93 protein-coding genes, 10 tRNA genes, 1 other RNA gene and 1 riboswitch (1 of these 105 only partly in view) are annotated in these 115,071 nt (G+C 72.4%); of the genes, 51 read left to right on the plus strand and 53 right to left on the minus strand.

The features are described from left to right. Window positions 1-412: 412 nt before the first annotated feature. Window positions 413-970: a MarR family winged helix-turn-helix transcriptional regulator gene (locus tag ACIQGQ_RS07670; RefSeq protein ID WP_402392021.1), complete on the minus strand. Its 558-nt coding sequence runs from the start codon at window positions 968-970 to the stop codon at window positions 413-415. A gap of 154 nt (window positions 971-1,124) precedes the next feature. On the opposite strand from ACIQGQ_RS07670, the gene ACIQGQ_RS07675 reads away from it, so the two are divergent. Beyond that, on the plus strand, window positions 1,125-2,426 hold the full coding sequence (locus ACIQGQ_RS07675; RefSeq protein WP_402393373.1) for an MFS transporter: 1,302 nt from the start codon (window positions 1,125-1,127) through the stop codon (window positions 2,424-2,426). A gap of 32 nt (window positions 2,427-2,458) precedes the next feature. On the opposite strand, the gene ACIQGQ_RS07680 is transcribed toward ACIQGQ_RS07675, so the two are convergent. Together ACIQGQ_RS07680 and ACIQGQ_RS07685 are read right to left on the minus strand one after the other, a co-directional pair. Further along, window positions 2,459-4,192: a SpoIIE family protein phosphatase gene (locus ACIQGQ_RS07680; protein ID WP_402392023.1), complete on the minus strand. Its 1,734-nt coding sequence runs from the start codon at window positions 4,190-4,192 to the stop codon at window positions 2,459-2,461. 187 nt (window positions 4,193-4,379) lie between these two features. Beyond that, window positions 4,380-5,822 (minus strand): NAD(P)/FAD-dependent oxidoreductase, encoded by a 1,443-nt coding sequence (locus ACIQGQ_RS07685; RefSeq protein ID WP_402392025.1) that lies wholly within the window; start codon window positions 5,820-5,822, stop codon window positions 4,380-4,382. Between the two features lie 338 nt (window positions 5,823-6,160). On the opposite strand from ACIQGQ_RS07685, the gene ACIQGQ_RS07690 reads away from it, so the two are divergent. Both ACIQGQ_RS07690 and ACIQGQ_RS07695 read left to right on the plus strand, forming a co-directional pair. Further along, window positions 6,161-7,012, plus strand: coding sequence for a TetR/AcrR family transcriptional regulator (locus ACIQGQ_RS07690; RefSeq protein ID WP_402392028.1), 852 nt, complete (start codon window positions 6,161-6,163; stop codon window positions 7,010-7,012). A gap of 395 nt (window positions 7,013-7,407) precedes the next feature. Next, window positions 7,408-9,360 carry a sigma-70 family RNA polymerase sigma factor gene (locus ACIQGQ_RS07695; RefSeq protein ID WP_402392030.1) on the plus strand — a complete coding sequence of 651 codons (1,953 nt, stop codon included), beginning with the start codon at window positions 7,408-7,410 and terminating at the stop codon, window positions 9,358-9,360. Between the two features lie 49 nt (window positions 9,361-9,409). Here ACIQGQ_RS07695 and ACIQGQ_RS07700 read toward each other — a convergent pair whose 3' ends face one another. Further along, the gene (locus ACIQGQ_RS07700) at window positions 9,410-11,521 is read right to left on the minus strand and encodes an asparagine synthase-related protein (protein WP_402392033.1); all 2,112 of its coding nucleotides are present in this window, start codon (window positions 11,519-11,521) and stop codon (window positions 9,410-9,412) included. Between the two features lie 1,134 nt (window positions 11,522-12,655). On the opposite strand from ACIQGQ_RS07700, the gene ACIQGQ_RS07705 reads away from it, so the two are divergent. The 4 genes from ACIQGQ_RS07705 to ACIQGQ_RS07720 all read left to right on the plus strand — a co-directional run bounded on the left by ACIQGQ_RS07705 (window position 12,656) and on the right by ACIQGQ_RS07720 (window position 18,413). Beyond that, window positions 12,656-14,380: a sporulation protein gene (locus tag ACIQGQ_RS07705; RefSeq protein ID WP_402392036.1), complete on the plus strand. Its 1,725-nt coding sequence runs from the start codon at window positions 12,656-12,658 to the stop codon at window positions 14,378-14,380. 119 nt (window positions 14,381-14,499) lie between these two features. Then, window positions 14,500-15,756 (plus strand): L-2-hydroxyglutarate oxidase, encoded by a 1,257-nt coding sequence (gene lhgO, locus ACIQGQ_RS07710; RefSeq protein WP_402392038.1) that lies wholly within the window; start codon window positions 14,500-14,502, stop codon window positions 15,754-15,756. Then, window positions 15,749-16,693, plus strand: coding sequence for a tRNA (guanosine(46)-N7)-methyltransferase TrmB (trmB, locus tag ACIQGQ_RS07715; protein ID WP_402392041.1), 945 nt, complete (start codon window positions 15,749-15,751; stop codon window positions 16,691-16,693). The genes lhgO and trmB overlap by 8 nt, the downstream gene beginning before the upstream one ends. A gap of 142 nt (window positions 16,694-16,835) precedes the next feature. Next, complete coding sequence (locus ACIQGQ_RS07720; RefSeq protein ID WP_402393376.1) at window positions 16,836-18,413, plus strand: PrsW family glutamic-type intramembrane protease; 1,578 nt, start codon at window positions 16,836-16,838, stop codon at window positions 18,411-18,413. A gap of 33 nt (window positions 18,414-18,446) precedes the next feature. Here the strand turns inward: ACIQGQ_RS07720 and ACIQGQ_RS07725 are convergent, their stop codons facing one another. The 4 genes from ACIQGQ_RS07725 to ACIQGQ_RS07740 form a co-directional block, all read right to left on the minus strand. Then, window positions 18,447-19,391 (minus strand): aldo/keto reductase, encoded by a 945-nt coding sequence (locus tag ACIQGQ_RS07725; protein WP_402392043.1) that lies wholly within the window; start codon window positions 19,389-19,391, stop codon window positions 18,447-18,449. A 257-nt stretch (window positions 19,392-19,648) separates the two neighbouring features. Next, window positions 19,649-20,797, minus strand: coding sequence for a M23 family metallopeptidase (locus tag ACIQGQ_RS07730; protein WP_402392046.1), 1,149 nt, complete (start codon window positions 20,795-20,797; stop codon window positions 19,649-19,651). Window positions 20,798-20,808: 11 nt separating this feature from the next. After that, a riboswitch (cyclic di-AMP (ydaO/yuaA leader) is annotated at window positions 20,809-20,961 on the minus strand. 331 nt (window positions 20,962-21,292) lie between these two features. Continuing rightward, window positions 21,293-22,453, minus strand: coding sequence for a PP2C family protein-serine/threonine phosphatase (locus tag ACIQGQ_RS07735; protein ID WP_402392048.1), 1,161 nt, complete (start codon window positions 22,451-22,453; stop codon window positions 21,293-21,295). Window positions 22,454-22,630: 177 nt separating this feature from the next. Continuing rightward, window positions 22,631-22,704: transfer RNA gene (locus ACIQGQ_RS07740), tRNA-Met, on the minus strand. Window positions 22,705-22,866: 162 nt separating this feature from the next. Between ACIQGQ_RS07740 and ACIQGQ_RS07745 the strand changes: the two genes are divergently transcribed. After that, window positions 22,867-23,286, plus strand: a complete 420-nt coding sequence (locus tag ACIQGQ_RS07745; protein WP_402392051.1) for an SHOCT domain-containing protein — start codon at window positions 22,867-22,869, stop codon at window positions 23,284-23,286. Between the two features lie 269 nt (window positions 23,287-23,555). Beyond that, complete coding sequence (locus ACIQGQ_RS07750; RefSeq protein WP_402393379.1) at window positions 23,556-24,098, plus strand: heme-binding protein; 543 nt, start codon at window positions 23,556-23,558, stop codon at window positions 24,096-24,098. 127 nt (window positions 24,099-24,225) lie between these two features. On the opposite strand, the gene ACIQGQ_RS07755 is transcribed toward ACIQGQ_RS07750, so the two are convergent. Both ACIQGQ_RS07755 and ACIQGQ_RS07760 read right to left on the minus strand, forming a co-directional pair. Further along, window positions 24,226-25,239, minus strand: a complete 1,014-nt coding sequence (locus ACIQGQ_RS07755) for a hypothetical protein (protein WP_402392053.1) — start codon at window positions 25,237-25,239, stop codon at window positions 24,226-24,228. A gap of 211 nt (window positions 25,240-25,450) precedes the next feature. Continuing rightward, window positions 25,451-25,538 (minus strand) — tRNA-Ser (locus ACIQGQ_RS07760). A gap of 163 nt (window positions 25,539-25,701) precedes the next feature. Here ACIQGQ_RS07760 and ffs point away from each other — a divergent pair. The 6 genes from ffs to ACIQGQ_RS07790 all read left to right on the plus strand — a co-directional run bounded on the left by ffs (window position 25,702) and on the right by ACIQGQ_RS07790 (window position 34,384). Continuing rightward, window positions 25,702-25,798: signal recognition particle sRNA small type (ffs, locus tag ACIQGQ_RS07765), an RNA gene on the plus strand. Window positions 25,799-25,854: 56 nt separating this feature from the next. Beyond that, window positions 25,855-28,050: a DNA polymerase III subunit gamma and tau gene (locus tag ACIQGQ_RS07770; RefSeq protein WP_402392055.1), complete on the plus strand. Its 2,196-nt coding sequence runs from the start codon at window positions 25,855-25,857 to the stop codon at window positions 28,048-28,050. 208 nt (window positions 28,051-28,258) lie between these two features. Further along, a complete protein-coding gene (gene purD / locus ACIQGQ_RS07775) occupies window positions 28,259-29,509 on the plus strand; it encodes a phosphoribosylamine--glycine ligase (protein WP_402392058.1) in 1,251 nt (416 codons plus the stop codon). 257 nt (window positions 29,510-29,766) lie between these two features. Further along, on the plus strand, window positions 29,767-31,482 hold the full coding sequence (locus ACIQGQ_RS07780; RefSeq protein ID WP_402392061.1) for a hypothetical protein: 1,716 nt from the start codon (window positions 29,767-29,769) through the stop codon (window positions 31,480-31,482). A 266-nt stretch (window positions 31,483-31,748) separates the two neighbouring features. After that, window positions 31,749-33,212: a N,N-dimethylformamidase beta subunit family domain-containing protein gene (locus ACIQGQ_RS07785; protein ID WP_366298282.1), complete on the plus strand. Its 1,464-nt coding sequence runs from the start codon at window positions 31,749-31,751 to the stop codon at window positions 33,210-33,212. A gap of 257 nt (window positions 33,213-33,469) precedes the next feature. Further along, a complete protein-coding gene (locus ACIQGQ_RS07790; protein WP_402392064.1) occupies window positions 33,470-34,384 on the plus strand; it encodes a phosphoribosylaminoimidazolesuccinocarboxamide synthase in 915 nt (304 codons plus the stop codon). A gap of 171 nt (window positions 34,385-34,555) precedes the next feature. Here ACIQGQ_RS07790 and ACIQGQ_RS07795 read toward each other — a convergent pair. From ACIQGQ_RS07795 to ACIQGQ_RS07815, 5 genes are all read right to left on the minus strand, one after another. Beyond that, window positions 34,556-34,628: transfer RNA gene (locus tag ACIQGQ_RS07795), tRNA-Gly, on the minus strand. Between the two features lie 22 nt (window positions 34,629-34,650). Then, complete coding sequence (locus tag ACIQGQ_RS07800) at window positions 34,651-35,262, minus strand: response regulator (protein ID WP_402392067.1); 612 nt, start codon at window positions 35,260-35,262, stop codon at window positions 34,651-34,653. Further along, entirely contained in the window at window positions 35,259-36,563 is a 1,305-nt protein-coding gene (locus tag ACIQGQ_RS07805; protein WP_402392070.1) for a sensor histidine kinase, read from the minus strand. The genes ACIQGQ_RS07800 and ACIQGQ_RS07805 overlap by 4 nt, the downstream gene beginning before the upstream one ends. Window positions 36,564-36,582: 19 nt before the next feature. Beyond that, window positions 36,583-37,410 (minus strand): ABC transporter permease, encoded by an 828-nt coding sequence (locus tag ACIQGQ_RS07810; protein ID WP_402392073.1) that lies wholly within the window; start codon window positions 37,408-37,410, stop codon window positions 36,583-36,585. Next, window positions 37,407-38,375, minus strand: coding sequence for an ABC transporter ATP-binding protein (locus ACIQGQ_RS07815; protein ID WP_402392076.1), 969 nt, complete (start codon window positions 38,373-38,375; stop codon window positions 37,407-37,409). The genes ACIQGQ_RS07810 and ACIQGQ_RS07815 overlap by 4 nt, the downstream gene beginning before the upstream one ends. A gap of 120 nt (window positions 38,376-38,495) precedes the next feature. Between ACIQGQ_RS07815 and ACIQGQ_RS07820 the strand changes: the two genes are divergently transcribed. Then, the gene (locus tag ACIQGQ_RS07820; protein ID WP_402392078.1) at window positions 38,496-38,873 is read left to right on the plus strand and encodes a VOC family protein; all 378 of its coding nucleotides are present in this window, start codon (window positions 38,496-38,498) and stop codon (window positions 38,871-38,873) included. Window positions 38,874-39,053: 180 nt separating this feature from the next. Here ACIQGQ_RS07820 and ACIQGQ_RS07825 read toward each other — a convergent pair. From ACIQGQ_RS07825 to ACIQGQ_RS07835, 3 genes are all read right to left on the minus strand, one after another. Next, window positions 39,054-39,126: transfer RNA gene (locus tag ACIQGQ_RS07825), tRNA-Gly, on the minus strand. Between the two features lie 99 nt (window positions 39,127-39,225). After that, a tRNA-Gly gene (locus ACIQGQ_RS07830) sits at window positions 39,226-39,297 on the minus strand. Window positions 39,298-39,531: 234 nt separating this feature from the next. Beyond that, window positions 39,532-39,867 (minus strand): Lsr2 family protein, encoded by a 336-nt coding sequence (locus ACIQGQ_RS07835; RefSeq protein WP_352279795.1) that lies wholly within the window; start codon window positions 39,865-39,867, stop codon window positions 39,532-39,534. Between the two features lie 523 nt (window positions 39,868-40,390). Between ACIQGQ_RS07835 and purS the strand changes: the two genes are divergently transcribed. The 3 genes from purS to purL are packed head-to-tail and all read left to right on the plus strand — an operon-like array spanning window position 40,391 to window position 43,574. Beyond that, window positions 40,391-40,651, plus strand: coding sequence for a phosphoribosylformylglycinamidine synthase subunit PurS (gene purS / locus ACIQGQ_RS07840; protein WP_176729353.1), 261 nt, complete (start codon window positions 40,391-40,393; stop codon window positions 40,649-40,651). Next, the gene (gene purQ / locus ACIQGQ_RS07845) at window positions 40,648-41,328 is read left to right on the plus strand and encodes a phosphoribosylformylglycinamidine synthase subunit PurQ (RefSeq protein ID WP_402392081.1); all 681 of its coding nucleotides are present in this window, start codon (window positions 40,648-40,650) and stop codon (window positions 41,326-41,328) included. The genes purS and purQ overlap by 4 nt, the downstream gene beginning before the upstream one ends. Continuing rightward, window positions 41,325-43,574, plus strand: coding sequence for a phosphoribosylformylglycinamidine synthase subunit PurL (gene purL, locus ACIQGQ_RS07850; RefSeq protein ID WP_402392083.1), 2,250 nt, complete (start codon window positions 41,325-41,327; stop codon window positions 43,572-43,574). The genes purQ and purL overlap by 4 nt, the downstream gene beginning before the upstream one ends. 68 nt (window positions 43,575-43,642) lie before the next feature. Here the strand turns inward: purL and ACIQGQ_RS07855 are convergent, their stop codons facing one another. Then, complete coding sequence (locus ACIQGQ_RS07855; protein ID WP_402392085.1) at window positions 43,643-45,160, minus strand: MFS transporter; 1,518 nt, start codon at window positions 45,158-45,160, stop codon at window positions 43,643-43,645. A gap of 144 nt (window positions 45,161-45,304) precedes the next feature. On the opposite strand from ACIQGQ_RS07855, the gene ACIQGQ_RS07860 reads away from it, so the two are divergent. From ACIQGQ_RS07860 to purM, 5 genes are all read left to right on the plus strand, one after another. Next, window positions 45,305-45,970: a TetR/AcrR family transcriptional regulator gene (locus tag ACIQGQ_RS07860; RefSeq protein ID WP_402392088.1), complete on the plus strand. Its 666-nt coding sequence runs from the start codon at window positions 45,305-45,307 to the stop codon at window positions 45,968-45,970. 57 nt (window positions 45,971-46,027) lie between these two features. Continuing rightward, window positions 46,028-46,828, plus strand: coding sequence for a sterol carrier family protein (locus ACIQGQ_RS07865; protein ID WP_402392091.1), 801 nt, complete (start codon window positions 46,028-46,030; stop codon window positions 46,826-46,828). 47 nt (window positions 46,829-46,875) lie between these two features. Further along, window positions 46,876-47,397, plus strand: coding sequence for an META domain-containing protein (locus ACIQGQ_RS07870; protein WP_402392093.1), 522 nt, complete (start codon window positions 46,876-46,878; stop codon window positions 47,395-47,397). A gap of 330 nt (window positions 47,398-47,727) precedes the next feature. Then, entirely contained in the window at window positions 47,728-49,254 is a 1,527-nt protein-coding gene (gene purF / locus ACIQGQ_RS07875) for an amidophosphoribosyltransferase (RefSeq protein ID WP_352279784.1), read from the plus strand. A 60-nt stretch (window positions 49,255-49,314) separates the two neighbouring features. Continuing rightward, window positions 49,315-50,388 carry a phosphoribosylformylglycinamidine cyclo-ligase gene (gene purM, locus ACIQGQ_RS07880; protein ID WP_402392096.1) on the plus strand — a complete coding sequence of 358 codons (1,074 nt, stop codon included), beginning with the start codon at window positions 49,315-49,317 and terminating at the stop codon, window positions 50,386-50,388. Between the two features lie 178 nt (window positions 50,389-50,566). Here the strand turns inward: purM and ACIQGQ_RS07885 are convergent, their stop codons facing one another. Together ACIQGQ_RS07885 and ACIQGQ_RS07890 are read right to left on the minus strand one after the other, a co-directional pair. Then, window positions 50,567-50,821: a DUF3073 domain-containing protein gene (locus ACIQGQ_RS07885; protein WP_148837076.1), complete on the minus strand. Its 255-nt coding sequence runs from the start codon at window positions 50,819-50,821 to the stop codon at window positions 50,567-50,569. Window positions 50,822-51,168: 347 nt separating this feature from the next. After that, entirely contained in the window at window positions 51,169-52,260 is a 1,092-nt protein-coding gene (locus ACIQGQ_RS07890) for a Leu/Phe/Val dehydrogenase (RefSeq protein WP_402392098.1), read from the minus strand. Between the two features lie 175 nt (window positions 52,261-52,435). Here ACIQGQ_RS07890 and ACIQGQ_RS07895 point away from each other — a divergent pair, with 175 nt between their 5' ends. Further along, complete coding sequence (locus ACIQGQ_RS07895; RefSeq protein WP_402392101.1) at window positions 52,436-53,278, plus strand: hypothetical protein; 843 nt, start codon at window positions 52,436-52,438, stop codon at window positions 53,276-53,278. Between the two features lie 601 nt (window positions 53,279-53,879). Continuing rightward, the gene (gene bldC / locus ACIQGQ_RS07900; protein WP_003949541.1) at window positions 53,880-54,086 is read left to right on the plus strand and encodes a developmental transcriptional regulator BldC; all 207 of its coding nucleotides are present in this window, start codon (window positions 53,880-53,882) and stop codon (window positions 54,084-54,086) included. 837 nt (window positions 54,087-54,923) lie between these two features. On the opposite strand, the gene ACIQGQ_RS07905 is transcribed toward bldC, so the two are convergent. Then, window positions 54,924-54,998 (minus strand) — tRNA-Asp (locus ACIQGQ_RS07905). A gap of 213 nt (window positions 54,999-55,211) precedes the next feature. Continuing rightward, the gene (hrpA, locus tag ACIQGQ_RS07910; protein ID WP_402392104.1) at window positions 55,212-59,147 is read right to left on the minus strand and encodes an ATP-dependent RNA helicase HrpA; all 3,936 of its coding nucleotides are present in this window, start codon (window positions 59,145-59,147) and stop codon (window positions 55,212-55,214) included. A gap of 149 nt (window positions 59,148-59,296) precedes the next feature. On the opposite strand from hrpA, the gene ACIQGQ_RS07915 reads away from it, so the two are divergent. Genes ACIQGQ_RS07915 through ACIQGQ_RS07925 form a run of 3 tightly spaced genes read left to right on the plus strand, consistent with a single transcriptional unit; the run spans window position 59,297 to window position 61,456 of the window. Next, the gene (locus ACIQGQ_RS07915; RefSeq protein WP_402392106.1) at window positions 59,297-59,731 is read left to right on the plus strand and encodes a hypothetical protein; all 435 of its coding nucleotides are present in this window, start codon (window positions 59,297-59,299) and stop codon (window positions 59,729-59,731) included. 55 nt (window positions 59,732-59,786) lie between these two features. Further along, the gene (locus ACIQGQ_RS07920; protein WP_402392109.1) at window positions 59,787-60,608 is read left to right on the plus strand and encodes a DsbA family protein; all 822 of its coding nucleotides are present in this window, start codon (window positions 59,787-59,789) and stop codon (window positions 60,606-60,608) included. Continuing rightward, a complete protein-coding gene (locus ACIQGQ_RS07925; protein ID WP_402392111.1) occupies window positions 60,605-61,456 on the plus strand; it encodes a cytochrome c biogenesis CcdA family protein in 852 nt (283 codons plus the stop codon). Before ACIQGQ_RS07920 ends, ACIQGQ_RS07925 begins: the two co-directional genes overlap by 4 nt. A 38-nt stretch (window positions 61,457-61,494) precedes the next feature. On the opposite strand, the gene ACIQGQ_RS07930 is transcribed toward ACIQGQ_RS07925, so the two are convergent. From ACIQGQ_RS07930 to ACIQGQ_RS07945, 4 genes are all read right to left on the minus strand, one after another. After that, window positions 61,495-61,571: transfer RNA gene (locus tag ACIQGQ_RS07930), tRNA-Phe, on the minus strand. A gap of 27 nt (window positions 61,572-61,598) precedes the next feature. Then, window positions 61,599-61,673, minus strand: a tRNA-Asp gene (locus ACIQGQ_RS07935). 39 nt (window positions 61,674-61,712) lie between these two features. Beyond that, a tRNA-Glu gene (locus tag ACIQGQ_RS07940) sits at window positions 61,713-61,785 on the minus strand. Between the two features lie 156 nt (window positions 61,786-61,941). After that, window positions 61,942-62,292 (minus strand): metallopeptidase family protein, encoded by a 351-nt coding sequence (locus tag ACIQGQ_RS07945; RefSeq protein ID WP_402392114.1) that lies wholly within the window; start codon window positions 62,290-62,292, stop codon window positions 61,942-61,944. A 145-nt stretch (window positions 62,293-62,437) separates the two neighbouring features. Between ACIQGQ_RS07945 and ACIQGQ_RS07950 the strand changes: the two genes are divergently transcribed. From ACIQGQ_RS07950 to ACIQGQ_RS07960, 3 genes are all read left to right on the plus strand, one after another. Next, entirely contained in the window at window positions 62,438-63,082 is a 645-nt protein-coding gene (locus tag ACIQGQ_RS07950; protein ID WP_402392116.1) for a hypothetical protein, read from the plus strand. 208 nt (window positions 63,083-63,290) lie between these two features. Next, complete coding sequence (locus tag ACIQGQ_RS07955; protein ID WP_402392118.1) at window positions 63,291-65,516, plus strand: DEAD/DEAH box helicase; 2,226 nt, start codon at window positions 63,291-63,293, stop codon at window positions 65,514-65,516. 117 nt (window positions 65,517-65,633) lie between these two features. Continuing rightward, a tRNA-Lys gene (locus ACIQGQ_RS07960) sits at window positions 65,634-65,710 on the plus strand. A 12-nt stretch (window positions 65,711-65,722) separates the two neighbouring features. Here the strand turns inward: ACIQGQ_RS07960 and ACIQGQ_RS07965 are convergent. From ACIQGQ_RS07965 to ACIQGQ_RS08000, 8 genes are all read right to left on the minus strand, one after another. After that, entirely contained in the window at window positions 65,723-66,118 is a 396-nt protein-coding gene (locus ACIQGQ_RS07965; RefSeq protein ID WP_402392120.1) for a holo-ACP synthase, read from the minus strand. After that, entirely contained in the window at window positions 66,118-66,936 is an 819-nt protein-coding gene (locus tag ACIQGQ_RS07970) for a hypothetical protein (RefSeq protein WP_402392123.1), read from the minus strand. The genes ACIQGQ_RS07965 and ACIQGQ_RS07970 overlap by 1 nt, the downstream gene beginning before the upstream one ends. Beyond that, complete coding sequence (locus tag ACIQGQ_RS07975) at window positions 66,933-67,214, minus strand: phosphopantetheine-binding protein (protein WP_402392125.1); 282 nt, start codon at window positions 67,212-67,214, stop codon at window positions 66,933-66,935. The genes ACIQGQ_RS07970 and ACIQGQ_RS07975 overlap by 4 nt, the downstream gene beginning before the upstream one ends. Beyond that, a complete protein-coding gene (locus tag ACIQGQ_RS07980; RefSeq protein WP_402392128.1) occupies window positions 67,211-68,176 on the minus strand; it encodes a 3-oxoacyl-[acyl-carrier-protein] synthase III C-terminal domain-containing protein in 966 nt (321 codons plus the stop codon). The genes ACIQGQ_RS07975 and ACIQGQ_RS07980 overlap by 4 nt, the downstream gene beginning before the upstream one ends. After that, window positions 68,176-69,000, minus strand: coding sequence for a class I SAM-dependent methyltransferase (locus tag ACIQGQ_RS07985; RefSeq protein ID WP_402392131.1), 825 nt, complete (start codon window positions 68,998-69,000; stop codon window positions 68,176-68,178). Before ACIQGQ_RS07985 ends, ACIQGQ_RS07980 begins: the two co-directional genes overlap by 1 nt. Before the next feature lie 102 nt (window positions 69,001-69,102). Then, a complete protein-coding gene (locus ACIQGQ_RS07990) occupies window positions 69,103-69,822 on the minus strand; it encodes a 4'-phosphopantetheinyl transferase superfamily protein (RefSeq protein ID WP_402392134.1) in 720 nt (239 codons plus the stop codon). Continuing rightward, complete coding sequence (locus ACIQGQ_RS07995) at window positions 69,812-70,657, minus strand: hypothetical protein (RefSeq protein ID WP_402392137.1); 846 nt, start codon at window positions 70,655-70,657, stop codon at window positions 69,812-69,814. The genes ACIQGQ_RS07990 and ACIQGQ_RS07995 overlap by 11 nt, the downstream gene beginning before the upstream one ends. Next, window positions 70,654-71,529: a diiron oxygenase gene (locus ACIQGQ_RS08000; protein ID WP_402392140.1), complete on the minus strand. Its 876-nt coding sequence runs from the start codon at window positions 71,527-71,529 to the stop codon at window positions 70,654-70,656. Before ACIQGQ_RS08000 ends, ACIQGQ_RS07995 begins: the two co-directional genes overlap by 4 nt. 287 nt (window positions 71,530-71,816) lie before the next feature. Here ACIQGQ_RS08000 and ACIQGQ_RS08005 point away from each other — a divergent pair, with 287 nt between their 5' ends. The 6 genes from ACIQGQ_RS08005 (at window position 71,817) to ACIQGQ_RS08030 (ending at window position 81,167) form a co-directional block, all read left to right on the plus strand. Next, window positions 71,817-75,470, plus strand: a complete 3,654-nt coding sequence (locus ACIQGQ_RS08005) for a BTAD domain-containing putative transcriptional regulator (RefSeq protein ID WP_402392143.1) — start codon at window positions 71,817-71,819, stop codon at window positions 75,468-75,470. A 300-nt stretch (window positions 75,471-75,770) separates the two neighbouring features. After that, the gene (locus ACIQGQ_RS08010) at window positions 75,771-76,364 is read left to right on the plus strand and encodes a hypothetical protein (RefSeq protein WP_402392146.1); all 594 of its coding nucleotides are present in this window, start codon (window positions 75,771-75,773) and stop codon (window positions 76,362-76,364) included. Window positions 76,365-76,430: 66 nt separating this feature from the next. Further along, window positions 76,431-78,173, plus strand: coding sequence for a condensation domain-containing protein (locus tag ACIQGQ_RS08015; protein ID WP_402392148.1), 1,743 nt, complete (start codon window positions 76,431-76,433; stop codon window positions 78,171-78,173). After that, window positions 78,170-79,462 (plus strand): MFS transporter, encoded by a 1,293-nt coding sequence (locus tag ACIQGQ_RS08020; RefSeq protein WP_402392151.1) that lies wholly within the window; start codon window positions 78,170-78,172, stop codon window positions 79,460-79,462. Before ACIQGQ_RS08015 ends, ACIQGQ_RS08020 begins: the two co-directional genes overlap by 4 nt. A gap of 2 nt (window positions 79,463-79,464) precedes the next feature. Next, window positions 79,465-80,532 (plus strand): LuxR C-terminal-related transcriptional regulator, encoded by a 1,068-nt coding sequence (locus tag ACIQGQ_RS08025; protein ID WP_402392153.1) that lies wholly within the window; start codon window positions 79,465-79,467, stop codon window positions 80,530-80,532. Beyond that, on the plus strand, window positions 80,529-81,167 hold the full coding sequence (locus tag ACIQGQ_RS08030) for a pyridoxamine 5'-phosphate oxidase family protein (protein WP_402392156.1): 639 nt from the start codon (window positions 80,529-80,531) through the stop codon (window positions 81,165-81,167). Before ACIQGQ_RS08025 ends, ACIQGQ_RS08030 begins: the two co-directional genes overlap by 4 nt. Window positions 81,168-81,261: 94 nt before the next feature. Here ACIQGQ_RS08030 and ACIQGQ_RS08035 read toward each other — a convergent pair whose 3' ends face one another. Then, window positions 81,262-81,939 (minus strand): alpha/beta hydrolase-fold protein, encoded by a 678-nt coding sequence (locus ACIQGQ_RS08035; protein WP_402392160.1) that lies wholly within the window; start codon window positions 81,937-81,939, stop codon window positions 81,262-81,264. Window positions 81,940-82,284: 345 nt separating this feature from the next. Between ACIQGQ_RS08035 and ngcE the strand changes: the two genes are divergently transcribed. The 5 genes from ngcE (at window position 82,285) to ACIQGQ_RS08060 (ending at window position 86,511) form a co-directional block, all read left to right on the plus strand. After that, entirely contained in the window at window positions 82,285-83,712 is a 1,428-nt protein-coding gene (gene ngcE, locus ACIQGQ_RS08040) for an N-acetylglucosamine/diacetylchitobiose ABC transporter substrate-binding protein (RefSeq protein ID WP_402392164.1), read from the plus strand. Window positions 83,713-83,866: 154 nt separating this feature from the next. After that, window positions 83,867-84,046, plus strand: coding sequence for a hypothetical protein (locus ACIQGQ_RS08045; protein ID WP_402392167.1), 180 nt, complete (start codon window positions 83,867-83,869; stop codon window positions 84,044-84,046). A 282-nt stretch (window positions 84,047-84,328) separates the two neighbouring features. Beyond that, entirely contained in the window at window positions 84,329-84,826 is a 498-nt protein-coding gene (locus ACIQGQ_RS08050) for a SigE family RNA polymerase sigma factor (RefSeq protein ID WP_402392170.1), read from the plus strand. Further along, complete coding sequence (locus ACIQGQ_RS08055) at window positions 84,819-85,253, plus strand: hypothetical protein (protein ID WP_402392172.1); 435 nt, start codon at window positions 84,819-84,821, stop codon at window positions 85,251-85,253. Before ACIQGQ_RS08050 ends, ACIQGQ_RS08055 begins: the two co-directional genes overlap by 8 nt. Before the next feature lie 31 nt (window positions 85,254-85,284). Then, complete coding sequence (locus ACIQGQ_RS08060) at window positions 85,285-86,511, plus strand: mannosyltransferase family protein (RefSeq protein WP_402392175.1); 1,227 nt, start codon at window positions 85,285-85,287, stop codon at window positions 86,509-86,511. On the opposite strand, the gene ACIQGQ_RS08065 is transcribed toward ACIQGQ_RS08060, so the two are convergent. After that, complete coding sequence (locus ACIQGQ_RS08065) at window positions 86,439-88,091, minus strand: carboxylesterase/lipase family protein (protein WP_402392177.1); 1,653 nt, start codon at window positions 88,089-88,091, stop codon at window positions 86,439-86,441. The two genes, ACIQGQ_RS08060 and ACIQGQ_RS08065, sit on opposite strands and share 73 nt — an antisense overlap. Before the next feature lie 95 nt (window positions 88,092-88,186). On the opposite strand from ACIQGQ_RS08065, the gene ACIQGQ_RS08070 reads away from it, so the two are divergent. The 6 genes from ACIQGQ_RS08070 (at window position 88,187) to ACIQGQ_RS08095 (ending at window position 95,037) form a co-directional block, all read left to right on the plus strand. Next, entirely contained in the window at window positions 88,187-88,759 is a 573-nt protein-coding gene (locus ACIQGQ_RS08070; protein ID WP_402392180.1) for a TetR/AcrR family transcriptional regulator, read from the plus strand. 104 nt (window positions 88,760-88,863) lie between these two features. After that, complete coding sequence (locus ACIQGQ_RS08075) at window positions 88,864-89,091, plus strand: ferredoxin (protein ID WP_402392182.1); 228 nt, start codon at window positions 88,864-88,866, stop codon at window positions 89,089-89,091. After that, window positions 89,081-90,475 carry an NAD(P)/FAD-dependent oxidoreductase gene (locus ACIQGQ_RS08080; RefSeq protein ID WP_402392185.1) on the plus strand — a complete coding sequence of 465 codons (1,395 nt, stop codon included), beginning with the start codon at window positions 89,081-89,083 and terminating at the stop codon, window positions 90,473-90,475. The genes ACIQGQ_RS08075 and ACIQGQ_RS08080 overlap by 11 nt, the downstream gene beginning before the upstream one ends. 68 nt (window positions 90,476-90,543) lie before the next feature. Further along, window positions 90,544-91,782, plus strand: coding sequence for a cytochrome P450 (locus ACIQGQ_RS08085; RefSeq protein WP_402392188.1), 1,239 nt, complete (start codon window positions 90,544-90,546; stop codon window positions 91,780-91,782). A 47-nt stretch (window positions 91,783-91,829) separates the two neighbouring features. Beyond that, window positions 91,830-93,557 (plus strand): PucR family transcriptional regulator, encoded by a 1,728-nt coding sequence (locus tag ACIQGQ_RS08090; RefSeq protein ID WP_402392191.1) that lies wholly within the window; start codon window positions 91,830-91,832, stop codon window positions 93,555-93,557. A gap of 133 nt (window positions 93,558-93,690) precedes the next feature. Further along, entirely contained in the window at window positions 93,691-95,037 is a 1,347-nt protein-coding gene (locus ACIQGQ_RS08095; protein WP_402392194.1) for a diaminopimelate decarboxylase, read from the plus strand. 33 nt (window positions 95,038-95,070) lie between these two features. Here ACIQGQ_RS08095 and ACIQGQ_RS08100 read toward each other — a convergent pair whose 3' ends face one another. From ACIQGQ_RS08100 to ACIQGQ_RS08160, 13 genes are all read right to left on the minus strand, one after another. Further along, window positions 95,071-95,808 (minus strand): discoidin domain-containing protein, encoded by a 738-nt coding sequence (locus ACIQGQ_RS08100; protein WP_402392197.1) that lies wholly within the window; start codon window positions 95,806-95,808, stop codon window positions 95,071-95,073. Between the two features lie 383 nt (window positions 95,809-96,191). Further along, on the minus strand, window positions 96,192-96,725 hold the full coding sequence (locus ACIQGQ_RS08105; protein ID WP_402392200.1) for a phage tail protein: 534 nt from the start codon (window positions 96,723-96,725) through the stop codon (window positions 96,192-96,194). Window positions 96,726-96,730: 5 nt separating this feature from the next. Further along, window positions 96,731-98,689, minus strand: a complete 1,959-nt coding sequence (locus ACIQGQ_RS08110; protein WP_402392202.1) for a putative baseplate assembly protein — start codon at window positions 98,687-98,689, stop codon at window positions 96,731-96,733. Next, the gene (locus tag ACIQGQ_RS08115; protein ID WP_402392205.1) at window positions 98,686-99,147 is read right to left on the minus strand and encodes a GPW/gp25 family protein; all 462 of its coding nucleotides are present in this window, start codon (window positions 99,145-99,147) and stop codon (window positions 98,686-98,688) included. Before ACIQGQ_RS08115 ends, ACIQGQ_RS08110 begins: the two co-directional genes overlap by 4 nt. 7 nt (window positions 99,148-99,154) lie before the next feature. Continuing rightward, the gene (locus ACIQGQ_RS08120) at window positions 99,155-99,442 is read right to left on the minus strand and encodes a PAAR domain-containing protein (protein ID WP_366298341.1); all 288 of its coding nucleotides are present in this window, start codon (window positions 99,440-99,442) and stop codon (window positions 99,155-99,157) included. A 61-nt stretch (window positions 99,443-99,503) separates the two neighbouring features. Next, complete coding sequence (locus ACIQGQ_RS08125; RefSeq protein ID WP_402392207.1) at window positions 99,504-101,498, minus strand: VgrG-related protein; 1,995 nt, start codon at window positions 101,496-101,498, stop codon at window positions 99,504-99,506. Next, window positions 101,498-102,307: a peptidase M23 gene (locus ACIQGQ_RS08130; protein ID WP_366298343.1), complete on the minus strand. Its 810-nt coding sequence runs from the start codon at window positions 102,305-102,307 to the stop codon at window positions 101,498-101,500. Before ACIQGQ_RS08130 ends, ACIQGQ_RS08125 begins: the two co-directional genes overlap by 1 nt. 5 nt (window positions 102,308-102,312) lie before the next feature. Then, window positions 102,313-102,750 (minus strand): phage tail protein, encoded by a 438-nt coding sequence (locus ACIQGQ_RS08135; protein ID WP_402392211.1) that lies wholly within the window; start codon window positions 102,748-102,750, stop codon window positions 102,313-102,315. Between the two features lie 30 nt (window positions 102,751-102,780). Next, the gene (locus ACIQGQ_RS08140) at window positions 102,781-104,523 is read right to left on the minus strand and encodes a hypothetical protein (protein WP_402392213.1); all 1,743 of its coding nucleotides are present in this window, start codon (window positions 104,521-104,523) and stop codon (window positions 102,781-102,783) included. 37 nt (window positions 104,524-104,560) lie between these two features. Further along, the gene (locus tag ACIQGQ_RS08145; RefSeq protein WP_352279731.1) at window positions 104,561-104,704 is read right to left on the minus strand and encodes a DUF6760 family protein; all 144 of its coding nucleotides are present in this window, start codon (window positions 104,702-104,704) and stop codon (window positions 104,561-104,563) included. Further along, window positions 104,701-105,153, minus strand: coding sequence for a hypothetical protein (locus ACIQGQ_RS08150; protein WP_402392216.1), 453 nt, complete (start codon window positions 105,151-105,153; stop codon window positions 104,701-104,703). Before ACIQGQ_RS08150 ends, ACIQGQ_RS08145 begins: the two co-directional genes overlap by 4 nt. Further along, window positions 105,153-105,596, minus strand: coding sequence for a phage tail protein (locus tag ACIQGQ_RS08155; RefSeq protein ID WP_352279727.1), 444 nt, complete (start codon window positions 105,594-105,596; stop codon window positions 105,153-105,155). Before ACIQGQ_RS08155 ends, ACIQGQ_RS08150 begins: the two co-directional genes overlap by 1 nt. Before the next feature lie 121 nt (window positions 105,597-105,717). Further along, window positions 105,718-107,274, minus strand: coding sequence for a phage tail sheath family protein (locus ACIQGQ_RS08160; protein ID WP_402392219.1), 1,557 nt, complete (start codon window positions 107,272-107,274; stop codon window positions 105,718-105,720). Between the two features lie 368 nt (window positions 107,275-107,642). Between ACIQGQ_RS08160 and ACIQGQ_RS08165 the strand changes: the two genes are divergently transcribed. Together ACIQGQ_RS08165 and ACIQGQ_RS08170 are read left to right on the plus strand one after the other, a co-directional pair. Next, entirely contained in the window at window positions 107,643-110,975 is a 3,333-nt protein-coding gene (locus ACIQGQ_RS08165) for a hypothetical protein (protein WP_402392221.1), read from the plus strand. Beyond that, the gene (locus tag ACIQGQ_RS08170; protein ID WP_402392223.1) at window positions 110,972-111,382 is read left to right on the plus strand and encodes a hypothetical protein; all 411 of its coding nucleotides are present in this window, start codon (window positions 110,972-110,974) and stop codon (window positions 111,380-111,382) included. The genes ACIQGQ_RS08165 and ACIQGQ_RS08170 overlap by 4 nt, the downstream gene beginning before the upstream one ends. 70 nt (window positions 111,383-111,452) lie before the next feature. Here the strand turns inward: ACIQGQ_RS08170 and ACIQGQ_RS08175 are convergent, their stop codons facing one another. From ACIQGQ_RS08175 to ACIQGQ_RS08185, 3 genes are all read right to left on the minus strand, one after another. Further along, window positions 111,453-112,733, minus strand: a complete 1,281-nt coding sequence (locus ACIQGQ_RS08175; RefSeq protein WP_402392225.1) for a cytochrome P450 — start codon at window positions 112,731-112,733, stop codon at window positions 111,453-111,455. Further along, the gene (locus ACIQGQ_RS08180; protein WP_402393381.1) at window positions 112,730-113,506 is read right to left on the minus strand and encodes an alpha/beta fold hydrolase; all 777 of its coding nucleotides are present in this window, start codon (window positions 113,504-113,506) and stop codon (window positions 112,730-112,732) included. The genes ACIQGQ_RS08175 and ACIQGQ_RS08180 overlap by 4 nt, the downstream gene beginning before the upstream one ends. Window positions 113,507-113,638: 132 nt before the next feature. After that, window positions 113,639-115,071, minus strand: partial view of an ATP-binding protein gene (locus ACIQGQ_RS08185; RefSeq protein WP_402392227.1) — the 3' portion only. Its footprint extends 643 nt past the window's final position; the window shows 1,433 of its 2,076 coding nt (coding positions 644-2,076); its start codon lies beyond the right edge, outside the window — the gene reads right to left on this strand; it ends in the stop codon at window positions 113,639-113,641.

Here is a 115,071-nt window from a genome sequence, read left to right on the forward strand (position 1 = left end):
CGTTTCCGACTCTATCAGACTCTTTCGAGTCCCGATTCCCGGTCGAAGCGGGTTTCGCTTTCCAGTTCCTCGCTTCCGCGATTCCCTTTCCGGCGGTTCCGACTCTATCAGATCCTTTCGGGCCTGATTCCCAGTCAGCGGGGTTTGTCTTCCCGGCCCTTGGGCCGTTCCGACGCTCAAACTCTAGCGGATTTTCCCGGCGACTCATAATCGAGTCCTCGAAATCAATTCCGGCATGCCGAAATTGCTCCCGGTGGGAGATCGTGCTGAGTTTTGGTTGCCGCGCTCGGCGGCGGGATCGGCTGTCACAGAACCGTTCCGGCCCCGTGACAACTCGAAGAACCTTACGGACCGGCCAGGAGGGTGTCAAGCCCGCAGGTCAAGCCCTTTTCCCGGTCCCGGTCGGGCCCGGTCAGTCCAGGTCGGTGAGGCGGCCGCCGGCGTCCGGCTGGGCGTGCTCCACCCGGCGCAGCAGGCGGATCAGCATGTCGCCGAGGACTCCGCGCTCCTCGCCGGTGAGGTCCTGGAGCAGGTCCTCCTCGAAGTCGGTGGCCATGCGCATCGCCTCCAGCCACTTCGTACGGCCCTCATCCGTCAGCTCGACGATCACGCGGACCCGGTTGTTCTCGTCCCGGTCCCGGGTGACGAGGCCCTCGCCCGCCATGCGGTCGATGCGGTGGGTCATCGCCGCCGGGGTGAGGCCGAGGCGCTTGGCGAGCTCGCCCGGGCCCAGGCGGTACGGCGAACCGGAGAGCACCAGCGTCTTCAGGACCTCCCACTCGGCGTTGCTGATGCCGAGGGCGGCGAGCTGGCGTCCGTACGCCACGTTCATCCGGCGGTTCAGCCGGCCCAGCGCCGATACGACCTGCTCGACCTGGGGGTCCAGGTCGCGGAACTCGCGCTGGTAGGCGGCGATCTGTTCGTCGAGGCCCGGCTCCTGTGGTCCGGACTGCTCGGTGGTGTCAGGCATGGCGGGCAGTATGGCACGCCCTCCTAAGGCATCGAAGTCCTTCGACCTACATTGTTGAGGTTCTAACTTTAGTGCTAAAGTCTTCGGGTTCGAGTCGTTCGATGGCTCGCCATGTCGTTCCGAGACCTTGAGGAAGGTGAGTGTGACCAGGGAGATGGGTGCAGCACTGCGGCGGATCCAGCTGGGGAGCGCGCTGAGCGCGTTCGGGCTGGGGTTCACCGTTCCGTATCTGTACGTCTATGTGGCGCAGGTACGTGATCTGGGTGCTGGCACCGCGGGAGTCGTACTGGCGGTCTTCGCCATGGCGGCGCTGGCCGTGCTGCCCTTCACCGGGCGGACCATCGACCGGCGCGGGCCGCTGCCCGTGCTCGTCGTGGCCTCGGCGGTCGCCGCCGTGGGCGCCGTCGCGCTCGGGCTGTCGTCGGGGGTGGCCGCCGCCGTGCTGTCGGCCGCGGTGCTCGGCGCGGGGACGGCGGTCATGCAGCCGGCGCTCGCGACGATGCTGGTGTGGTGTTCCAGCACCGCGACCCGCACGCGCGCCTTCGCCATGCAGTTCTTCCTGCAGAACCTCGGGCTCGGCATCGGCGGGCTGGTCGGCGGGCAGATCGTCGACACCGCCCGGCCCGCCTCCTTCACCCTGCTGTTCCTCATCGAGGCCGTGATGTTCGTGGTGCTCGGGGTCATCGCCGTCACGGTGCGGCTGCCCCGTACCGCGTCCGTCCCCGGTGTCAGGCCCTCCGACGGGGCCAAGGCGCAGGGCGGGCTGCGGGCGCTGCTCTCGCACCGGGCCATGGTGCAGCTGTGCGTGCTGGGCTTCGTGCTGTTCTTCGCCTGCTACGGACAGTTCGAGTCCGGGCTCGCGGCGTACGGGACCGAGGCCGCCGGCATCCAGCCGTCGACGCTCGGGATCGCGCTGGCCGCCAACACCGCCGTCATCGTCGTGGCGCAGTTCGTCGTGCTGCGGCTCGTGGAGCGCCGCAAGCGCAGCCGGGTGATCGCGTCGGTCGGTCTGATCTGGGCGTTCGCCTGGATCGTGGCGGGGTACGCGGGGCTCGGGCACGGCAGCCAGACCATGGCGACCGCCGCGATGATCTCCACGTACGCGCTGTTCGGGCTCGGTGAGTCGATGCTGTCGCCGACCGTGGCGCCGCTGGTGGCCGACCTGGCGCCGGAGTCGATGGTCGGGCAGTACAACTCCGCGTTCGCGCTGTGCAAGCAGCTCGCGCTGGCGGTCGGTCCGGCTGTGGGCGGTCCGATGGGCGCCACGCTGCACGGGCCGTACATCGTGACGTTCGTGCTGTTCTCGCTGGGGATCACGGTGCTGGCGCTGCGGCTCGGCCGCAGGCTCACTCCCGTGCAGGACCAGCCCTCGCTGGCCGTGGTGCCGTCCAAGGTGGTCGCCACGTCACGGCCGGACGCCGGGGCCGATGTTCCGGCGGCCGTCGCCGCGCACTGATCTCCCGGGGCCCCGTCCGTTCGGACGGGGCCTCAGTGCGGCAGGGCGAACTCGCACCAGACGGCCTTGCCACCGCCCGGGGTGCGGCGGCTGCCCCAGGACGTGGCGATCGTCGCGACGATGGAGATGCCGCGCCCCGATTCGTCCGCCGGTTCGGCCCGGCGGCGGCGCGGCAGGTGGTCGTCGCCGTCGGTCACCTCGATGATCAGGCGGCGGTCGGTGCGCCGCAGGCCCAGCCGCATCGGCGGGGTGCCGTGCTTCAGGGAGTTCGCGACGAGCTCGCCGGCGGCCAGCACGCCCAGGTCGCACAGCTCGACCGGGAAGCGCCAGGACGTCAGCACCCCGCTCGCGAAGGCGCGGGCGCGCGGGGCCGCCTCGATGCCGCCGAGCAGATCGAGCGAGGCGTTGTGGAACAGCTCCGCGTTCGCCCCGGTGCGCGCGGGGTGCTGGACCACCAGGACCGCCACGTCGTCGTCGTGCTCCGCGGTGACCCCGAGGGAGCGGATCAGCCGGTCGCAGACCACCTGGGGCGAGCCCTTCGCTCCGGACAGGGCACGCTCCAGGGCGGCGACGCCCTCGTCGATGTCCTCGCTGCGCCGCTCCACCAGACCGTCCGTGTAGAGCACGGCGGTGGAACCGGGCGGCAGCGGGATCGTGCCCGAGGTGTGGATCCAGCCGCCCGTGCCGAGCGGCGGGCCGGTCGGGTCCTCCGCGCGGTGGACCGTGCCGTCCTCGGCGCACACCAGGATCGGCAGGTGGCCCGCCGAGGAGTAGACGAGCTGTCCCTCGTTGGGGTCGTGGACCGCGTACGCGCAGGTGGCGATCTGGCTGGCGTCGATCTCCGCGGCGAGGCCGTCCAGCAACTGGAGCACCTCGTGCGGCGGGAGGTCGAGGCGGGCGTAGGCGCGGACGGCCGTACGGAGCTGGCCCATGACGGCGGCGGCCCGCACCCCGCGCCCCATCACGTCCCCGATCACCAGGGCGGTGCGCCCGGCGCCGAGGGTGATGACGTCGTACCAGTCGCCGCCGACCGCTGCGTCCGTGCCGCCGGGCTGGTAGGTGGCGGCGATCCGGAGGTCGTCGGGCTGCTCCAGCTCCTGCGGGAGCAGGGAGCGCTGGAGGGTGACGGCCGTTTCGCGGTGGCGGCGCTCGCTGGTGCGCAGCCGCTCGGCCGCCTCGGCGTGGTCGGTGACGTCGGCGGCGTAGACCAGGACGCCCCGCTCGCCGGTACCGGCTCCGCCCTTGCCGCGGCCGGTGCGGCGCTGCCTGCCGGGGGTGCCGTCGCGGGGCGCGGTGTCGTCCGCGGCGCCGCGGTGCACGGGGGTGCAGGTCACGGTGTACGAGCTGCCGTTGCGGACCTTGCGGGACTTGACCGTACGGGGCGTGCCGCTGCGCAGGACCTGGTCCATGAGCGGGAGCAGGCTGAGCTCGTCGAGCTCCGGCATGGCCTCGGCGGCGGGGGCACCGGTCGGGCGGGGGCCGAAGGCGGCGGTGTAGGCGTCGTTGACGTACGCGATCCGGTGGTCGGGGCCGTACACCAGGGCCACCAGGGCGGGCAGCTGGCCGAGGATCTCCCCGGCGGAGAGGTCCTCCACCGCGGAGCCGCCGGACCGGGGATCCGTGCTCCGGCCGTCGTCCGGCGGGTGGGGGCCGGCCTCGGGCCGTGCGTACTCGGCGCGGGCCGGGGGCACGGAACTGCGGTCGTCCCGTGCGGCGGCGCGGCGCTGCGTTCCGGGTAGGCGGGCGCTCCAGCGCGTGAAGTTCACGGAATCTCTGGCCTCGTGTGTCGGTCTGGTCCGCTCTCGCGGGATGCTCACTGTCGGTCACTGCCGGCCGGGTCACTCTGTGCAGATGTGGGCCCACCTATGGTCACACGTCCAGTGTGACGGACCGTACGGACAGTTGTCGGCACGGTCCGCCGTCCGGCGCGCGGACGGGCGGGCCGACAACTCGTCACGGGCCTTCGCGCGGTGGCCCGTCCGGTCCGGAGGGGGCCCGGGGGCCCGGGGGTCCGTCCGGGCGGGGGCGGCCGCCGCCCGCGGCGATCTCGAACTCGGCCCGCGGGTGTTCCAGCGAGCCGAGGGAGACGATCTCGCGCTTGAAGAGCGCGGCGAGGGTCCATTCGGCAAGGACGCGGGCCTTCCGGTTGAACGTCGGTACGCGGCTGAGGTGGTACGTGCGGTGCATCCACCAGGCCGGGAAGCCCTTCAGCTTGCGGCCGTACACATGGGCGACGCCCTTGTGGAGGCCGAGCGAGGCGACGGAGCCCGCGTTGCGGTGACGGTACTCCTGGAGGGGTTCACCGGCGAGCGAGGCGAGGACGTTCCCGGCGAGGACCCTGGCCTGGCGCACCGCGTGCTGGGCGTTGGGGGCGGTCCGGGCGTCCGGCTCCGCGGCGGTCAGGTCGGGTACGGCGGCGGCGTCGCCGGCGGACCAGGCGTGTGCGGTGCCCTCGACGGCCAGCTGCGCCGTGCAGCGGAGCCTGCCGCGTTCGTCGAGCGGGAGGCCGGTGGCGGCGAGCAGGGGCGCGGGCTTGACGCCCGCGGTCCACACCAGGGTGCGGGTCGGGAAACGGGAGCCGTCGCTGAGAACGGCGACCCGGTCCTCGCAGGACTCCAGCCGGGTGTCGAGGCGTACGTCGATGTTGCGGCCGCGCAGCTCGCGGATCGCGTAGACGCCCAGTTCGTCGCCGACCTCGGGGAGGATGCGGCCGGACGCCTCGACGAGGATCCACTTCAGGTCGTCGGCCTTGATGTTGTGGTAGTACCGCGCGGTGTAGCGGGCCATGTCCTCCAGCTCGGCGAGGGCCTCGACGCCCGCGTACCCGCCGCCCACGACGACGAAGGTGAGCGCGGCGTCGCGGATGGCGGGGTCGCGGGTGGCGGAGGCGATGTCCATCTGCTCGATGACGTGGTTGCGCAGGGAGATGGCCTCCTCGACGGTCTTGAAGCCGATGCCGTGGTCGGCGAGGCCGGGGACCGGGAGGGTGCGCGAGACGGAGCCGGGGGCGAGGACGACCTCGTCGTACGGGATCGCGACGGCTCCGGTGCCGTCCTCGCCGGTGGCGAGGGTGGTGACGGTCGCGGTGCGCCGGGTGTGGTCGAGGGTGCGCACCTCGCCGATCACGATGGTGCAGTGTGCGAGGACCCGGCGGAGCGGCACCACGACGTGGCGCGGCGAGATCGATCCCGCGGCGGCCTCGGGCAGGAACGGCTGGTACGTCATATAGGGCTCGGGGGTGACGACGACGATCTCGGCCTCCCCCCTTCTGAGCTTCTGCTTCAGCTTCCGCTGGAGGCGCAGCGCTGTGTACATCCCGACGTAGCCGCCGCCGACGACGAGAATGCGCGTACCCGGCGGGGGGCCGAGGGGGGTTCCCCCGGAATCTGAAGCCATCACCACCCCATGACGCAACGTGCTCAAGAGTTTGTCCACAGCCTGGGCAAATTGTGTGACCGGAGGTTCTCGACGGGCGGTTGCGGCGCGGTACGGCGGAATGGGGAAAGCCGCGCAGGTCAGGGGTCGGGGCGGGGTATCCGTGCAGGAGACCAATAGGTGGCCAACCGGTCCTTGCTCCGATCGGGGGGCGCTCCGTGCGGAACTACCCCCTTCTGAATTGAGCCGGGCTCAACTATGTTCGTAGGTCGCCGGGGTGTCGGTCGGGACGTTGATCCGCTCCCTGGCTCAGACGGCGGGAAGTCTCCGGGGGGAGACGTCATAACCGGGGGAAAGTCATGCATATTCAGGAATCTCATTGGCCGACCACTGCTGCCGTTACGCCCCATTCGTCCGATGTTTCGGGGCGGAACGGATCGGTGGCGACGGTCGGAGCGGCATCGCAGCCGGTCCCGGGCGTCACGGCCGGGGCGAACGGTGTGCCGGCCGGGGCCAACAGCCGTACGGCTCCGCTCCGGGTGGACGCGCAGCGCAATCTGGAGCACGTCCTGCGCGCCGCCCGCGAGGTCTTCGGTGAGCTGGGCTACGGGGCCCCGATGGAGGACGTCGCCCGGCGCGCGAGGGTCGGCGTCGGCACGGTGTACCGGCGGTTCCCGAGCAAGGACGTGCTGGTCCGGCGGATAGCCGAGGAGGAGACCTCGCGCCTGACCGACCAGGCCCGCACCGCGCTCGGCCAGGAGGACGAGCCCTGGTCGGCGCTGTCGCGCTTCCTGCGTACGTCGGTGGCTTCGGGCGCGGGGCGGCTGCTGCCGCCGCAGGTTCTGCGGGTCGGTGTCGAGGCCGAGGACGGCGAGGGTGCGGTGGCCGGGGACGCGACGGCCGCACCGGTCGGCGGCCGGGACGAGGCCCGGGTGCCGCAGCAGCGGCAGGTGTTCGAGTCGGCGTCGGACGCGGAGAGCGGTGTCGAGGACGACGACACGGGCGCCGGTGAGCTGCTGGAGGTGGTCGGCCGCCTGGTGGACCGGGCACGGGCCGCCGGTGAGCTGCGCCGGGACGTAACGGTCGCGGACGTGCTGCTGGTGATAGCGACGGCGGCGCCCTCGCTGCCCGACGCGGCCCAGCAGGCCGCCGCTTCGAGCCGGTTGCTGGACATCCTGCTGGAAGGGCTGCGGTCCCGCCCGGCCGCCTGAGCGGCCCGGGGAGCGGTGCCCGTACGGGGCGGGTGCCGCGCCTTGTACGGCGGTGCGGTGCGGCGGGTGTGGCCCGATGTGGCGGGGTCTGGTCCAAGGCTCCGCCATGTGTCCGTCATCGCCCCCGGCCGTCCGTCCGGACGTCCGTCTTCGTGTCGTCCGGCCGCCGTACGGGCGCCGTACGGGCGCTTTCGAGGAGGGGCAGGTGCTCATCCTCGCGCGTCCGACGGAAAATGGAGATCATCAAGCTTTCCCCGAATGAATGGCCTTTAGTACTCCCATTCGGAAAAACGCCCCGGATGAGTGGTTGCCGGGGCTGAGGGTCCGTCGTGATTACGCCATGTGGCACTCTTGCCCGAAGTTTGGGTCCGAGAGCGCATACGGGGGCTACCGCGATGAGCGGTGACGGGCAGCAGGAAGAGTCGTTCGACGACGTCTCCGCCCTGGGCGGTGCCGTGGGGGCCGACGGGTCGGCCCCCGTGCGCCAGGTGCCGAGTCAGGGCGGTCCCGCCCGGTCCGGCGGTGACACCGGGGGCGGCACGGTGCTGCCGGGCCCGTGGTCGGCCCCGGCCGATCCGGACGCCGGTGCCGGGGTCGGGGCCGCGGTGCCGATGCAGCGGGAGGGCGGCAGTCCCGACACCGCCACCGCCCCCTCCGACGCCGAGCTGATCCGGCGGATGCGCGGCGGCGACGACCACGCGTACGAGGAGCTGTTCCGGCGCCACTCCGACGCGGTACGGCGCTACGCGCGCAGCTGCTGCCGGGACGCCCACACCGCCGACGACCTGACGGCCGAGGTCTTCGCCCGCACCCTGCAGGCGGTGCGCCGGGGCAAGGGCCCCGAGGAGGCCGTACGGGCCTACCTCATGACCGCCGTCCGCCATGTCGGCGCCGCCTGGACCAAGACCGCCAAGCGTGAGCAACTGGTCGACGACTTCGCGGTGTTCGCCGCCCAGGCGGCCCGGCCCGCCCAGCTGTCGGACGCGGACACGCTCGACCTCGGGGCCGATGTGCTGGCGATGCACGAGGCCGAGCAGTCGATGGCGATGCAGGCGTTCCGCAGTCTGCCGGAGCGCTGGCAGGCCGTGCTGTGGCACACCACCGTCGAGGAGGAGTCGCCCAGCGCGATCGCCCCGCTCTTCGGGCTGACCGCCAACGCCACGGCGGTGCTGGCCAGTCGGGCCCGCGAGGGCCTCAAGCAGGCGTACCTCCAGGCCCATGTGAGCCGGTCGCTCACCTCGGGCGGCGACTGCGCGCGGTACGCGGACCGGCTCGGCGCGTACGCCCGGGGCGGGCTCCGCATGCGGGCCGAGCGCGGGCTGCGGGGCCACCTGGAGGAGTGCGCGAAGTGCCGTCTCGCCGCAGGTGAGCTGGCCCATGTCAACGCCGGGATCCCCGCGCTGCTGCCGGTCGCCGTCATCGGCTGGTTCGCCGCGGGGTACGCGCTCAAGGCCGCCGGGGTCGCGGCCGGTGGTGCGGTGGCCGCCGCGGGGGCGGGTGCCGCCGCGGCCGCCACCGGGAGCGGTTCCGGCGGAAGCGCGGCCGGTGGCGCCGCCGTCTCGGAGGGGCTCGGTGCCCCGGTGAAGGCCGGTATCGCGGCGGCGGTCGCGGTGGCCGCCGCGGCCGGGCTGGTCTGGGCGATGACCGGGAGCGACGCCCCCAAGCCGGAGGCCGAGCGCCCCGTGAAGCCCGCCGCGGTGGCGCCCCCGACGCCCGCACCGCCGCCGCCCAGCCCCGAGCCGCCCGCCCCGGCGCCCGCGACGCCCACGCCCCCGGCGCCCGCACCGCCGCCCGCGCCGAAGCCGAAGCCCACACCGACCCCGACGCCCACCCCCACTCCCACGCCCACCCCGACGCCCCCCGCGCCGAAGCCGACCCCCACGCCCACGCCCACCCCGGCCCCGCCCGAGCCGACCGTCTACCAGGTCAGCGAGTTGAACTACTCCCTCGCCGGCGACCACACCGAGCCCGAGGTGGTGATGGGCGAGAGCAGCTGGCTCTGGCAGCGCTCCCAGGTGTCGATCGGCGGCACGCCGTACGCGCCCGGGGTGACCGTCGGCGCCCGTTCCTCCGTCACCATCCAGCTGAACCGGCAGTGCACGCGGTACGAGGCGATGGCCGGGCTCGACGATCTGACGCTGGGGCTCGGCTCCGTGCGCTTCTCCGTCCTCGACGGGGACGGGGCTCTGCTGTGGCAGTCCCCGGTGGTGAACGGCGACGACCCGGCCGTACCCGTGAGCGTCGGCATCACGGGCCGCGAGCGGATCCGGCTCGTCGTCGAGCCCGCCCGGCACGGGAGCTCCATGGCGCTGGCCGACTGGGCCGATTCCAGGATCAGTTGCCGCTGAGCACGGGCGGCAGGCCCGCCCTGTCCGGGCGTGGTCCCGGGGAGAACGCCTACGCCTGGAGCGTCCGCCTGGCCGGTACGACGCCGCCGGCGACCGCGCGCTGACGGGGGGCCGCCGTACCCGTCCAGCAGGTGCCGCGGCGCGCCACCAGGCGGCGCAGCCACAGCTCCGTGGAGGCGAGGTGCGCGAGGCCGTCCAGCGGGAGCGGTGCGCCGTCGGCGGCCGCGCGCAGTGCCTTCCGTACGACGCGGGCCTCGACCAGCCCGGCGTCGGCGAGCAGCGGGGCCTCGAAGAGGGCGATCAACTCCGGTAGCGCGGTGCGCAGTCCGGTGCGGGCGGTCGCGTCCGCCGTGGCGTGCGAGGGCGCGCCCCAGCCGGACGGGAGGTCGTGGACGCCTGCCCCGGCCAGCACCCGGCGCAGGACCGTGGCGCGGGCGCCCGGCTGGACCCGGAGCGATTCGGGGAGCGCGCGGGCGGCGCGGACGACCTGGTTGTCGAGGAACGGTGCGTGCAGTCGCTGGCTGCGGTTCTCGGCGGCCTGCTCCAGGATGCGGTGGTCGGCGGCGTACCGGGCCAGGACCGCCCGGGCGCGGGCGTCACCGGGGCGCTGCACGGAGACGGGCCGGACGGCCGCGTCCTGGAGCCGGGCCGCCACCTCGGCGAGCGCCTCCCCGGTCAGCCAGCGCGCGGCGGGCCCGGGCCGCGACCAGGCGAGGGCGTCGAGCGATGCCTCGGCGGGGGTGTCGAGGGCGGGGGCGTTCCGGTTGGCGTCCGGCAGCCGGTCGGCCGCCAGCTCCAGGCCGGTGCGGTACGACGTACGGGACAGGCGGCGGGCCGCCCGGTAGACGGTCAGCGGGACGACCAGGGAGTGCGCGCTCGGCCCCTCCGCCCTGGCGAGTGCGGCGACCGGGCGCAGCAGATGGCGTCGGCGGCGGTCCATCAGCAGGTCGGCGAGGCGGGCCGGGTGGGCGTCGAGGACCTGGCGGGCGCCGCCGCCGACGAAGTGGTCCGCGCTGCCGGAGGCGAGGCGTCGGCGGTGCCGCTCGGCGACGACGAGCGCGGGGGCGGGTTCGTCGGTGAGCGGGCCGCCGCCGATACCGGCGTAGGGCAGGGCCTCCTCGCCGGCCGGGACGACCACGTGGTGCAGGCGCGGGTCGGCGGCGATGACGCGGGCCCGTTCCAGCTCCTCCTCGTGGCCGTGGGCGGTGAGGTCGTTGAGGGTGACGGCGAGCAGCCGCGTCCCCGCCCCGGTGCCGTGGCCGAGGAGGGTGCCGGGGAGTCCGGGGAGCCCGGCAGCGAGCAGGGCGAGGGTGGCGGAGGCACTGCCGCCGGACAGGTCGGCGCCGATGCCCGGGACCGGTGCGCCGCGGGCGGCCCGCCGGTCGGCGGGGCCCATGCCGGGGACCGGGCCGGGGTCGGGCGGTGCGGTCTCGGGTGCGTGGCGCGGGGCCAGCAGCCGGGCGCGTACGGCTTCGACCAGCGCGTCGCGCACCCCGTCGACGGCGGTCACCGGATCCGCCTCGGGCGCGGCCACGGCGAGCGAGGCCACCGCCTCGTAGCCGGTGATCTCGCGCGAGCCCTCGCGGAGGATGAGCGCGTGGCCCGGCGGGATGCGCTTCACCCCGGCGTACGGGGTGCCGTCGCGCAGCGCCTGCGGGGTCTCGGGGCAGGCGAGGAGGGCGGCCAGGTGGCCGATGTCGAGCTGGGCCTCTATGAGGTCGGCGAGCGGGAGCGCGGCAGTGGCGTACGCGGTGCCGCCCGCCCAGGGGGTGTAGAAGACCGGGCGGGCACCGGCGAGGTCGCCGATGACGGTGATCCGGCGGCCTATCCGGACGACGGCCGTGTAGCTGCCCGGCCAGGAGGTGAGGTGGCGCAGCGCCCCGCCCCGGGCGGCGAGGAGTCCGGAGCGCAGCTGTTCGTCGGTGGCTCCGCAGCAGCCGAGGACGGCGATCCGGGCGGGGGGCTCGCCCGGTGCCGTCTCGACCGAGACCCGGCGGATCTCGTCGGGGCGCCAGTCGCCCACCGCCCAGAGCGGGTCCGGGTCGCCCCACAGGAGCTGGGAGCCCACGGGGTGCATCGCACGCCCCTCGTCGAGGGGTCCGACCGCGCCGGCCGTGCCGAAGCTCGCGGCGATACTGCTCCACCCCACCAACCAACGCAACGCCGCCTCCACAGGCTGTGGACAAAACGGCGCAGCGGGGCACTATCGGGCGAACTCCGGTAACGCGTGACGCCGTTGCGAACATGCTGCCACGACAACGGCGTGCGGGAGGGGCCGCGTGGGGCGCACGTCGGACGGGCATGCGCCCCTGGCAAAGGCCGGGCGCCCCGGCCATCGGACGCGAGCGGCACCCCGTACTCCGGCGGCCGCTGCGGCGCGTACGCTCGGCGAGCGGCCGCGGACCGTACGCGCCCCCCTGCGCGCCCCTCTCGGGCCGGAGGCGCCGGACGGGATCCGGTCACCCGGGAACCGTCCGCGCATGCCCGGAAGGCGACCGGCGGAAGGCCGTCGAGATGTCCGCACCCCCGGCGACCCAACCTCGAACAACCAACGACATTCGGCCATTTTCAGCGTGAGCAGGAACGTCGCGAGGGCAGACCCGCCGCACGGGAAGTCACCTTTCCTACCGCTTCGTTCCGCGGGGCGCCCCGAAGGCTCCCGCGCGTCCGCCGGGGCTCTCCGACGGCCGCGGACGATCTCCGCCCGGGCCGCCCGCGCTCGGTCCGGGAGGCGTCGTCCGCCTCCCGGACCGGTCCGCCGCCTGCGGGGAATGAGGCGGCGGTGTCCCCCAGCCCACTGAGTCAGGTGCAGTGGGCCGACCCACGCAGCACTCATGGAAACTCCTCCGAAACCGCCGGACGAGAGCGCACGGCCGGGCGCACGGCCACACACCAGGAGCACATGCCGGACGCCTCGCACGGCACCGGCGCCGCACCCCCGCGACCTCGCCGGACGGTGTCCCCGTGCGCCGTCGGCCGGGGTCCGGACCGCGCTCCGGCCGGCCCCCGCGCCCCGCCCGAACTCCCCCTGCACGAAGCCCGATCCGCGCCCCCGGCGCCCCCTCCGCGACGCCTGGCAACAATCCCGCCATACGGACGTCTGCCCCTTAACGGTAGGGATGCGGCGAACTACGCTGGGTTCACTGAGGTGCTCTGCAGGAGGCATATTCCTCGGGGCTCGGCCGCGTGCGTGTGCGGCCGGGGCGCCGGAACCGGTCTCCGGGGGAGGACCCGGTGCGAATGCCGCGCGCCGTGACGGCGACGCGGCGGCCGTCTGTGTGTCGAGGGGTGGCGCATGTCCAGGGAGCAACGCGGACCGAACGAGAAGCTCGGAACCGTTCTCGCCCTCGCGGGAATCAGCAACGCCGGGCTGGCCCGGCGGGTCAACGACCTCGGGGCGCAGCGCGGTCTGACACTCCGTTACGACAAGACCTCGGTGGCCCGGTGGGTCGCCAAGGGCATGGTGCCGCAGGGCGCCGCGCCCCATCTCATCGCCGCGGCGATCGGCGCCAAGCTGGGCCGGCCGGTGCCGCTGCACGAGATCGGGCTCGCGGACGCCGATCCGGCGCCGGAGGTCGGGCTGGCCTTCCCGCGCGGTGTCGCCGAGGCGGTCCGTTCGGCGACCGAGCTGTACCGGCTGGATCTGGCCGGGCGCCGGGCGGGCGGCGGTGGCATCTGGCAGTCCCTCGCGGGCTCCTTCTCGGTGAGTGCGTACGCGACGCCCGCGTCCCGCTGGCTGATATGCCCCGCCGACGCGACGGTGGAGCGGGACGCGGGCGAGGCCGCCGCCCCCGGCAACCAGGGCACACAGGGCGCGCAGGGCGCACGCGGCACCACGGGGACACCGGCCCCCGCAGACCGGCCCGCCCGGGGCGCCGACCCGGCGCCGCCGTCCGGGGCGCGCCCGCGTCCGGGCACCCCGGCCGCGCTGACCGCCCAGGCGGACCGGGCGGCGCTCGGCGCGCTCGGTGCGCTGGCCGCCAGGAAGACCCCGTCGATCCCCGCCCAGCCCCGCCCGGACAACGCGTCCCCGGCGCCCACCGGGACCACCACCGACACCACCCGTACCGTCGGCACCGCGCCCGCCGGCGACGTCTCCCCGCTGCGGGTCGGCCACAGCGACGTCTCCAAGCTGCGCGAGGCCGCCCAGGACGCCCGCCGCTGGGACTCCAAGTACGGCGGCGGGGACTGGCGCTCCTCGATGGTCCCCGAGTGCTTAAGAGTCGACGCCGCTCCCCTGCTGCTCGGCTCCTACAGCGACGAGGTGGGGCGGGCCCTCTTCGGAGCGGCCGCCGAGCTGACCCGGCTCGCCGGGTGGATGGCCTTCGACACCGGCCAGCAGGAGGCCGCGCAGCGCTACTACATCCAGGCCCTCAGGCTGGCGCGCGCCGCCGCCGACGTGCCCCTGGGCGGCTACGTCCTGGCGTCGATGTCCCTGCAGGCCACCTACCGCGGCTTCGCCGACGAGGGCGTCGACCTCGCCCAGGCCGCCGTCGAGCGCAACCGGGGCCTCGCCACGGCCCGCACCATGAGCTTCTTCCGCCTGGTGGAGGCCCGCGCCCACGCCAAGGCGAACGACGCCGCCGCCGCGGGCTCCGCGCTGACGGCCGCCGAGAGCTGGCTGGAGCGCTCCCGGGAGGGCGACGGCGACCCGTCCTGGCTGGGCTTCTACTCGTACGACCGGTTCGCCGCCGACGCGGCGGAGTGCCATCTCGACCTGAAGGCGCCCCGGCAGGTGAAGCGCTTCACCGAGCAGGCGCTCTCCCGGCCCACCGAGGAGTTCGTCCGCTCGCACGGGCTGCGGCTCGTGGTGTCGGCGGTGGCCGAGCTGGAGTCCGGCAACCTGGACGCGGCGTGTGCCGCGGGCACCCGGGCGGTGGAGGTGGCGGGCCGCATCTCCTCGGCCCGGACCACGGAGTACGTGCGCGACCTGCTCCACCGGCTCGAACCGTACGGGCACGAGCCGCGTGTCGCCGAGCTGCGCGAGCGGGCGAGGCCACTCCTGGTGGCGCCCGCGTAGGCACCGGCCGCGCGGGGGCCGGCACCGTCCGTGCGTAAAGATCCGGCACCTTACGGGGTCCCACCGGTTTGAGTGCGTTGTCAGTGGGTCAGTGCACTATCGGGGTGGGAGGTGGTGCGGTGATGACGCGCGCGGCGTACGACTGCGACGTGCTGGTGATCGGCGGCGGGATCGTCGGCCTGTCGACGGCCTACGCGCTCACGCGCACCGCTCCGGGCACCCGGGTGACGGTCCTGGAGAAGGAGGCCGGCCCGGCCCGGCACCAGACGGGGCGCAACAGCGGGGTGATCCACAGCGGCATCTACTACCCCCCGGGCTCGCTCAAGGCCCGTTACGCGGTGCGCGGCGCCGCCGAGATGGTCGACTTCTGCGCCGAGCACGGCATCGCTCACGCGGTGACCGGCAAGCTCATCGTGGCGACCGAGCGGTCCGAGCTGCCGCGGCTGCACGCCCTGGTCCAGCGCGGCCGTCTCCACGGACTGCCGGTGCGCGAGCTGGGTCCCGCACAGATCGCGGAGTACGAGCCGCGGGTGAGCGGGCTCGCCGCGATCCGGGTCGGCTCGACGGGGGTGTGCGACTTCGGGGCGGTCGCGGCCCGGTTCGCCGCCGAGGTGAGCGACAGGGGCGGCGAGATCCGTTACGGGGCGGAGGCCGTCGCGATAGACCGGCGCCCCTGGGGCGTGGCCGTGCGCACGGCGGACGGCGCGGTGGTGCGGGCCCGGGTGCTGGTCAACTGCGCGGGGCTGCACTGCGACCGGGTGGCGCGGCTTGCGGGCGACGACCCGGAGGTGCGGATCGTGCCCTTCCGGGGGGAGTACTACGAGCTGGCGCGGCCGGAGCTGGTGCGCGGCCTGGTCTATCCGGTGCCCGACCCGGCCTTCCCGTTCCTCGGCGTCCACCTGACCCGGGGCCACGACGGCGGCGTCCATGTCGGTCCGAACGCGGTGCCCGCGCTGGCCCGCGAGGGGTACGGCTGGCCGGTCGTGCGCCCGCGCGAGCTGGCGGACACCCTGACCTGGCCCGGCAGCTGGCGGATCGCCCGCAGACACTGGCGGTACGGGGCGGGCGAGGTGCACCGCTCGCTGTCGAAGCGTGCGTTCACCGACGCCGTACGACGGCTGCTGCCCGAGGTGACGGAGGCCGATCTGCGACCGGCCCCGGCCGGGGTGAGGGCCCAGGCCGTCCTCCGCGACGGCACGCTGGTCGACGACTTCCTGATCCGCGAGGCCCCGCACACCGTCCATGTGCTGAACGCGCCGTCGCCCGCCGCGACGGCCTCGCTGCCCATCGGACGGGAGGTGGCACGCAGGGCGCTGCTCCGGGCGCGGGAGACGGGGTGGAGGCCGCCCGCCGTAGAATCGGGGCATTGTGTCTGAGCCCATGAACCCCTCCGAGAGCCCCTCCGAGAATCTCGCCGAGAACCGCTCCGAGGGCCTCACCGAGAACTCCCCCGCCCCGGCGACGGGCAACGCCCCGGCGACCGGCGGCGCACCGGCAGCGGGCGGCGCACCGTCGGCGGACGGCCGGTCCACCGCCGGGATCCCGGACGACCTGCGGGAGGCCGCCTTCGAGCGGCAGCGCAGGCTGCGCCAGGAGTCGCGCTTCCCGGGCGGGCCCGCCATCGACCCGGCCGGTTCGCACCACGAGCGCCGCATCCGCAGCTTCCAGCCGCGCCGCAGCCGGGTCACGCCCGGCCAGCAGGACGCCCTGCTGCGGCTCTGGCCCCAGTGGGGCCTGGACATCGACGGGCAGCGCGTCCTCGACCTGCCCGGAATGTTCGACGGGCTCCCGGTCGTGCTGGAGATCGGCTTCGGCATGGGTGAGGCCACCGCGCAGATGGCCGCCGACGACCCGGGCACCGGCATCCTCGCCGTGGACGTGCACACCCCCGGCCAGGGCAACCTCCTCGGCCTCGCCGACCGGAACGGCCTGTCCAACATCCGGGTGGCCAACGGTGACGCGATCATCCTGCTCCGCGAGATGCTCGCGCCGGACTCGCTGGACGGCCTCCGGGTGTACTTCCCCGACCCGTGGCCCAAGAAGCGGCACCACAAGCGGCGGCTGATCCAGCCGGAGTTCCTCGACCTGGTGGCCGGGCGGCTGAAGCCGGGCGCGGTGCTCCACTGCGCGACCGACTGGGAGCCGTACGCCGAGCAGATGCTGGAGGTGCTGACCGCGCACCCCCGTTTCGAGAACACGGCGGCGGACGGCGGATACGCCCCCCGGCCCGCGTTCCGGCCGCTGACCCGGTTCGAGGGGCAGGGCCTCGACAAGGGCCACGTCGTGCACGACCTGCTGTTCGCCCGCGTCTGACACCCCCGTGGCCGGGTGCCGTCCGTCCCCTCCGGGCCGGGCGGTACCGGGCCCTCGGGCGGACGGTGTCCGGTCAGTGGGCGGACCGTGTCCGGTCGTCCCGTGGTCAGGTGTCAGTCCCGCTGGTTAGGGTCGTCGGGTGGTGTCCGACGAGTCCGCAGAACAGCGACAGTCCCCGCCCGCCGTCCCGCTCCCCGAGGAGCCGGCCGGCGGGATGCTGGCTGCCGTGCCGCAGCGCGCGCACGGGTGGTACCGGCCGCGCCGGGTCGGCCGGGTGTGGCGCAGCCGGGCCTTCCGCATCACGGTCGTGTGCACGGTCCTCGCGCTCTGTGCCCTGACGATCCTGGCCCTGGTCCGTGACCAGACGGGCACGCAGGGCTTTCTCGTCGGCCTCGGGCTCGCCGTGCTGCCCGTCCCGCTGCTGGCGGCCGCGTTCCGCTGGCTGGACCGGATCGAGCCGAGTCCCTGGCGGAATCTGCTGTTCGCCTTCGCCTGGGGAGCGTTCGCCGCCGCCCTGGTCGCGCTCCTGGCGAATTCGTTCGCGATCCGGTGGATAGCCACGACCACCACCGATCCGTCGAACGCCGACACCCTCGGGGCCACGGTGATAGCGCCGTTCGTCGAGGAGAGCGCCAAGGCCGCCGCGGTCCTGCTGATCTTCCTGTTCCGCAGACGGCAGTTCACCGGTGTCGTCGACGGCATCGCGATAGCCGGGCTCACCGCGAGCGGCTTCGCCTTCACCGAGAACATCCTGTACCTGGGCAACGCCTTCGGCGAGGACCAGGAGATCGGTCATGCGGGCGTCCCGGCGATGACGGCGGCGACGTTCTTCGTGCGGGCGGTGATGTCGCCGTTCGCGCACCCGCTCTTCACGTCACTGACCGGCATAGGTTTCGGGCTCGCCGCGGCGAGCCTGCGTCACCAGAAGCTCCGCCGTGTCCTGCTGCCGCTGCTCGGGCTCGTCCTCGCGATGGGCATGCACGCGCTGTGGAACGGTTCGGCGGTCCTGAGCCCGCTGGGTTTCTACGCGGTGTACGGGGTGTTCATGGTCCCGGTCTTCGGCCTGGTGACATGGCTGGCGATCTGGTCGCGCTACCGCAGGCTCCGTACGCTCTGCGCCGAGCTGCCCGCCTACGCGGCGGCCGGCTGGCTGACCCCGGTGGAGCCGCTCGCGCTCTCCTCGATGCGGGCCCGGGGCATCGCCCGCGACATGGCCCGCCATCAGTACACCGTCGCGGCCGCGGACAAGGCGGCGGCGAAGGCCCAGGGGAAGGCGGCCGCGGTCGCCGTCGTGGAGTACGAGTCCTTCGCGACCAGGCTGGCCGCGCTGCGGCTCGGGGCCCGCCGGGGCGAGGCGGGCCCGGACTTCGCCGAGCGCGAGCTGGAGCTGCTGCGCCTTCTGTGGGAGCGCCGGGAGGTGGCCGTTCCGGCGCTCACGTACGCGGCGCAGGTGACGGGGCGGCTGCGCCCCCACCGCATGCCGCCGTTCCCCTACGCCCAGCAGCAGCCGTTCCCGCCCCACGCGCAACAGCATCCGCTCCCGCCCCACGCACAGCCCCACACTCAGCAGAACCCGTACGCCCAGACCGGCCCGTATCCGCAGCCCGTCCGGCCCGGCAGCCCGTACACGTATCCGTACGCGCCGTACGCCCGGCCCGTCGCCTACCCGCAGCCGGCGCAGGCGCCCCACCCGGCGTACGGCCCGTACCCGCACCCGTAGCGACGGCCGGGGCGCGCGGCCCCGGCCGTCGGATCAGGCGGATGCCTCGGTGAGCTCGGCCAGCTCCTGCTCGGTCAGCACGAGGTCGGCGACGGCCACCAGCGCGGGCAGCTGCTCGACCGTACGGGCCGAGGCGATCGGCGCGGCCACGGTCGGCCGGGAGGCCAGCCAGGCCAGCGCGACGGTCGCGATCTGCGCGTCGTGCGCCTCGGCCACCTTGTCCAGCGCGGCCAGGACCTTCTGTCCCCGCTCCGAGTCGCGGTACTGCGCCACGCTCCCGGCCCGCGCGCTCTCCACCTCGGCACCCGGACGGTACTTGCCGGTCAGGAAGCCCGAGGCGAGAGCGAAGTACGGCACGGCGGCCAGCCCGGCGCGGGCGACCGTGTCCTGGAGCGCGCCCTCGTACGTGTCGCGGGAGACCAGGTTGTAGTGCGGCTGGAGGGCGACGTAGCGGGCCAGGCCCTCGCGCTCGGAGAAGTCCAGCGAGGCCTGGAGCCGCTCGGGGCTGATGTTGGAGGCGGCGATCTCCCGGACCTTGCCCTCCTTCACCAGCTGGTCCAGGGCGGTGATGATCTCCTCGACCGGCACGGACTCGTCGTCGAAGTGCGTGTAGTAGAGGTCGATGCGGTCGGTGCCGAGCCGGCGCAGCGACGCCTCGGCGGCGGCCTTGATGTTGGCCGGGGCGAGCCCCTTGTAGTCGGGGTGGGTGGAGACCTTGGTGGCGATGACGAGGTCGTCGCGGTCGGAGCGGGAGGCGAGCCACTTCCCGATGACCGTCTCCGACTCCCCGCCCTCGTTGCCCGGAACCCAGGCGGAGTAGCCGTCCGCGGTGTCGACGAAGTTGCCCCCGGCCGCGGTGTACGCGTCCAGCACGGCGAAGGACTGTGCCTCGTCGGCCGTCCAACCGAACACGTTGCCGCCGAGTGCGAGCGGGAAGACCTGGAGACCGGAGGAGCCCAGCGGGCGAAGAGAAGTCATGAGTGGATCAACGAACCCCGGCGGGCCCGCTATTCCGCCCGCACCGGACCGTCCACCCGAACGGACGCCCGTGGAAGACGCCCGTGGAAACGGACCAGCGGCGGGAAAGGGCCGACAGCGGAAAAGGGCTGGCAGCCAAAAGGACCGGCAGCCCTGACGTCGGGGGGAGAGCGTCGGGGCTGCCGGGGTTCATGGGCCGGACGGACCGGCCCCGGCACCGGGGGAACCGGCGCGGGGAGCGGTGTCCGAAGGACGGATCAGGGGTTGAGGCCCTTGCTGTGGAACCAGGCCATCGGGTCGACGCCCGAACCGTCGGGGGTGTGGACCTCCAGGTGGAGGTGGGGACCGGTCACGTTGCCGGTCGCGCCGACCCGGCCGATGGTCTCGCCGGTGGTGACCTTCTGGCCCACGCTGACGCCGATCGACGACTGGTGGCAGAACCAGATCTCCGTACCGTCGTCCAGCTCCAGCACGGTGCGGTAGCCGTACGAACCGGCCAGACCGGCCGACTTGATCGTGCCGCTGTGGACGGCCTTGATCGGGGTGCCGGTCGGGGCGGCGAAGTCGAGGCCGGTGTGGTGGCCGGAGGCCCACATCGACCCGGCCTGACCGTAGGTCGAGGTGATCGTGTACGAGAAGGTCGGGAGGGAGTAGCTGGCGGCGAGCTTGGCCAGCCGCAGCGCCTCCGCCTTCTTCTTGGCCTCTTCCTCCGCCTTCTTCTTCTCGGCGGCGACCTTGGCCTCGGCCGCGTCCTGCTGCTTCTTCGCCTCGGCGGCGGCCTTCTCGGCGGCGGCCTTCTCCTCGGCCGCCTTCGCCTCGGCGGCGGCAGCGTCCTGCTGCTGCTCGGCCTGCTGGAGAATGCGGGCGCGCAGCGCCTCACCGGCGTCCGTGGTGCCCTGCTCGGCCTCGGCAGTGGTGATGCCGGCGGTGGTGAGCGGGGCGGTCTCGCCCTGGTCCGCCCCGTCGGTCTGGGACCCGTCGGAGAACAGGGCGCCCACGCCGGGAAGGGACTTGGCGTCCGGAAGGTTGTTCGTGATCGCGTCCGGCACCGAGATGGAGACCGGGGGCTTGCCCTGCGCGGTGGCCATGCCGCCCGCGCCGACCGCCGCTATCACGCCGACACCCAGGACCGTGGAGCTGCGGGCGAGTCCCGTGCGCTGCTTGGCGACACGGTGCCGGCCGCGCACCGGGCGGACCGTCTCCTCCGTGGGGTTCCACTCGCTCCAGCCGCGCTCGGCCTCGCCGTCGCCGGCGTCGGAGCGGAAGTCGGTGGTGAACTCACCGGTGCGGTCGGCGTCGAGGCCGGTGCCGTAGCCGTAGTCGGCAACGCCGTAGCCGGTGCCGTAATCGCCGTGATCGCCCTGGAACCGGGAAGGGGCTTCTGGGGCAGGCTTGTTGGACGCCACGGGGGCGCACTCCTTTCCTTCCTTCTCGCCTACCGGGTTAGCTGACGGGTTCGGAGCAGGAAGGTCTCCTACGGGCACCTCCGTCTCTCACGAGACACAGGTGTCCGATTCACCCCATGGTGGTGGTTCCCCGGTTCCCTTGCGGGATTCGGCGCTCGCGCACGGCGCCGCCATTGATGACGGCTGGGACGACCGCGCTGCGTTATCGAACGTTAATAGACACCGGGGCCCCATTCCAAGCTGTTCCCACTGATCGTTCACGTCTTTGGCCTGGACTTTACGGGACATAGCCATACCAACAGGCCTACTTGACCATCACTCAGCGGCCGACTCGTTTCTGACGTTATGTCAAATGTTATGCGGAGCGGCGTCCTTCGATTACGCACGGTGGCATCCCCTTGCGGCAGTTCGGCCCGGTCCCGCGCGCCCCCGTTCAGTCCCGCCCCGCGCCCGTGCAGCCCCGCCCCCAGCCGTCCAGTCCCGCTCCCGGCCCGTTCACCCCTGCTCCGCCCCCACGATCGGCACGGTCCGGCGCCGGTCCGGCTGCCCCTGCGCGGGACGCACCACCGCGAGCAGCGCCATGTCGTCGGTCGTCTCGCCACCGGTGTGCAGGCGTACGTCGTCGGTCAGCGCGGAGAGCAGCTTCTCCGGCCCCGGAAAGATCCGCCCGCGCAGCCGGGCCGCCGGGTCGTAGAAGACCCCCTCGGCGTTCCGCGCCTCGGAGAGGCCGTCCGTGTAGAGGAGCAGCGTCGTCCCGTCCGGCAGCTCCCACTCGTCCGTCCGCTCCGACCACACCCCCAGCCCCATGCCGAGCGGCAGCGCGGGCACCGAGGGGCGCAGCACCTCCAGCGCCCCGTCCGGGTGGAGCAGGATCGGCTCGGGGTGGCCCCGGTTGACGACCCGCACCCGGGACAGCCCGGCCGGGATCTCGGCCAGTACGGCGGTGATGAAGCCTTCGAGCACGTCGAGCCCGCCTCGCCGCGCCTCCTCCCGGGACAGCGCCCGCTCCAGCCGGCCCGCCACGTCCGCCAGCGAGGACTCCTGCTCGGCCGCCTCGCGGAACGCCCCGATGACCACCGCGACCGTCTCCACGGCTCCGAGCCCCTTGCCCCGCACGTCCCCGACCACCATCCGCACCCCGTGCGGGGTGTCCGCCACGGCGAACAGGTCGCCGCCGACGTACTCGTCCGCCTGCGCCGCCTCGTACCGTGCCGCGACCTGAAGTCCTCCGATCCGGGCGGCCGGTTGGGGCACCACCGCGCGCATGGCCGTCTCCGCGATGAACCGGGCGGAGGCCAGCTGCTCGTTGCTCCGCCGCACCACTCCGTTGATCACGACCGCGAGGATCGAGACGGTGGCCAGGGTGAGCAGCTCGATCAGCGGCACGACCTCCGGCAACGTGCTGCTGTAGAGGCGCAGCAGGATGACCGCCAGCATCGAGGCGGCGCCGGTCCGGATCGTGCTGGCGAGCGAGAAGAACGGGGCGGCGATCAGCGGCGCGGCCACGAAGAGCGGAATGGCGGTGAAGGTCTGCGGGGTGAGGCTGTCGAAGAGCAGTCCGCCGAGGATCATCAGCGCGGGCAGCGTACGGACGAAGCTCCGGCCGCGGGTGTCACCCCCGGCGTGCCGACCGCGCCTCTTCTCCCACTTCCACACCTGTGGTCTCCTGCCCGGTACGCACGCGGCCGCGGACAGCGCCGCGCCCCGCCCCCAGCCTCACCGGAGCGGGAACGGGCGGCGACTCCGCGTCGGCCGAAGGAGGTACCCGCTCATGCCCGGGAGAAAACAAATCGGGCCCGGCACGCTGTCTGCGTACCGGGCCCGATTCTTCAGTAGCGGGGACAGGATTTGAACCTGCGACCTCTGGGTTATGAGCCCAGCGAGCTACCGAGCTGCTCCACCCCGCGTCGGTGAACCCAACTCTACGCCATCCCCGACGTCCTCTTGACCACCCCGGTCCACCGACCGGCCATCGGCAGACAACAGGCGAGCCCATATATGCGGTGATATGACTGATTTACCCCTGTCCATCACCGTGCGGAACACGCGCGTCGACCGAGGAGAGATCCGTGGACGACTACCCCATGCTCAACCTCTTCTGGACCATGCTGGTGTTCTTCCTCTGGATCATGTGGCTGTTCCTGCTGTTCAAGATCATCACGGACATCTTCCGCAGCCACGAACTCGGCGGCTGGGCCAAGGCCGGCTGGCTGATCCTCGTCCTGATCCTGCCGTTCCTCGGCGTACTGCTGTACTTGATCTTCCGGGGTCCGGCCATGGCCGAGCACGACATCAAGGACGCGCAGGACCGCGAGCGCGCCTTCAGGTCGTACGTCCGCGACGCCGCCAACTCCCCCGACGCGGGCACGGGCGGGCCCGGCACCCGGAGCAGCCACGCCGACGACCTGGCGAAGCTCTCCGACCTCAAGGACCGGGGCGCGCTCACGGACGAGGAGTACCAGCGCGCGAAGGCGAAGCTCCTGGCCTGAGCGCTCACGGCGCCCCCTGCGGGCATCGGAGCAGGATCTTCTACGGCGAGTGGACGGCCGGCCACGGGCCTTCGGGAAGCTCTGGCCACCCGGCGCCCGTACGCCGGGAGCGCATCAGCCGATCGGTGGACCCGTCCGTCGTCCGTCGAGGGCCCGGAAGGGAGCCCGCAGGCCGACGGGTACGGGCCGGGCACGGCTTGAGGATGGATGTCAGAGCGGGAACGTGGAAGTCCCCGAACCCGCTGGCCGAATCCGAGGAGTCGTTCACCATGAAGAAGCTGTCGCTGCGCGCCCGTGTCCTGACCGGTGTCGCCGCCGCTGCCGTCGTCGCCGGTACGGTCGGGGCCGCCTCCGCCAGTGCCTCCGCCCCCGCCGCCGCCGTCAAGACCGACACCAAGAACCGCAACCTCCAGGAGAGCACGCACCTGACCCTGGCGGCCGCGACGAAGGCGGCGCAGGCGACGCTGGACGCGGCGAAGAAGGAGAACCAGCGGGTCTCGGTCGCGGTCGTGGACCGCAACGGGAACACGATCCTCACCCTGCGCGGCGACGGCGCCGGCCCGCAGGCCTACGAGTCGGCCGTGAAGAAGGCGTACACCGCCGTCTCCTGGAACGCCCCGACCTCCGAGTTGGCCAAGCGCCTGGCCAACGCCCCCACCCTCAAGGACATCCCCGGCACCCTCTTCCTCGCCGGCGGCGCCCCCGTCACCGCCAAGGGCGCCCCGATCGCCGCCATCGGCGTCGCCGGAGCCCCCTCCGGCGACCTCGACGAGAAGTTCGCCCAGGCCGGCGTCGCCACCCTCACCCGCTGACCCCACCCCGAGGCCCACAGGCCTCCCCGACTCCGGTGGCACCCGTTCCCCCCGTACGGGTGCCACCGGTTTTTTCCGTCCGGACGCGCCCGCCGTGGCAGCCCCGTCCCCTCGTAAGCCGCTGCGGTCAGCCCGCGTACCGGTCGTCGGGGGATGCCTTCTCCGGCACCACGCGTATCGCGAGCACGGTGCCGTCCGGCCGGAAGGAACTCGCGCCCCAGTCGTCGATGTCGTCCGGCTCGGGCCAGTCCTTACGCCGCTCGTAGGTCCGTCGGCGGTACTCCTCGACCTCGCCCGCCGCGAGCAGTCCGTAGAGATCGGTGGCCATGCCGGAGAACGCCTCGACGCGTGTGCCGTCGATACGGAAGACCTGGTCGGTACCGACGTATCGCTCGTCCGCGAAACAGGCTTTCGCGTCGTGGACGCTGGCGGTCCCTGCGAAGGACGTCTCCCTGAAGTGCTTGCCGCCCTGTTCGTCGATCAGGTAGCTGCCGACCGCCGCACCGCCGCCGGCCAATGAGAGCTGCCCGGCGGCGTGGGCCCGGGCGATCACTCGGCCGAACCACGGGAACTCCTTTTCAGGGATCAGGAAGGCGTTGTGCCGTTCCGTTCCGCGTTTCGCCGGGACGGCCACGGAGTTGGCGTACGGAAGAGTCCGGCGTCCGACAGCCACGTCGGCCGAACCCTCGCCGGAGGCCGGCCGCACCGGGAGCTCGACATCTCCTTCCGCGTGCACGACGTGCACCGTCACACCGGCAGCGGCCAGGAACTCGGTCGAGGTCATGAACGTGGGAGTACCGTTCCGCTGCCCCAGATGGAGCCGCTCCACGCGCTCGCCGCCCCGGGCCAGCTGCCTGTACGACGTGCGGGAGCCCGCGGAGGTCTTCGGCTTCACGTCTTGGTGGTTGCCGTTCACGGTCACCACGAAGATCCGGGAGCCCTCCCCGGGACGCCATGCCTCCAACAGAAAATCCGGCCTCGGTCTCGCCCCGAGAGTCCCGGCCGGCCTGATCCGCGCGAAGCCGGGAAGCAGGACGGTTTCCACGTCGACGATGCTGATCAGGTGATCCGGATACCGCTCGCGAAGCGCCCGTTCCGCGACAGCGAGCCCGAACGCCCGGCCCAGTTCCCTCGCCTGCATGCCCCGATAGGACAGTTCAGGAGCCTTGCCTTCCTTGGTGAGGCGCAGGCTCCCGTGCCGGTCGGCGGCGAAGGCCCGGCAGTACTTCAGCCCCTGCCAGTGCTCGGCCCGGGCCCGTGGACAAGAACCAGGCCTACGGGCTCCTGGGTATGCGAAGAAGGGCCCCGCAGCAAGCTGCGGGGCCCTTCGACGTATTGCCCGGTGAGAGCAATGGCGGAGGATACGAGATTCGAACTCGTGAGGGGTTGCCCCCAACACGCTTTCCAAGCGTGCGCCCTAGGCCACTAGGCGAATCCTCCGCCGCAAACAATACAAGACGTTGAGGAGTGCTCGCGAACCTGTTGGCCCCAAGATCGCTTCGAGACCGTTTCGAGATCTTCGCGGGGGCGTTCCGGGGTCTCCCGGCGGGTGCCGGTGGAGGGGGAGGTGGACCGGTGGGGGTGGGGATCCGCTAAGGTGGGCGTCAGCCCCTCACGTGGCGCTATCTGACTGAACTCCCCCAGGGCCGGAAGGCAGCAAGGGTAGGTCGGCTCTGGCGGGTGCGTGGGGGGCCCTTGCGTTTCCGGGCGGTGGTTCCGGGGCTGGTTGTCAGTCGGCCCGGATAACCTCGTAGGTGTGTCGTCCCTTGCGCTGTACCGCCGCTACCGCCCCGAGTCGTTCGCCGAGGTCATCGGGCAGGAGCATGTCACCGACCCGCTGCAGCAGGCGCTGCGGAACAACCGGGTCAATCACGCGTACCTGTTCAGCGGTCCGCGCGGGTGCGGCAAGACGACCAGCGCGCGCATCCTGGCCCGCTGCCTGAACTGCGAGCAGGGGCCGACGCCCACCCCGTGCGGGGAGTGCCAGTCCTGTCGGGACCTCGCGCGCAACGGGCCGGGTTCGATCGACGTCATCGAGATCGACGCCGCGTCGCACGGTGGCGTGGACGACGCCCGTGACCTGCGGGAGAAGGCGTTCTTCGGGCCCGCGTCGAGCCGCTACAAGATCTACATCATCGACGAGGCGCACATGGTCACCTCGGCGGGGTTCAACGCCCTGCTGAAGGTGGTCGAGGAGCCGCCGGAGCATCTCAAGTTCATCTTCGCCACGACCGAGCCCGAGAAGGTCATCGGCACGATCCGGTCGCGTACGCACCACTACCCCTTCCGCCTGGTACCGCCCGGGACGCTGCGGGACTACCTCGCGGAGGTCTGCGGCAGGGAGGGCATCCCCGTCGAGGACGGCGTGCTGCCGCTCGTCGTGCGGGCCGGGGCGGGGTCCGTGCGTGACTCGATGTCGGTGATGGACCAGCTGCTGGCCGGTGCCGCCGAGGACGGTGTGACGTACGCCATGGCGACGGCGCTGCTCGGGTACACGGACGGCTCGCTGCTCGACTCGGTCGTGGACGCCTTCGCGGCCGGCGACGGTGCGGCCGCCTTCGAGGTGGTGGACCGGGTGATCGAGGGGGGCAACGATCCGCGCCGGTTCGTCGCCGACCTCCTGGAACGCCTGCGCGACCTGGTGATCCTCGCCGCCGTGCCGGACGCGGGGGAGAAGGGGCTGATCGACGCCCCCGCCGATGTCGTCGAGCGGATGCAGGCCCAGGCGTCCGTCTTCGGTGCCGCCGAGCTGAGCCGCGCCGCCGACCTGGTCAACACCGGGCTCACGGAGATGCGCGGGGCGACCTCGCCGCGCCTCCAGGTGGAGCTGATCTGTGCCCGGGTGCTGCTGCCCGCCGCCTTCGACGACGAGCGTTCGCTCCAGGCCCGGCTCGACCGGCTGGAGCGGGGCGCCTCCTTCGCGACCACGGGCCCGGGGCCCGCCATGGGGTACGTCCCCGGGCCCGAGGCCCTGGCCCACGCGCCCATGCCCGCCGCCCCGGCCGTGCCGCCCGGCGGTGGGCCCGCCGCCGCCCGCGCGGCGGTACGGGGGGACGCGCCCGCGCCGGTCCAGGCACCGCCTCCCGCCGCTGCGGCCCCGCCCGCCCCGCCCGTCCACGAAGCCCCGGCTCCCCCGCCCGCCGCCGCTCCCCCGCCCGCCGCCGGTCAGCGGCCCGGGGCCTGGCCCACGGCCGCCGCGCCGGAGTCGGGCCGCCGCCCCGGTGGCTGGCCCACGGCCTCCGCCCCCGGCCAGTCGCAGCCCCCTCGGGCCGCCGCCCCCGCACCCGCCACGCCCGCCGCCCCGCAGGCTCCCGGAGCCGCCGAGCCGAGCGCGGGCATGGCCCAGGGCGCCGCCCAGGTACGGAACATGTGGCCGGACGTCCTGGAGGCGGTGAAGAACCGCCGCCGGTTCACCTGGATCCTGCTCAGCCAGAACGCGCAGGTCACCGGCTTCGACGGCAGCACGCTGCAGATCGGCTTCCTCAACGCGGGGGCCCGCGACACCTTCGCGAGCAGCGGCAGCGAGGACGTGCTCCGCCAGGCCCTCGCCGAGCGCTTCAACGCCCAGTGGAAGATCGAGACCGTCATCGACCCGTCGGGGGGCGGCGGTGCGCCTCCGCAGGGCGGTGGCGGCCGTCCCCACGCCGCAGCGCCGCAGTACCAGCCCCCCGCGCCCCAGCAGAGCTACGAGCCCCGCCCGGCCGCCCCCGCGCAGCCGGAGCCGAGCCGGTCGCAGCCGTCGCCCGGACCGTCGCAGCCGTCACAGGCGGGCGGCGCGTCCGCCCCGGAGCCCGCTCCCCCGACGTACGCCGCTCCCCCGCGCGCGGTCGCGCCCGAGGACGACATCCCCGAGGCCGACGACCCGGACCTGGTCGACTCGGCGCTCTCCGGGCACGAGCTGATCGTCCGCGAGCTGGGCGCCACGGTCATCGAGGAGTTCACCAACGAGTAGGACGGGCGACCGGGCGGCGGGCCCGGGACGGTGAGGGGCACTGGTCCCGGGGCCACCGCCCGACCCCGCTCGGGGCCCACGCCCCCGCCCGCCACGGCCCGCGCCAGGTCCATCGGGCCCGTCCCCACCGCCGTCGCCGCTCCTCCCGGACCGTCCACGGACCGGAGGCCGTCAAGGACGCAGGGCCCCGGCGGTTAGGCTGCATCCCGTGAAGGTCCTCGTCATCGGCGGCGGCGCCCGCGAACACGCCCTGTGCCGCTCTCTCTCCCTCGACCCCGACGTCACCGCTCTCTACTGCGCTCCCGGCAACGCCGGCATCGCCGAGGTGGCCGAACTGCGCCCGGTCGACGCCCTCGACGGCGACGCCGTCGCGCGCCTCGCCACCGACCTGGGCGCCGGACTGGTGGTCGTCGGCCCCGAGGCCCCGCTCGTCGCCGGGGTCGCCGACGCCGTGCGCGCCGCGGGCATCCCCTGCTTCGGCCCCTCCGGCGAGGCGGCCAGGCTGGAGGGTTCCAAGGCGTTCGCCAAGGACGTGATGGCCGGGGCCGGCGTCCCGACCGCCCGCAGCTACGTCTGCACCAACCCGGCCGAGATCGACGCCGCGCTCGACGCCTTCGGCGCCCCGTACGTGGTGAAGGACGACGGTCTCGCCGCGGGCAAGGGCGTCGTCGTCACCGACGACGTCGAGACCGCCCGCGCCCACGCCCTGGCCTGCGAGCGCGTGGTCATCGAGGAGTTCCTCGACGGCCCCGAGGTCAGCCTCTTCGCGATCACGGACGGCACGACCGTGCTGCCGCTCCAGCCCGCGCAGGACTTCAAGCGCGCCCTCGACGACGACCAGGGCCCGAACACCGGCGGCATGGGCGCCTACTCCCCGCTCCCGTGGGCCGACGCCGGGCTGGTCGACGAGGTCATGCGGACGGTGCTCCAGCCGACCGTCGACGAGCTCCGCCGCCGGGGCACCCCGTTCTCCGGGCTGCTCTACGCGGGCCTCGCGATCACCTCGCGCGGCATCCGGGTGATCGAGTTCAACGCCCGCTTCGGCGACCCCGAGACCCAGGTGGTCCTGGCCCGTCTGAAGACCCCGCTGGCCGGTGTCCTGCTCGGCTCCGCCGAGGGCACGCTCGACGAGCTGCCGCCGCTGAAGTGGCGCGACGAGGCCGCCGTCACCGTGGTCATCGCCTCGCACAACTACCCCGGCACGCCGCGCACGGGCGACCCGATCAAGGGGCTCGACGCCGTCGCGGAGCTGGACGCGCCGCACGCGTACGTCCTGCACGCCGGGACGAAGAGGGACGGCGACGCGATCGTCAGCGCGGGTGGCCGGGTGCTGTCCGTGACCGCGACCGGCAAGGACCTCGCGACCGCCCGCGAGCGCGCCTACACTGCGGCCGGCCGGATCGGCCTCGACGGCTCCCACCTCCGTACCGACATCGCCCGCCGGGCCGCGGAGGGCTGACGCCAGGGCTGCCACCGCCCCGCGGACCGTACTGACGCGCCGCTGCCCCAAGGGGCGGCGGCGCGTCAGCAGCTTTAGCCAAAGCCATTCCATCGAGTGACGGCTGAGCCATCCGGATGACGCCTGCCAAAGCCCCAACTAGGGTGCGGCGCAAGCATTCCGGCACATGGCCCACCGGCATTGCGATGTCGGTGACGGGTGCCACAGTGGGGGAGTGAACTACACCGTCGCGGGGGCAGAGGGGGTGACGTCCGGCCGTGTCCGGTACTGGTGCAAGTGAGGAGCCGGGTGCGCTGAGCGCGCGCGCCCGGGCCCATGCCCTGCTGCGCATCCGCGGCAGGGCGGCAGCCGTCGCGATCCTGCCCTCGGCGGTGGCCGTGGTGCTGCTCGTGGCGGGTGCCCAGGGATTCGCCGTGGGCAGCGGCTGGGACACGGCGCGCTGGGCCGTCACGGCCTGCGCGGTCGTCGTGCTCCTGCTGGCCGCCACCGTCGCGGTCGCGGTCGTACGGGCAAGGCCGGCGGTCAGCCCGACCGTCCCGCTCCCGGAGCGGGACGCCCCCGACCTCTACCGCCTGGTCGGGGAACTGGCCGACCGGCTCGGGGTCCCCGCCCCCTCGGCGATAGCCCTGACGCCCGACTGCGACAGCTGGCTGGAGGACCGCACGCACCCCGCGGCGAACCCGGGGCTCGGTGGGGCACGGATCCGGAACCGCCGGGAGCGGACCGCTCCGGTGCTGGTCATCGGGTCGCCGTTCCTGTGGTGGATGCGGGTCGGGGAGCTACGGGCGGTGCTCGCCCCGGTCGTCGCGGGCACCGGCCCGTCCGCCCACCCCGACATAGCGGCCGCCCGCCGCTTCGTCCGGGGGCTCGACGGAGCGGTCGCCGACGCCGAGGCGCCCCGGTCCGGCCCGCTGTCCGGCCTGCGCGGAGTGCCGCGCTTCTTCGTCGGCCGGACGGCCCGGCTGCTGCTGCGCAGCTGTCGCGGCCATGTCGCCGAGATGGAGCGGGGCGTCGCCGCCGCCGCGTCGGTCCGCGCCCAGGGGGTGGACTACGGGCTGCGGATCGTCGCCCAGGAGCAGGTCGGCCTCGCCTACGCGGGCTGGGACCGGCTGCTCACCCGGGTCGCCCTGCCCGCCTGGCGGATGGGCCGCTGGCCGAGCCGGCTGGACGCGGGGGTGGTGTCCGCGCTGACCGAGCTGTCCCGGCGCGACCGGCTCGCCGACGGGTTCGCCTCCCGGCTCGGCGAGCGCCCCGCCTGCGATCTGCTGGAGGAGCCGGGCGCGGCCGACGAGGCGGCCTCGCTGCTGGCGGCCCGGCTGTTCCACGGCGGCCCGGCCCGGCCGGGTCCCGACTGGTCCCCGGTCGACTGGCAGGAGTACCCGGAGGAGGTCGTCGACCGGAAGTGGCGCACCGAGGCCGCCCGGCTGCACCGGGTCCTCGACGCGATGACGGCCCCGGCCGGCCTGCCCGCCGCGCCCGTCTCCCCCACCTCCCCCACAACAACCGCCACAGCCGCCTCCCCGGCCCGCCCCGTCGACGCCGGGCCGCCCACCCTGGCCCGCGTCGTCGAGCATCTGGCCGGCCGCCCCGGGGCCGGTGAGGAGCTCGCCGCCGGGATCGACGCCGCGGTCGCCCGTGAGGAGGAGGCGGTGGCCCTGCGCCGGTCCGCCGACGCCCCCGACCCGTGCGGGCCCGACGCCCTCCCGCTCTTCCCGCTCCAGCCGCCCCGTACCGGCACGGAGCTGCTGGCCGACCACGTCACGGCGCTGGTCTGCTGCGCGGCGGTGGACACGGCGGGCGCGGCGCCCGGCCTCGACTGGCTCGACGGCCCCGCCCTGCTGGTCGACGGCGCCCGCCGGGCGGACCTGGGCGTCCCCGTGCTCAGCCTGGTCGAGGACGGGGACGCGGAACCGCTGCGCTCCTGGCTGGACGAGGTCGGCGTACGCATCGACAAGCCCGTACGTCTCGTCTGACCCTTCCGTCCCGGTTTTCACACTCAACACCCGGAATTACAGGCTCCGTTCCCGTCAATTCGCGACGAACGGTGACGGAGTGCGTGCGTTATGTGATGTGCTGGGGATCGGCGCTGACAGCAGGCACGCCGCTGCCGGCGCACCGATGACGCATGACCATCGGCGATCACCATCGGCCATCGGCCCGTTCGGCGCGTACGGCCTTCGATCCGATCGTCAATCAGCCATCGGCTGTTGTCCCGGGGGACTCGAGGGAGGGAATCGGTATGGGGGCGGAGCACATCCGGCGGTGGGAGTCGGGTGCCCTCGCGCACGCCGTCTCCGACCCCTTCGGGCAGGGCCCCCTGCCCTGGCTGCGCGGCAGCGAGAACTACTTCGACGCCAACGGGCACGTCGTCCCCTGGTACGCCGCCCCCGCCCTGGGGAGCTACTACACCGACGGCGGCACCCGCACCGCCGACGACGTGCACCGCCAGATCAAGGGCTTCATCTCCACCGGCGCCGCGGCCCCCGGCGAGGCGATCGACTTCCACGTCACCGTGGATCCGCCGCAGCAGTTCTCCGTGGACGTCTACCGCATCGGCCACTACGGGGGCGACGGCGCCTGCCAGATCACCACGAGCCCCCGGCTCTCCGGAATCGTCCAGCCCGCCCCGCTCACCGCCGACCGCACCGTCTCCTGCCACCACTGGTGGCAGTCCTGGCGACTCCAGATCCCGAGCTACTGGTCGATCGGCGCGTACGTGGCCGTGCTCACCACGGCGGACGGCTACCGCTCCCACATCCCGTTCACGGTCCGCGACGACCAGCCCGCCGATCTGCTGCTGGTGCTGCCGGACATCACCTGGCAGGCGTACAACCTCTACCCGGAGGACGGGCACACCGGCGCCAGCCTCTACCACGCCTGGGACGAGGAGGGCGGCCTTCTCGGCGAGGAGGACGCCGCGATCACCGTCTCCTTCGACCGCCCGTACGCCGGTGCCGGCCTGCCGCTCCACGTCGGCCATGCGTACGACTTCATCCGCTGGGCCGAGCGGTACGGCTACGACCTCGCGTACGCCGACACCCGCGACCTGCACGCGGGCCGCGTCGACCCGTCCCGCTACCGGGGCCTGGTCTTCCCCGGCCACGACGAGTACTGGTCGGTCCCGATGCGCCGTACCGCCGAGCGCGCCCGCGACGGCGGCACCTCCCTGGTCTTCCTCTCCGCCAACACCATGTACTGGCAGGTCAGCCTCTCCCCGTCGCCGTCCGGTGTGCCCGACCGCCTGCTCACCTGCCGCAAACGGCGCGGCCCGGGGAAGCCCACGCTCTGGCGCGAGATCGACCGGCCCGAGCAGCAGCTGATGGGCATCCAGTACGCGGGCCCGGTCCCCGAACCGCACCCCCTGGTAGTGCGGAACGCCGAGCACTGGATCTGGGAGGCCACCGGCGCCGGCGAGGGCGACGAGCTCGCCGGGCTGGTCGCGGGCGAGGCCGACCGCTACTTCCCGCGCACCCCGCTCCCCGAGCACGAGAGCCGCACCCTGCTCGCCCACTCCCCCTACCTGGACGGCGACGGCGTCCGGCGCCACCAGGAGACCTCCGTCTACCGGGCGCCGTCCGGGGCGATCGTCTTCGCCTCCGGCACCTTCGCCTGGTCCCCGGCGCTGGACCGCCCCGGCCATGTGGACCCCCGCATCCAACGTGCCACCGCCAACCTCCTCGACCGCATCTGCAAGCGCGACTAGGGGGTGTCTGATAAATGAGTGCGGGTGAAGGAGCGGGGTCCGGTGCGTGCGATCGCAAGGTGCCGGGGCGTCCGCGTGGCGGAGCCACGTGGGCGGTTCGGCAACGCCGCGAGCGTGCGTGCCGGACCCCGCGACGCCGCAGGCATTTGTCGGACACCCCCTAGGGCCCGGCGCGCGGGCCGGGCCCCCGCGCCGCGCCGCCGCGCCCGATACGGGAGAATCGGAACCACTCCTGGATCAACCTACGCGGAGGCAGCGTGTCCGGATTTGTAGAAAAGCCCGAGCCGGTGGAGGTGCCGGGCCTTACCCACCTGCACACGGGCAAGGTGCGCGACCTGTACCGGAACGCGGCGGGCGATCTCGTCATGGTCGCCAGCGACCGCATCTCCGCGTACGACTGGGTCCTGCCGACCGAGATCCCGGACAAGGGACGGGTGCTCACCCGGCTGTCGCTGTGGTGGTTCGACCAGCTCGCCGATCTCGTGCCGAACCATGTGCTGTCCACCGAGCTTCCCGCCGGGGCGCCCGCGGACTGGGCGGGCCGCACCCTGGTCTGCCGGTCGCTGCGGATGGTTCCGGTCGAGTGCGTCGCCCGCGGCTATCTCACCGGCTCCGGGCTCACCGAGTACCAGCAGTCCCGCACGGTCTGCGGGCTGGCGCTGCCCGAGGGCCTCGTCGACGGCTCCGAGCTCCCGGAGCCGATCTTCACCCCCGCCACCAAGGCCGCCGTGGGCGACCACGACGAGAACGTGAGCTTCGAGGAGGTGGCCCGCCAGGTCGGCGCCGACACCGCGGCCCTGCTGCGCCGCACCACGCTCGACGTCTACGGCCGGGCCCGTGACATCGCCCGCGAGCGCGGCATCGTCCTCGCCGACACGAAGTTCGAGTTCGGCTTCGCGCCCACGGCCGACGGCGGCGAGGAGCTGATCATCGGGGACGAGGTGCTGACCCCGGACTCCTCGCGCTTCTGGCCCGCCGCCACCTGGGAGCCGGGCCGGGCCCAGCCCAGCTACGACAAGCAGTTCGTACGCGACTGGCTGACCTCCCCGGCCTCCGGCTGGGACCGGAAGAGCGAGCAGCCGCCGCCGGCCCTGCCCCAGGAGATCGTGGACGCGACCCGGGCGAAGTACCTGGAGGCGTACGAGCTCCTCACCGGCATGTCCTGGCAGTAGGCCTGTCTCAGTCCCGAGACCCGCACCGGGCGCTCCGCGCCCCGCGTTCCACGTTTCGCATTCCGCCGGAGCGTGGAGCACCCGGTGCGGGGCGCCTCGCCCCCCATGCGGCACATCCGCCGCAACACGAAGAAGCCCCCGACCGGAAGTCGGGGGCTTCTTGCTGAACCGAGCGGACGACCAGGTTCGAACTGGCGACCTCAACCTTGGCAAGGTTGCGCTCTACCAACTGAGCTACGTCCGCAAGCGCCGAAGCGCGAGACCTACTATACCCATCCTCGGCGCCGTGCGAGACGCACTGCGGCATGTCGGTTCTCCGCGCCGAGCTTCGAGGCGGCCGAGGAGAGGTAGTTCCGCACCGTTCCCTGCGAGAGCGAGGCCCGCTCGGCGACCTCCGCGACGGGCGCCCCGTCCGCCGCCAGTGCCAGCACTTCGGCTTCGCGCACGGTCAGCGGGGAGTCCCCCGCCGAGATCGCGTCGGCCGCCAACTCCGGGTCCACGTAACGGTTTCCGGCATGTACGGTGCGGATGATCCCGGCCAGTTGCCGGGCGCTCACGGTCTTCGGGACGAAGCCCCGCACGCCTGCCGCGAGCGCCCGTTTGAGGTGTCCGGGCAGACCATGGCTGGTCACGATCATCGTTCGGCAGTCGGGCAGTTCGGCCCGCAGTGATGTGGCGACACTCACACCGTCGGCGCCCGGCATCTCCAGGTCGAGCACCGCCACATCGGGCCGATGGGCGCGGGCCATGGCCAACGCTTCCGGGCCGGTCGCCGCTTCCGCGACCACCACGAGGTCGTCCTCCAGGGCCAGCAGCGCGGCCAGCGCTCCCCGGATCAGGTGCTCGTCGTCGGCGAGCAGCACCCGTACGGTCGTCATCGTCCTTCTTCCTGGAACGCGGGGGACTTCTCGGCGTCGGGCCCACTGTCGCGGGCGGCGGGCACCTTCGCGGCGAGCGGGATCGTCGCGGTCAGGCGGAACCGCCCGTCCCCCACCGGGCCGGCCTCCAGCGAACCGTCGAGCGAGCTCAGCCGCTCCCGCAGCCCGGCGAGCCCGGAGCCGCCCGGGACCGGCCCGGGGCCCGCCTCGGCCTCCCCGGCACCGGCGCCGTCGTTCTCCATCCGCAGCACGGCCGCGTCCTCCGAGGTGCTCAGCCGGATCACGCAGTGGCTCGGGTCGCCGTGCCGCAGCACATTGGTCGCCGCCTCCCGTACGACCCAGCCCAGCGCGGACTGCACGGGGGCGGGCAGCGACTCGCCGGACTCCCCCGTCACCTCGCACTCGATCCCGGCCGCATCCAGCACGCCACGGGCCCCGGCGAGTTCCGCGCTCAGGTCGGCCTCCCGGTATCCCCGTACGACATCGCGCACCTCCTGCTGCGAGGTACGCGCGATCCGCTGCACCTCGACCATCTGGTCCACCGCCTCCGGTCTGCCACGCTGGGCCAGCTCCACGGCCAGCTCGCTCTTCAGGGCTATGACGGCGAGGTTGCGGCCCATCACGTCGTGGAGGTCCCGCGCGAACCGCAGCCGCTCCTCGGCGACCGCGAGCCGGGCCTGGAGGTCGCGGGCGTCCTCCGCCTGCCACATCACCTTCAGGCTCCAGGCGCTGGGCCGGATGGAGACCAGAGCCATGCCGCTGCCGAAGAACGAGACCGGCACCACCGCCAGCAGCGCCCCGCCCCGGACCCCGGCCGCGGCCAGGACGGCGGCGCTCAGGACCATGAAGGAGGCCGACTGGATGAGGAAGGTCCGGACGGGGACCAGCAGGGTCTGGGTCAGGGCGAACGCGATCGGCGCGTTCATCGCCATGAGGAGCAGCCCGGGTCCGCTGATCCCACCGGTCCCGGCCAGCGCCGCCAGCAGTCCCAGGTCCGCCAGGAGCAGGATCAGCGGGGGCAGTTGGCGTCTGCGGGGAAATTCGGCGATACCGAGATAGTGCTCGTACGACAGGTCCACGTTGCGATTGCTGAGCAGGCACTGGGCGAGGCACACGAGCAGCAGTGCCACGCCCAGCGCGATCGGCAGCGGCGCGTGGCGGATGTCCGTCTTGAAGGCGACCAGCTGCCACGACAGGGTGAATATCCAGGGCATGACCCGGATGGTCCACCGCGAGTAGAGGTCGATCCGCTCCAGCTTGGTGCGCCGCTGCCAGCTGCGGCGCCACCTGCGCACGGGCATCGGCCCACCACGTCCCTTCTCAGCGCCGCGGTTCCCAGCGGAACCGGTGTCGCACAGCAAACACGGCGATCACGGTCCAGGCCAGCCCGGTCGCGGCGGCCATCAGCGGTTCGGAACCATCGGCCCCGCCGAGCCACCCCGTTCGGACGAGCGTCATCACGCCGGTCAGCGGCAGGAGTTCGCAGACCGCCGCCATCCGGTCGGGCATGACCTCCAGTGGGACGAAGAGCCCCGACCCCGTCATCGATATGAAGAACAGCGGAAGGGTGGTCAGCTGCGAGGTCTGGACGGTGCGGGTCACCGCGGAGGTGAGCGCGGCCAGCCCCGCCAGCAGCACGACGCCCAGCAGCAGGCCCGCCAGGAGCAGCTCGGGCCGCCGGGGCGCGGCGAGGCCGAAGAAGGCCGTCCCGGCCACCACGATCACCGCCACCTGCGCCAGAGCGAGCGCGGCAGACGGCAGGGCCGTACCGACCAGGATCTCCGGGTCCGTGACCTCGCCGGTGCGCAGCCGCTTCAGGACCAGGTCCTCGCGCCGGGCCACATAGGCCGAGACCAGGTTCATGTAGACGGCCTGCACCAGCACGATGCCGATGCCGCCGGTGAGCGCCGCCCCGGCGACGCTCAGCCCCGTCCCGTCGAGGACGGACTGCTTCATCGCCGACTTCATCGCCAGCACCATGGCGGCGGGCATCAGCAGGGAGACGAATATCGCCGTCCTGTTCCGGGCGAGCAGGGCGGCCTCGGCCCGCCCCAGGGCGGCCAGCCGGCCCCGGAGCGTCGTCGCCTGTGCGGCCGTTGCGACGGGTGCGGACGGGGCGCTGTCCGGTGCGTTGGTCAGGGTCGTCATGACGCGGTCACCTCTTCCGGCTCCGACGCGCTCTGCGCGATGTCGAGGAATGCTTCTTCGAGCGAGGCCGACCTGGCGTCGAGGCCGAGCAGCCGGACGTCCGACTCCCGGGCCCAGGCCAGCAGTTCGTCCAACGACTCCTGGAGGCGCTGGGTACGGATCTCGATCCGGCCGCCCTCCGCGGCGGCCCGCAGCCCCAGCGGCAGTCTCGCCGCCGTCACTCCGTCCGGGAGCCGGAACCGGATGCGGGCTGGGCGGGCGGCCGTCACCTCGGCCGGGGTGCCCGCCGTCACGACACGGCCCCGGTGCATGATCGCCAGCCGGTCGGCGAGTGACTCGGCCTCCTCCAGGTAGTGCGTGGTGAGGAGCACCGTCGTGCCGCCCTCGCGCAGCTCGCGCACCAGCTCCCAGGTGTCGCGCCGGCCCTCGGCGTCGAGCCCGGTGGTCGGCTCGTCCAGGAACAGCACCTCGGGCCGCCCCAGCAGGGCCAGCGCCAGATCGAGGCGGCGCCGCTCGCCACCGGAGAGCTGTTTGACCCGCACCCGGGCCCGGTGGCCGAGCCCGACCAGCCCCAGCGCCTCGGCGACCGGACGCGCACCGCTGGTGCAGCCCGCCCACATCCGGACCGTCTCGGTGACCGTCAGGTCGGACGGGAAGCCGCCCTCCTGGAGCATCACCCCTATCCGAGGCCGGACGGCGGCCCGCTCGCGGAACGGGTCGTGGCCCAGCACCCGCACGGCACCGGCATCGGGCACGGCCAGCCCCTCCAGCAGTTCGACGGTGGAGGTCTTCCCCGCACCGTTCGTCCCGAGCAGCGCGAAGAGCTCGCCGCGCGCCACCGAGAAGGAGACGCCGGACACCGCCTCGAAGTCGCCGCCGTAGCGCCTCCGCACGCCGTCCGCCTCGATCACGGGGCCGCCTGGGCTCCTGTCGGTCGTGCCCGCAGTTTTCCGGTCGCTGGTCATGCCTACAGATTTCCGCCGGACCACCGCCGGGATCAGTGCGAACTGTCATCACTGCCCATGACAAACGTCATGTGATGAGCGGCACAGCCACGGGAAGGAGAACGGTGGGACGCTGCCCTCGTGATCGCGAAGCTGCAGTGTGTGGTGTTGGACTGCGCCGATGTCGTCGAGTTGTCGCGGTTCTACCAGTCGCTTCTCGGCGGCGTGGTGAACCGGCCGGATCCCCGGTGGTCGCTCGGCGAGGGCTGGGCGACGCTCCACACCGACGACGGGTTCGTGCTGGCCTTCCAGCGCGTGGAGGACCACCGCCCGCCGCGGTGGGCGGACTCCGCCCGCCCCCAGCAGTTCCACCTCGACCTGGGGGTCGAGGACCTGGAACGAACCCAGAAAGACGTCCTCGAACGGGGTGCCACGCTGCTCGACGCAGGGGACGGAAAGCGAAGCCGGCGCATCTTCGCGGACCCGGCGGGACATCCCTTCTGCCTCGTCCGGGACTGACAGGGCACGCCGCAGGGCCGACGGGGAACACCGCGGTCCCGGCAGAGGCAAAGGCCACCACGCGAGCGCGGCCGCCGTCGATCGTCACGAGTCGTGCGGATTACCGGCGGGACGGCAACCCGCACCGCAATACGACGAAGGCCCTGACTGATATCAGCCAGGGCCTTCGCTTCGTTCAAGAGCGGACGACGAGATTCGAACTCGCGACCCTCACCTTGGCAAGGTGATGCTCTACCAACTGAGCCACGTCCGCATTGCTTGCCGCTCATTGTACTCCCCGAAAGGAGAACCGTTGTGCGGCATGTGCATCACTCTACCCGATCCACCGGAGTGGTCGATAAGAGCGATGCGGAGCGGGTGACAGGAATCGCACACTGCGCCTTCCCCCTGGAAGGGAGATGTTCTACTACTGAACTACACCCGCATGCTCCGCGAGGTTTGGCTTTGCGGCCTTGCCCCTCGGCGTGATCCAGACTTTAGCCGATCAGCGGGGGTGCAACGCAAGTCGGTGCCCGCGAGGCCCCCGAAACACCCCGATGCCCCCTCCCGGAACGGCCCCGCCGCCGGGGCGCGCCCCGGCGAGGACCAGGAGCCCGGGCGGCGGACGACGCGCGGCGGGCCCGGGGCTCCGCGCGGAGCCACCGGCGCCGACGGCCGGTCAGCTCGCCTCGCGGAACGCCTCGTAGACCTTCTTGGGAATGCGGCCGCGGGCCGGCACCTCCATCCGGTGCGACCGGGCCCAGGCGCGCACGGCCGCCGGATCGGGGGCGAGCGAGGTGTGCCGGTAGGACGCGGGGACCTTGCCGTGCTTGCCGGCGTTCGACTGCTTCCGCCCCGCCGCCACGTACGGCGCGAGGACCTTGCGCAGTTTCTTCGCATTGGCGGGATTCAGGTCGATCTCGTACGACTTCCCGTCCAGGGCGAAGGAGACCGTTTCCGCCGCGGCTCCCCCGTCGATGTCGTCGGAGAGCGTGACCACTACGCGCTGAGCCACGGATATCGGTCCTTTCCTACGGTATCGGCGCCGTCCTGCGTGCGCCGATGCCGGCCTTCCGGCTGGTAGGCGGATACGGGGCCGGCGGGCTGCCGACCGTTTAGGGCAATGCTGCATTCCCCGGTAATCATTTGTACAGCGGTGGGCACCGCATTGGAAGCCCACGCAAATTACCTGCGCGTGTCAGCCCCGTATGCATACGCTGTCCCCGCATACCCCGCTCATGCATACCTCGTATACGCACCGCGTATACGCACCTCGCATACGGGTCGCCTTCCATGCCTACCAGCGGCTTCCGCGCAACACCGGTGGAGATTCTTTTTGCAGGACTTTCCCCTGCTGTTGTCGCATCCGATATCCGCACGTGATCTACGACTCCTTCCGCGGATCCTTCTGCGACTCCTTCTGCGGCCATCCATATCTACCCGCGTAGAATTTCTGGGCAGGTAGGCTGAGGGGACCTGCGGGGGTCTGGGGAACCCCCCGGAGAAACAGCCGCACCACACCACCACCGGGAGTGCCAGTGGCACGCGTCGTAGTCGACGTCATGCTCAAGCCCGAGATCCTCGACCCGCAGGGACAGGCGGTGCAGCGCGCACTGCCCCGTCTCGGCTTCGAGGGAATCGCGGACGTACGTCAGGGAAAGCGTTTCGAGCTGGAGGTCGAGGGGCCGGTCGATGATGCCGCCCTCAGCCGTATTCACGAGATGGCCGAGACTTTCCTCGCCAACACCGTCATCGAGGACTTCACCGTGAAGGTGGAGAAGGCCGAGGAGTCGAAGTGACTGCTCGTATCGGAGTCGTCACCTTTCCCGGCACGCTCGACGACAAGGACAGCCTTAGGGCCGTACGGGTCGCGGGCGCCGAGCCGGTGTCGCTGTGGCACCGCGACAAGGACCTGCATCAGGTCGACGCGGTCATCCTGGCGGGCGGCTTCTCCTACGGCGACTACCTGCGGGCCGGTGCCATCTCCCGCTTCTCGCCGGTCATGGAGACCGTCATCGAGCAGGCGAAGGCGGGCATGCCCGTCCTCGGCATCTGCAACGGCTTCCAGATCCTGACCGAGGCGCACCTGCTGCCCGGCGCGATGCTGCGCAACAACCACCTGCACTTCATCTGCCGCGACCAGAAGCTGCGCGTCGAGAACGCGGAGACGGCCTGGACCTCGGACTACGCCGCGGGCCAGGAGATCTCCGTACCGCTCAAGAACATGGACGGGCGGTACGTCGCCGACGAGCGCGTGCTCGACGAGCTGGAGGCGGAGGGCCGCGTCGCCTTCCGCTACCTGGACATGAACCCGAACGGCTCGCTGCGCGACATCGCCGGCATCACCAACGCCGCGGGCAATGTCGTCGGCCTGATGCCGCACCCGGAGCACGCCGTCGAGCCGCTGATCGGCACCGGCCGCACCGACGGCCTCGGGTTCTTCACCTCGATCATCAAGAAGCTGGTCAACGCATGAGCCTGGATACGGTCAAGCACGCGGCCGAGACCCCGGACACCGGGCAGCCCTGGAAGGAGCTCGGCCTCAAGGAGGACGAGTACGCCCGGATCCGCGAGATCCTGGGCCGCCGTCCCACCGGCGCCGAGCTCGCCATGTACTCCGTGATGTGGTCCGAGCACTGCTCCTACAAGAGCAGCAAGGTCCACCTCAAGCAGTTCGGCGAGAAGGTCCCCGCCAACGACGCGATGCTCGTCGGCATCGGCGAGAACGCCGGTGTGGTCGACGTCGGCCAGGGGTACGCGGTCACCTTCAAGGTCGAGTCGCACAACCACCCCTCGTACATCGAGCCCTACCAGGGCGCGGCCACCGGCGTCGGCGGCATCGTCCGCGACATCCTCGCCATGGGTGCCCGCCCGGTCGCGGTCGTCGACCCGCTGCGCTTCGGCGCGGCCGACCACCCCGACACCAAGCGCGTCCTGCCCGGTGTCGTCGCGGGCATCGGCGGCTACGGCAACTGCCTGGGCCTGCCGAACATCGGCGGCGAGGTCGTCTTCGACGCCTGCTACCAGGGCAACCCGCTCGTCAACGCCGGCTGCATCGGCGTGATGAAGCACGAGGACATCCACCTGGCCAAGGCCTCCGGCCCCGGCAACAAGGTGATCCTCTACGGCGCCCGCACCGGCGGCGACGGCATCGGCGGCGTCTCCGTGCTGGCCTCGGAGACCTTCGAGTCGACCGGCCCGGCCAAGCGCCCCGCCGTCCAGGTCGGCGACCCGTTCCAGGAGAAGCTCCTCATCGAGTGCACCCTGGAGATCTTCCAGGAGAAGCTGGTCGCGGGCATCCAGGACCTCGGCGGCGCCGGGCTCTCCTGCGCCACCTCCGAGCTGGCCTCGGCCGGCTCCGGCGGTATGCGCGTCGAGCTGGACACCGTGCCGCTGCGCGACTCCTCGCTCTCGCCGGAGGAGATCCTCATGAGCGAGTCGCAGGAGCGCATGTGCGCGATCGTCGAGCCGCAGCACGTGGACCGCTTCCTGGAGATCTGCGAGAAGTGGGACGTCATCGCCACCGTCATCGGTGAGGTGACCGAAGGCTCCCAGCTGGAGATCTTCTGGCACGGCGAGCAGATCGTGGACGTGCCGCCGCGGTCCGTCGCCCACGAGGGCCCGACGTACCACCGCCCGTTCGCCCGCCCCTCGTGGCAGGACGCGCTCCAGGCCGACGACGCCGGCAAGCTGGCCCGTCCGGCCGACGGCGCGGAGCTGCGCGAGCAGGTCCTCAGGCTGGTCTCCTCCCCGAACCAGGCGTCGAAGTCCTGGATCACCGACCAGTACGACCGGTTCGTGCAGGGCAACACCGTGCTCGCGATGCCCGAGGACGCCGGCATGGTCCGGATCGACGAGGAGTCGAACCTGGGCGTGGCCATGGCGACCGACGGCAACGGCCGGTACGCCAAGCTCGACCCGTACACCGGCGCGCAGCTGGCGCTGGCGGAGTCGTACCGCAACGTGGCCGCCTCCGGCGCGAAGCCGCTCGCGATCTCGGACTGCCTGAACTTCGGTTCGCCGGAGGACCCGGACGTGATGTGGCAGTTCGCCGAGGCCACCCGTGGTCTGGCGGACGGCTGCCTGGAGCTGGGGACGCCGGTCACCGGCGGCAACGTCTCGCTGTACAACCAGACCGGTGAGACGGCGATCCACCCGACGCCGGTCGTGGCCGTGCTCGGTGTGATCGACGACGTCAACCGGCGTACGCCGGTCGCCTTCGCGAAGGAGGGCCAGCTCCTCTACCTGCTGGGCGACACGCACGAGGAGTTCGGCGGCTCGGCCTGGTCCGAGGTCATCCACGGGCACCTCGGCGGCATGCCGCCCAAGGTGGACCTGGCCCGCGAGAAGCTGCTCGCCAAGATCCTGATCTCGGCCTCCCGCGACGGCATGATCGACGCGGCGCACGACCTCTCCGACGGCGGTCTGGTCCAGGCGGTCACCGAGTCCTGCCTGCGCGGCGGGAAGGGTGCCCGGCTGGTCGTGCCGGACGGGCTGTCCGCGTTCACCTTCCTCTTCTCCGAGTCGGCGGGGCGCGCGGTCGTCTCCGTGCCGCGGAGCGAGGAGCTGCGGTTCAACGACATGTGCGGGGCGCGGGGTCTGCCCGTCACCCGGATCGGTGTCGTGGACGGCGAGGAGATCGAGGTCCAGGGCGAGTTCGGCATCCCGCTGAGCGAGCTGCGCACCGCGCACGAGGAGACCATCCCGGGTCTGCTCGCCTGATCCGCGTCCGTTCCTGACGGCTACGGCCCCGCCCCTCTCCGGGGGTGGGGCCGTACGCGTAGGGACGTTCAGCGGTGGAGCGGCGCGGGCACGGGCGCCTGCGGGTCCTCCTGGTCCTGCGGGTCCTGGCGGTCCTGGTGGTCCTGATGGGACGGCAGCCGGGTCGCCAGTACGGCCGCCAGGAGCATCAGCCCGGTGGCGGTCCAGAAGACCACGTTCGTCGACGTGACGAAGGCGTCCAGCGCCTGGCGGCGGGCGTCGCCGGTCAGCCGGCCGATGCCGCTGGTCATGCCGCCGGGTCCGCGGGCCGCGTAGACCCTGCTGAGCACGGTTCCGAAGAGCGCGGCGCCCAGCGCGCCGCCGAGGGTCTGGAAGAACCGGACGCCGGTGGTGGCCACGCCCAGCTGCTCGGCGGGGGCGACGTCCTGGACCAGCTGGATCAGCTGTCCCACGAGCTGTCCGAAGCCGATGCCCATCAGCAGCAGCGCGGTGCGGACCGTCCAGAGGCTGGTGTCCGTGGCGAGCGTGGCGAGCAGCGCCAGGGCGGCGGAGGCGCTGAGGGTGCCGCTGACGACGAAGGCCTTCTGCGACCAGCCGGCCGCGGTCAGCCGGTCGGAGAGCAGTCCGACGCCCGCCATGCCGATGGCCATCGGGACCAGGTAGAGCCCGGCCGACGAGGCGCCGATCCCCCGGACGACCTGGAGGTAGATCATCACGTAGACCATCGAGCCCATCATGGCCGCGCCGACCAGTCCCTGGACGGCGAAGCCGTACCGGATGCCGCGGATCCTGAACAGGCCGGGCGGCAGCACCGGTTCGGCGGCGGTGGCCTGGCGGCGTACGAAGAGGGCGAGCGCGGCAACGGACGCCAGGACGAGACCGATGACCTGCGGGGACGTCCAGGCGTACTCCTTTCCTCCCCACTCGGTGACCAGCAGCAGCATGGTGGAGAAGGCCGCCGCGAGTCCGGCGCCCAGGAAGTCGATCGCACGGCGGGTGGTCCGTGCGGGCAGCCTCAGCACCCGGACCGCCGCGGCCAGGACGGCGAGGCCGACCGGCAGGTTGACGTAGAAGATCCACCGCCAGTCGGCGTGGTCGGCGAGGGTCCCGCCGAGCCACGGCCCGAGCGCCATCCCCGCCCCCGCGACGATCCCGCCGACGCTGCCGCCCTTGCCGCCGCTGCCGCCGTCCTCCTTCGCGGGGTCCCTGAGCTCGCGCAGCACGACCATGGTGACGCTCATCAGTCCGCCGCCGCCGACGCCCTGGAGCGCCCGGGCGGCGATCAGCCAGCCCATGGAGCCGGCCATTCCGCACAGCGCCGACCCGGCGAGGAAGGAGGCGACGGCCCCGATGAAGACCTGCTTGGCACCGAGTACGTCGCAGAGCTTCCCGTACAGCGGCAGCGCCGCGGTCGCGGCGAGCTGGTAGGCGGCGATCAGCCAGGGGATCTTGTCGATGCCGTGCACCGGGTCGAGGTCCCTGACGATCGGCACGGTCGCCGCCGAGACGATGTTCGTGTCGAGCACGGCCAGCAGGATCGTGGCGATGCAGAGCACGAACCCGATGGTGCGCCGACGGTCGGTCATGACGGTTGGTCCGGGTGCGGACATGACGGATTCCCCCCTCCGGGCGGCGTGGCGCCGCCGTGGCAGGGCACCACCATGACGCAAGAAAATATAGTGAGTCAAGAATTAATCTTGGCTCAAGATTCATCCTGGTACAGTACTGCCATGACCGAGGGGATGAGCCTGCGGGAGCGCAAGAAGCTCCAGACGCGGCACCGCCTGCTGGCCGCGGCCGGCGAACTCTTCACCGAGCGCGGCTTCGACAACGTCTCGGTCGCCGAGATCGCGGAAGCGGCCGAAGTCTCGAAGATGACCGTCTTCAACTACTTCGCCAGCAAGGAGGACCTGGTCCTCTCCCCCCTGGCGGAGCACGTCGGCGACGTCGCGCGCGTCGTCCGGGAACGGGCCCCCGGCGAGTCCGCCCTGACGGCCGTGCTCGGGCAGTTCCTGGCCGGGGTGGCGGGCCGCGACCCCTCGATCGGGATGAGCGACGCGCCGGTTCCGCTCGGTGTGCGCCGGCTGATCGTGGAGACCCCGGCCCTGCTCACCCGGGCGCACGCGTTCTCCATGCGCTCCTTCGACCTGCTCGCCGAAGCCCTGGTCGAGGAGGGCGAGGAGCCGCACATTGCCCGGATCGCGGCCGCCCAGCTGATCGCCACCCGCAACAGCCTGATCCACGCGAACCAGGTCCGGCTGCTGGCGGGCGAGCCGGCGGACACGATCGCGCCGGACGCCGTCGCGCTGGCCGAGCGCGGTTTCGGCCTGCTCGCCACCGGCCTGGCCGACTTCGCGGTCCGGCCTCCGGAGCACGAGGACGCCCGGACCCCGTGACCCCGCGGCCCCGAAACCCCGGCCACGGCCCGCCGGACACGCCCTAAGCTCCCGGTCATGCAGCCGCCCCGGAAACGCGCCCGCCGCTACGACCCGGCCAGGACCCGCGCCGCGGTCCTCGCCCAGTTCGCCCAGGTACGGGAAGCCGTACGCACCCTGACGCCCGAACAGCTCGCCCGGCCCACCCGGCTCGGCGACTGGACCGTGCGTGACCTGGCCGCCCACCTCACGCTGGCGGTCTCGGCCGTCCCGCGCTCCCTGGAGCTGCCGGAACCCGCCGCGGGGACCCCGGTCCTGGCGCTCGTCGAGTGGCCGTTGGCCACCGCGGACCTGGCGGCCGGCATCGCCGACGACACCAAGAGGCTCGCCCTGGACCACCCCGACCTGGAGGCGATGTACGCGCGGACCGCGGAGCGGTTCGACGAGGTGCTGCCCGGGGCCGACGGCGAACGGCTGCTGCCGACGCGGGTCGGGGCGATGCGGCTGGCCGACTTCCTCGTCACCCGCACCGTCGAGCTGGTCGTGCACACCGACGACCTGAACGAGGCGACCGGGCTCGACATCCCGTACGACCGGCAGGCGCTCGCCGCCTGCACCCGGCTGCTCGCCGACGCCCTCGCGCAGAAGGCGCCCGGCGGCTCCGTCGAGGTGCGCGTGCCGCCGTTCGCGGTCGTCCAGTGCGTACCGGGCCCCCGGCACACCCGCGGCACCCCGCCCAACGTCGTCGAGACCGACCCGCTCACCTGGATCCGGCTCGCCACCGGGCGTACGGAGTGGACGCGGGCCCTCGACGGGGCGGAGGTCGACGCCAGCGGGGAGCGGGCCGACCTCGCCGCGCTGCTGCCCCTGATGGGCTGAGCGAGGCCCCGGGGGAACCGGCGCACGGGCCGCGCCGTCCCAGCACCATGCGCACCCGACGAACAGCCCCGCCCCCGGGAACGGCCGCGGCCGCTCTCGCGTCCCTCGCCCTGCTCACCCTCACCGCCTGCGGCACCGGGCGGACGGACGGCGCCGGAGCGGCCGGTGCCGTCGCGCCCTCCGCCTCCCCCGCCACCCCGCTGACCGGCACCGTCTGGACCGTCGCGTCCCTGAGGTCCGGCCCGGACGCCCCGCACCGGCCCCTGCCCACCGGCGCGGAGGGGGAGGCCCGGCTGACCTTCGGCGAGGACGGCTCCGTCCACGGCACCCTGGGCTGCAACTCGGTCCGCGGCACGGCGAGGATCAGCGGCTCCACCGTCACCTTCGGCCCGCTGGAAAGCACCAAGATGATGTGTCCCGACCCACGGATGGAACTGGAGCGCGCCGTGTCGGCGATCCTGGACGGCCGAACGACGTACCGGACCGGTCCGCGCACCCTCACCCTCACCGCGGCGGACGGCAGGGCGTTCACCGCCACGGCCGGGAAAGCCGCCACCACCGCTCCCTGAGCCCCCGGCCCGGACATCGCGATGTGAGGCTCGCCACGAAACGCGCGTTCGGTCGGACCCCGCGCCGGACCTCCGGACGCCTCACCGAGCGCCACCACCCCACCCCGCCGCCCCCGAGGATCGGCTGGCCGGAACTCGACGGTAACCGGGCCCTGATCCGGGCGCTCACCGCCCCGTGGCCCGATCGAACCCCCTTCCGCCACCGACCGGATGTCACGCGGAGTGACTGACCGGAAGGGGGGCGGGACCGGTGTCCGGACCGCTTCCCCGGTGGTCCGGCCCGCTGTCCCGAATTCGGACCAGTGGTCGATCTCGCCTACACTCAGTGGCGTGCCTCGTGGTGATGGACGACTCAACCACGACCTGCTCCCCGGAGAGAAAGGCCCCCAGGACGCATGCGGCGTCTTCGGTGTCTGGGCTCCGGGCGAAGAGGTCGCCAAGCTCACCTATTTCGGACTGTATGCCCTGCAGCACCGTGGACAGGAGTCCGCGGGCATCGCAGTGAGCAACGGGTCGCAGATCCTGGTCTTCAAGGACATGGGACTGGTCTCGCAGGTCTTCGACGAAACGTCTCTGGGATCGCTCCAGGGCCATATCGCGGTCGGTCATGCCCGCTACTCCACCACCGGTGCCTCGGTGTGGGAGAACGCGCAGCCGACGTTCCGTGCCACCGCGCACGGCTCGATCGCCCTGGGTCACAACGGCAATCTGGTCAATACGGCCCAGCTCGCCGAGATGGTCGCCGAGCTGCCCCGCAGGGACGGCCGCGCCACCCAGGTCGCCGCGACGAACGACACCGATCTGGTGACCGCCCTGCTCGCCGGCCAGACCGGGGAGGACGGTGAGCCGCTCACCATCGAACAGGCCGCCGCGAAGGTGCTCCCCGATGTGCGGGGCGCCTTCTCCCTCGTCTTCATGGACGAGCACACCCTCTACGCCGCCCGTGACCCGCAGGGCATCCGCCCGCTCGTCCTCGGCCGACTGGAGCGCGGCTGGGTGGTGGCCTCCGAGTCCGCCGCCCTCGACATCTGCGGCGCCAGCTTCGTCCGCGAGATCGAGCCGGGCGAGCTCGTCGCCATCGACGAGAACGGCCTGCGCACCTCGCGGTTCGCGGAAGCGAAGCCGAAGGGCTGCGTCTTCGAGTACGTCTACCTGGCCCGCCCCGACACCGACATCGCCGGGCGCAACGTCTACCTCTCCCGGGTGGAGATGGGCCGCAGGCTCGCCGCCGAGGCCCCGGTCGAGGCCGACCTGGTGATAGCGACGCCGGAGTCCGGCACGCCCGCCGCCATCGGATACGCGGAGGCCAGCGGCATCCCGTTCGGTGCCGGACTGGTGAAGAACGCCTACGTCGGCCGCACCTTCATCCAGCCCTCCCAGACCATCCGGCAGCTGGGCATCCGCCTCAAGCTCAACCCGCTGCGCGAGGTCATCAAGGGCAAGCGCCTGGTGGTCGTCGACGACTCGATCGTCCGCGGCAACACCCAGCGCGCGCTGGTCCGGATGCTCCGCGAGGCCGGTGCCGCCGAGATCCACATCCGGATCTCGTCCCCGCCGGTCAAGTGGCCCTGCTTCTTCGGGATCGACTTCGCGACCCGCGCCGAGCTGATCGCCAACGGCATGTCCGTCGAGGAGATCGGCACGTCGATGGGTGCCGACTCGCTCGCGTACATCTCGCTCGACGCCATGGTCGAGGCGACGACGATCGCCAAGCCGGACCTCTGCCGCGCCTGCTTCGACGGCGAGTACCCGATGGAGCTCCCCGACCCCGAGCTGCTCGGCAAGCAACTGCTGGAGACCGAGCTGGCGGCAGGCCCGGCGGCGACCGCGGCGTCCGACGCGCTGCGCCGCCCGTGACGGCTCCGCCGTACACCCCCGGCCACCAGCCCCGTATCTCCACACGAAAGATCCCAGGCCATGTCTGAGACAACAGGTGCTTCCTACGCGGCAGCGGGCGTCGACATCGAGGCCGGCGACCGCGCCGTCGAGCTGATGAAGGAGTGGGTGAAGAAGACGCAGCGCCCCGAGGTCGCGGGCCTCGGCGGCCTCGGCGGCTTCGCCGGCCTCTTCGACGCCTCGGCGCTCAAGCGCTACGAGCGTCCGCTGCTCGCCTCCGCCACCGACGGCGTCGGCACCAAGGTCGACCTCGCCCGCAAGATGGGCGTGTACGACACCATCGGCCACGACCTCGTCGGCATGGTCGTCGACGACCTGGTCGTCTGCGGCGCCGAACCGCTCTTCATGACCGACTACATCTGCGTCGGCAAGGTGCACCCCGAGCGGGTCGCGTCGATCGTCAAGGGCATCGCCGAGGGCTGCGTCCTCGCGGGCTGCTCCCTGGTCGGCGGCGAGACGGCCGAGCACCCCGGCCTCCTCGGCCCGGACGACTTCGACGTCGCCGGTGCCGGTACGGGCGTGGTCGAGGCCGACCGGCTGCTGGGCCCGGACCGTATCCGCAAGGGTGACGTGGTGATCGCCATGGCGTCCTCCGGACTTCACTCCAACGGGTACTCGCTGGTCCGGCACGTGGTCTTCGACCGGGCCGGCTGGTCGCTGGACCGCCAGGTCGAGGAGTTCGGCCGCACGCTGGGCGAGGAGCTGCTGGAGCCCACCCGGATCTACTCGCTGGACTGCCTGGCACTCACCCGTACCACCGAGGTGCACGGCTTCAGCCACGTCACCGGCGGCGGCCTGGCCAACAACCTGGCCCGGGTCATCCCGGACGGTCTGCACGCCCGGGTCGACCGCTCCACCTGGACGCCCGGCGCGGTCTTCGACCTGGTCGGCCGCACCGGACAGGTCGAGCAGCTGGAGCTGGAGAAGACGCTGAACATGGGCGTCGGCATGATCGCGATCGTCCCGGCCGACTCCGTGGACGCCGCCCTCACGACGCTGGCCGACCGCGGGGTCGACTCCTGGGTCGCGGGCGAGATCGTCGAGCGCGGGGAGCACACCTCGGGCGCCGAGCTCTTCGGCGGATACGCCCGCTAGGAACGGGACCGGCCCCCGGGCCGCCCGGACCCACGATGTCCGTCACTCCCCCGACCGCCGTACGGCCGACAGGCCCGGCGGCCGGGGGACAGCGGAAGCCGTTCACCCGCCCCGGACCGGAGCAACACAGAACCCGGTCCGGGACAGGCCCGGACCGGGTTGATGTGTCAGCGCGAGGTCAAGCGCCGCGGCGCTGTGACGACGGACCGGACTTGTCGTCCTCGTCCTCGTCCTCGTCGTCGTTGTACAGATCCGCGTACTGTGCGTACGGGTCATCCTCCTCGTCGTCCTCGAACGGCTCCGCGTTCGGTGGCTGACTAGAAGGTGATGCGCCCAGCTCATTGGCCAGACGCGACAGGTCAGTCCCGCCGGTGCTGTACTTCAGCTGGCGGGCGACCTTGGTCTGCTTGGCCTTTGCCCGGCCGCGCCCCATGGCTCGACCCCCTCGGTGACGGGGCTCGACGGCCCCAGAGTCTTGACACGCGTTCATGTTTCAGGACGGACTCTCGGCTGAGAGACCGCGCCCGTAGGGCTTCAACGGTACCTGCTTCCGTGGCCATACGGTACGCCGCCCGCATCACGCGCCCCGGAAGCAGACCTGCGAGGAGCCCCGTCCTCGCTGGTCAACTGCGATTTTAACCTCTTCTTGGCATACGACCCGCCGACCGGCGTGAGTCTTCTCTCGCCGGCCGGCGGGCCGGTGGACCACAGGTGTCACGGAGGGTGTCGCGATCGTGTCGCGACACTCGGTGCGGACGCGGGGTGACGCGTCCGGCACCGTCAGCGGCGGCGGGCCTCGGCCATCCGCTGCTCGGCGATCCGGTCGGCCGCCTCGGCCGGCGGGATGCCGTCCTCCTTCGCACGTGCGAATATCGCCAGCGTGGTGTCGAAGATCTTCGACGCCTTGGCACGGCACCGGTCGAAGTCGAAGCCGTGCAGTTCGTCGGCGACCTGGATGACCCCGCCCGCGTTCACCACGTAGTCGGGTGCGTACAGGATCGACCGGTCGGCGAGGTCCTTCTCCACGCCGGGGTGCGCGAGCTGGTTGTTGGCCGCGCCGCACACCACCTTCGCGGTGAGCACCGGGATGCTCTCGTCGTTCAGCGCGCCGCCCAGTGCGCACGGGGCGTAGATGTCGAGGCCCTCGGTACGGATCAGCGCGTCGGTGTCCGCGGCGACCGCGACCTCGGGGTGGCGCTCGGTGATCCGGCGCACGGACTCCTCGCGGACATCCGTGATCACGACCTCCGCACCGTCCGAGAGCAGGTGCTCGACCAGGTGGTGCCCGACCTTGCCGACGCCGGCGACCGCCACTTTTCGGCCACGCAGCGTCGGGTCGCCCCAGAGGTGCTGGGCGGAGGCCCGCATGCCCTGGAAGACCCCGTAGGAGGTGAGCACCGACGAGTCGCCGGCACCGCCGTTCTCCGGCGAGCGGCCGGTGGTCCAGCGGCACTCGCGGGCGACCACGTCCATGTCGGTGACGTACGTGCCGACGTCGCAGGCCGTCACGTAACGCCCGCCGAGGGAGGCCACGAACCGGCCGTAGGCCAGCAGCAGCTCCTCCGACTTGATCCGCTCGGGGTCGCCGATGATGACGGCCTTGCCGCCACCGTGGTCGAGCCCGGCCAGGGCGTTCTTGTACGACATGCCGCGCGCGAGGTTCAGCGCGTCCGCGACGGCCTCCGCCTCGGAGGCGTACGGGTAGAAACGGGTGCCGCCGAGGGCCGGGCCCAGGGCGGTGGAATGGAGGGCGATGACGGCTTTGAGCCCGCTGGCCCGGTCCTGGCAGAGCACGACTTGTTCGTGGCCCCCCTGCTCCGAGTGGAACAGGGTCTGCAGAACGTCGACGGGCACGCCGGTCACATCGGTCACTGTGGTGACTCCCAAGTACGAAGCGGCGACGACCCTCCTGAAGGTGGGGAGGGTCGCGGTCGGGCCGGCACGGCCGGTCCGACCGGGCACGAGCGTATGTCCTGCGGGGACGCGGATCGGCCGTGGTGCCCGGGATCACCCCCCTGCGGAGTACGGGCGTGACACGATCTGCTGCATGTCGGTGGTGTCTTCGGTGCTCGTCCCGTATGCGGCCTATCTCCGGGTGTACGAGCCGCTGGCCGCCTTCCCGGAACCCGAGCGCGCGCACTGGGCGCGGTACGCGGGGCGGCCCGGGACGCCCACGGTCCAGGACGAACTGCGCCGTTCGCTGGCCGACTTGGCGGCCACCCCGCCCGCCGTCGTACCGGCGCACGAGAGCGGGGACGCGTTCGTCGCGGAGGTCGACGGGGTGGTGTGCGTCTGCCCGTGGCGGACCCGGCTGCGCGGCTGGCTGGCGATGGAGGGGCTGACCGAGCTGTTCCCCGCGCCGGTGCTCGACGCGGTGCTGCCGCCGGTGGTGCGCGGGCAGGCGATGGCGGACCACGAGCGGTGGGCGGAGCGGAATCCGGACGCCCGGCCGTGGATCCGTACCGCGCTGTGGCAGGTGCCGGTGCGGTGGTTCGTGCTCTTCTCCGACGAGGAGCGGGAGCACACGGCGGGCGGGGACGGGGCGGTGCCGGTGCTGCGGTACCGGACGCCGATGGTGCAGGCCCGCCGCCGGCTGGCCCGCGGGCTGAAGGCGCTGCGGGAGTCGATGGCGGAGGGCCCGCTGACCGAGGGACTCGTCGACGTGGGGCGCTGGCTGGAGGAGTTCCATCCGCGGGCGCTGGTCGAGCTGGACTACGGCGGCCTGGTGCACGCGCTCCCGGCGGAGCATCTGGCCTCGGACCGGTCGGCGGCCGACGTGGCGGAGGGCATCGCGGCGCTGCGGGCCGGGGACGCCGAGGCGGCGAGCGAGGCGTACGGGCGGCTGGCCGAGCGCTGGCGTGCGGTGAGGGACCGTCAGTTCGCGAACTGACGGTCGGCGGACGTGCGGGCGCGGAGCGGCCCTGTCGGGGCGTGGACGGCCGTGGACGGCCGTGGGTGGGCCTTCGGGCGGGCCGACATCCGCAGGTGTCGACGTGTTCACTGTGATCAGTGAGGCTGAAGAGGCAGAATCACACTTCTGTGGCTCCAGGACCTACGTCCCGAACCGGGCCTTTGACTCAAGCGTGATGGACGGCACTAAATGGGCTCTTGCGCCGTTCCCCACCCCTCATGCCAAAATAGGACAAGGAGCCCGGGGCGGGTTCTCTCCGTCCAACTAAGGGCGGATTGCTCTGCATTGCGCGCTATGGGGGGTCTGATGGCTCCTGATCGCTCTGTGACTGATCGTCACTGCGGGGTGACTGTCCGCTATGGCATGGTCCATCGGCTTCCGTCGCTGATGAACACCTGGGAGGGCAATTCCATCGGTTTGGCCGACGTGGCTGGACGGATGGTGTAGTTGTAGTGCCGAGGACAAGCCGTTCGTCCTATAACCGACTCGGCCCGCGTCCGCCATTTCGGGCAACGCGGGTCAAGGTGCAGAATTTAGAGGAAAGAACCGAGATGGTTCGGTTCTCCCGAGGAGGCCGCTCATGACCGCTCGCACCCCTGATGCCGAGCCGCTGCTGACCCCGGCTGAGGTTGCCACGATGTTCCGCGTGGACCCGAAGACGGTTACCCGTTGGGCCAAGGCCGGCAAGCTCACGTCCATCCGCACGCTCGGTGGACACCGCCGGTACCGCGAGGCAGAGGTCCGCGCACTGCTTGCGGGTATCCCGCAGCAGCGCAGCGAGGCCTGACACACCCCCTGCCACGCCGCTACATCCGGGCCCTCCGAGTCCCCCAACTCGTACGGGCCCACCCATAGCTCCACATGACGGGCGCCTGCCCCAACGGGCGCCATACCCGTGAAATACGGGTGCGTCGTTCGATCGCGCTGGACTCCGCCGGGTCCAGCGCGATCTTTTTTTGCCCGCACGGTCACCGGACGCCCCGGCCGCCGGAGCGTCCGGCAGGGGGCCTTCAGGGCCGCCACAGCAAACCGTGCGCCCTGTTTTCGATCGGATCGAGTGCAGGCTTGAGCGAGTCTGTTCGGGAGTGTTCCGGCTCGACCGAGGAGGCCGGGGCGGGCCGTCAGGAATGTTCTCCGGGCGCCCTTGCCCAGGCGGTGCAATTGCACATATTAAATTCGCCAGTTGTAGGACGGGTGTAAGGTCCACCCTCCGCAAAACTCATTGAGTGACTCGCGTCACACGGTCGGAGTCCCGTCGTGTACGAGCCTGCCACCACGAAGAGGTGGATCGGGGAGCCATTGGTCACCGACCCGCAGGACTTTCGTCCTTGGCGCGCGGAAGGCCCGCCCCAGGCCCCTGTGGGCGCGTTCGGCGGTTCGGGGCGGAATCCGGCACGGCGACCCGCCACGGGCCCCAGGACGAGCCACAGGGGTGCGCACACAGAACTGCGGGGCCCACGGGACCGCACGGAGGGCACAGAGGGCTCACAGGAGCACGCCGGGCCCGGGACGCGGGACGTACGCCGGGGGCCGCGCGCCATGACCCCCGTCCGGCCGGAGCGGCGGAACCCGCGGCCGAACACGCGAAAGCCCGGATCCAGAAGGATCCGGGCTTTCGTTACTGCGGTCCTGACGGGATTTGAACCCGCGGCCTCCACCTTGACAGGGTGGCGAGCACTCCAAACTGCTCCACAGGACCAGGTTTTTCGCTTCGGCCTTTCGGCTGGCTGCGAGATCAGACTGTACAGCAGGTCAGAGGGTCAGGTCGAACTCACCGATGGTGGCGGTCCGGTCACGGCCAAAACAGCACGCGCGGTCGGTGCCCACGCCCGTTCCGAGCCCCTCCCGCGCCCCGGTGACGCCCCTCGGCGACGGCCCCGGCGACAGCCCCCGGAGCCGCCCCCGCCCGGGGTCAGGGGGCCGCCGCGTCGATCGCCTTCACGATCCGCTTGTCGGAGACCGGGTACGCGGTGCCCAGGGCGTGGGCGAAGTAGCTCACCCGCAGCTCCTCGATCATCCAGCGGATCTCCAGGACCTCCTGAGGTACCGGCCTGCCCTGCGGCAGCTGTTCGAGCAGCCAGGCGTACTCGTCCTGCATCTCGTGGACCTTCTCCATGCGCGTGGTGTCGCGCTGGGCGGCGGTCGGCATCTGCTGGAGCCGGCGGTCCACGGCGACCAGATAGCGCATCAGGTCGGGCAGCCTGCGCAGACCGGTCTTCGTGACGAAGCCGGGCGGCACGAGGGCGGCGAGCTGGTCGCGGGCGTCGGTGACGTTGTCGACCAGGACCAGGCTGTTGGTGGCCTTCAGCCGCCGTTCGCAGGACTGCCAGGCGGCCAGAACCTGCTGGACCTGCTTCACCGTGTGCTCGGTCAGCGCGACGAGGTCGGTGCGCACCTTGTCGTACAGCTTCCGGAACGACTCCTCGTCCCAGGCCGGGCCGCCGTGGACGCCAATCAGCCGGTCGGCCGCCGCCGTCGCGCAGTCCTCGAAGAGCGCCTGCACGGAGCCGTGCGGGTTGCGGGAGAGGGCCAGCTTCTGCTGGTTGGTCAGCTGGTCGGAGACGAACTTGGCCGGGTTCACCGGCACGTTCAGCATGATCAGCTTCCGGGTGCCCAGCCACATCGCCTGCCGCTGCTCGGCGTCGGTGTCGAAGAGCCGTACGGCGACGGTGTCGCCCTGGTCGACCAGGGCCGGGTACGCCTTCACCGGCTGACCGGCCCGGCGGGTCTCGAAGACCTTGTTCAGCGTCCCGATCGTCCAGTCCGTGAGGCCCGAGCGCTCGATCGACTCGCCCGAGGGGCCGGCGGTGGCCGCGGCGGCCTTGGAGAGCGCCTGACGGGCCTTCGGGCGCAGCTGGAGCTTCAGCGCCTCCAGGTCCTTGTCCTCGGCCAGCCTGCGGCGCCGCTCGTCGACGATCCGGAACGTGATCTTCAGGTGGTCCGGCACCCGGTCCAGGTCGAAGTCGTCGGCCGTGACCGGGACGCCGACCATCCGCTGGAGCTCCCGGGCCAGCGTCACCGTGAGCGGTTCCTGGAGCGGTACGGCCCGGTCGAGGAACTTGTCGGCGTAGTTCGGCGCGGGGACGTAGTGGCGGCGGATCGGCTTGGGCAGCGAGCGGATCAGCTCCGTGACCACCTCCTCCCGCAGGCCGGGGATCTGCCAGTCGAAGCCCTCGGCGGTGACCTGGTTGAGAACCTGGAGCGGGACGTGGACGGTCACCCCGTCGGCGTCCGCGCCCGGCTCGAACTGGTACGTCACCTTGAACTTGAGCTTCCCCTGGCGCCAGGAGTCCGGGTAGTCGTCCTTGGTGACGGCGCCGGCCTTCTCGTTGATGAGCATCGAGCGCTCGAAGTCCAGCGCGTCCGGCTCGTCCCGGCGCTTGTGCTTCCACCAGGAGTCGAAGTGCGCCCCGGAGACCACGTGCTCGGGGATGCGCTGGTCGTAGAAGTCGAAGAGCGTCTCGTCGTCGACCAGGATGTCGCGGCGGCGGGCGCGGTGCTCCAACTCCTCGACCTCGCCGAGGAGTTTGCGGTTGTCGTGGAAGAACTGGTGGTGCGTCCGCCAGTCGCCCTCGACCAGGGCGTTGCGGATGAACAGGTCGCGGGAGGTATCGGCGTCGATACGGCCGAAATTGATCTTGCGCTGGGCGATGATCGGCACCCCGTAGAGCGTGACCCGCTCGTACGCCATCACCGCCGCCTGGTCCTTCTCCCAGTGCGGCTCGCTGTAGGTGCGCTTGAGGAGGTGCTGCGCCAGCGGCTCGATCCACTCCGGCTCGACCTTGGCGTTGACCCGGGCCCACAGCCGGGACGTCTCGACCAGCTCGGCCGACATCAGGAACCGGGGCTGCTTCTTGAAGAGCGCCGAGCCCGGGAAGATCGCGAACTTGGCACTCCGCGCACCCAGGTACTCGTTCTTCTCGGTGTCCTTCAGCCCGATGTGCGAGAGCAGCCCGGAGAGCAGCGAGACGTGCACCGCCTGCTCCGGCGCGTCCTCCTCGTTCAGGTGGATGCCCAGCTGCTTGGCGACCGTGCGGAGCTGGGAGTAGATGTCCTGCCATTCGCGGATGCGCAGGAAGTTCAGGTACTCCTGCTTGCACATCCGGCGGAAGCTGGAGGAGCCGCGCTCCTTCTGCTGCTCGCGGACGTACCGCCACAGGTTGAGGAACGCCAGGAAGTCGGAGGTCTCGTCCTTGAAGCGGGCGTGCTGCTGGTCGGCCTGGGTCTGCTTCTCGGAGGGCCGCTCGCGCGGGTCCTGGATGGAGAGCGCGGACGCGATGACCATGACCTCGCGGACGCAGCCGTTGCGGTCGGCCTCGATGACCATGCGGGCCAGGCGCGGATCGACGGGGAGCTGCGAGAGCTTCCGGCCGAGCTCGGTGAGCCGCTGCCCCTTCTTCCCCTCCCGGGGGGACTTCTCCTCCAGGTCCAGCGCGCCGAGCTCCTGGAGGAGCTGGATGCCGTCGCGGATGTTGCGGTGGTCCGGCGGGTCGATGAAGGGGAACTTCTCGATGTCGCCGAGCCCGGCCGCGATCATCTGGAGGATGACGGAGGCGAGGTTGGTGCGGAGGATCTCCGGGTCGGTGAACTCCGGCCGGGTCAGGAAGTCGTCCTCCGAGTACAGCCGGATGCAGATGCCGTCCGACGTACGGCCGCAGCGGCCCTTGCGCTGGTTGGCGCTGGCCTGCGAGATCCGCTCGATCGGCAGCCGCTGGACCTTGGTGCGGTGGCTGTAGCGGGAGATGCGGGCGGTGCCCGGGTCGATCACGTACTTGATGCCGGGGACGGTCAGCGAGGTCTCGGCGACGTTGGTCGCGAGCACGATCCGCCGCCCGGTGTGGCGCTGGAACACCCGGTGCTGCTCGGCGTGCGAGAGCCGGGCGTACAGCGGGAGCACCTCGGTGTGCCGGAGGTTCCGCTTGTTCAGCGCGTCCGCGGTGTCCCGGATCTCGCGCTCGCCGGAGAGGAAGACCAGGACGTCGCCGGGCCCCTCGGACTGGAGCTCGTCGACGGCCTCGCAGATCGCGGTGATCTGGTCCCGGTCGGCGTCGTCGCCCTCCTCCTCCAGGAGCGGGCGGTAGCGCACCTCGACCGGGTAGGTGCGTCCGCTGACCTCGACGATCGGGGCGTCGCCGAAATGGCGGGCGAACCGCTCGGGGTCGATCGTCGCGGAGGTGATGACGACCTTCAGGTCCGGGCGCCTGGGCAGCAGCCGGGCCAGGTAGCCGAGGAGGAAGTCGATGTTGAGCGACCGCTCGTGCGCCTCGTCGATGATGATCGTGTCGTAGGCGCGCAGCTCGCGGTCGGTCTGGATCTCCGCGAGGAGGATGCCGTCCGTCATCAGCTTCACGAACGTCGCGTCGGGGTTCACCTGGTCGGTGAAGCGGACCTTCCAGCCGACCGCCTCGCCCAGCGGCGTGTCCAGCTCGTCGGCGACGCGCTCGGCGACCGTACGGGCCGCGATCCGGCGCGGCTGGGTGTGGCCGATCATGCCCCGGACGCCGCGCCCCAGCTCCATGCAGATCTTCGGGATCTGCGTGGTCTTGCCGGAGCCGGTCTCCCCGGCGACGATCACGACCTGGTGGTCGCGTATCGCTTCGAGGATCTCGTCCTTCTTCTGACTGACCGGGAGCTGTTCCGGGTACGACACGGCCGGCACCCGGGCGGCACGCAGCGAGAGCCGCTCGGCCGCCTTGCCGGCCTCGGCGGCGATCTCGTCCAGCACGGCCTGCCGGGCCTCTGGCTTGCGGATGCGGCGCGCCCCTTCGAGACGGCGGCCGAGCCGGTGCGCGTCGCGGAGCGGGATCTCTCCGAGCCGGTTCTGGAGATCAGCGAAGGAAGTAGACATACGGAGCCCAGGATCTCACCCGGGCGCGAGGAACGGCGAACGCATTTCGTGCGGTCCGGGTCACCTCCGGGCACCGCTCGGAGCGGCCGGATCACAGCACGTACCATTTCGGGCAGCTGACCACCCGTCGAGGAAAGGCCGGTCGCGCCGTGTCCCGTACGCAGTGGTACTGCCTGACGGCGGTGCTCGCGGTCGTGCTGGGGCTGTTCTGCGGACCGGGCAGGACCGACGCCGGGAGCACCGCCGCACCGGTCGTGGCGGGCATGACGGTCCCGGCGGCCGCGCACCCGCCGGAGCCGGACGTCCCGGCGGCCGCGCATCCGGCGGGCCCGGACGTCCAGGTGGCCGCACCGGACTCCGACCGGCGCCCGACGCCCGGCTGCGGCCGGACCAGGAAGCACGACGACACCCCCGCCCTCCCCGGCCGGTCCCGTTCCGCGTACGACCAGGTGCCCGGCCTCGCCGGGTGGGGGCTGCCCGCCGCCACCGGTCAGGTCCCGGCCCGTCCGCCCGCCCGGCCGGGGCAGCGCGTCCCCGTGGCCGCCGCCCCCACCCCCGTAGAGCTCTCCGTGCTGAGGGTGTAGGAGACCTCCTCCGCCTCCTCCTTCTCTTCCGCAATCCACCAGCCCGGAGTCACGCATGTCCAAGTCCCCGTCCCCCTCCCCCGCCCCGTCCGCCTCCTCGTCCGCGCGCAGGTCGTCGTTCCGGAAGCCCGTGCTCTACGGCACCGGGGTCGTCCTCGCCGCCGCGCTGCTCGGCTTCGTCTCCTACCGGGCCACCGCCCCCGACCAGCAGCGCTCCGGCTCCGCCTCGGTCGCCGACGTCAGCGCCGAGCCGGACGCCGGCGTCTACCCGGAGCTGGAGAAGCTCGCCCGCCGCGACGCCGGCGACAAGCTCGCGCAGGGCCGCGCCGACGCGCCCGTCGTCCTGATCGAGTACGCCGACTTCAAGTGCGGCTACTGCGCGAAGTTCGCCCGCGACACCGAGCCCGCCCTGGTGGAGAAGTACGTCGAGAACGGCACCCTGCGCATCGAGTGGCGCAACTTCCCGATCTTCGGCTCCGAGTCCGAGGCCGCCGCCCGCGCCGCCTGGGCCGCCGGGCAGCAGGGCCGGTTCTGGCAGTTCCATGCCGCCGCGTACGCCGAAGGGGCCAAGGAGAAGGGCTTCGGCAAGGACCGGCTGAAGGACCTCGCCCGCGAGGCCGGGGTCGCGGACCTCGACCGCTTCGTCCGCGACGCGGACGGCGACGCCGCCTCCGCCGCCGTGGCGAAGGACCAGGAGCAGGGGTACGGGATCGGCGCGACCTCCACCCCGTCGTTCCTGGTCAACGGCCGCCCGATCGCCGGGGCCCAGCCCATGGAGACCTTCACCTCGGCCATCGAGGCCGCCGCCGAGAAGGCCCGCGCACGGCAGGACGCGAAGGACTCCCCGGAGCGCGGCGCCTCGGACGGCGCCAAGTGACCGCGGACATCGGCTACTTCGCCGCCTTCCTCGGCGGACTGCTCGCCCTGGTCAGCCCGTGCAGCGCCCTGCTGCTGCCCGCCTTCTTCGCCTACTCCGTCGACTCCACCTCGCGGCTGCTGGCCCGTACCGGCATCTTCTACGCCGGGCTGGCCACCACCCTGGTCCCGCTCGGCGCGGCGGGCTCTTTCACCGGGCGGCTCTTCTACCGGCACCGGGACGCGCTCGTCCTCGGCGCCGGCTGGCTGATCATCGCGCTGGGCGTCGCCCAGATCGTCGGCCTGGGCTTCGCCTCGCGCCGGATCGCCGCCCTCAGCGGCCGCATCCGCCCCACCACCGCCGTGTCGGTCTACGCCCTGGGCGCGGTCTACGGGCTGGCCGGCTTCTGCGCGGGACCGATCCTCGGCTCCGTCCTGACCGTGGCGGCGGTCAGCGGCAGCCCGGTCTACGGCGGGCTGCTGCTCGCCGTGTACGCGCTGGGCATGGCGGTGCCGCTCTTCGTGCTCGCGCTGCTCTGGGAGCGCTTCGACCTGGGCCGGCGGGCCTGGCTGCGCGGCCGGGCCTTCCGGATCGGCCGCTTCGAACTGCACACCACGACCCTGCTGTCCGGGCTCTTCTTCATCGCCCTAGGCGCGCTGTTCCTCGCGTACGACGGAACGACCGCGCTGCCCGGACTGCTGAACGTGGACGACTCGTTCGCCGTCGAACAGTGGGCCCAGCGCATCGGTGAACGGGTACCGGACGCCATGGCCCTGGTGGCCGTGGTCGCGGTGGTGCTGGTGGTTCTCGCGGTACGGGCGTGGCGCGGCCGGGAGGGCGCGAACACGACGGACCGGGAAGAGGCCTGACACGACGAAGGCCCCGTCCACCGGACGGGGCCTTCGGGTGGTGGCTGGGGCCGGGATCGAACCGGCGACCTATCGCTTTTCAGGCGATCGCTCGTACCAACTGAGCTACCCAGCCACGCAGTTCGCCGAGGCGATCTGCAAGCGGTCCTGACGGGATTTGAACCCGCGGCCTCCACCTTGACAGGGTGGCGAGCACTCCAAACTGCTCCACAGGACCAAGCTAATGTGCGAGACAAGTCTCGCACACGGTAAAGCGTGCCCCCAACGGGATTCGAACCCGTGCTACCGCCTTGAAAGGGCGGCGTCCTGGGCCACTAGACGATGAGGGCTAAGGGCCCACCTGCGCGCTTTCCAGCGCGTCGGGGACGTGAGAAGCATATGGGATGGCGGCGGCTATCGCCAAAACGGTTTACGGCGAGGGCGCGAAGGCGACGCGGAGCCGCCCCGGGACCGGGTGCCGGGGCGGCTCCGCCGCCGGTCCCCGGTCAGCCCCAGCCCAGCTCGTGGAGGCGCTCGTCGTCGATGCCGAAGTGGTGGGCGATCTCGTGGACCACGGTCACGGCGACCTCGTGGACCACCTCGTCCGGCGTCTCGCACATGCGCAGCGTCGGGCCCTTGTAGACCGAGATGCGGTCCGGGAGGACACCGGCGTACCACTCGCCCCGTTCGGTGAGCGGGGTCCCCTCGTAGAGGCCCAGCAGCTCGGGGTCGTCGGCCGGCGGCTCGTCCTCGACGAAGACCGCCACGTTGTCCATGATCCGCGTCAGCTCGGGCGGGATCGTGTCCAGGGCGTCGGCCACCAGCTCTTCGAAGGCTTCTCGCGTCATCTCCAGCACACGGCCCATTCTCCGCGAGCGAGGCCGGTTCCGGGCGGGGCGTGTCTCCGGCGGGGTGGCAGGAGTTGGGTACAGCGCCCGCCTTCCTTCTTTTCCCCTCCCCCGCTCCCGTTCCCGTTCCGTACGCACCCCGGAGGTGCCTTCCGTGCGCCAGCTGCCCGTACCCGCCCGCTGGGCGGCCGTCGTCGCCGTGACGGTCGCCGCGTCCACCGGCTGCATGAGCGTCGGGGAGGGCGGCGCCGAACCCTCGCCGTCCCCGTCGCCGTCACCGTCACCGTCGGCCGGGCACAGCGGGAGCGCGGCCCGGCCGGACGGCGGCACGGTGGCGGGCGCCGGGCGGGTCCGGGCCGTCGGCGGCGCCCAGGCGCACTCGGAGCGGGACGGCGCGCGCTCCCCGGAGCCCGGCGGAACCGCCGCCTCCCCGGCCGCACCGGGCGCACCCCCCGGCGCGGACACGGGTACGTCGACGGGGGCGGGCGGCGCGGGCGAGCCGCCCCGCGGCGCACCGGCGCCGCCCCCGCCCTCGAAGCCGGGGCCCGACGTGCCGCAGGAGCCAGAGCCCCCGGAGTCCTCCGGGCCGAAGGACCCCGAGGAGCCGGCCTCCCCCGACCCGGAGCCGCCCGGGACGCCGCCGCTGCCGTCCGCCTCGCCCGCGGCATGGCTCCACGGCGGGGTGCCGGGCTTCGAGCCGGAGCCGGCGACGTCGCGGACGCCCGTCCCGTCCAAGGTCTCGCCCGGGGCATCACCCCAGGAAGAGCCCGGGGCGGGGCCCCGGACGGAGCCGGTGTAGCGCAGGTCACGGAAGGCCGGTTTGCGCGATGTGGGGAGGAGTGCGTATGGTAGTAGATCGTTTGATCCCATTGCCCGGCGCCGAAACAGAAGCGCGCCGTGTGGCGCGTACTCTCCCTTGCCGTGGCTGGACCGCATTGAGGCGGTCGAAATTGCGAATCACGGAGTTACGGGCGCGTGCCGAGACTCCGGAAGGTTTCGCATTTCGCATGTCAATTTCCAGTTCTGACCGTACCGTCCTGCCCGAGAACATCGAGAACGACGAGAACGTCGCCGCCCTCGCGGACGTCGTGAACGAGGCCGAGCAGGCCGAGCAGATCGAGAGCACCGAGAACGCCGAGCGCGTCGAGTCGGCCGAGCAGGCCGGGAACGACGACGCCGAGGACGCTCCGGCCGAGCCGTCCATCACCTTCGCCGACCTGGGCCTGCCCGAGGGCATCGTCCGCAAGCTCGCGCAGAACGGTGTGACGGCCCCGTTCCCGATCCAGGCCGCGACCATCCCGGACGCCCTGGCCGGCAAGGACATCCTGGGCCGTGGCCGTACCGGCTCCGGCAAGACGCTCTCCTTCGGTCTGCCGACCCTGGCCGCGCTGGCCGACGGGCACACCGAGAAGAAGAAGCCCCGCGCCGTCATCCTCACCCCGACCCGTGAGCTCGCGATGCAGGTCGCGGACGCGCTCCAGCCGTACGGCGACGTGCTCGGCCTGCGGATGAAGGTCGTCTGCGGCGGTACGTCGATGGGCAACCAGATCTACGCGCTGGAGCGCGGTGTCGACGTCCTCGTCGCCACCCCGGGCCGGCTGCGCGACATCATCAACCGGGGCGCCTGCTCCCTGGAGAACGTCCAGGTCGCCGTCCTCGACGAGGCCGACCAGATGTCCGACCTGGGCTTCCTGCCCGAGGTCACCGAGCTGCTCGACCAGATCCCGGCCGGCGGCCAGCGGATGCTCTTCTCCGCCACGATGGAGAACGAGATCGGCACGCTGGTCAAGCGCTACCTGGACAACCCGGTGAGCCACGAGGTCGACAGCGCCCAGGGCAACGTCACGACCATGACCCACCACGTCCTCGTCGTGAAGCCGAAGGACAAGGCGCCGGTCACCTCCGCCATCGCCGCCCGCAAGGGCCGCACCATCATCTTCGTCCGCACCCAGCTGGGCGCCGACCGCATCGCCGAGCAGCTCGTCGAGGCGGGCGTCAAGGCGGACGCGCTGCACGGCGGCATGACGCAGGGCGCCCGTACCCGGGTCCTCGCGGACTTCAAGGACGGCTACGTCAACGCGCTCGTCGCGACCGACGTCGCCGCCCGCGGTATCCACGTCGACGGCATCGACCTGGTGCTGAACGTGGACCCGGCCGGTGACCACAAGGACTACCTGCACCGCTCGGGCCGTACCGCGCGTGCCGGCAAGTCCGGTGTCGTGGTCTCGCTGGCGCTGCCGCACCAGCGCCGTCAGATCTTCCGCCTGATGGAGGACGCGGGCGTCGACGCCTCGCGTCACATCGTGGGCGGCGCGGGCGCCTTCGACCCGGAGGTCGCCGAGATCACCGGTGCCCGTTCGCTGACCGAGGTCCAGGCCGACTCCGCCGCCAACGCCGCCCGTCAGGCCGAGCGCGAGGTCGCCGAGCTGACGAAGCAGCTGGAGCGCGTCCAGCGCCGTGCGGGTGAGCTGCGCGAGGAGGCGGACCGCCTGGTGGCCCGGGCCGCGCGCGAGCGGGGCGAGGACCCCGAGGCCGCGGTGGCCGAGGCGGCCGCCGAGGCGGAGGCCGCGATCGAGGCCGCCGTCTCCGTGCCGGAGCAGCCCACGGCCCGCGAGGACCGTCGGGACGACCGGGGCAACTTCGAGCGCCGGGACAACCGGGGCGGCGACCGCGGTGGCGACCGTGGCGGCTTCCGCCGGGACGACCGTCGCGACGACCGCCCGTCGTTCAACCGCGACCGTCGTGACGACCGCCCCTCCGGCGGCTTCCGCCGCGACGACCGCCCGTCCGGTGGCTTCCGCTCCGGCGGCGGCGACCGCCGGGACGACCGCGGTGGCCGTTCCTTCGACCGTCGCGACGACCGCCCGTCGTTCAACCGCGACCGTCGTGACGACCGCCCCTCCGGCGGCTTCCGCCGCGACGACCGCCCGTCGGGTGGCTTCCGCCGCGACGACCGCCGGGACGACCGCCCGTCGTTCAACCGCGACCGTCGTGACGACCGCCCCTCCGGCGGCTTCCGCCGCGACGACCGCCCGTCCGGTGGCTACCGCTCCGGCGGCGGCGACCGTCCGTTCAACCGCGACCGTCGCGACGACCGCCCGTCCGGTGGCTACCGCTCCGGTGGCGGCGACCGTCCGACCGGCCGCCGCGACGACTACCGGGGCGGCTCCAGCTCCAACAGCGGCTCCTTCGGCCGCCGTGACGACAAGCCCCGCTGGAAGCGCAACGGCTGACGCCTGAGCCCGGGGGTCCGCCGAGGAGCCCCGATTTTCCGCCCTGCCGGGGCCCGATGACCGATACCCGATCGGCCACCGGGCCCCGGCGGGCTATGCTCAGGTGTGATCGGGCAGGGGCCGTTAGCTCAATTGGTCAGAGCAGCGGACTTTTAATCCGTTGGTTGTGGGTTCGAGTCCCACACGGCCTACCACCCACCCCCGGGTCAGGAACTTCCTGACCCGGGGGTTTCGTCTTCCCCGAGGGCGATGGCGAGGACCAGGTCGCGCTTGTGGGTGATGGTGACGGTGATGCCGCGAAGGTTCAGGGTGGCGGCACGGGCGGCGGCCGCCCCGGTGAGGTGGACGGTGGGGGAACCGTTCACCTCACGCAGGACGGCCACCTGGGCGGGGCGTACTCCACCGGTCAGGCCGGTACCGAGGACTTTCAGCACCGCTTCCTTGGCTGCGAACCGGCCGGCGAGGAACTCCCGGGCGCGGTCGGGGCCGAATCTCCCGGCGGTCTCCAGCTCCTGCGGGGCGTAGACGAAGGAGCGGAACCAGTCCCGGCCCAGCAGCCGGTCCAGTTCGCCGAGGTGGAGGAGATCGGCCCCGATCCGCATCACCCGCCCCCGTCGCCGGGGGCCGTGAACACCGCGACGTGCGTACGCCCGTCGCGGGGGTCGGTCTCGCAGAGGACCACCTCGCGGTAGGTGCCCCACCACTGCCGCCAGTGCTCGGCCAGCTCCAGCCAGACGCCGGTGCAGTACGTGCCGGACGGGGCGCGGTGGAGGTCGGCGCCGGGCGGTACCTCCACGTCCGCGGCCCAGGGGCCGAGCACGAAGAGGGTGCCGTGCGCATCGCCCTCGCGGGCGCACGCCGCTGCCGGGGTCGGCACGGTGGTGACCCGGGTGAGGCCGGGTCCCCGGCCGTCGCCGCCGGGGCCGAGGACCAGCGCGGCGGCGGTGTCGGTCAGCGGGGTGTCGTGGACCAGCGGGAACCTGGTGGGCAGCGTGGTCTGTTCCAGGACCGCGACGACCACCTCGGCCGCCCGCCCCGCCCTGTGGTACGCGGCGGCGATCCGCAGCGCGGTGAACGGGGCGGCCAGCCCCTGCTGGCCGATGGCGAAGTTGACCGCCTCGCCGCCCAGGCGTTCGGTGAGGTGCGGGGCGACCGCCGTGAACGGGACCACGTCCGGCAACGCGTGGGTGACCACGAGCAGCTGTGGCCGGCTCTCCCGTACCCCGTCGGCGTCGGCGAGCAGGTCGGCGAGGCGGCGGTGGGTGACCTGGCTGCCCGCCCGCAGCAGTTCCTCGTCCGGCTTGACGCCGAACGGGTCCAGCAGGTCCTGGAAGTACGCCAGGGACGTCGTGGGGTCGGCGGGGGGTGTGCCCGCTGGTGCGCGGACCGCGGCGGCCGCTTTCATGGTCAGCTGGGTCATGCCGCCACCTGCCCGGCCGTCAACAGGCCTTCCACGTAGTCGGTGAAGGACCTGATGGTGCGCAGATGGTCGATGTCCAGGGTCTCCGGGTCGACCGCGGCTCCCGTGCCGTCCTCGACCAGCAGCAGCAGTTCGAGGACGGACGAGGAGTCCAGCCGCAGATCGTCGAAGAGACCGGTGTCCTCGGGCACCGGCCCGAGCTGCCGTCCCAGTACGTCCTCCAGGGCCGCCTCGACGGCCGCGAGGACCCGGGCCCGGACCGGCTCCGTGCCGCTCACGTGCCGCCCTCCTTCCGGTGGGTGATCACCATGGCCCCGAAGGTCGCGCCGAGGCCGACCGAGACCAGTACGTAGTGGGCCCCCGCGACGAGCCGGCCCGTCTCGCGCAGGGTGGTGTAGTTGACGAACACGTCGGACGCGAAGGTGTGGCTGTAGCGGGGGACGTTCTCCAGGAAGACCCGCTCGGGAGACACCTCCAGCGCCTTGATGGTCTGGCGCCAGGCGAGCATGTTGACGTTGTGCGGGATGATCAGCTCGATGTCGTCCAGGGTGAGCCCGGACTCCGCCACCGCCTGGTTGATCACTTCGGCGATCCGCGGACCGTACTGCTGGCCGAACTCGTTGTTCTGCTCCGCCGTCAGCTCCAGCCACTCGGCATACTCGCCGAGCGTGCGGGTGGTAAACGCGTGGACCCGGTCGCCCCGTCCGTCGACGGTGACCAGACAGGCCGCCGCCGCGTCGGCCATGATCGCCGTGTTGGGGATGTGCTGGACGACCGGCGAGTACGCGCGCTCGCCGGTGACCATCAGGGCGTACGCGTGCTCGTCGCCCTCCGCGCGCAGCAGCTCGCCGACCACGTCGATGGCGCCGAGGCTGGAGACGCACGCCTGGTGGCTGAGGGCGAACGCCTCGGTGCCCTCCCGGTCCAGCCCGAGTTCGTCCCTGACCACCTGGGCCACGTCCACATCGGGCGGGGCGACCGCCTGGGTGGTGTGGGCGTAGACGAGGTAGGCGAGCCTGCCGTTCCCGGGCAGGGCGTCCAGGGCCCGGCGGGCGGCGGGCCGCACCAGGTCGAACAGGTTGATGTCGGGGTCGAACCGGAGCGTGTCGAGTCCGTAGAACTTGCGGAAGACACCCAGCTCGGCCCGGCGCAGTCCGAGATGTTCGCCCAACTCCTCGATGCGCACGCTTCGTTCGGGGAGATGGGATTCGATGCGCTCCAGGGTGGTGTGTCCGCCCATCAGCCGGCTGCGATCTCTGCGCGAATCAGCCAGAGTCGATTGGCGCCCCGGCGGCTCCGGGGCTGGACCTCGTAGGGCCAGCGGCCCTCACCGGCTCCGGGAGCACCGGGCTCGCGCAGGTCCGTCACCTTCCAGCCGTTGGCCGCGACGAACTCCTCGGGCTGGTCGGTGCCGAAGATCCACGGGGTGCCGTCGGCGGCGAGCGTGTCCAGGAAGGGCTTGGAGAAGGGGCTGCGCAGCAGGGAGCGGCCGAGGATGTCGAAGGAGAGGCGGCTGCCGGGCGCGGAGGCGGACGCCAGCAGGACCAGCAGTCCGGCCGCCTGCTCCTCGGTGAGGAAGAAGGTGAGGGCCTCGGCGATCCACAGGGTGGGCCGGGACCGGTCGAAGCCCGCGGCCTCCAGCTCCGGCAGCCATTCCCGGGTCAGGTCGGCGGAGACCTCGCGGCGGTCCGTACGGGGCTCCGCGCCGAGCTTCTCCAGGCGGCGGCGCTTCTCGGAGATGAGCGGGCCGTGGTCCACCTCGTAGACCTCGACGCCGTCGGGCCACTCCAGCCGGAAGGCCCGGGTGTCCATGCCCGCGGCGATCAGGACGACCTGCTGGATGTCGGTCTCGGCGAGCGTGTCGCGGATGCTGTCGTCGAGGAACTTGGTGCGGATGGAGATGAACGGCAGCAGACCGCCGCCCTGGTAGCGGTCGATGAGCTCGAAGCCCTTGGGCGCCGCGAGGTCACGGGCGAACGGGTCCTGGTACAGGGCGTCGTCCCGCTCGGACTCCAGCGCCCGGGCGGCGGCCATCCACTGGGCCGTGTAGGAGACTGCGTGCATGATTCGCCTCTTCAGGGTTCGGGGTGGTCGGTCGCGGCCGGGGCCGGGACCGTCGGGGAGAACCGGGTGCTCCGGGCCGGGGAGGCCCTGGAGACCGGGTGATCAGGAGAAGAAGGCCTTCTCGATGGTGTCGAGGGACTGGAAGTCCTCGATGTCGATGGCGTCGAAGTCGATCTCGGTGCCGCTGGCGTCCTCGATCGTGTAGACCAGCTCGACGAAGGAGAGCGAATCGACCAGCCGGTTCTCGATGATGTTGACGTCCGGGGCCAGCTCGGTGCGGTCCTCGTGGCGTCCGAGGATCCAGTCCCTGACCTTGTCGATACCGGTGGACGTGGCAGGAGAAGCGGAAGCGGAACTCATGGGATTCCTCTCGGGTTCGGGTTCGGGTTCGGATGGCGGTGCGGGGGGCCGGGCCACGGCCGCGGCGACGGCGATGGCGTAGTCGCCGTCGTGGCTGATGCTGATGTCGACCGGGCCGAGCCCGGCGCCGTGGGCGAGGCGGGCGGCCCGTCCGGAGAGCCGTACGAAGGGGCGGCCGCCGGTGCCGCGGAGAATCTGGATGGCGGGCCAGGGCAGCGGCTGCCCGGTGGAGCCGAGCAGTTTGAAGACGGCTTCCTTGGCGGCGAGGCGGCCGGCGAGGGCCGCCGGGTCGGGTACGCCGTCGGGGTCGGGGCGGGCCTGCGCCAGTTCCTCGTCGGTGACCATGCGGTGGATGGCGGGGCCCGACTCGGGGGTGAGCAGGGCGGGGATGCGGGCGAGCGGGACGATGTCGACGCCGATGCGGGGCAGGGTGGCGAGGGCGGGTTCCGGGTCAGCCGGCATCGGCGGCAGCCGCCCGTACGGCGTCCAGCGCGGCGTCCAGGTCGTCGCCGAAGCGCTCGACGAGCACGGCCAGCCAGCGTTCCAGGCCGAAGGCGACGCAGGAGGTGAAGGCGTGCTCGCCGGAGGCGAGGGTGATGTCGCAGCGTTCACCGAAGAAGTTGCGGTGGGTGTTGACCGAGGCGATGGCCAGGTCGCCGTACTGGAACTCGTACTTGACCGGGCTGAGCCGGGCCATCAGGGCGCGCGCGCCGTCGTTCTGGAAGAAGGGGTCGCTGGCCGCCTCCTTGGCGAGGCCGAGGCCGAGCGCGTCGGAGAAGCGGACGATGCGTTCGGTGAAGCGGGCAATGACCTGCTGGGTGTGCTCGAACGTGCCCAGGGCGACGATCTCGCGCATCTGGAAGCTGGCCAGACGCCGCAGTCCGCTGTAGTGGTCCTCGTTGCGGAAGCAGCGGTTGACCAGGGTCAGCAGGGTGTCGTCGGCGACCCGGTCGCCCTCGTGGAAGAGATAGGCGCCGTAGCAGGTGGCGTGCGGCAGCCCGTAGCTTCCCCCGCGCAGGCCGGTCCGGTCGAAGGCTCCGTCCAGCGGCTCGGCCCCGCCGGACTCCAGGTCCAGCGGCGCGGCCACCCAGGCCAGGTGGGGAAAGTTGGCGTAGACGTCGAACTTCTCCAGGTCGGTCACCGGGTACAGCGGCGGCGGGCTGATCTCGCCGGCCCCGTCGGCGGTCCCCCAGCCCGCGAAGGTGCGGTCCAGCTCGCCGACGATCCGGGTCGCGCCGGGTCCGAGGATGGCCAGGGCCTGTTCGCCCCCGCTTCCGGTCAGCCGGTTCGCGTTCATCGCAGGATTCCCGTCTTCCGCAGGAACTTGGCGGTCTTGCGGAAGGTCTGCTCCTCCGCGCGGGCCCGGGCCGGGGAGGCGAGCAGCTGGCGGCGCACGCCGTGCGGGTCGTCGAGACCCGCGTCGCGGTAGACCTGCGGGTGGTAGAGGGATTCGAAACTATGGGTCATGTACCGCTGGAGGTAGGACGAGATGCTCTCCAGCTCCTCCTCGGTCGCCGTCTTCCGTACCTCCGCGAAGAGCAGCTGGACCAGTTCACGGCCGAAGGCGATGTGCCGGGACTCGTCCTGGTGGTGGATGCGGTTGATGGCGCGGATCGTCTCGTGCAGGCGCTCGTCCGCCGCCATGGTGGAGTTGTAGTGGTCCACCAGCTCTTCGAAAATCATGATGCGGGCGAAGACGAGGAGGTTCTCCACCGCGGCGGAGGCGGCAGGGGTGACGGCGGCACCGGCCGGCTGGCGGTAGATCCTGCCGTTCCCGTAGCGGAGACAGAACTCCGCGAAGAACCACATGTGTTCGTTCTCCTCACCGATGAAATGGTGGAAGAACTCGGACGGCGCCTCAAATCCTGCGGTGTGGATACGGTTGACGACCTCGACGAGCAGTTCACGAATGCCGTGGACATTGAGGCTGTAGAAGTTGATGCTCTCGTATCGCGAGAGGGCGTGGGCCTGCTCGGGGCCGAGCCGCTGAGCCACTTCCGTTCCATGGGTGGTGGTGAGTTCGGGGCTCATCCACCACATGTCCTCGGGAAGCCGGTCGGGCCACTCGAAGAGCCGGTACGGGTTGTAGTAGTCGTCGATGGACTTGGCGCTGAGGCGCCCCAGAATCCCCTGGAACCGTTCACTGCGCTCGATGACGTCGCTGACCATGGGCCGTTGTCCTCCGTTCGCCGCGGGGTGCCGCGTCGTCACCGAAGGTAGGGCGGCCCGGGAAGGCCGTTCAACGACAGAAAGCGGCCTGGCCGGGACCGGACGCCACCCGACACCGCCCCGTCCGGGCAATTTGCGCACATGGCGCCGTTCAAAAAAAGAGGAAATACCTCTATCATTCATTAGTCATTTCCCCGGCGGGGTGATTTGGCACAGGTTCGACCGTTTGCCCATATCGCTCCGACCAATGCTCCGGAATCGCCGAAAGCCATGAACAGGGGCACGTTGTGACAGACCAGTTTTCAGCGGAGAAACGAATTTCGCAGGAAGCCTCGGAAATTATTTCCGGCTCCGCTGGAAGCTGGATCCAGTCGGTACGCAAACGCGCCCTGATGAGTCAGCGGGAGCTGGCCGCCAGGGCCGGGATGAGTACGCGGGCGCTGCGCGACATCGAGAACGGCCGGGTACAGCAGCCCCAGCTGAGCACGGTGCGACGGCTGATCACCGCGCTGGGGCTGACCGATGCCGAGGCCGCGGCGCTGCACGCCGCCGTACGGGGGAACCCGGCGCAGGACGGCAGGCGGCTGCGGTTCCTCGTGCTCGGCACGCTCTCGGTGCAGCGGGGCGAGAGCCAGGTGCCGATCGCGCGGCCCATGCTGCGGCGGATCATCGGGCTGCTGGTGCTCAGGCATCCGCAGCCCGTCACCCAGCAGGAGCTGGTGGACTCCTTGTGGCCGGCCGGTCCGCCCCGCTCCTACCAGAGCCTGGTCCACACCTACATCAGCCAGGTGCGCCAGAGCCTGGCGCCGGACAGATCGCGCTCGGCGGCCCCCGGGGTGGAACGGGTCCCGGGCGGTTACGTGCTCCGGGTCGACCAGAGCCAGACGGACCTGGGCCGCTTCCAGGAGCTGGTGGCCCGCGCGGGGCGGTCCCGGGGCACCGGCTCTCCCGAGCTGGCCTTCGACTCGCTCACGGCCGCGCTCCAGTGCTGGCGCGGCCCGTTGTTCGCGGACATGGACCCGGCGCTGCAACAGCATCCGACCGCCGTCGTCGTCGCGGAGAGTCGCACCGAAGCGGCGCTCCAGCACGCCGACCTGGCCCTGGAGCTGGGCCGTCCCGAGCAGTCCGTACGGCTGCTGTGGCCGGTGGCGGGCGGCGATCCGCTGCACGAAGGGGTGCACGCCCGGCTGATGCTCACGCTCGCGGCCTGCGGTGAACAGGCCTCCGCGCTCAAGGTGTTCACCGCCTTCCGGGACCGGCTCGACGACCAGCTCGGCATCTCCCCCAGCGACGAGATCCGCGAGGCGCACCTGCGCATCCTGCGCCAGCAGCTGCCCCGTCCGGAGCGCGTCGTCCCCTCGGCGCACGTGGCGGTCCGGGCCCCTGCCGAGGAGGCGGGGACCGCCGAGGCGCCGACGTCCGCCGAGGACACGGGGCCGGCCGGGAGCGCCGGGCCCGCCCCCGTACCGCCCGCCACCGCGCCGCCCGCCCAACTGCCCTACGGGACCTCCTGGCACACCGGCCGGGACCGGCAGATGCACGAGCTGGACGCGCTGTTGGACGACGACCCGACCGCGCACACCCCGATCGTGACCGTGATCGGCCCGCCCGGTGTCGGCAAGACGGCCCTCGCGCTGCACTGGGCCCACACCCACCGCGACCACTTCCCCGACGGGCAGCTCTTCGTGAACCTCCAGGGGCACTCGTTACTGCCGGCTCTGCGCCCCGTGGACGTCCTGGCCCGCTTCCTGCGGGCCCTGGGCGTGCTGCCGGGGCAGGTCCCGGCCGGCGAGGACGAGGCGGCCGCGCTGCTGCGCACCCTGCTCGCGGGCCGCCGGATGCTGATCGTGCTGGACAACGCCGCCGGGGTCGACCAGGTGCGTCCTCTGCTGCCGGGCAGCGGCGACTGCCGGACCGTCATCACCAGCCGCACCCACCTCTCGGGGCTCATCGCCAACGACGGGGCCCGTCCGCTCAGCCTGGACGTGCTGAACCTGAGCGAGGCCCACGCCCTGCTCACCCGCATCCTCGGCGAGCACCGGGTGGCCGTCGAGCCGGACGCCGTGGTGGAGCTGGCCAGGCTGTGCGGCTGGCTGCCGCTCGCGATCCGGATCGCCGGGGCCAACCTGATCGCCCACCGGACGATCGGGGTCGCGGAGTACTGCGCGGAGCTCGTGGGCGGCAATCCGCTCAGCAGGCTCCAGGTCGAGGGCGACGAACGGTCCGCGGTCCGGTCCGCCTTCCACCTCTCGTACGAGGCACTGTCCGAGCCCGCCCGGCGCATGTTCCGGCTGCTCGGACTCGCTCCCGGGCCCGACATCACCGTGGCCGGCGCGGCGGCGCTGATCGACGGGGACCCGGGCGAGGCCGAGCGGCTGCTGCGGACACTGGCCCACGCCCACCTGGTCCAGCAGCCGGGCGCCGGGCGGTTCGGCATGCACGACCTGCTGCGCCTGTACGCCCGTGAGCTGGTCGCGGCGGACGAGTGCGGTGCGCGGCGGCGGCTGCTCGACTGGTACACGCGGGGTGCGGAGGAGGCCGCGTCGGTCCTGTACCCGGAGGACCCCCTGCTGCGGCCGCGTACCGGGGAGCAGCCCGCCGCGGAGGCGGCCGTGGCCGACGCCACCCGGGCCACGGAGTGGCTGGAGAGCGAGCGCGAGAACCTGATCGGCGCGGTGCTGTTCGCGGCGGAGGCCGGAGAGAACCGGACCGCCTGGCGGCTGGCGGAGGCGCTGTACGGCTTCCTCGCCCAGGGCACGTACACCACCGAGTGCCTGGCGACGGCGGAGGCCGGGCTCGCCGCGGCGACCGCGGACGGCGACCTGAGGGCCCGGTCGACGGCCCGGCTGCGGATCGCCGACTGCCACTGGGCGCAGGGCCACAACGCGCTGGCCCAGGACCAGTACGCGGACGCGCTGCGGCTGGCCACCGAGGCGGACTGGGCCGACGGGCAGGCCGCCGCGCTGCGCCGGATCGGATCCGCGCACCAGGAGAACGGCGCGATGCGTACGGCTTCCGGGCTGTTCCTGCGGGCGCGGGGGCTGTCCGGGCAGACCGGGGGAGCGGGTGCGGCCGACGACCTGATGCACCTGGGGCTGATCGGCTGGAAGCTGGGGCGGCTGCGGGAGGCCGTCACCCATTACACGCAGGCCGCCCGGATCTTCCGGGACCTGGGCGCGCTGAGCGGCGAGGCCATCTCGCGCACCAACCTCGGGATCGTCTACCGCGCCATGGGCCGCCCGCTGGACGCGATCCACGTCATGAACGAGGCCCTGCACGTGCACACCCTCAGCGGCAACAAGGCGAGCGAGACGGTGGCGTTGAGCTGTCTGGCCTCGGCCCACGCGGATCTGGGCGACCACGTGTCGGGGGCCGGCCTGGCGCGCTCGGCGCTGGCCTCGGCGCAGTCCATGCGCAACAGGCGGCTGGAGTCCAACGCGCACTTCTCCATGGGTGTGGCGCAGGAGCGGGCCGGGGACCTGGAGGCGGCCTCGGCCAGCTACCGGTCGGCGCTGAATCTGGCGGAGGTGGTCGACGACCGCTACCCCCAGGTGTCCGCGCTGATCGGGCTGGCCACGATCCGGCTGAGGCTGGGCGCCCCCGAGGAGGGGTACACCATCGCCCACAAGGCCCTGACCCTGGCCCAGGAGGCCGAGTTCCACCTGCTGGGAGCCTCGGCGCTCAACGTACTGGCCCAGGTGCGGGTGGTGCGCGGTGAAGCGACGCGGGCACTGGACGACGCCGGGCAGGCGCTCGCCCTGCACCGGGAGACCGGGCACCGGCCCGGCGAGGCGCGCAGCCATCTGGTGCTCGGCGGCGCGTACCGGGCGCTGGGCGACCGGAGCCGCTCCTTCGGGCACTGGCGCCGGGCGCTGCTGCTCTTCCGCGAGATGCACCTGGCGGGCTTCCGGGACCTGAGGGCCCCTACCGGCCGCGGGTGAAGGCCCGTCGGTCCCCGGCCGGGCCTCCGGTCGGGGCCGTCCCGGTCCTGCCCTACCGGCAGAGACGCTGCGCGTTCTGCCGCCCCCGGCTGGAGAGCCTTCCGCCGGGGGTTCGTCGTCCCAGGTCAACACGGGTTCTTCCGGTTCCGCACAAGGGTGGGTCGTAGCCGTCGCGGCTATGGCCCCGTTCTGGCCACGCGGCGAGGCGTCCTCCGTACGCTGCTCGGGAATGGTGCAGACCATTCGGCTTCGCATCGTTCCGTCGCACGCAGATCAGTCACACTCCACCGAAGGAGAACCGTGGAGATCAACAGTGCCACACACCCCGGGGACGCCCCCCGCGGAAACGAGGACGTCGTCATCGCGGGCAGCCGCTTCGCCGTCCTGGTCAATGCGGCCGGCCCACTGCGACCCGGCACGCGACCGCCCGTGTCGGAGGTCTGCGCCCGGCTGGCCGCCGGGCTGATCGAGTGCCCCGACGCGCCTCTGGACACGCTGCTGGGCGAGGCGCTCGGCGGGGCGGAGGCGGACTACCCCTCCGCGCTCTGCGTTGCCGTGGCCCGCACCCGCGAGGGCAAGGTCGACCTGCTCCTGCGGGGCGGGACGGCCGCGCTCATCCAGTTCCCCAACCTGACGGTCAACGAGATGCTGCACAGCCGCTATCCCGGCCGGCCGCTCGCGGGGAGCCTGCCCGTCTCGGAGGTCCGCCGCGTCTGCCTGCTCTCCGAGGGGGCCCACCGACTCGCCGGCCGGTGCGGCTGGAACGGACGCGAGGTGCTCGACCGGGTGGCCGCCGAGGGCCCCGACGCGCTCCTGGCGAAGATGCGCGCGGCCGAACCGGCGCATCCGCCCACCGGGGCGTCGGTGGCGCTCTGTTCCCTGTCCTCCGGCTGACGCACCCCGCCCCACCGCGTTCGCACCCCTCCCCTAACCGAGGTGTCCCCTTTGTCTTGTTTCACAGTGGCTTTCACAGGTCTTCCGCAGCGCACCGGACCACTCTCGTTCGGGCACGCCAACATCCTGCGGGCCATCACCATCGACGACGACCCGACCCGGCTCAACCTGGCCATGGTCTTCGGTGCCCCGGCCGACGGCGGAATCGACCGGGTGGCCGAGCAGATACACACGCTGCTCGTACGCCACGAGTCGCTGCGCACCACCTACCGGACGACCGCCCCCGTCGAACAGCGGGTGACCGGCGACGGCAACCTGGACGTCGAGGTCGTCGACGGCGGTCCCGACCCGCTGGAGACCGCCGACCTCACCGCGCGCCGACTGCGCTCCAAGCCCTTCGACCTGAGTGCGGAACTTCCCTTCAGGGCCGCGGTGATCACCTCGGACGGCGCACCGCGCCATCTGGTCTGGGTGGTCTCGCACGCCGCGATGGACGTGGCGGCCTGCGAGATCCTGCACGCGGAGTGGCACGCCCTGTCGGCCGGCGAGTCGCTTCCCCCGGCGCCCGCGCTGGAGCCCGTCGACGTCGTGGACCTGGAACGGACGCCCTCCATCGAGCGGCTCGGCCAGGCGGCCGTACGTTACTGGGAGTCGCAGATCGACCGGGTGCCGCAGGCGGTGTTCACGCTCCCGCACACCACCCCCGCGAAGAACGACTGGCTGCACCCCGGGCTGAACATCCGCTCGCGCACCGCCGCCGCCCATCTGGAGACCGTCGCGGAACGCACCGGCGCGAGCACCTCCGCGGTGGTGCTCGCGGCGCTCGCGGCGCTCATCGGACACCGCACCCGCAACGAGACCGTGGTCACCACCTCGCTCTCCGGCAACCGGGTGGTCCGCAAACTGCACGGGTTCTTCGGCTCGCTGGCGCAGGACGCGCTGCTGCCGGTCGACACGACCGGGCTCACCACCTTCGACGACGTGGTCCGCCAGGTCCGTTCCGCGGGTCTCCCGGCCTACCGGCACAGCTGGTTCGACCCCAACGCCGTCTGGCAGGTCATCAACGGGGTGAGCGCGCGGCGCGGCATCAGCTTCGCCCGCGACCTGGTCTTCAACGACATGAGCGCGCTGGCCTCCGCGGCGGACTCGCCCGACCCGTCCGCGCTCGGGCGGCTGCCCGGGGTCTGGATTCCCGGCCACCGGCCCCCGGTCCAGGAGAGCCCCGAGCTGGGCGGGGAGATGAGCTGGCTGCCCGCCGAGGACATCCCCTGCCGCTTCTTCGTCTGCCTATACCAGCTGGACGCCGAGTTCGAGCTGACCCTCTGGATCGACCCCTACGTCCTGGACAAGAGCGAGGCGGAGGAGTTCGGCCGGTCCCTGCTGCAGCTCCTCGCGGCCGCCGCCGGGGCCGAACTCCCGCTGGACGCCATCCCGTCGCTCACCACCCTGGCCCCGGTGGACCGGGGTGCGGGGTGGCATCTGAGCGACCGTTCCTGGATCGAGCCGGACGCGGTGCGGGAGCTGCTCTCCGAGGTCATGGGGGACGCGCCGCACCTGGTCACCATCGAGCCCGACGAACTGCTCGGGCACCGGCTGACCTGCCACCTGGTCGCGCCCGCCGCCCCGGAATCCGTCCATGAGCGCACCCTGGTGGCGCTGCCGGGCCGGATCACCGCGATCGCTCCGCACCGCTACCTGGTGCACCCCGCCGGCCCGCCCGCCGACCTACTCGACGATCCCGCGGCGTGGGCCGCGCTGCCCGTCGTCGCCGAAGCCTCCGGGCGCTCCGAAGGACGTGGGACCGCATGAGCGCCACGACCGGGACCGACCCGGAGACCGGGCCCACGACATCCGTGTGGACGGGCAACTTCCGCCTCTACTTCGGCGCACGCACCGGCTCCCTGCTGGGCGACGCGATGCTGCCCGTGGCCCTCTCCGTCGGGCTGATCGACGCCGGGTACGGCACCTCGGGCGTCGGGTACGCGCTCGGTGCCTGGATGGCCGCGCTCGCCCTGTGCATGCTCTTCGGCGGAGTGCTCGCCGACCGGTTCACCCCGCGCCGGATGATGGTCCTCGCCGACCTGGCCCGGCTGGCGATCCAGGCGGGCATGGCGGTGATGTTCGCCACGGGTACGACCTCGCTGATCGGCGTCGTCGTCCTCCAGTTCATCAGCGGGGCGGCCACCGCGCTGTTCCAGCCCGGTGTGGCGAGCATGGTGCCGCAGGTCGCCGACGACGTGCAGCGGGCCAACGGGGTGCTCAGGGTCGCGGAGTCGGCGGCCGGTGTCCTCGGTCCGGCGCTCGCCGGACTCCTGGTCAGCTTCTCCGGCCCGGCCACCGTCTTCGGCATCTACGCGGCGACGTACGCGCTCAGCGCCGCGTGCCTCTTCGCCCTGCGCCTGGACACCGCCGCCGCCGACGACGCGGAGTCCGACTCGTTCCTGCGGCAACTGGCCACCGGGTGGCACGAGTTCAAGGCGCGCCCCTGGCTGTGGGGGGTCATCTCGATCTTCCTCCTGTACGGGTGCTTCGTGGCCGGTGTCTCGCTGCCGGTCGGCGCCGATCTCGTCGTGAACGACCTGGGGTCCACCGCGCTCGGCATCGGCATGGCCGCCTTCGGCGCGGGCGGGGTGCTCGGCGGCTTCGTCGCCATCAAGGTGCGCAGCGAACGGCCGCTGGCCGCCGGCTCCGCGGGCTGGGCGCTCTTCGCCCTGTACCCGATCGTGCCCGCGCTCGGACCGGGCGTCGTCGTGCTGTCGGTGGGCTGGGCCCTGGCCGGCGCGGGTCTGGCGTACTGGTCGGTCATCTGGGCCACCACCGTGCAGACCCAGATCCCCGCCGATCTGCTCAACCGGGTGTACGCGTACGACGTCGCCGGGTCCCTGACCTCGATGGCCCTGGGCCGCTCGCTGGCCGGTCCGCTGGCCTCGCTGACCGGGCAGCGCACGCTGATGGTGCTGGCCACGGTGCTCGGACTGGTCTGCGCGGGGCTCCTGCTCGCGGTCCCGGCCATCCGGCAACTGCGTGTGGCCGGCGGCGACAAGGGCAAGAGCGGCACCGGCACGGAGCTGGACGCGGCCGAAGAGCGAAGGAGCTGACCATGGAAACCGCGGTCCGCAGCACACGCGCCCGCACCACGTACTCCACAGGCACCGCGCACCCCCACTCCCACCCCGAATCGGGCGTCGACGAATTCGCCCTTCTCGTCTACGAACGCGCACTGGGCCACGACCATGTCACCCCCGGGCTCCTCGCCGCCGAACTGGACGCCTCCACCCACAGCGTCGAGCAGGCGCTGAACACACTGCGCGGGCTGCGCCTGCTCAAGGGGGTGGACGGCTCGGACCGCGAACTGGTCGCGGTGAGCCCGGAGGCCGCCCAACTGGAGCTGCTGCTGCCGCTGGAGAGCGCCATCCACGACCACCGCCGCCGCCTGGCCGGGGTGAAGGGGCAGCTCCTCTCCTTCATGAAGGTCTTCGACGACAACCGCCAGCACCGCGAGTCCGTGGTCGTCACCGACGATCGTCGCGAGATCGCGCTGCGACTGCGGGAGGCCGCCCAGAACTGCGCGTCGGAAATGCTGCTGATGCAGCCCTGCGTCACCCAGGAGCCCCCCGAACTCGTGCAGGCCCGGCCGCTGTTCGCCGAGGCGCTGCGGCGCGGCGTCCAGGGGCGCGTGCTGTACCCGCACACGGCGCGCGGCGACGCCGCCACCCGGTCGTACACCCTGCGGCTCACCGAGGCCGGCGGCCAGGTGCGCACCTCGCGCGACCTGCACGCGCGTTTCCTGGTCTTCGACCGCAGGACGGCCTTCGTCACGGTCGACGACGGCAACGATCCGGGCGGTGCGGGCAGCGCGGTCACCATCATCTACGAGCCGAGCGTCGCGATGTTCCTCGGTTCGCTCCACGACCTGGCCTGGCAGTCCGCGTTCCCTCTCGAACAGGGAACGAGCGGGTATGCCGGAACCCTCGGCGAGCTGCGGGCCACGATCGTGGAGCTCCTGGCACTGGGCGTCAAGGACGAGGTCATCGCCCGCCGGGTCGGCCTCTCGGAACGCACCTTCCGCCGCCATGTCGCGGCGATCATGCAGAACCTGGCGGCCGGGAGCCGCTTCCAGGCCGGAGTGATGGCCGTACGGACCGGGATGCTCGGTGAGGCCGCGTGAGCCGCTACGCACACCTCGCCTACACCCCGACCGTCCGCGAGGTCCAGCACGAGATGGGCAGCGGCATCGCGGCGGGCCGCAGACTGCGCGAACCGGGCGACCGGCCGGAGCCGCTCACCGGGGCGGAGGCCTCGTTCATCCGGAGCCTGGACGGATTCCTGCTCGCCACCGTCGGCGAGACCGGCTGGCCGTACGTGCAGTTCAGGGGTGGCCCCCCGGGCTTCGTGCATGTACTGGACGAAGCCCGGATCGCGTACGCGGACGTCGGCGGGAACCGCCAGTTCATCACCACCGGCAACCTGCGGAGCGACGACCGGGTCGCGTTGTTCTTCCTCGACCACGCGCGGCAGACCCGGCTCAAGATGTTCGGGCACGCGCGCATCGTCCCCGCCGCCGACCAGCCCGAACTGTTCGCACGGCTCGAATCGCCCCGCACCGAGGGGCGGGTCGAGCGCCTGGTCGTCATCGAGATCGAGGGGTACGACTGGAACTGCCCCCGCCACATCACACCGCGCTTCAGCGAACGCGAACTGGACGACGCGCTGGCCCCGGTCCGGGAGCGGATGAGCGCGCTGGAGCGGGAGAACGCGGAACTGCGCGCCCGGCTGGCGCGGGCAGGGGCGAACCCGGCCTGAGCGGGGTCGGGCCCACGCGAACGCGGTGGCCCTCCGGTTCCTCCGGAGGGCCACCGCACCGGACCCGCTCCCGCCGCTTCCCGCTTCCCGCTCCTCAGCCGGCCCGCGCGACGCCGCGGCGCTGGGCGAGCAGCCAGGTGTAGAGCTCCGGATCGGCGTAGGCCCGGGTCCAGGAGTCATGGCCGACGTGGTCGTAGCGGGTGAACCGCACCGAACTGCCGCGCTCCCTGAGGGCGTCGACCACCTTGTCGGTGTGCCCGACGGGAATGTTCAGGTCGTCGGCGCCGTGGAAGGTCCACACCGGCAGGCGGTCGATCCGCGGTGCGGCCTCGGGGAGCCAGGAGCCGCAGACGGGCGCGACGGCCGCGAAGCGCCCGGGGTAGCGCGTGGCCATCGCCCAGGAGCCCGTGCCTCCCATGCTGAGACCGGTCACACAGGTGCGGTCGCGGTCGATGCGGTACCGCGCGGACACCTCTTCCAGCAGCGCGTACACACCCGACAGCTCCAACGTCCAGGTGCTGTACGCGGGACACTGCGGGGCGAGCAGGACGAAGGGCACCGGGATGCCGTCGGCCACTCGTTTCGGGAGCCCCTGGGTGGCCAGTACGGCCGGATCGTCGCCCCGCTCGGAGGCCCCGTGCAGAAAGAGCACCAGTGGCCACTGCTCGTCCCCGCCGCCCCGGTAGCCCTCGGGGAGGTGCAGGAGGTACGGCAGTCTGTTTCCGGTTTCGTCGACCTTGAACGTGTGGGCCTGGAACGCGCCGGCGTCCATTCGAACAACCACCTTCGAAATCAGGGGTGTGGAAATTCGGAGAAGCAGCGTTACGCATATCGGTGACAGCGTCAACGAGCCCGCACACTGAATATTGAATACATGCGGAAGAAACATATGCATCACTCGTCAAGAGAACTTCCGCCCCACCGGAAATCCGCTGGACCATCGCACGAACACCCAGCTCAAAGCAGCTTTCACCAGACCGGAAGGCGCTCCTGCCGCCCCTTCTCCGCTCTGGCCCGATTATGGAAAACCGCCCACTGCCGACGGCTAGCCTAAGGGCTGTCCAAATGGGGTCGAAAGTCCCGCTCGACCCGACTCGAAGAAGGCGAGACGACGACCATGGGGTCCGTACCAGAAATGAACCGGCGGGAGCTGATCAAACGCGCCGTCGCGGTCGGCCTGCTGGCCGCGCCCGCGACGGCCGCGCTCAGCTCCTGCGCCGCCTCCGGGAGCCGGCCGAGGCAGTCGGGCGTGGCCGGCGCGGGCATGGCGGAGTCCAGCAATCCGCTCGGTGTCAGCCGCTCGGCCCCGCTGGAGGTCGTCGTCTTCGACGGCGGCCTGGGCGTCGACTACGTCAAGAAGGCCGAGGCCGACTACCGGAAGGCATATCCCGGGACGGACCTCACACACGTCGCCACCACGGATCTGCAGGCCCGGCTCCAGGCCCGGTTCGTCGGCGGGACGCCTCCGGACCTGGTCGACAACACCGGCGCCCGCTCGTTGCCGACCGCGGCGCTGGCGGACCGCGGCCAGTTGACGGACCTGCGGACGCTGCTCGACGCGCCCTCCTGCGACGACCCGGCCGTGCCCGTGCGCGACACCCTGATCCCGGGCGTCGCGGAGAAGGGCAGGTTCGGCGGCGAGGAGGTCTGGGCGCTGAACTACGCGTACACCGTGTTCGGCGTCTGGTACTCCAAGTCCCTGATGGACAAGCACGGCTGGGAGTACCCGAGGACCTGGGACGCGATGCTGGGCCTGTGCGCGGAGGCGAAGCGGGCGGGCATCGCGGGGTGGACGTACGCGGGCACGTACCCGTACTACCTCCAGTGGACCCTGTACCCCTTCATCGCGAAGATCGGCGGGGCGGACGTACTGACGGCGATGGACAACCTGGAGCCGAACGCCTGGCACCACCCCGCCGTCAAGCAGGCGTTCGAGGCCTACCACGAGCTGGCCGCCAAGGGCTATCTGCTCCAGGGCACCTCGTCCCTCAACCACATCCAGTCACAGACCGCCTGGACCAAGGGCAAGGCGCTGTTCCTCCCCAACGGCACCTGGGTGGAGACCGAGGCGAAGGCCACCACACCGCCCGGTTTCGAGATGACGATGTCGCCGCCGTCCGGCCTCGACCGCTCGGATGCGATGCCCTTCGAAACGCTCTGGGCCCAGGTGGGCGAGGCGTTCATCGTGCCCCGGGACGCCAGGAACCCCCGGGGCGGGATGGAGTTGCTGCGCAGGATGCTCAGCAAGAAGGTCGCCCAGCAGTTCACCCTGGCGTCGTCGAGCCTGACGACGATACGGGGCGCCTCCGACGGCCTGGACCTCCCCTCGGGGCTCACCTCCGCGGCCGCGGCCCTGAAGGCGGCGGGCCACAACACCGTCGCCCCGCGCACCGACTGGTACCAGAGCCTCAACCGGGAGAAGATCGCCGGGCTGATCGGCGAGATGATGACCGGCCGCCTCCGGCCCGCCGAGGCGATCACCGCGATACAGCGGGCGGCGGACGCGACGGCGAAGGACCCGTCGGTGAAGAAGTACCGCCACTGAGCGGCACCCGCCGCTCCGGGCGGCCGCCGAGGGGGACTCGGCGCGCGTCGAGGCGCTGGTCGTCCGGCGGGACGGCCGCGAGGAGCGGCTGACCGGCTCGGGAGCCGACGCCCCGGCCGCGTACGCCGACGCCCTCTCCGGGACGGGTCCGGCCGTGCGGGTCTCCGAGGTCACCGGACACGTCATCGACGACCACCTCGGCACCCGGTACGCCGCCTACGCGCAGATCGATGTGGCGGGCACGGTCTGGTACGGCGCCGCGATCGCCGACTCCGGGGAGACCGCCCGGCTGAACGCCGTCACCTCCGCCGTCAACCGCGCGCACGCCCGGTGAGACGGCGGCTCCCCGGTGGTGCCGGCCACCGCCGGCACGCCCGGGGAGCCGGCCGCACGGCACGGCGGGGACGGTGAGCACCGGACCGCCGCCCCGGGACGCGAGCCCCGCCCGGCCCACCGCACGGCCCCAGGTCAGCACCTACGCTGCCTGGGGCCGTTCCCGTCTCCGCCCCGCACGGTGTGACCACGGTCACCCGGTTTTCTCCGGATCCGTGTCGTCCGGATGGTGGGGGCCGGGCGTATGCGGGGTGAGATCCGGGAGAGCCAGGAGTTGTGATCGTTGACCGTCGAGGAGTTCGAAGAGTTCTACGCGCAGACGGCTGCCCGGCTGACCGGGCAGTTGTTCGTGATGCTCGGCGATCAGCACGAGGCGCAGGACGTGGTGCAGGAGGCCTTCGTCAAGGGGTGGAGCCGGCGGCGCCAGCTCGATCGTGACGGGCAGCCGGAGGCGTGGATCCGTACGGTCGCGTGGCGGCTGGCGGTGAGCCGGTGGCGGGGGCGGCGGCGGGCGGCCGAGGCGTGGACGCGCCGGGGGGCGCCGCCGCACGCGGAGCCGCCGGGGCCGGAGTCGGTGGCGCTGGTGGAGGCGTTGCGGGGGCTGCCGCCCAAGCAGCGCCGGACGCTGGCGCTGCACTACGTCTGCGATCTGACCGTCGAGCAGATCGCCTCGGAGACCGGCCTGGCGGCCAGCACCGTCAAGACGCATCTGGCCCGGGGCCGGGCCTCGCTCTCGCACCGTCTGCACGATCCGCGTACCGAGGAGGGGCCCTGTGTCTGATCCCCACGACCCGCTGAGGTCCTTGTTCAAGGAGGCCGCCGAGGCCGGGCAGTCCCGTGCGCGGTCGGCGCCGGTCTCGTACATCACCGCGCGCGGTGACCGGGTGCGGCGGCGCCGGATGGTGGGGCTGGCCGTCGGGGCCTGCCTGGCCCTGTCGGGTACGGGGGCGGCGGTGGTCCCGCTGCTGCCGAGCGGTCCGGGCAGGACCGTGCCGGCCACCACGCCCTCGCCGTCCCCGTCGCCCTCGATGCCCACGCCGTCGACGTCCTCGCCCGCCGCCCCGGAGACCACCGGGCCGCCCCGGACCGGGACGGGCCGGACCGCTCCGCCGAGCACGAGCCCGCCCACGCGCGTGCCCAGCAGCAGCGAGAGCCCGACGGGAACGTCGGGCACCCCGAGCCGGAACACCACGTCCCCGCCGTCGTGAACCATCCGTCCCCGAGCGCGGGAGAGCTGTCGTGAGTCTTCTGAACCCGCCCCGGCGGGATGTGCGTCCGGCGACCCCGGCGGCGGAAAGGGTGGCGGCGCGTGCGCCGTGGCCGGAGGCGGCGGACCGTGAGGTGCTGTGGCTGTACCTGCTGACCCGGGTGGGGATCTGGACCACGGCGTACTGCACCCGGTGGCTGTTCGCCGACGACGGCAAGGCCCGGTACGCCGGTTCGTTCTTCTCGTCGTGGCAGCGCTGGGACTGGTGGCACTACCTGCACATAGCCCAGTCCGGGTACTTCCCCGACGGGCGGGGGCCGTGGAGCGCGGGGTGGGACAACCGGGAGGCGTTCTTCCCCGGCTTCCCGTTCCTGCTGCGGGCCGTGCACGCCGTCGTGCCGAGCTGGCCCGCCGCCGGGGCGCTGATCTCGTTCGTCGCCGGGGGCGTCGCCGTGCTCGCGCTGGGCCGGATCGCCCGGTCGTACGCGCCTCGGCCCGAGCGGGGCGGGGCGGCCGGGTCGCGGGCGGCGCTGTTCTTCCTGCTGTCGCCGTGCGCGGTGTTCCTGGCCGCCGGGTACACCGAAGCGCTCTTCCTCGCCTTCGCGCTGCCCGCCTGGCTGGCCGCCCGGCGCCAGGAGTGGGCGCGGGCGGCCGTCCTCGTCTGCCTGGCCACCACGGTCCGGGTCAGCGGGCTCTTCCTCGCCGCGGCCCTGGCCGTCCACTTCCTGACGACCGCCCGCGCCGCACGCGCCCCCGGCCACTGGTGGCGGGCGCCCTGGCTGGCGCTGCCCGCCCTGCCGGCGCTGCTCCAGAGCTGGTACCTGCACGCGCACACCGGCGACTGGATGGCCTGGAAGCACGCGGAGGAACGGGGCTGGTACCGCGACTTCCACACCCCGTGGGAGGCGTGGCAGAACACCTGGCACGCCGCCTTCGGGCACGCCCAGTCCCTCGGGTACGCCCTGATGTGCCAGGCCGAACTGCTCACCATGGTGGTCGGGCTGGTGCTGTGCGGGGTGCTGCTGCGGCGGCGGCGCTGGGCGGAGGCGGTGTACATCGCGCTCAGCCTGTGGGCGCTGGGCACCTCGTACTGGTACACCTCGCTGCCCCGCGCGACCCTGCTGTGGTGGCCGCTGTGGGCCGGTCTCGCGGCCTGGAGCCTGCGCCGGCCCCGGGTGACGACCGCCTACCTCGCGGTGGTGGCGCCGTTCTCGACGGTCGTCGCGGTCACCTTCCTGTCCGGGCGCTGGGCGGGCTGAGCCGGGCCGGATCCGGTGCGGGGCGCGGTCCTCGTCCAGAAGCGGTACTGGTGGTCCCGGGCGAAGTCCGCGCGTCCCCAGGCGGTGGACGACAGGGTCTGGACGTGCCCGTCCGTGCCCCGGAAGGCGGGCCAGCCGGTGCGGCCCGAGGCCGCGAACCCGGTCCAGGTACGGATCAGCCGGTCGCGGAAGGCGGCCTGACCGGCCTCCACGTCCTCGAACAGGTCCAGGTCGAAGAGGTACGCCAGCTCCGACATGTGCTGGGCACGCGGCGCGAAGCCCGGAGCCGGGTAGCCCGCGAACCAGGGGGTGTCGCGCTCGGCGAACTCGTACGCCCGGGTCGGTGTCCACCGGGACAGCAGCCGGGCCGTGTCCAGCGTCGGCACCGACCACGACGCGTCGGTCAGAACGGCGGCCAGGGCCTCGCCCGCCGACGGGAAGGCGGCGAGCGGGTAGCGGCGCAGTACCTCCCCGGCCCGGTCGCCGAACGCCTCCCGCACGGCGGGCTCGTACTCCCCGGGCTTCATCGGCGCGCCGCCCGGGGCCAGTTCCCTGCCCAGGACGCTGCCGCGCTCCTCGTCGTGGTTGACGCCGACCAGGACGGGCACCCGGTTGAACCGGCCGGTGCGCAGCGCCTCGGCGGGGGTCAGCGGCATGAGCTCCGTGCCGGCGACGGGGCGGGGTTCGTTGAACGGGCCGTACGCCTTGAGCAGTTCGGCCGGGGTGGCCCGGCGCAGGCAGGCCTCGGTGGCCCGTGTGCCGCCCTCGCAGCCGAGCGCGGTGACGATCCGGCGGGCGTCGGCATCGGCCTCGGCCCGGGTCCGGGTGCCGCCGGTGGCGCAGGGGGCGCTCTGCACGACGGCCCGGTCGAAGAGGCCGGCCGAGGCGGGTGAGGCGAGGTGATCGCAGACGCTGTAGCCGCCGCCCGACTGCCCCATGACCGTGACGTTGCGCGCGTCGCCGCCGAAGGCGTCCGCGTTGGCGCGCACCCAGCGCAGCGCCGCCTGCTGGTCCTGGAGGCCGAGGCCGTCCGCCCCGGCGACGGTGGAGCCGCTGAGGAAGCCCATCACCCCCAGCCGGTAGTTGACCGAGACCACGACGGCTCCCGCCGAGGCCAGCCGGTCGGGGCCGTACATGTCGCCGCTGCCGTACATCAGGCTGCCGCCGTGGATCCAGACGATCACCGGGAGACGGCTGTCGGCATGGGCGGGGGCGGTGACGTTCAGGTAGAGGCAGTCCTCGTTCTCGCTGGGTGTGCCGACCGGGAGGCCGACCGGCTGGGCGCACGGGGCGCCGGGTCCGGTCGCGTCGCGCACCCCGGTCCAGGGGACGGCCGGCCGGGGCGGGGTCCAGCGCAGCCGGCCCACCGGCGGGGCTGCGTAGGGGATGCCCCGGAAGCTGTTCAGCTCCCCGCTCCGGGTGCCGCGGACGGTGCCGGCGGCCGTATCGACGACGGTGCCGGTGTCGTACGCGCGTGGCGTACCGGCCGCCGCGGCCTCGGGGGCGGTCAGGCCGAGGGCCAGTCCCCCGAGCGCCAGCGCGGTGACCAACCACTGGGAAACGCTCCTGGTGTGTCTCATGCCGAGCACGCTAGAGAGCTTTGGGCGATCGCGCAATGCGTTCGCCCAAAACGATTGTCTAAGGCGTTCGCCTCAGGCGGTGTAGGCTGCCGGGCATGGGGAACCGTGAAGCCCTGCTCGTCGGCGCCAAGCAGTGCCTGCGGGAGAAGGGGTACGACCGCAGCACCGTCCGGGACATCGCCACCGCGGCGAGCGTGAGCATGGCCGCGATCGGCTACCACTACGGCTCGCGCGAAGTCCTGCTCAACCAGGCCCTGTTCGAGATCCTCGACGAGTGGGGCGACTCCATGGGCCGGGCCCTGGCCCGGGACGCCGACGGGTCCGCGCGGCGCGCGTTCGAGCGGGTCTGGGAGAACCTGATCGCCGACTTCACCGCCCACCCCGATCTGTGGACGGCCTCGGTGGAGCTGTTCATGCAGGCCCGGCGCCGTCCCGAGCTGCGCGCCCCGCTCGCCGCCGGCATGGCCGAGGGCCGTCGCGGTATGGCGGCGATCCTGCGGAGCGAGCCGGAGGACACGGTGCCGCAGGAGTCGGTACGGACCCTGGGCAGCGTGCAGCTCGCGCTGATGTCGGGCGTGATGATGCAGCACCTGGGCGACCCGGAGTCGGCGCCGTCCGCCGCCGAGGTGCTCCGGGGACTGCGCGAGCTGGCGGACCTCGCGCGCTGACGCCCCCGTTCGTTCGGGTGATGACCCCAGTGGTCCGCCCGTGGTCGCGCTTCCGGGACCCGCCTCGCAGCCTGGGCGGAGGAACTACCGGAAGGGCGGGGCCGATGCGGCTTGTCGTCGATCTCAACCGGTGCCAGGGGTACGCGCAGTGCGCCTTCCTGGCCCCCGATGTGTTCAGCATGCACGGCGAGGAGGCGCTGCTCTACAACCCGCACGCCGAGGAGTCCCGGCGCGAGCAGGTGCGGCGGGCCGCCGCCGCCTGTCCGGTGCAGGCCATCCGGGTGGAGTACCCGGAGTCCCGGGCGGCCGAGGAGGCGTCCGGTGTCCGGTGACGAGGCGCTGGAGCGGCTGAGGCACGAGGGGCGGATCGTGATCGTCGGCGCCTCGCTGGCCGGGCTGCGGGCGGCGGAGACCCTCCGGAACGAGGGCTTCACCGGTTCCCTGACGCTGATCGGCGACGAGCCGCACGAGCCGTACGACCGCCCGCCGCTCTCCAAGCAGGTGCTGCTGGACCACGCCTCGCCCGACCACACCGAGCTGCCCCGGCAGCCCGGCCTCGACGCGGTCTGGCGCCTGGGCACCGCCGCCACCGGCCTCGACCTGGCGGCCCGTCGGGTAAGGCTGGCCGACGGCGACGACGTCCCCTACGACCGGCTGCTGATCACCACCGGGGTACGGGCCCGGCCCTGGCCGCACCGGGCCGAGGCCGAGCTGGACGGGGTCTTCGTCCTGCGCACCCGGGACGACGCGGCCCGGCTGCGCAGGCGGCTGGCGGCCTCGCCGCGCCGGGTCCTCGTCATCGGCGCGGGCTTCACCGGTTCGGAGATCGCCTCGGCCTGCCGGGAGCGCGGACTCCCGGTGACCGTCGCCGAGCGCGGGGCGGCGCCCCTGGTCGGCGCGCTCGGCGGGGTGGTCGGCCGGGTCGCGGCGGAGCTCCAGCGGGCCCACGGGGTGGACCTGCGCTGCGGGATCATGGTCACCGGTCTGGAGGGCGACCCGGCGGGACGGCTGCGCCGCGCCCATCTCTCCGACGGCACCGCCCTGGACACCGACATCGCCGTCATCGCGCTGGGCGCGACCCGGAACACCGAGTGGCTGGCCGGATCCGGGCTGGCCGCCGGTCCGCGCGGCATCGCCTGCGACGCGGGGTGCCGGGCCTTCGACGTACGGGGCATCGTGACCGACGACGTCTTCGTCGCCGGGGACGTCGCCCGCTCCCCGCACGCCCTCTTCGGGTACCAGTTCCTCTCCCTGGAGCACTGGGGCAACGCCGTCGAGCAGGCCGCCACCGCGGCGCACAACATGATCAGCGGCAGCTCCGAGCGCCGCCCGCACCTGTGGGTACCGGCCTTCTGGTCCGCCCAGTTCGGCGTGAACATCAAGTCGGTCGGCGTCCCCCCGCTGGGCGAGGAGATCATCGTCGCCCAGGGCTCGCTCGCCGACCACCGCTTCACCGGGGTCTACGGCTACCAGGGCCGGGTCATCGCCGCCGTCTCCTTCGACCAGACGAAGTGGCTGGGCTTCTACGAGCAGCAGATCCGCTCGGCCGCCCCGTTCCCGCCGGACTACGCCTCGGTCGACCGGCGCCTCGAAGGGCTGCGGCCGGTCCCGGCCGAGTTCCCGGACCCCTCGCTGCCCACCCACGGGCCGTCCGTGACCGTCAGCGGCTACGCGCCGACCGAGCAGCGGATCACCTTCACCCCCGCCCGCGCCTGACCACCCGCCCCCCGGCCCGAACCGGCCCACTCCGCGAGCACCCCCCGAGGACCCGAGGACCCGCGACCATGACCAACAGCACGCTGCTGCGGCAGATCATCGACTACGGCAGCCGCGCCGACCCGTACCCCCTCTACGCCGAGCTGCGCCGGACCCCGGTCCTCCAGGACAGCGACGACCTGTTCGTCGTCAGCACCTACTGGGAGATCAAGAGCCTGCTGCACGATCCCCGGCTCAGCTCCGACTCCCGCAACCTCTCCCCCAGCGCCTCCGGCACCCTCCTGGAGGAGCAGGAGGACTCCCCGCTGCCGCCCGCCTTCCTGCGGCTGGACCCGCCCGAGCACGACCGGCTGCGCCGGATGACGATGCGCCCGTTCGGGCCGCCCGAGACGCCCCGGCGGGTGCACAACATGTGGGGCGAGCTGGCCCGTGTCGTCGCCGGGCTCGTCGACGGCTTCGCCGGCCGGGAGCGGGTCGACGTCGTCGACGACTTCGCGTACCCGTTCCCCGTCACCGTGATCTGCCGGCTGCTGGGCATCCCGCGCGAGGACGAGGCGCGCTTCCACTCCTGGGCCGACACCCTCGCCGCCGGGCTCGACCCGGACCCCGGGCAGGACCCCGGCGAACGGTTCCGCGCCACCCGGCAGGCCCGCACCGAGCTGGGGCTCTACCTGAACGGACTGCTCGACGAACGCGCCGCCGCCCCCGGCGACGACATGCTGTCCGCGCTGGTCACCGGGGACGGGCCGGACGGGCGGATGACCCGGCCCGAGGTGCTCAGCACCGCGGCGCTGCTCCTGATCGCCGGTCACGAGACCACCGTCAACCTCATCACCAACGGCACCCTCACCCTGCTGCGCCACCCCGAGGTCCTGGACCGGCTGCGCGGGGACCCCGGGCTGGCCGTGCCGATCGTGGAGGAGCTGCTCCGCTTCGAACCGCCCGTCCAGCTCCTCCCGCAGCGCACCACCCTCGCGGACATCGACATCGCGGGCACCACCATCCCCAGGGGCGCCGGTGTCTGGCTGGTGCTGGCCTCCGGCAACCGCGATCCGCGACGGTTCGACGACCCCGACCGCTTCGACCCGGACCGGACGGACAACCAGCACCTCGGTTTCGGCAGCGGCATCCACACCTGCTTCGGCGCGCCCCTGGCCCGGCTGGAGGCCCAGCTCGCCCTGACCGAGCTCGCCACCCGGCTCGACGGGCCCCGCCTGGTGGCGGACCCGCCGCCCTACCGGCAGAACGCGGTGCTGCGCGGGCCCCGGCATCTGGAGGTCGCCTTCGACGGGCTCCACAGCCCGTAGCCCCTGAGACAGGTCCCCAGGGCGCCCGCCCCCGCGATGATGGGCGGATGCGGATGCCGACGGACCAGCCGGGCCGGGACGACACCGGCCCGGGACCCTCGCTGGGGCAGCTCCTCGCCCTGGTCGCCCCCGGGACGCTCGATGTCGTCCTCGCCCCCCGCTCCACCGCCGTACCGGTCACCGGCGTCGCCCTGTACGACCCCGGCGAGGAGCCGCTGCGGCAGGGGGCCGCCGGGCTGGTCCTCCTGGCGGTCGGCGTGGAACTCGCCTCGCCCGGGGCCGCCGACGTGCTGGGCGCCGCCGACCGGGCCGGGGCCGCCGCCGTCGTGCTGCGGCGCGGCGAACGGGAGCCGGGGCCCGGGCTGCTGGCGGCGGCCGCCCGGGGCCGTACCGCGCTGCTCTCCCGGCGCCCGGAGCACGGCTGGACGGAGGTGCTCGGCCGGCTGCGCACCGCGCTCGCCTCGCACCGCGCCCCGGACGGCGCGCACGGGCCGTCCTCCCCGGCGGCGGGGCTGCGGCTGGGCGACCTGTCCGGGCTGGCCAACACCATCGCGGACCTGGTCGGCGGGGCGATCACCGTCGAGGACCCGCAGTCGCGGGTGCTGGCCTACTCGCGCCTCGACCACGAACCCGACCCGATGCGGCGGCTGACGATCCTGGGCCAGGAGGTCCCGCGCTGGCGGGTCGCCGAACTCCGCGAGAGCGGCTTCCTCCAGGCCCTGTGGAGCACCGACGACGTGGTGCGGCTGCCGGCCGACGGCCGGTACGCCGAGCGGCTGGCCGTCGCGGTGCGCGAGGGCTCCGAGGTGCTCGGCACCCTCTGGGCCGCCGCCGACGGGCGGCCGCTCGCCGAGGACGCGGCGGCCACCCTGCGGACCGCGGCGCGGGCCGCCGTCCCGCATCTGGCCCACCACCACAGCCGGGACCGTGCGGCGGCCGGGGCCCGGGAGGCGGCGGTGCGCGCGCTGCTGCGGGGGGACGTCGGGGCCGCGCCGGAGGCCGGGATCGCGGCGGACCGGCCGTACGCGGTGTTCCTCGCCGAGATCGCCGAGACCGCCGAGACCGCCGGGACCGCCGGGACCGGGGAGTCGGCGGGGGCGGGGGGCACGGAGGGAGCGGCGGCGCGGGCCGGGCAGCGGGTGCTGGACGTGCTCGCGCTGCGGGCCGCGGCGGACCGGCCGGGCTGTGCGACGGCCCGCTCCGGGCACCGGCTGTACGTGCTGGTCCCGGCCGGGGACGGTGAGGCGGACCCGGCGGGGGCGCTGCTGGCGGCGGTGCGTGCGGTGACCCGGTGCGCGGTGTTCGCGGGGGCCGGGCCGGTGGCGTCCGGCCCGGCGGAGCTGCCCGCCTCGCGGGAGGCGGCGGAACTGGTGGTGCGGGTGGTGCGGGAGCGGGCCGCGCGGACGCCGGGGGGCGGGGCGGTGTCGGCGGCGGCCGCGCACCACGAGGTGGCGTCCGGGACGGCGGTGCTCCGGCTCCTTGACCGGCTGGAGCCGTTGTGGGGCTCGCTGACGGGGCCGGTGCACGCGATGGTCGCGCACGACCGGGCGCACGGTTCGGCGTACGGGGCCTCGGTCGCCGCGTACCTGGACGCCTCCTGCGACGCCGGGGCGGCGGCGCGGCGGCTCCATGTACACCCCAACACCCTGCGGTACCGGCTGCGTCGGGCCCGGGAGCTGTTCGGCGTCGATCCGGCCGACCCCGACGTACGCCTCCTGGTGGAGGTCGGGCTGCGGCTGGCGGCCCGCCCGGAGCCCCCGCCGCGCCCCCGTTGATCGTCCGGTTGTCCGGTACGCCGAAGGAACCGGGCGGGTGTCGTCGCGCCGGTCGAAGACGTACGGCCCCCCGCGCGCCGAAGCTGTCGGTACGCGAGGAAGCGAACGATCCGACGAAGGGGTGTGTGTGGTGATGGACGGGAACGCGGTTCCGTCGCGCGCCGAGCGCCGTACGGCGGCGCTGGCACGGGCCGTCGAGGAGGGGCTGCTCGGTCCGCGGGCCCCCGTGGTGGGGCTGCTGGACGTGGACGGGGTGCTGGCCGCGGTGGACGCGCTGGACCGGGCGTTCGAGGGGCCCGCCCCGGTGCTGCACACCTTCGCGGCCAAGGCGTGCGGTCTGGTGCCGGTGCTGCGGCTGCTGGCGGACGCGGGGATGGGGTGCGAGGTCGCCTCGCCCGGTGAGCTGGAGCAGGCGCTGGCCGCCGGGTTCGGGTACGACCGGCTGGTCTTCGACAGCCCCGCGAAGACGGTCGGGGAGCTGGAGTTCGCGCTCGCCCACGGCATCGCGGTCAACCTGGACAACTTCCAGGAGCTGGACCGGGTGGACCGGCTGCTCGCGGGCCGGGCGCCGTCCGGCCCCCTCGGCCTCCGGGTGAACCCGCAGGTGGGGGCAGGTGCCATCGGTGCGATGAGCACGGCGACGGCGACCTCCAAGTTCGGTGTCGCGCTCCGCGACCCGGGCGCCGCCGACGCGGTGGTCGAGGCGTTCGAGCGCCGCCCCTGGCTCGACCGGCTGCACGCCCACGTCGGCTCCCAGGGCTGCCCGCTGCCACTCGTCGCCGAGGGCATCCGGGCCACGTACGAGCTGGCCGAGCGGATCAACGACCGGCTGGGCCGCGCCCAGGTCACCGGGATCGACATCGGCGGCGGACTGCCCGTCAACTTCGACGACGAGGACGACCGGCCGACGTACGCCGAGTACGCCGCCGGGCTCCGCGCCGCCGTACCGGGGCTCTTCGACGGCCGGTACACGCTGGTCACCGAGTTCGGCCGCTCCCTGCTCGCCAAGAGCGGGACGATCGGCACGGTCGTCGAGTACACCAAGTCCGCGGGCGGCCGGCGGATCGCGGTCACCCACGCGGGGGCGCAGGTCGCCACCCGTACCGTGTTCATGCCCGGGTCCTGGCCGCTGCGGGCGGGGGTCTTCGACCCGGCGGGCCGCCCGAAGCGGGGCCCGGCCGAGACCGTCGACATCGCGGGGCCGTGCTGCTTCGCCGGGGACCTCACGGCGACCGGGGCGGAGCTGCCCGCCGTGGAGCCCGGTGACGTGGTGGCGCTGTACGACACCGGCGCGTACTACTTCTCCTCGCACTTCTCGTACAACTCGCTGCCCCGGCCCGCCGTCCACGGCTACCGGACCGGGGCCGACGGGCGGCCGCGCTTCGCGCTGGTGCGCGCGGCGCAGAGCGTGCGCGAGGTCGTCGAGGAGAGCGGTCTCGCGCAGGCGGAGAACCTGGTGGCGCTGCGCCGTTCGGAGTGAGCCCCCCGTACGTTCGCCCGTCGCCTACGAGTCTCAGGTTCTACGGCCGAAGAACTCGACCTCGGCGACGGCGAGTCGGCGGCCGGGGCCCGCTCCGTACGTGGTCGCGGTGGTGAGCCGGGCCCGGACGATCTCCGATCCGCGCAGGTCGAAGGTCTGCTGGCCCGGCTGGTCCTTGATCCGCAACTCCTTGTCGACGCTGGTGCCGTCGGCGGAGGTGAGCCGGACGGTGATCCGGGCCGGGCGGGCCTGGGTGAGGAACTCGTCCATCTTCGCCGAGACGCCCGGGAACACCACCAGCTTCAGCACCCGTACCGGCTGCTCGAAGTCGCACTCCAGGTACTGGCCCCTGCCGCTGTCGGGGCCGTCCCCGGCGGGTGCCCAGTAACGGTTGGTGAAGCCGTCGAAGGCCGCGCCCGCCGGGTGCCCGGCGGCCCGGCTGGAGGCCCGGAACCGGGTGGGCGGCACGGCCTCCAGCGTCCCGGTCTCGTCCTTGGCGAGGCCGAGCCAGCCCGGTATGTGCGGCAGCGCGAACCAGACCCCGGCCGCGAGCACGATCAGCACGACCGGGAGCGTCAGCCCGGGACGGCGCCACAGCCGCCGCCGGGGCCGGGTGCCCGCGACGGGCGCCTGGCGCGGCCGCCGCCGCAGCAGCCTGCGCCACCAGGGCGGGCGGACCTCGGGCGGCGGCCCCGGGTCCAGGAGCAGCCCGCAGTGGACGCACCGGGTGCGGTCGGGCGTGTTCCCGGTACGGCAGCCGGGGCAGGGCACGGGCGGGGCGGGGGCCGGCCCCGGGTCCGCGGGGGCGGGCCGGTCCGGTGCGACGGGAAACGCCTCGGGGCCCGGGACCGGGGTGGCCGGATCGTCACCGGGGCGCCGGGGAGCGGCGGTCGCGGGGGGTTCTGCGGTGTTGCGGGGCGACGGGGGCGGTTGGGGCGACGGCTGAGGCTGGGGCTGGGGTGACGGCTGAGGTTGAGGCTGGGGTTGGGGCTGAGGGGACGGCTGGGGTCGCGGGCTCGGGGAAGGAGGTGCCGGGGCCACGGAGGGCGGCGTCGGCGTACCGCTCGACGGCGGTTCCTCCCACTCCAGGAACGCCCGGCACGAGGTGCAGAACTGCGTCCCCGGCGGATTGTTCCGGCCGCACGTCCCGCACCTCACAGCAGCTCCAGGTCGAAGCCCACATGGGCGGGTATCTCCGTACGGATCAGCTCCTCCAGCCGCACCCGGTCGACCTGGTACGGCCCGCTGGGCCGGACCCGGACCGTGACCCACGGGCGCGGGGCGCCCGGGAACCGGGTGTGCGGCGTCGTCGACCACGCCGTACCGCCGCTCTCCACGATCTCCGGCTCGACCCCGGTCTCCAGCAGCACCGCCTCGGCGAGCCCGCGCCGGGTACCCCGTCTGCTGTGCCGTTCCACCGCGCCCCGCACCGTCGCCCGCCGCCGCTCCACCGGGTGGTCGGCCCGGGTGTCGGCGGCCACCCACTGGGCCAGCCAGGCCAGGAAGTCCTCGGGCGCGCTGCGCGGGTCGAGATGGGCGGGCAGGTTGTCGATGGAGAGCAGCACCGGGGCGAGTACGTCGTCGAGCGCCTCCAGGAACCTGCGCAGGAAGTCCTGCTCCAGGTAGACCGCGGGGAGCTGGTCGATCAGCGGGTGCGGGGTCGGCAGCCCGGTCACGGCTGTGCGCATGGCGGTCAGGCCTCCCGTACCCGGAGCTGGTGCTCGTAGCTGAAGACCAGCGCGTGCCGGTCCAGGGCGATCTTGGTGGCGGGTTCGCCGCGCTGTCCGTCGACCGGATCGGCGGGGAAGAGGCGTACGTCCTCCACCAGGTCCACGCCCGGCACCTGTTGCAGTACGGCGAACGCCTCGCCCGACTGGACGGGCCGGCCGAAGGGCCAGCCGTCGCCGCCCGGCCCGCCGCTCAGCGGGTTGAAGTAGCTGTACAGCGCGGTCAGCGCCTCCTCCCGCACCCGCTCGGCCACCGCACCGCGCCGGGCCTGCACCGAGGCGACCACGGTGACCCCCTGGTAGAAGGGCCGCTCGACCACCAGCCGGGCACCGATCGGCCGCCGCTCCTCCAGATGGCCCGCGATCAGCGCGAGGGTGTGCTCCGGCGGGACCAGTTCACCGAACTCGATCCGGCCCTGCTCGTCGCTGCGCCCGGACGGCACGACCAGCAGCCGCACCCCGCCCGCGTCGACGTCCGCGTCCTGGCCGGCCGCGATGCACTGGACCCGGGCCGCGTCGGGCGCCACCTCGCGGGCGAGGAGTTCGTAGTCGTGCGGGACGACCGCCCGGTGCAGGGTCCGCAGCGTCATCGGCCCGCGGACCCGGGCGCTCTCCACCGTCTCGCCGTCGACCCCGCCGAGCGCGGGGCCGCGGTTCTCCACCCGGGCCACGTACGGGATGGCGCTGCGCAGCACCCGCAGGGTGGAGCGGGCCACGTTGCCGCGCAGCCCGCCGCCGGTGCGGTACGAGCGGACCCGGACGGTGGCGCCCTTGGGCGGCACCTTGCCGTAGTAGCGGATCGAGCCGTCCCGTTCCCGTACGGCGGGGCCGAACTCGACCCGGCCGGAGTTGGGGTCGAGCGTGATGTGCCGGTCCTCGGGGCCGGAGTGCGCGAAGTCGTCGACCCGGGTCCACTCCGTGGACCGCGTCCCGCCCGCCGGGTCGGCGACCTCGACGACGAACTCGCCGGGCACCACCGGCGGCCGGGCCACCGTGAAGCTCTGCCCGGGTACGCCCTCGGCGGGGCCGAGCACCTCGTCGGTCACGGTCTCGGCGTGCACCGCCCCGACGGTCGCCCCGATGGTGAACGCGGTGATCCGGCGGACCACCGGGGACGCCATGTAGGTGGGCTGCCCCGGGACGGCCTCGACCAGGCGGCAGCGGAGCCAGCCGCCGGTGCGGCGCACCACGACGGCGGGGGTGTGGCCCTGTGGCAGGTGCAGGATCAGCTCGCCGGACCGGTTGAAGCCGCCGGTGTCGTCCTTCTCGGTCTCGCAGGCCACCCAGGCGGTGCCGTCCCACGCCTCCCAGACCAGCGGCGGGCGCAGCGGGTCGACGCCGACGCCCTCGACCGCGCAGTCCAGCCGCAGCACGACGACCCCGGCGGGCACGGCGGCGGAGAGCCCGATGTAGAGGGCGTCGCCGGGTGCGGGGGTGGTGCCGAAGCAGGGGACGGGCCGGCCGAGGGCCAGCTCCTCGGTGCGGTCGGCGGCCTCGCCGGACGTCGGCCAGGTCGCCAGGTGCGCGAAGTCGCAGGGCACGATGGAGAGTTCACCGGCGGTCGTGAAGACCACGGCCTCCTCGGTCTCCGTGCGTACGGTCGCGACCTCCGTGCCGGCCCGGACCCGTACCGGTTCGGGCCGGGGGGCGGAGAGCCGGAACGTCACGTCGGTGCGGGCGGCGGTGGGCGGGTGGAGACGGACGCCGATCAGGTCGAGGAAGGTCAGATAGCTCTTCTCCGGGACCCGGTTCACCCGGTAGACCAGCTGGTCGACCATGGTCGCGAACGCCTCGATGAGGGTCACCCCGGGGTCCGACACGTTGTGGTCGGTCCACTCGGGGCAGCGCTGCTGGACGAGCCGTTTCGCCTCGTCGACCAGGCCCTGGAAGCGGCGGTCGTCCAGATACGGGCTGGGCAGCGTCACGCGCCGTCCACCTCCTTGTGCCGCGGGGTCGCGCGGTTCTCGTGCCCGGGGATCGCGGGGTCCTCGTGCTGCGGGATCACATAGAACGGGAAGACCAGGTTCCGGGGGTCGTTGGCGCCCCGGACGGTGTAGCCGATGTCGATGTAGAGGACACCCTCGTCGGCCTCGTCGAACCGGACGACGACCTCGGCGACCTCGATGCGGGGCTCCCACCGGTCGAGCGCGAGCCGTACCTCGTAGGCGAGTTGCCCGGCGGTGCCCGCGTCGGCCGGGGCGAACACGTAGTCGTTGACGGCGCAGCCGAACTCCGGGCGCATCGGCCGTTCGCCCGGCGAGGTGGCGAGGATCAGCCGGATCGACTCCTCCAGCTCGTGCTCGCCGCGCACCAGGGCGATGGAGCCGGTGGCGTCGGTGCGCGGCGGGAAGGCCCAGCCCGCGCCGATGAATTCCTGTCCCATGGGCCGGTCAGCCTCCGATCAGCACGGTCGGGCAGCCGGAGACGATCGGTGCGCCGCAGGCGGCCCGGTCGCCGACCCGGGCCGCCGGGAACCCGCCGATCAGCACCGTCGTGGAGCCGGGCGGAACGATCGTGGACGGGGCGTGCACCGCGGGCGGCGGGAACGAGCACAGGTGCGGGGTGCCGACCGTGGCGGCGGGGAGCCCGCCGATCAGCACGGTCGGGACGCCGGGGGGCCCGACCGTGCCGGGGTGTCCGGTGGGGTCGCCGACCCGGGCGGCCGCGGCTGCTGGCATGGGGTCCGTTCCTCTCGATTCGGTCGGTGCGGCCGGTTCGGCACGGTGCGCCCCGGCAGGGTCAATTGATCTTCACCATCGGGGCGTTGACGGAGAGCGAGGCGCCGCTCCTGAGGTCGGTGCGCCGGGAGCCGTCGACGGTGACCTCGGCGCCGCGCACCTCGACCGTGGAGCCGGTGGAGAGGGTGACCTCGCCGTTGCCGCCGTCGACACTCACCCCGCCGCGCGACTTCAACGTGACGCTCTCGCCGCTCAGTTCGAGCGCGCCCTGTCCGCCGTCGAGCGAGACGCCCCGGTCCGCCCTGATGGAGACCTGCTGCTTGGCCTCGATGGTCACGCTGCCGTCGCTGTGGACGCGGATGACGGTGCCCTTGCGGTCCAGGTCGATCTTCAGCTTTCCGTCGCCGGTGAGCAGCCGGACGCCCTGCGGCCCGTTGGCGTCGTCCAGGATCTCCAGCTGGTTGCCGCTCTTGGTGGCGACGGCGCGCCGGTTGACGGCGCCGCTGGTCGGGTCGACGAGCGGGCCGCCGGGGGTGTCCGGGGAGGGGGATTCGGGGGAGGCGGCGGGTCCGGATGCGCCGGAGGGGGCCGGTGCGCCGGTGGCGGCCGCGGTCACCGCGCCGACGATCCCTCCGCCCCCGCTTCCGCTGCCCGCGGACGGCCGGTCCTTCCCGTTGTAGAGCCCGGCCAGGACGTACGGCCGGTCCAGGTGCCCGTGCTCGAAGCCCACCAGCACCTCGTCGCCGACCTCGGGGATGAACGCGTCGCCGCCGCCTGTCCCGCCCGACTGCGCCGTACGCGCCCAGTCGCTCGCGTACTCGTCGGAGAGCCAGGGGAACCGCACCTTGACCCGCCCCGAGCCCTCCGGGTCCTGGGTGTCCGTGACGGTCCCGCTGACCAGCCCCGCGCACCGCGAGCCGCCGGGCCCGGTGCCGGTGCCGCCCGCGCCGGGCCCGCCGCCGGTCAGCCCGAACAGGGACCGCTCCTGCTGCCCGGAGACCGTCAGCCAGGTCTCGTAGCCGCGCACCGGGTCGAAGACGTGCCGCGAGGACGTGACCGTGTACCGGCCCTCGAACGGCGCCCCGACCGCGTTGAGCGCCACCGCGCTCCCGGCCCGTACCTCCGGGTTGCCCCGGATCACGGCCTCCAGCTCGGCGAACGACCCGGCGATCCGCTCGGCCAGCGCCTTCGCCGCCTGGTCCACCTGGTCCTGCGCCCCGTACGCCGCGTCGGTGACCACGAACCGGGCCTCGCCGAACGGGGCGGACACCTCGGCGGCGCTCACCCCCAGCTCCAGCGTGGCCGACTTCCCGGCCGGGGCCCGTCCGACCAGCGGCTGCTTGGTCTTGACGTCCCAGCCGCGCACCTCCACCTCGGAGACCTGCTCGGCGGAGGACACCCCGGCCCGGCAGCGCAGCAGGTTGCTGCCCATCTCCAGGACGAGCGGGTTGCGGTCCGCCCGCGCCGAGCCGTCCGGGGCCCCGCTCGCCTCGGCGGGCCGGGTGATGTGCAGCTGCCCGTCGCGTACGTACGCCTGGGCGCCGGCCTCCTCGGCCAGGCCCCGGACGAACTCCCAGTCGGTGACGTTGGGCTGGGCGATGTGTTCCAGCACCGGCCCGGCCACGTCGACCGTGCCCGGTTTCAGCCCGGCCCGCTGCGCGACCTGGGCGCAGATGTCGGCGAGCGTCATGTTCTGGTAGCTGGCCACCCGGCGCCCCCGGAACAGCCGGTGCGACTCGTCCAGCCCGCGTACGACGGTGAAGGTGCCGGTCTCGTCCAGCTCCACCTCCAGCGCGGTGACGACCCCCTTGAGCAGCGGCTTCGGCGTCGAGTCACCGCCCGCGCGGGCCAGCAGCCGGGCCTCGGTGCCGATCTTCAGTCCGGCCTGCTCCAGCAGCACCCGGTCCGGGTCGCGGAACCGCAGCAGGAACAGGTCGGGGAGCGTCCGGCTGTCGTCGACGTACCCCTCGACCAGCGTGTTCACGAACTTCGCGGGCAGCGGGCCGCCGCCGAACTCCACCACCAGCGCCGTCGCGACGCCCGGCCGCCCGGCCATCAGGCCCGCCCCCCGTCCCGGCCCCTGTTCTCCTCCAGCCGGTTCAGCTCGTCGAGCGCGGGGAGCAGCAGCTGCCGTCCCGGGGCGAGCCGCAGCGGGTCGTCGATCCCGTTCGCCTCGGCGATCACCCGCCAGGCCGCCGGGTCGCCGTACTCGCGCTGCGCGAGCGAGGGCAGCGAGTCACCCGCGTCCAGCCGGTGCACCCGGCGGGCGGCCAGCGCGCCGGAGGTCGGGTTCTGGCCCGGGGTGTCGCCGCTGATCTCCTCCATCGTCACCTGGCAGACGGCCCGGATCGGCACGCCCGCCGTGGTGAACAGGGTGTACTTCGCCTGCACCTGGCTCACATAGCCGGGGAAACCGGTCAGCCCGCCCCAGTGGAAGACCACCCACGGCGGTGAGGAACGCTGCTGCTGGCGGGTCTCGTTCGTCGGCACGCAGCAGGCGAAGAGCTGTTCCACGGCGGTGACCACCCGGGTGTCCTGGGTGTCGCTGGCGTCGAAGAACATCTCCACGGTGAGCTTGCTGGGCTGCGAGCCCTGGTACTCGGGCGGGCCGGAGCTCTTGGCGCCCTTGGCCGTACTCCGTTTCCAGGAGGCCGCCTTGGTGAGGCTGAGCTCCTTGGGGTTGAACTGGAAGTCGATCCGCCCGCACGGGCCGCCGGGGGTGAGGCCGCCGCCGGTCGGCGGGGTCCGCAGCTCCAGATAGGCGTGCTCCAGCTTCGGCCTGGCCGAGCCGCCCTTTCCGGCCTTCGCGGCCGAGACCCCGGACGTACCGGCGGCGCTGAAGGCGATGGGACCCGCACCGCTCACGACGCTCAGCCCTCCATCATGTAGCCGTGGTGGGCGATCTCGATCGTCTCCATCGCGACCTTGGGCGACTCGGGGGTGAACGAGGGGCCGGTCCAGCGGACCGGGACGACCTCCAGCAGCCCCCACTGGGCCACCTTCGTCCCGTCCCCGGTCCGCGCCTCGATGTGCGCGGTCTTCCGGCTGAAACCGGTCGTCATGGTGGCGAACCAGCGCGCCACCTTCTCGGTCTCCCTGGTCAGCGGCCGGGACAGCTTGACGTTCGGGTACTTCAGGCGGGTCGGCAACTGCCACAGATGCCCGTTGTTCCCGCCCTCCTCCCGGGTTTCGAGCACCACTTCGCAGCCCAGCCCGTCGCATGTGTTGAACGACCCGAGCTCGATGTCGTCGATCGTGACGACGAAGCAGACGCTGACGGCGGGATCGTTGTCCTGGGCGGTGGCCATGGCACGTACCTCTCGTCTTCCTGTGCTGTGTCAGTGCCGGGTGTTGATGAGGAATCCCGCTCGTTCGCGGTCCAGCCGCAGATCGGCCTTGAAGAGCCGGCTGAGCGGCGGGTACAGGGCCCGTACGAGTTCGTCGGTGACGACGGGGGCTCCGCCGGGCCCGGTGCCGGCCGGGGCGGGGTGGGCCCCGGCGGTGGCCGGTGCCGGTGTCGCTTCCGGCCCGGGTTCCGGCTCCGGCTCCGGTGCGGGGTCCGGGACCGGCGGGTCCGGTGGGGGCGGTTCCTCGGTCACCGTCTCGCGCTGGACGACGGGGGTGGCGTACGCCGGTGGCGGCGGCCCGAAGACGACGCTGCCGTCGGCCGCGCGCTGCGCCACCCCGGCCGCGAGGGCGGCCTCGCCCGCCGTGGTGAACGCCGGAGCGCCGGGCCCGGCGGCACGCTGCACGGACCGCGGCACCGGTGGCCCCCCGGCCGCCCGGCGTTGCAGGGGCGGGAGCGGGGTGCGGGTCGGCGGCGCTCCCGGCGGGGCGGAGTGCGGGGCGGTGGCGGTACGTTGCAGCGCCGCCGGTACGGAGGACGACGACGGGACCACCGTGGCCGGCGACGGCGCCCCCGGCCCGGCGTCCGCCCAGCGCACCGGTACGGCGTCCGCCGCGTCCGGTACGGCGGGCGACGGCCCAACCCCGGCGGGCGGTGCCGGAACCACCCCGTCCACGGCGGAGCGCTGCACGGCGGAGGGGCCCGCGTCCGGCCCGTTCCGGGGTTCCAGCGGCCGGTCGGCGAGCAGGGGCGCGACCGGGTCGGCGGCGGGGGGCGGTGCCAGGGGCCGCTGCGGTACGCCGGGGAAGCGCTGCACCGCCGGTACGGGGCCGGGGCCGGGTTCGGCATTGCCGGGGCCCGGGTCGAGGCCGCCGGGGTCCGGGGCCGAATCCGGGGCGGGCAGCAGGGGCGAGTCGCCGAGCAGGGGCGCGGTGGGCGCGTCCGGCGCGGGCGCCGGTGCGGTGGCGTCGGGCGGCTGCACGGGCCGGGGCTCCCCGGAAGCCTCCCCGCCGCCCCCGTCCACCGCGCCCGGAGCGACCGGTACGGGCCCGTCCGCCCCGCCCGGAGCCGCCCCGGCGGGGAGCCGCTGCGCCGTCGGCGGCAGCCCCGCCATCGGCGCACCGAGCCCGGGTGCCCGCCGGGACGCCCCGGCCCCGGGCACCACCGCCCGCTGCACAGGCATCTCCGCCCCCGCCGACACCACCGGCCCCGGTCCCGGTTCCGCCGCCGGCTCGGGTGCCGCCACCGTCACCAGCGGCTGCTCGCCCACCAATCGACGTACCGGGGCTTCCGCCTCCGCCGCTCCTCCGGCCGAGGTCATCGCGGGCGCGCCGCCCGCCACCACCCGCTGCACGGACACCGCCAGGGGCAGCCCACCACCCCGCCGGGGCAGCTCCACCACGCCTTCGACGGCCCGCTGCACCGCCCCCGGGCCGGGGGCGGCCGGGGCCTCGGGACCGGCCGGTGCGGTGATCCCGTGCACCAGCCCGGTCGGCGCTTCGGGGCTGACCAGGTGCCCGAGCGGGGTACCGAGCGAGGCGTCCTGCCGGGTGGAGAGCGCCCCCTGGAACCCTGCCGGGTCGATCGTCAGCTCCTGGGCACCCAACGTCCGCTGGATGGGCGGCAGTTCGGCGAGATCGGCACGCTCGCGCCGTGCGAAGTCCGGCGGCTGCGGAACGCTCCGCCCGCTCTCCGCCGTACGCCCGCCACCGCGCAGCCAGGACATCAGGCCCATGGTTCTTCCCGCCCCTTCCCGCTCACCGCGCCGTCCGCTACTGCCCGTTGAGGCGGGCGATCTGTGCGACGAACCTCAGTCGTTCCGGATGTTCCAGGTCCAGCAGGTCGTCGAGCGGCCAGTGGAAGTGGTAGGCGAGGTACGCGACCTCCTCGTAGAGCAGGTCGGCCGCGTACGTCACGATTCCCCCAGGCGGCCACCGGCGAGATTCACCGCGAACTCCTCCTTGCAGGCCGGGCAGGTCACGGCGGCACGGGTGTGGCCCTCGGCGTTGATCCGGCGGTAGAAGTCCTGGAGAAAGGCCAGGTCGGAGGCGAAGAGGTCCTCGATGATGCCGGGGTGGATGTCGTCGATCGTGCCGATCCGGGTGACCACCCGGGAGATCAGCACGACGGACAGGTACGCGGAGTTCTCCCGGACCCGGTCGTCCCGCAACGGCACGAGTTCGTCCCGCGCGGTCGCCAGCCGCATGACGCCCGTGTGGTGCACGACGCCCGCCTCGTCGACGTAGCCGCGCGGCAGCTCGAAGGTGAACTCGGTGCGGAGTGGTTCCCTCCGGCCGGACCCGCCGCCGTGCCCGGCATGCCCGTCCTGCCGTTCCCGCTCCTCCGCCGGAGCCGTGCGTCGCATCAGTCGAGTTCCATGCTCTCGTAGGTGATCGAGAGCTTCTCCGTGAGCACCGAGGTGTCACCGGCCTTGAGCGTGCCGATCTCCAGCGACTTCGGCCAGGCGTTGATGAGCTTGTACCGCTTGATGGCGATGCCCTCGTGGTCGTACACGATGACCGCCCCGTTGCGCCGGGCCGTGGTCATCCGCCCGAACCGGGAGTCCTTGATCCACCGTTCGAAGCTGCTGTCCTCGGTGAGACCACGGGTCACGGTCACCTCACCGGCCTTCGGCCGGCCGGGGAGCTTCTTGATGGCGTAGCGGCCGTCTGCGGTGTTCTGCTTCAGCTCGATGACGTCCTGTTCCATCTTCAGACCGCTGACCTCGGTGATCTGCTTGATGACGACGCTGTCGAATTCGAGGCCGAACGAGGCCCCGACGGTGCTGTCGAGATCGGGAAGTGGCACAACAGGCTCCTTTACCGCTCTTGCCGCTCTGACCGCTCATTCCGCTGTTACGTGCTGCTCGTGCGCCCCGCCGGTCCGACGCGTTCGCCCTGCCGGTCGGACCCGTTCGCCCCCGCCGGTCCTACTCGTCGACCCCGCCGGTGCCGCCGGTCAGCTGGGAGAGCCGGAAGACGACGAACTCGGCCGGCCGGACCGGTGCCACCCCGATCTCGCAGACGACCTGCCCGGCGTCGATGCTCTCCGGCGGGTTGGTCTCCCGGTCGCACTTGACGAAGAACGCCTCTTCCGGGGTGAGCCCGAACAGCGCCCCCTTGCGCCACTCGTTGACCAGGAACGCCGAGACCGTGCGCCGGATACGGGCCCACAGCGCGTCGTCGTTCGGTTCGAAGACGACCCACTGGGTACCGGTGAGGATCGACTCCTCCAGGTAGTTGAAGAGGCGCCGCACATTGAGGTAGCGCCAGGCCGGGTCGGAGGCCAGGGTGCGGGCGCCCCAGACCCGGATGCCGCGCCCGGGGAAGGAGCGGATGCAGTTCACCCCGACCGGGTTGAGCAGGTCGTGCTCGCCCTTGGTGAGCTGGGTCTGGAGGGCGACCGCCCCGCGTACGACCTCGTTGGCGGGCGCCTTGTGCACCCCGCGCGACTCGTCGTTCCGCGCCCAGACCCCGGCGATGTGTCCGCTCGGCGGGACGAGCCGGGACCGCCCGGACGCGGTGTCCGCGACCCGTATCCAGGGGTAGTAGAGCGTGGCGTACTTGGAGTCGAAGTTGGCGCTCCCGGTGCGCCAGGCGAGGATCTGCTGCGGGCTGAGCCCGGGGGGCGGGTCGAGGATGGCGACCCGGTCGCCCATCAGCTGGCAGTGGGTGATGATCCCCTGCTGCACCGCGATCACCGACTCCAGGTCCAGCAGCCCGCGTTGGTACGCGCTCATCAGGTCCGGTGCGGCGACGGTGGTGATCTCCTCGACCGCTTCCAGCCCGCCGATCCCGGTCCGGCGGTCGGGGTCGCCGACGTACAGCTCGGGCGTCAGCGTCCCGGTGCCGTCCGGTGCGGGCATGGCGGGGGCCAGGGTGACGCTCTGCGGCTCGGGCTTGGCCGGGGCCGCGCCGCGCACGGTCTCGCGCACCTCGATCAGTTCCGACGTGGCGTTCACCCGGGTGGCGATGTTGTCCTTGCTGCGCTTGGTGGTGACGCTGGGGTACGTCTCCGCGACCTGCCCGTCCCGCCGCACGATCAGCTGGAACACGTCCGAGGGCGGGTCCTCCGCCTCCACCTCGGCCACCTCGACGGTGACCTGCCCCGTCACACCGGGGCGGGGCTTCACCGCGTACGGGCCGAGCTGCGTCTCGGACCCCGCGGGCAGCCGTCCGGCTTCACGTCCGCCGTCCCCGTCCATGTCCGCCGGGGGCTCGGAGCCGTCGTCGATCCGGACGACGTAGCAGACACCGCCGCCGTTGGCGAAGAACCCGTACACGGCCGACGCCAGATACGTGCCGTCGACGAAGTCACCGAACGTGCCGGCGAACTGGCTCCAGTTGGTGATCAGCGTCGGCTCGTCGAACGGGCCCCTCTGGGCGAAGCCGACGAAAGCGGCGACCGAGGTGCCCACCCCTTCGATCGGCCGGGATCCGGACTCGATCTCTTCGACGTAGACGCCCGGGGACAGGTACGACGGCATATGAGTCTCTCCTTGGCCGGGAACGCCCGCAATTCTCGCGAGACCGTCGATCACCGGGAACGGACGCTCGGCCGCCCTCCCGTGCACCGGCCACTGCCCGATCAGGCAACGCCCGCACGCCGACCGTGCCGCCGGACGATGCCCCCGCACGCGGTCCGCCCGTCCTGCGTACGGGGTGGTCGCCCCGCACACCCTGGGATCGGCGAGCGAGCGAACTCGTAGCGGGGGGACGGATGAAGGCGACTCCGGACAAGGACGCTTCCGCCCCCGGGCCCGACCGCGCGGGGGATGCCGCCCGCCGCGAGAGCGTCCCTCTTCCTCGTGCGCCCGGTCTCCAGCGTCTTCAGCGTGCGGCGGGGAATCGTGCGGTGTCCCGGCTGGTCGCCCAGCGCTACACCCCACCCGTCAAGCCCTCCCCCGCCCAGGCCCCCGGGTTCCGGAAGGTGAAGGCCGACATCGCGGCGAAGAAGACCCGTCTGTCCGTCCACGCCCCCGCCGCCACCGAGTCGAAGTCCGCCCAGGACGCCGCCGTCGCGCCCCCCGACGACAGGGAAGCCCAGGGCAAGGCCGCCAACACGGAGAAGATGAACGCCGCGAAACCCGGCGAGTTCAACAAACAGGCCTTCATCGACGCCGTGAACAAGGCCATCGACGCCCAGGGCCCCAAGAACCTCGACCAGGCCGACAAGTTCTCCAAGTCCGGCAAGGCCGACCAGATCAAGAACGACGTCGACAGCAAGGTCACCGACGGAAAGACCGCCTCCGCCAAGGACATCGACACCACCACCAAAGCCCCGCCCGACACCACGGCGGCCAAGGACAAACCCGTCACCCCCCTCACCCCCGACCAGCCACCACCCAACCCCGGCGCACCCCCCGCCACCGACGCCGTCCCCGACAAACAGCCCGCTGCGGTCACCGACTTCTCCCAGGGCCCCGCCGCCAACGACCAGGCCATGGCCGACGCCGAGGTCACCGAGGACCAGCTCGCCAAGGGCAACGAACCCGAATTCGACCAGGCCCTGTCCGCGAAGAAGACCGCCGAGACCGACTCCGCCAAAGCCCCCGCCAAAGGGAAGGCGGCCGAGAACCAGCAGCTCACCACGGCCAAGGCCGGTGCGGCCGCCTCCGGGACCAGGGCACTGACCGCCCTCACCGCCACCCGCGCCTCGGCCGGGAAACACGTCGACGGCGGCAAGAGCGAAACCAAGACCCGGGACGAGAAACGGCGGGCCGAGGCCACCGCGAAACTCCAGAAGGTCTACGACATCACGAAGAAGGACGTCGAGACCACCCTCACCGACCTCGACAAAAAGGTCGACACCGCCTTCACCACCGGTGAGAAAGCCGCCCGGGACGCGTTCACCGCCGACCACAAACGCCGCATGAAGGCCTACAAGGACAAACGCTACTCAGGCATGTTCGGCGGCGCGAAATGGGCCAAGGACAAACTCATGGGCATGCCGAAGGAGGCCGACAACCTCTTCCAGGAAGCCCGCAAGCTCTACGTGGCGAAGATGCAGACCGTCATCTCGTCCGTCGCCGACGTCATCGGCACCGAACTCGGCCGCGCGAAGACCCGCATCGCCAAGGGGCGGGCCGAACTCAAGGCAGAGGTCGACAAACTCCCCGCCGACCTCAAACAGTTCGGCCAGGACGCCGCCACCGACTTCGCCGGGAAATTCGACGACCTCGAATCCACCGTCAATGAAAAGTCCGAACAGCTCGTCCAGGACCTCGCCCAGAAATACACCGCCGCCCTCAACAAGGTCGACGAGGAGATAAAGAAACTCCAGGAAGCCAACAAGGGCCTGGTCGACAAGGCGAAGGACGCGATCGTCGGCGTCATCAAAACGATCAACGAACTCAAGAACCTCCTCCTCAACATCCTCGCCAGGGCCGCCGCCGCGATCATGAAGATCATCAAGGACCCCATCGGGTTCCTCGGCAACCTCGTCAAGGCCGTCGGCGCCGGACTCCACCTCTTCATCACCAACATCGCCGACCACCTCAAAACAGGCCTCGTCTCCTGGCTCCTGGGCACCGCCGTCAAAGCCGGCCTCGAACTCCCCCAACGCTTCGACCTCAAGGGCATCATCCAGCTCATCGGCGCCCTCCTCGGCCTCACCTGGGCCAACATCCGCACCCGCATCACCCGAAAGGGCATCCCCGAACAAGCCCTCACCACCATCGAGACCTCCGTCCCCGTCGCGAAGAAACTCGCCACCGAAGGCCCCGCCGGCGCCGTCAACGAAATCACCCAAGAAGCAGGCGACCTCAAAGCCACCATCCTCGAAAAACTCACCACCTACCTCATCCCCACCGTCCTCATCGCCGGCATCACCTGGATCATCTCCCTCCTCAACCCCGCCTCCGCCTTCGTCCGCGCCGTCAAAGGCATCATCGACATCGTCACGTTCATCGTGAACCAGGGCGCCCAGATAGTCGACTTCGTCAACGCCGTCCTCGACGCCGTCACCGCCATCGCCAACGGCGGCACAGCCGGCGTCCCAAAAATTATCGAAACCGCCCTCGCCACCAGCATCCCGTTGTTGATCGGCTTCCTCGCCTCACTCCTCGGCATCAGCGGCCTCGCCAACAAAGTCAAATCCGTATTCCACACCGTCGCCAAACCCGTCAACCGCGCCATCGACAAAATCGTCACCTTCATCGCCAGAAAAGGCAAAGCCCTCTGGAACAAACTCAAAGGCCAGAAACAAAATCACCAAGACGAGGCGATTCCACAGGACGGGAAAACCAAAGATCAGGATCGGGAAAGGCGCCTCAAAGCAGCCATCCACGATGCGCAATCTCTCATGGTGCGACCTGGCGCAACCACCGATTCCGTAAAGAATCAACTGGATTCCATTCGGCGGCGCTACAACCTTAAATCCATTGACCTGGATAGCGGATCCGGCCACGAAATAAGCGTCACGGCACGAATAAATCCGCAGCTGACGAGTGATTCAAGGAAAATACCTTCCGCCGCAGAACTTTCCGCCATAAGAGGACTCGCAAAGCAGGTTGCCCAGCTCTGGCGGATCAACGGAGTGGCAGAAGAATTCAAGAAAGCGGGCCGCTCGAAGAAGCGCGAAATAATAATGGAATCCGACTCTTACCGCCGCCCATCCGGCTCAAGCAATGCCCCAACAATCCGAGTTGGAGACCTCGTGGAAGCTGCAGCAGAGCCGGGACTGCAACGAATCGCCGATGCAATCGGCGGAACTCTACTGGTCAGCCCAACCCTCTACCTGTGCGACACGGGCGGACAACCACTAGGTGGACAGGTAGATGAAATCGACTTCATCTTGATCGGAAAAGAAGAGGTTCACGTAGTAAGCGCCAAAGTAAATAGGAGGCAATTTTCAAGCGTCACGGACCAGCGAAAGCTCGATCTATACCGGAGAATACCCGATAATCCGGCTGCCTCTAATTTCGCCGCCAGCTACTTGGGGTGGGGAAATGGAAGGATGAAAGACCGATCTCGCGCCGTAGGGGCCCTAGTATCCTGCAAAGGCATGGCACCCATTCGAGTGGATGCGTTCAGATCCCGCTACCTTAGCCGAGAGCAGACGAAGAACATTGTCATCGAACCCGTGAGCCCTGGGCCGGAAACGGGAGGACCAGGATATACGTTACGCCAGGATCTTGCCGATCTGATCGAGGTATACATCAAAGAAATCTCGAAGGAGCTAATATGAAGTTTGACTATTGGCACATCCGGCGCTCCTTCCGCCTCGTCGACATGAGAGAGGGCGATATACTCCCTTTCGGGAAACCCCCTTATGTAATCGGAGAAGTTGTAACGTGCCCCGAGCCGCTATGGCGAACAGTCGTCTCTACGGCCAATTCTCTTGGGGCATCCGATTCACTCACTCAATGGACATGGAAGAAACCTCTTCCACCACAAGAGGCACAAATCGTCAGCCAATTCCTCGAAAATTTAATCAACCACCTAAAAGAGGGTGAGAGTCTCCAATACCCGGAAGATCAAGACGATGATGACCTATTGGATAAAAGCACCGTCATGACCTTCATTCAATCTCTCGGCGATCTCCTCACGCTTGCCGCCCAACGAAGTAGCATCACTGAGACCTGGAGCGAGTAGCCCCCAGCACCTTCATTCGAATTTGTGTTGGAAAGTTAATGACCGTCTGTGCGCAAATCGCCTGACCGAGTCAGAGCTGGCTGCCACGCACCCGCACCGGCAACGACTTCACCCCGTTGATGAAGTTCGACACCAACCACCTGGGCGGGGCTGCGAGTTGGAGTCGCCCCGGAGGCAGGACCCGGCACACCTCCTCGTACAGAGCGCTCAGCTGCAAGCGCGCAAAATGCGCGCCCAGGCAGACATGCGGGCCGTCGCCGAAGGAGACGTGAGGGTTGGGGGTGCGGGTGAGGTCCAGGGTGAAGGGGGACGGGAAGACGCGTTCGTCGTGGTTGGCGGAGGCGTGGAGGACTACCACCTTGTCGCCGGCGCGGATGCGGGTGCCGGACAGCTCCGTGTCCTGGGTGGCCGTGCGGCGGAAGGTGAGGACCGGGGGATGGCGGCGGAGGAGTTCGTCCACGGCCGTCGCCGTCCCCGCCTCGCCCTCGCACAGGCGGCGGTACTCGTCCGGGTGTTCCGCCAGCAGGCTCAGGCCGCCGGGGGCCGCGCTGCGTACCGTGTCGTTGCCCGCGACGACCAGGAGGAAGAAGAACATCTCCAGTTCGAGCGCGGTGAGTTCGGGATCCGTGGCCAGGGCCGTCATCACGTCGTCGGCCGGGTGACGGCGTTTGTGGGCGGCCAGGGCGTGGGCGTAGTCGAACATGTCGCGCAGGGCCGACGGGGAGCGGGGGTTGACCGGTTTCCCGTCCGGGCCGAGGGGCGGCGTGCCGGCCTCGTCGGGGTCCTGGTAGCCGATGACGCGTTGCGTCCAGTGGAGCAGGAGCGCGCGGTCGGTGTCCGGTACGCCGAGCAGATCGGTGAGGTTGAGCAGCGCGTAGTCGTCGGTGACGTGGGCGACGAGGTCGCAGGTGCCGTCGCCCGCCCGTGCCTCGGCGACCGCGCGGGTGAGGAGGGTACGGGCCCGTTCGCGTACGACCGTTGCGAAGTGGTCGACGCGCTTCGGGGTGAAGGCACGGCTGACCAGGGTGCGCAGGCGGCGGTGGTGCGGCGGGTCCTGGTTGAGCATCATGCGGCGGATGAACGGCAGGTCGGCGGGGTCCGGGTCGCGGATCTGGGTGGCGCCCAGGTACGAGGAGAACGTCGCGGAGTCCTTCAGCACCCGCACCACGTCCGCGTGTCTGCTGACTGCCCAGAAGCCGGGTCCCTCCGGCCAGCCGAGCACCTCCGGCTCCTCCTGCCACGCCACCGGGTGGTGGTCGCGCAGGACGCGGTAGCGGTCGTGCGGGACGCCCTGCCCGTACAGCCTCGGGTCGAAGACCTGCGGGGCGGCGGCGGGCACGGAACCGCTCACGCGTCCGCCCGCAGGAAGTCCTCCACCACCCGGATCAGGTCGAGCGGGGTCTCGTCCATCGCGTAGTGGCCGCACCCCGGCAGCTCCACCAGCTCGCCCTTCGGGTACCAGCGCATCCAGGTGGCCCGCTGCAACTCCGCCGACAGCGCCGGGTCCAGGGCACCCGCCACGGCGAGGGCCGGTACGGGCGAGCCCTCGATCCGGTCGTGGAAGTCCTCGTTCGCCCAGGAGTCCAGCCAGGCCCGGAACGCCTTCGCGTCGCTGCACTCCACCGAACGGCGCACCATCCGGTCCAACCAGCCGGCCGGGCGGCGGCCACCGGTGGTGGTGTCGAGGATGGTCCGACGGTTGGCCGGGGTGTCGGCTGCCCCGGCGAAGAGTTCCCACTGCTCGGGCGGGAGCGGCAGCCCGGAGGCGGGGACCGGCGAGACCCCGACGATCCTGCGCACCCGCTCCGGAGCGGCGGCCAGCACCCGCTGGACGACCGATCCGCCCATCGAGTGGCCAATCAGCGAGAACCGCTCCCAGCCGAGCCGGTCGGCCAGCGCGAGCACGTCCCCGGCGCCCTCTGCCGTGGTGTACGCGCCGTCCGCGCCGCGGGCCTCGCCGTATCCGCGCAGGTCCACCACGGCGTAGGTGAACGAGCCGAGGTCGAGGTCGGGCAGCACGGGGGCGTACGCGGAACGGTCGGCGAGCCAGCCGTGCACCGCGATCACCTTGTGCGGGCCCTCGCCGTGCAGCTCGTGGGGCAACTCGTGGGGCGGAACGGGCAGTGCGGTCACGCTGACTCCCATGGCAGTACGGATGTGCGTACAGGTACGGGTACGGAGGGAACGGCTCACCGGTTCGGGACCACGGTCGCGCCAACTCCGCACCCGCGCAATAGGGCCCGCGCCGACCGGCTCTCAGGCCAGCAGCTCCAGGTACGGGCCGAACTCCGAGGCCAGGGTGAGCCGGCCCAGCTTCTGGTATTCGCGCTGGACGGCGTGGATCAGGGTGGGCATCGTCACCGGTTCGCCGGTGTCCGCGGCCAGGTACGCGGCGGTCACCGCGATCGAGCGGATGTTGCCGCCCGCCAGCTCGAAGTTCTCCGCGCAGAACGCCAGGTCCAGGTCGGTACCCCGGGGGAGCAGCGGGCCCAGGCAGCGTTCCCAGAGGACGTGGCGCTGCTCGGGGTCCGGGACCGGGAAGTCGACGACGAGGTCCAGGCGGCGGGTGAAGGCGTCGTCCAGGTTGGCCCGGAGGTTGGTGGCGAGGATGGCCAGGCCGTCGAAGGACTCCATGCGCTGGAGGAGGTAGGCGCTCTCGACGTTGGCGTAGCGGTCGTGGGCGTCCTTGACGTCCGAGCGCTTGCCGAAGATCGCGTCCGCCTCGTCGAAGAGGAGGACGCCGTTCACGCCCGCCGCCTCGGAGAAGATCCGTTCCAGGTTCTTCTCGGTCTCGCCCACGTACTTGTCGATGACCGTCGCGAGGTCGACGGTGTAGAGGTCCAGGCCCAGGTCGGCGGCGATGACCTCGGCCGACATCGTCTTGCCGGTGCCGGAGTCGCCCGCGAAGAGCGCCGAGACGCCGCGGCCCCGGCCGCCGCCCGGTCTCATGCCCCACTCCCCCAGGACCCGGTCGCGGTGGCGGGCGCGGGCGGTGAGTTCGCGGAGCTGGGCACGGGTGTCGGGCGGGAGCACCAGGTCGTCCCAGCCGACGGCGGGTTCGATGCGGCGGGCCAGGCGGTCCAGGCCCGCCGCGTTCTGGGCGCGGGCGCCCTGGCGTACGTGGTCGGGGGTGAGGGTGCCGCCGTCCAGGTGGGTGGTCTGGGCGGCGCCCCGGGCGGCGCGGGTGATCTGTTCCGGGGTGAGCAGGAAGGGCGAGAGCAGCCGGTCCACGTCGACGGCCGGGGGGACGGGCGCGTCGTACGCGTCGGTCCAGAGGGCCGCCCTGGTGGCGGGTTCGACGCGCGGGGCGTGCAGGAGCAGGGGAGGGGCGGCGGACCAGGCCGCGTCCCAGGGGGCCCGGCCCACCAGGACCGTGGGGACCGGGGTGCCGGTGAGCAGCCGCAGGAGTCCGGGGTGGTCGCGGGCGACGGCGTCGAGCGGGGCGCAGACCAGGCCCGCGCCGGTCAGCCGGGCCTCCCGGACCAGGGCGCGGACGGCCTCGGCGGGGGCAGGGTCCTCGGCGAGGCGGGCCAGGTCCAGGCCGAGGACCCGGTGGCCCGCGCAGGTCAGCGCGGAGGCCGCGAGGGCGGTGCCGGCGCCGCCCTGGTCCTCGCGGAGGTAGGCGAGCGGGACACCGCGGGCGAACGCCCCGGCGAGCGGGACCGGGTCGCCGACGCCGGGCACGGCGT

It is taken from the genome of Streptomyces sp. NPDC092952 (assembly GCF_044754785.1).
Classification (GTDB): Bacteria; Actinomycetota; Actinomycetes; order Streptomycetales; family Streptomycetaceae; genus Streptomyces.

What these genes read in the sequence shown, in the direction of transcription:
- ACIQGQ_RS07670 (WP_402392021.1), bottom strand. Translation starts at nt 970, where the DNA reads ATGCCTGACACCACCGAGCAGTCCGGACCACAGGAGCCGGGCCTCGAC.
- ACIQGQ_RS07675 (WP_402393373.1), top strand. Translation starts at nt 1,125, where the DNA reads ATGGGTGCAGCACTGCGGCGGATCCAGCTGGGGAGCGCGCTGAGCGCG.
- ACIQGQ_RS07685 (WP_402392025.1), bottom strand. Translation starts at nt 5,822, where the DNA reads ATGGCTTCAGATTCCGGGGGAACCCCCCTCGGCCCCCCGCCGGGTACG.
- ACIQGQ_RS07690 (WP_402392028.1), top strand. Translation starts at nt 6,161, where the DNA reads ATGCATATTCAGGAATCTCATTGGCCGACCACTGCTGCCGTTACGCCC.
- ACIQGQ_RS07695 (WP_402392030.1), top strand. Translation starts at nt 7,408, where the DNA reads ATGAGCGGTGACGGGCAGCAGGAAGAGTCGTTCGACGACGTCTCCGCC.
- ACIQGQ_RS07705 (WP_402392036.1), top strand. Translation starts at nt 12,656, where the DNA reads ATGTCCAGGGAGCAACGCGGACCGAACGAGAAGCTCGGAACCGTTCTC.
- ACIQGQ_RS07725 (WP_402392043.1), bottom strand. Translation starts at nt 19,391, where the DNA reads ATGACTTCTCTTCGCCCGCTGGGCTCCTCCGGTCTCCAGGTCTTCCCG.
- ACIQGQ_RS07750 (WP_402393379.1), top strand. Translation starts at nt 23,556, where the DNA reads ATGAAGAAGCTGTCGCTGCGCGCCCGTGTCCTGACCGGTGTCGCCGCC.
- ACIQGQ_RS07755 (WP_402392053.1), bottom strand. Translation starts at nt 25,239, where the DNA reads ATGCAGGCGAGGGAACTGGGCCGGGCGTTCGGGCTCGCTGTCGCGGAA.
- ACIQGQ_RS07785 (WP_366298282.1), top strand. Translation starts at nt 31,749, where the DNA reads ATGGGGGCGGAGCACATCCGGCGGTGGGAGTCGGGTGCCCTCGCGCAC.
- ACIQGQ_RS07800 (WP_402392067.1), bottom strand. Translation starts at nt 35,262, where the DNA reads ATGACGACCGTACGGGTGCTGCTCGCCGACGACGAGCACCTGATCCGG.
- ACIQGQ_RS07805 (WP_402392070.1), bottom strand. Translation starts at nt 36,563, where the DNA reads ATGCCCGTGCGCAGGTGGCGCCGCAGCTGGCAGCGGCGCACCAAGCTG.
- ACIQGQ_RS07810 (WP_402392073.1), bottom strand. Translation starts at nt 37,410, where the DNA reads ATGACGACCCTGACCAACGCACCGGACAGCGCCCCGTCCGCACCCGTC.
- ACIQGQ_RS07815 (WP_402392076.1), bottom strand. Translation starts at nt 38,375, where the DNA reads ATGACCAGCGACCGGAAAACTGCGGGCACGACCGACAGGAGCCCAGGC.
- purL (WP_402392083.1), top strand. Translation starts at nt 41,325, where the DNA reads ATGAGCCTGGATACGGTCAAGCACGCGGCCGAGACCCCGGACACCGGG.
- ACIQGQ_RS07855 (WP_402392085.1), bottom strand. Translation starts at nt 45,160, where the DNA reads ATGACCGACCGTCGGCGCACCATCGGGTTCGTGCTCTGCATCGCCACG.
- ACIQGQ_RS07860 (WP_402392088.1), top strand. Translation starts at nt 45,305, where the DNA reads ATGACCGAGGGGATGAGCCTGCGGGAGCGCAAGAAGCTCCAGACGCGG.
- ACIQGQ_RS07865 (WP_402392091.1), top strand. Translation starts at nt 46,028, where the DNA reads ATGCAGCCGCCCCGGAAACGCGCCCGCCGCTACGACCCGGCCAGGACC.
- ACIQGQ_RS07870 (WP_402392093.1), top strand. Translation starts at nt 46,876, where the DNA reads ATGCGCACCCGACGAACAGCCCCGCCCCCGGGAACGGCCGCGGCCGCT.
- purM (WP_402392096.1), top strand. Translation starts at nt 49,315, where the DNA reads ATGTCTGAGACAACAGGTGCTTCCTACGCGGCAGCGGGCGTCGACATC.
- ACIQGQ_RS07885 (WP_148837076.1), bottom strand. Translation starts at nt 50,821, where the DNA reads ATGGGGCGCGGCCGGGCAAAGGCCAAGCAGACCAAGGTCGCCCGCCAG.
- ACIQGQ_RS07895 (WP_402392101.1), top strand. Translation starts at nt 52,436, where the DNA reads ATGTCGGTGGTGTCTTCGGTGCTCGTCCCGTATGCGGCCTATCTCCGG.
- bldC (WP_003949541.1), top strand. Translation starts at nt 53,880, where the DNA reads ATGACCGCTCGCACCCCTGATGCCGAGCCGCTGCTGACCCCGGCTGAG.
- hrpA (WP_402392104.1), bottom strand. Translation starts at nt 59,147, where the DNA reads ATGTCTACTTCCTTCGCTGATCTCCAGAACCGGCTCGGAGAGATCCCG.
- ACIQGQ_RS07920 (WP_402392109.1), top strand. Translation starts at nt 59,787, where the DNA reads ATGTCCAAGTCCCCGTCCCCCTCCCCCGCCCCGTCCGCCTCCTCGTCC.
- ACIQGQ_RS07955 (WP_402392118.1), top strand. Translation starts at nt 63,291, where the DNA reads ATGTCAATTTCCAGTTCTGACCGTACCGTCCTGCCCGAGAACATCGAG.
- ACIQGQ_RS07965 (WP_402392120.1), bottom strand. Translation starts at nt 66,118, where the DNA reads ATGCGGATCGGGGCCGATCTCCTCCACCTCGGCGAACTGGACCGGCTG.
- ACIQGQ_RS07970 (WP_402392123.1), bottom strand. Translation starts at nt 66,936, where the DNA reads ATGACCCAGCTGACCATGAAAGCGGCCGCCGCGGTCCGCGCACCAGCG.
- ACIQGQ_RS07980 (WP_402392128.1), bottom strand. Translation starts at nt 68,176, where the DNA reads ATGGGCGGACACACCACCCTGGAGCGCATCGAATCCCATCTCCCCGAA.
- ACIQGQ_RS07985 (WP_402392131.1), bottom strand. Translation starts at nt 69,000, where the DNA reads ATGCACGCAGTCTCCTACACGGCCCAGTGGATGGCCGCCGCCCGGGCG.
- ACIQGQ_RS07990 (WP_402392134.1), bottom strand. Translation starts at nt 69,822, where the DNA reads ATGCCGGCTGACCCGGAACCCGCCCTCGCCACCCTGCCCCGCATCGGC.
- ACIQGQ_RS07995 (WP_402392137.1), bottom strand. Translation starts at nt 70,657, where the DNA reads ATGAACGCGAACCGGCTGACCGGAAGCGGGGGCGAACAGGCCCTGGCC.
- ACIQGQ_RS08000 (WP_402392140.1), bottom strand. Translation starts at nt 71,529, where the DNA reads ATGGTCAGCGACGTCATCGAGCGCAGTGAACGGTTCCAGGGGATTCTG.
- ACIQGQ_RS08020 (WP_402392151.1), top strand. Translation starts at nt 78,170, where the DNA reads ATGAGCGCCACGACCGGGACCGACCCGGAGACCGGGCCCACGACATCC.
- ACIQGQ_RS08025 (WP_402392153.1), top strand. Translation starts at nt 79,465, where the DNA reads ATGGAAACCGCGGTCCGCAGCACACGCGCCCGCACCACGTACTCCACA.
- ACIQGQ_RS08035 (WP_402392160.1), bottom strand. Translation starts at nt 81,939, where the DNA reads ATGGACGCCGGCGCGTTCCAGGCCCACACGTTCAAGGTCGACGAAACC.
- ngcE (WP_402392164.1), top strand. Translation starts at nt 82,285, where the DNA reads ATGGGGTCCGTACCAGAAATGAACCGGCGGGAGCTGATCAAACGCGCC.
- ACIQGQ_RS08065 (WP_402392177.1), bottom strand. Translation starts at nt 88,091, where the DNA reads ATGAGACACACCAGGAGCGTTTCCCAGTGGTTGGTCACCGCGCTGGCG.
- ACIQGQ_RS08070 (WP_402392180.1), top strand. Translation starts at nt 88,187, where the DNA reads ATGGGGAACCGTGAAGCCCTGCTCGTCGGCGCCAAGCAGTGCCTGCGG.
- ACIQGQ_RS08075 (WP_402392182.1), top strand. Translation starts at nt 88,864, where the DNA reads ATGCGGCTTGTCGTCGATCTCAACCGGTGCCAGGGGTACGCGCAGTGC.
- ACIQGQ_RS08085 (WP_402392188.1), top strand. Translation starts at nt 90,544, where the DNA reads ATGACCAACAGCACGCTGCTGCGGCAGATCATCGACTACGGCAGCCGC.
- ACIQGQ_RS08090 (WP_402392191.1), top strand. Translation starts at nt 91,830, where the DNA reads ATGCGGATGCCGACGGACCAGCCGGGCCGGGACGACACCGGCCCGGGA.
- ACIQGQ_RS08095 (WP_402392194.1), top strand. Translation starts at nt 93,691, where the DNA reads ATGGACGGGAACGCGGTTCCGTCGCGCGCCGAGCGCCGTACGGCGGCG.
- ACIQGQ_RS08105 (WP_402392200.1), bottom strand. Translation starts at nt 96,725, where the DNA reads ATGCGCACAGCCGTGACCGGGCTGCCGACCCCGCACCCGCTGATCGAC.
- ACIQGQ_RS08115 (WP_402392205.1), bottom strand. Translation starts at nt 99,147, where the DNA reads ATGGGACAGGAATTCATCGGCGCGGGCTGGGCCTTCCCGCCGCGCACC.
- ACIQGQ_RS08120 (WP_366298341.1), bottom strand. Translation starts at nt 99,442, where the DNA reads ATGCCAGCAGCCGCGGCCGCCCGGGTCGGCGACCCCACCGGACACCCC.
- ACIQGQ_RS08125 (WP_402392207.1), bottom strand. Translation starts at nt 101,498, where the DNA reads ATGGCCGGGCGGCCGGGCGTCGCGACGGCGCTGGTGGTGGAGTTCGGC.
- ACIQGQ_RS08135 (WP_402392211.1), bottom strand. Translation starts at nt 102,750, where the DNA reads ATGGCCACCGCCCAGGACAACGATCCCGCCGTCAGCGTCTGCTTCGTC.
- ACIQGQ_RS08140 (WP_402392213.1), bottom strand. Translation starts at nt 104,523, where the DNA reads ATGGGCCTGATGTCCTGGCTGCGCGGTGGCGGGCGTACGGCGGAGAGC.
- ACIQGQ_RS08150 (WP_402392216.1), bottom strand. Translation starts at nt 105,153, where the DNA reads ATGCGACGCACGGCTCCGGCGGAGGAGCGGGAACGGCAGGACGGGCAT.
- ACIQGQ_RS08160 (WP_402392219.1), bottom strand. Translation starts at nt 107,274, where the DNA reads ATGCCGTCGTACCTGTCCCCGGGCGTCTACGTCGAAGAGATCGAGTCC.
- ACIQGQ_RS08170 (WP_402392223.1), top strand. Translation starts at nt 110,972, where the DNA reads ATGAAGTTTGACTATTGGCACATCCGGCGCTCCTTCCGCCTCGTCGAC.